The sequence below is a fragment of the Agarivorans sp. QJM3NY_33 genome, from assembly GCF_050870865.2.
GTDB lineage: Bacteria > Pseudomonadota > Gammaproteobacteria > Enterobacterales > Celerinatantimonadaceae > Agarivorans.
Window position 1 is genome coordinate 1,068,150 of sequence record NZ_CP194039.2, and the last position, 115,343, is coordinate 1,183,492.

Sequence of the window (115,343 nt, forward strand, 5' to 3'; positions counted from 1 at the left end):
AGTTATGTGAATCAAAGCTGTAGGGATCCGCCTGACCGCGGTCACGACCATTTATATCAGCACCAGATGAATGGCTTTGGTACTCACTGCCATCGCGATAGGTGTAAATAGCTAAACCTTCCCATTTATCGTATCGTTTGGCGATTTCTATGGTGGTTTTGTAGGCTTCGTCGGCGCTGCTATAAGCACCTTTCAGTGCTACATGATTGGTATTGCCAGGCTCAAGGACATCCTCAGGGTTTTTGGTCCTTAGTAGCACAACACCACCCAGTGCATCACTCCCATAAAGGCTTGAGGCTGGCCCTTTGTTAATTTCTAGAGAGGTGAGGGTGTCAATTTCGTAGCTATTAGGACCCTTGTTCATAACTTCCCCACCAGGATTATAGGGAGTTGGTTGTTCAATGCCGTCTACCATGAGTTTTACACGGCTTCCTTCCATCCCTCGAATGTTAAATCCGGTCGTACCATAGCGTCCTTGGCCTGTGGTGCTCACCCCAGGCTCGTAACGCACGCTATCTTTTAGGTTGTTCGCCATTTGTTGCTCTAGTTGCTCAGAGCCAACCGCGCTCACACTAGAAGAAATATCTTTAATGCTCTGTTCGGTTCGAGTGGCCGATACCACGACTTCATCGAAAACAGTACTGGCGGTTTCAGCATAAGCAGCGGGGCTTAAGCTGAGTAATACGGCGTTGGCAATAAGAGTGCGATTGAGTATTTTCATAGTGTCAGGCTCTATCCATATCCTGTGGAACAAATTAAGAAGGCTTACTATACACAATACGAATGCGAATTAAAATCATTTGCGTTTAATAATTATTCTTTGTAATCAAGCTGAAGCTTTGGCTTTGCTGGAGACAACATGAGAATAAGAGCGCAGACAAACGATCTGGGAGCGAGATAGAATCACTATTTTTATGTCTGCGCTGAGGCAAGGGGGGATTGGGGGCTCACATTTTGCTTGAATTATTGTGAGTCGTAATCCAAGGCCACCAATTTAAATCGCTGTAAAAAGTCAAGCTTGTAGAAGGATCTGCTGGAGGAATTTGTTGAGCTTGAGGCTTATTTGGGGCTAAGTCGTCGTACCCCTTTAATGTAGCCGCCAAATATGTTTAGCAGCAAGCCGAAGATAATGATGAGCGCGCCTAAGAGTTGCCCGGTGCTGAGTGTTTCTCCTAATAATAATGCTGCACTTAGAATGCCTACAACTGGAACCAATAAGCTTAAAGGGGCGATCCGCCAGGTTTCATATTGACTCAGTAGTCTTCCCCAAATGGCGTAGCCGACGATCGTGGCAATGAAAGCAAGATAGATCAAAGCAAAGATGGTTTTGCTACTAATTTTCGTTAGTTGAATAGCGTTGATCTGTGGCGCTTCAAATATAAAAGAACAAAGGAAAAAAGGCACAATAGGGACTAAGGCACTCCAAATCACCAACGATAACATCGACACATTTGCATCGCGCATGATCAGCTTATTGCTAATATTTCCCAAAGCCCAAGACAGTGCGGCTCCGAGCGTAAGTACGATAGCAATTAGAGGGATCCCGCTTGAGTTTGCAGTGCCTAAACTTGCATCAGCAAGTAAGGCCATCCCAAGGCTTGCGGTGATGATGCCAACAATATGATTCCATCTTAATTTTTCCGATAATAGCCACACACCGAGCATAATAGTAAAGAAGGCCTGCATTTGTAGAACCAACGAAGCAAGGCCTGCAGGCATTCCCAAGTTAATGGCTAAAAATAATAGTAAAAACTGTCCAAAACAAATCGCCATTCCATACATCAATAAATATTTGAACGGCGTTTTAGGTGGTTTCACTAGAAAGACTGCGGGAAATGCGACCAAGCTAAAGCGCAGGCCTGCCAATAGCATCGGTGGCAGTTCATACAATGCGACTTTGATTACCACAAAGTTTAAGCCCCAGACTAAAACAACGGTCAGTGCTAACAACAAATCTTTGAATGGCATTACCTTGTTTCCTTGTTCTGCTATGAGGTCATTTTTAAGTTTAAGAAGCGCTGTCTTTCGCGGCTCATTTTGACCTGCAATACACCCTTTTGGTTGCAGTGATTGGGGCCGACCAAGCATCAAATTCTGCGTACTCGCGGCGAAGCTCTTTCTTCGGTGGCAATGAATCGCTTCACTTCATTTCAGTGATGATTTGATACTGGACCGATATATTCATAAAAATAAGCTAAACAGAACATCACGACTAGATTCATGAGTCAAGTGCAGCGTGGCGCTTGTGGGTATAAATGAGCGGGGTATAGCGGGTTTAGCATGGCGAACGTTAGCGCATCAGACTGCTATTGAGCAACGTTTATTCATAGCAAACTCAATCATTATCTGTTGATTGTTGCCAGCTTAAATCACGGCTAACTGCGCTATGTATCTTTTAATTGGAGCCACAAGTTACTGCGCTTCATGCCTGACTATCGGCAGATTTATTCTGCGCAATTAGTTACTCATATCATTCATCAGATTGGGGGAGGGGGAACACGCTCTATGGTTGTTAATTCCATGCCCCCACCCAATATCGCTCTATAGCCAGAGAAATGCATTGGCGAGGCATTGCAGCCAGCTTGCCATGCACATGATGCCAAATACCGCTTATACAAGCGCCTTGAGCGATAGGGTTAATGAAAACTGTGCCACAACCTCATCCCCACTAATAGAAGGGCAGGTGGCGATGATAGTGACCGCTTGATTGACTCTCTCTCCACTGTTCATGGTGTGTTGAAGCATCTGGTCGATCAGTGCACCATCTCGACAGGTGAAAATAACGTCTGCCTCTGGCCGTTTAAGAAATTGCGCCTCAACGGCCTTAAATGCCAAGGAAACCCGTTTGCCATACTGTTCTGCTTTGGCAATAGCCAAGAAGCCTCCCGCAACATCGGCACCGACCGCTAAACTACCAAAATACATGCTATTGAGATGATTTTTAGTGCGCCGTTTTAAGGGGATTTTAACAACGACTTGCTGTTCATCTATCGCTAGAATTTTAGGGCGGCAGTACCAGATGAGTGGCACTTTAAAGATCCCAAATAAGCGAAGGGTTGTGTTGGCTTTGCGGACACTGGGAAGCATAATGACTCCTAGTTAAAGAGGTCTTACCAGTAGAGCTTTTTGTTAACAAAAAGTCAACATATTCTTTCGGCTGTGGAATGAGCAGCAGCTTATCGGGGGGAGTCAATGAAGCACTTTTAAAGTAAACCGTTGGGCTAATTCCAGCCAATGCTGAGCATTGCAGCTTTTAAAGTTAATGTGAGGGAGACTGGCAGCAATCAGCTTGTTTAGAAACGAAAAAGGCCTGCATCAATGCAGGCCTTTTAAAGGTGGTGCCCGGAGGCGGAATCGAACCACCGACACGAGGATTTTCAATCCTCTGCTCTACCGACTGAGCTATCCGGGCGACGGGCGCTATTAAACGAATTTTACCGGTTTAAGTCAACCGAATTTGGTAAAAAAAATGAAATAAATGGCGATCGACTAAATGCCATACAACAACTGCTAAAAGAATAAACAAAAAGGTGGCCAAGGCCACCTTTAGTCAGTTTCGATACTTTTGCAAAGGGTATTTGCTTTGGCTCTTAGTGGGCACTTGATTGATGCCTTAAGAGGGGCGTCGTTGCACTGGATAAATGCTATGACGACAATCAGTGGGTAAACTAATTGCTGTTACCTTGTATTTTTCACTGTAAATAGTGTATTTAAAATTTACGGGAGAGTGCTTGCTAATATTGTTTTAATTGAGTGTTTTTTTGCAATGACTGTTGATGGTTTAGTGTAATTAGGGTGAAATGTGCTAAGGATGAATTAACATACAATAATGGGTGGCGTATGCGCTTAGATCGGACAGATAAAAAGATTTTGGACTTAATGCAAAAAAATGGGCGTATCAGCAATTTGGAACTTGCTGAGCTCATTGGTTTATCGCCTTCTCCATGCTCTCGCAGAGTTAAAGCTTTGGAAGATGCAGGTTTAATCGCCAAGCACGTGACCCTACTGAATAAGAAAAAACTCAATTTGAATTTAACGGCATATATTCATATTTCTATGGACCGACACACCCCTGAGCGCTTTGAGAATTTTCAGAACATTATTAGTGCTTATGAAGAAGTGATGGAGTGTGTGCTGGTGACAGGCACAGACGCTGATTATCAGTTAAAAGTAGTGGTGCCTGATATGGAACACTATCAGGCACTTTTACTGGGGAAGTTAACCCGTATCGAAGGAGTTACAGGGGTACGTTCAAGCTTCGTATTGCAGCAAGTGTTTAGCCATACAGCCTTGCCCCTGTCCCACATTAAGTAATTGAGTTGTTACTTGATTGCTGTCGCTCAAGAAAGGCCTGACGACAGCCTTCATAGTTGGCGATTAAAAGATCACTTTCAGATTGCTGGTAAGGTAATAAGCTCCCCAAAACCATCCGCTTCTGACCAGTCCCTATTGCTTGGCCATTTTCTGAAATGGTAAATTTCAATAGCGCTACACCACGCTTGCCATTCGGAATATATTCGCCACCGGCAAATTCTAAATGCGGAGAAGCACTAGGGAGGCGGTCTAAGTGCAAACTCATGTTTTCGTATATGACTAAGGGACGTTTGCGGTTGAGCATCAGTCCTTGTTCTTTTAACAGAGGTACTAAAATATGTGGGAAGTTACGACCCGAGAAACGAACGTAGTCTTGAATGATGTCGCCGATGATCTGATCATCTTTAATTTTTTCACCACTGCGCTCTACTGTTAAATATTCCTTACCGCTTTGATCCACTAACTGACAGTGTTGCTCGGTTTGCAGGATGCTTAAAGGAACACCGTCGGTGACCATGCCAGCGAAAGTAAATTGCATATTTTGGCTTAGCCCAAGTTGGCTGAGCATGACCGAGAAAAGTAAGTCACCGGGAACACAAAATCGAGAAGAATCAGCGTCGTGGATTGCGTTAAAGTCATTTGCAACACCTTTTGCAAAGTTGCAAGCTTGTTGGCGACTAAACACAAATTGTTGATTATTCTGACTAAAATATTGGCTTACATTCATTTCTATAAGTTCACTTAGCTAGGCTGTTGGCGACCGGCGATTCTAACAAAAATTAAGGCCGAGGTGGTAATATCAGTATAAAATTTCTTTATAAATTTATTTTACGGGGATTATTCTAGGCCTAAATTGGGCCAATTAACTAAGTAATTCATTTCATTTGAGTATTCCCTTTTATTCAAATCGCTAACCTTTCCGCTAATATCTTTATTATCATTAACAAGCTTTGCAAGTGCGACTTTCTCCCCTACCTTTAAATGATGTAACAAGTTACTTGCCATTCGTCATGTGCAGGGAAACAAATAATTGTTAACCAGCTTGAATACAATAGAACCCAAGGTGAACCATGATATGCCAAATCTGAGCAATAATAGAAACTGGATCATGCTGGCGATGATGATGCTGATCGCAGGTATCGTTAGCGCAGGGGTCATTTTATTTAACAAGGCGGTACCACAGTTCCAGTTAAGCTTTATTGCCCAAAGTTCGTTTGGAGAAACTCGTTTAACGCTTGATTGTGAGCATTATCGTTATTCAGTACATGAAAATTTTGTTGACCATCGTAGTAGTCGTGAATCGGTACAGCATTTGTCCTCAAGCATTTGTGTTGAGGTTTATCGTTTATTACAGCAGGTGCCAAAACAATTAGCCTCGGTGTATAACGAGCAGCATCGCCCACAGAAAATGATGTTATGGACCGAAGGGAACAAGCGTTTTCAGTGGCGTTGGCAAAACAAATATGAGCCTTCACTTAAACCCATATTTGCCCACTTAGATGATTTGGTTCAGCAGATACCTGCTTCAGCCCTAGCCGGAGGCTCCCACCTTGATCTGCGGATCTACTAGTACCTCAAGGGCGTCTTGCTGCAGATGTAAATCGCTTAAGTAAGGACTAAGAGCATTCGCGAGTTTTTCAGAGTCATGGCGGACAATAGTACTATCGTCATCAATTAAATCTGTGTAAATCACTTGGTAGCGTTGCTGAAGTGCTTCAAGGTTATCAACCGCTACGACTTGAGCGCGCTCTAGATTGTAGCTGGCGATCATGTTTGGATTTGGGATGTGCTGGTTTACCACCACCACGTCGAGAGATCGCCCTAGGTAGTGCTCTAGTTCGTCGATAAATTGTTCCAGATTGTAGCCGTCTGTCTCGCCAAATTTAGTCATAATATTACTGACGTAAATCAGTTTTGCTTGACTACTCATCATCGCTTGCTTCACTCCTGGGACTAATAAATTAGGAATGATACTGGTATAAAGATCACCAGGGCCGAGGATAATCGCCTTCACGCTATTGATCCGCTCAATTACGGGTGGGTAAACACGTACTTGCTCGGCGTGGTGCGGAACCAAGAAAACATTGGCGATTTTTTCTCGCTGGTCTCCGCGTGGTAAATCGATGGCGCTTTCACCGAAGACGCGCTCACCACTGGTCAATTCGGCCACTAAAGTTGATTTGTCTACCGTCACCGGCAGTATCTCTCCTTCAACATCGAGCATTTGTGCCAAGCCTTGGATCCCTTCAGAAAACGAGCCGCTATATTGTGACAGCATGGTGAGCAACATATTTCCTGCGCTATGGCCTGTCAGTCGTTTCCCCTTGGTAAAGCGTTTTAGCAATAGTTTTCGAGCCAGCTCTCGATAGGGTGAGAGCGCTAACACGCATTTGAGAATATCGCCAGGAGGGAGTATACCGAGTTCATCACGTAATCGGCCCGTGCTACCACCACTATCGGTCATTGATACGATGGCGCTAATTGCGAGTTGTTGGTTATCTCTTAAGGCTGACAACAAAACAAAGTGGCCACTGCCACCGCCAATAGTAGCGATAGAAAGTAGCTTTTTAGGTGGAGGGGATGTCACGAGTTATGGTACTCCGAGAAGATTTATCACGCGCATTGCTAAACAATAGACTAATTGAGTTTAGTTCACCAAGCAATGCAACCAGAGCCGTGCTTTGTTAGCGTTGTCATACTCTGGTAATAAAATTGTCACTTTTTGATCAAGACGGTCTCTTAAATTAGCCTTAACAGGGAAAGTTTGGGCTAATGTATGGCGAATACACAACTTTATCAAAGCTTATGGCTATCAGATATTCATTTAGGGTGTAAAGATTGCAAGGCAGAGATGCTGTTGCAATTGCTACAGCAAACCAAGGCCAAGCGGGTATTTTTGGTTGGCGATATCGTTGATATTTGGGCTTTAAAACGCCGGGTATATTGGCCTGAATCGCATAATCAAGTGTTATTACATCTCATGAACTTGAATAAGAATGGCTGTGAGGTGGTCTATATTCCTGGTAATCACGACCAACTATTCAAGGCCTATCAAGGCATGCATATAGGGAGTATCGTGGTTGCTAAGCAGTATCTATATACCAGCCTTAGCGGTCATCGAATACTGATGTTGCATGGTGATCAGTTTGATGAAGAAGTTTGTTTTGGTCGTTTTTATGCCAAATTGGGTGATCACCTCTATGATTTGTTGTTGTTTTTAAATCGTAGTGTTGGAAAAGTTCGGCATCTATTGGGTTATCCCTATTGGTCTTTGGCGGGATACATCAAGTTGAAAATAGCGAAAGCGACTCAGGCGATTGCTAGCTATCGTAGAGCAGTCGTGAATGAAGGGCTTCGTCAGCAGGTTGATGTTGTTGTTTGTGGCCATATCCATCACCCAGAGTTGAGTCAGCAGCAAGGATTGATTTATGCCAACGATGGCGATTGGATTGAAAACTGCACCCTATTGTGTGAAACCATGGATGGACAATTAGAATTACATCGCTGGGACGATCGCTTGGAGACCACCGTGCTGGTTGATTCGGTGGCATTATTGGAGCCCGAGTTGTTAAAGCACGAGGATAAAGTAGCTTGATTGGCGAATAAATTAGCACTTGAATCATTGATGCTCTTTTTTTTGCTTTTCAGCGTTGACAAACTCACCGAAAATCCGTTTAATAGCGCCCCGTTGATAGCAGATATCAACGTGTACCAACAGTGTGCCGATTTAGCTCAGTTGGTAGAGCAACTGACTTGTAATCAGTAGGTCGCCAGTTCGACTCCGGCAATCGGCACCATTCTTTTTAAAGCCCCGTCATACGACGGGGCTTTTTCATTTTTAATGTTGATTCGGCTGGTAGATTTGGTTTTTAAAATCAGCTGGTTTATCCTGCTCAATCCTCCCTTGCTTGTTTTTAGGATATGCGATGCTCAAGGCGCTTAAAGAACTATTTCAGGCCACAACTGGCTCAACAGAACAGCAACATCTTAGTGTCGAACTAGCGGCCGCTACTTTGCTAGTGCAACTGAGTCAGAGTGATAACCAACAAACAAATAGTGAAAACGCGATAATTTTGACCAAGATGAAGCGTTTATTCGAGTTGACCGAGGTTGAGGCGGAGAATTTGTTGTTGCAAGCGCAAACTCAGGCCCAACAAGCGATTTCGGTTTTCGATTTTACTCGCCATGTGAAGCAGCTCGATTACCAATTACGTTATCAATTTACCGAAGCCTTATGGAAGGTTGCTTATGTGGATGGAACCTTAGATCCATTTGAAGAAGCACTGATCCGTCAAATCTCCGACTTGATCTATCTAAGTCATAGTGATTTTTTAAAGGCAAAGATTAGCGCGCAAAACGTTTAGCCTCGTTTGTTGATGCTAATTAATGCTGCTTAAGCAAAGTGCTTCGCAGACCTTATCTTATATTGGCGCAATCAGCTGAATTGATGTGGCTAGAATGTTGATTTTTTAGCTGTATTGCTGGTTCTTTGTTCGCTTAAACAAAGCCGAGAGATAAACGCTTTACCTTTAAACTGGCTTATGTATAATTCGTTTCCGTTGCAGGGGCGTAGTTCCAATGGCAGAACGTCGGATTCCAAATCCGAATGTTGGGAGTTCGAATCTCTCCGCCCCTGCCAATTTCCTTTCTTGTAACATCCATTAATGCTTTTACTTTCTGTTCCCTTCCGCTATATAATATCCAGTAAAACTCCACTCCAAGAGTCGTCCTAGTAAGTCTAGCTCTCCAGCTCGACACTCTCAAAGTATTCATAGAAGACCACGCTATCAAGAAGGATGGTGGGCGACTCATCGTTGAAGATATTCGGCTATACATTAGCTACGAGTTTGGCATTCATTACCAATATAGAATTGAAGCACCATTTTTTAAGTGCGTCGTTGGATGTGGATCATGGCGTAAAGAGCAAATCTCCTCTGGATTAACTCGAGCAAATTATAGTGAACATCAGCCCTAATAATCAAAAGATGAGATCCATTGAAAAACAAATTTATCCGTTGGTTCTTGTAAGAACGATTGTAAAGAAAACAAATGGTGTTCCATCCAAGGATACTGAAGCGGAGTGGTTAAATGGAGTGTATTTTTAGTGCATGACTTCTCTCGTAAGGTACTAACGGATCCCCTCATAAATCCCCCAAACCAGAGTGGTGAGTGAGGCATTGGTATTCCAACATCACCCGCTTAAGCGAATAGAAGCTCGGGGTCAATTAGGCTAATTCAAGTGTTTATGCGGTTACTTAAAAGAGCTATTCGAATTTTTGATAACTACTGAAAAGCTTGAGCATCATGTTGTTTCAGGAGTTACCGCTGCTTTCCCTCGCCCTACAAATAGAAATTCTCCAAACTTAAAGCTGAATGACTTACTTGCAGTTTGTTGCTTAGCTGGATAAAGTCTAAACAACTGGTAAGAGTAGTTACAGAGTCAAAGGGGTAATAGTGAAACAAGAATTAGTTGAGCATAAAGGTAAGCCCAAAGAGGCTACCTTGTTAATTATGGTTGGGCTCAGCCCACAAATTGTCACTGAAACCATTTATGCGCACTATCAACAAAAAAAAATTCAGTTTACTAAAGTTATTATTATAACAACTCCGGCAGGCAAACAAGCGGTAGTTGACCACCTGCTAGATCATCAAGGTGGAAGAGGCAAGCTGAGTCAGTTAGTCACAGACTATTCATTAAAACCTATAGAGCTGTTAGATAAAGATATACTACTGATTGAAGATCAATATGAGCAAGTGATTGACGATGCACAAACAAGTCAGCAGCTTACCAGTGTTGCTGATTATTTGCTGGAGTTGGTGAGAGGTTTAACTGAAGATGAACAGCCAACACTCTGTGTCTCTTTGGCTGGAGGCAGAAAAACCATGACTTTCTATTTAGGTTATGCGGTTTCATTGTTTGCCCGCCAACAAGATAGCCTATGTCATGTATTTGTTGATAGTGAATACGAAAGTAGTGAGTTTTTCTACCCGACACCTTACTCAAATCCCATATTTACTGCAAACGGAAGTATAGATGCAGCAAAAGCATCAGTACGTCTTACCAACGTTCCTTTTATTCGCCAACGAGATGGAATGCCTAAGCTTTTGCTTCAAGGCGAGTCATCTTTTTCTGATTGTATTGAGCTTGCTAACACGATAAACCAACCTGTGATGCTGGAAGTTGATATAGCCAAGCTAACGTTGGTTTGCTCAGGAGTTGATATTTCTTTATCTAAAGCTAATTTTGTATTTTATCTTATGATGCTAGAAGACATGTTAGATATCAATGAAGGCTTTGAATGTCCAGCAAGAGAGAAACCCTGCCAAATACTTGCTATTAGTTATTTACAAGTAATGTTAAAGGTTAATGGTTTGCAAGACAATCAAGGGGATTTGCATAGTTTAATCGCATCGGCGTCGAGAATCGAGGGTTTAAGTTCTGCTCAATTAAATGGCTTAGAAAATGGAATGAAAGCAACTTTTTTCCATGATAGGAAGAACCAAATAAGTTCCTACTTATTTAATTTTTTACCTAAAACGGTAGCAGAGCACTACGATTTTGATATCTTGTCTTGCAGAGAAAAGGATGGTTCAAACAAAAAAGTTTCGAAGTATGGAATCAAACTGCCTCGAGAAAGTGTTAGATTTATTATCTGAATGTTATTAAAAGAGATTTGATATAGGGTGGCTTCTTTTTTATTGCTTGTATTTTGTAGTGCAAATAACTAAAGCCAAGTGTTTGCTTGGCTTTTCATTCGTGCCTTTTTAGCTTATTTAAATATGCTAAAAAGAATGTTGTCGTCATCGTCAATAACAAAGAACTTATTGCTAGTGGTACGATAACTATATTTAGGATTAGCTAAAAATTTAACGATAATGCCTACTTCGCTGGGGTATTGAATGTCTATTGGATTTACACTTAGTTTATTGATATTGAAATCCATAGATGCCTTACCGTTATGTAACACATAAGCACCATGTGCTGCTTTAGTTATTACTAGGTTGCTAACACCGAAATACTTTTCGTGACTTTGGCTAATGGTGGTGAGTTTATTGGTTTTACCATCGATAAACGCGTATACAACAAATGCAGTATCATAGCGTTCATACTGGTCACTGGTACCTTGATAGTGAGACACGATAACCAACCCATCGAGCTCTTCATGGTAAAAGCACTTTGCATCGTTAGCTAATTCTCTTACCGGCATACCATCTACATCTTGTAGAACTATGCTTAGCTGCGTTTCCACAAGCTCGTCATTTATATTTTCACTCACGGTAAAGGTGTTTGATTTATTTGTTGAATCATAGATCGTTTCTCCAACACGGCTATAGGTTTTATTATTATGCACAATGTTTAGACATTGGTAATCACCCACTATATCGATACTATCTACAGCTGCCATTAGGTAAGCATCAGCCAATTCGTCAGTGTCTGAATCGTAGTTAAATTCACGTACATTGAGCTGTGGAACACCTGTATCAGAAAATCCAACAGTGAGAATTTTTGCTTCATAACTATCATCTACAGACTTAACATAGTAGCTGAAATAGTAGTCATCATTTAGCTTAAATGGTGCGGGCAGAGGACGTTCAGTTATACTTGTGGGATTGTTGATATCACCGAAGTACATAGTGATAGAGCTGCCAAGGCTCCCATCAAACTCAATACTATAGCTGGTACGAGTGCCGTCGCTGTCAAAACGTACAAAGTCTAAAAAACCGTCGTTACTGTCTGCAAAGTAGATGGAATCAGCATGAGTAAATACCCAGCTATGCTCCGGAGTTGTTCCTATTACCTTAAAACCAGTAAAAGAAGGTACCTCCGGTTCAGCTTGTACTTCGTCGGTAACAACTAAATTAAAGCTTAATGCCTCAGAGCGGCTATAAGAGTCACTGGCATAAATGCTTATAGTATAGCTGCCTGCGGTTTGGGGGGTACCTAGTAAGTAGTCGTTTTCGATACTTAAACCGGCGATAGCGGGGCTATAGCTGTAGCTTAGTGTATCCCCATCGGCATCGTCAAAATAAGCACTTAAGTTGACGCTACTTATCTCATCACCTAAGTATTCAAGTTGCTGATCAGCAATGCTACCTTGTGTTGTAGGGGCGTGGTTATATGAAAAGCTAAACTGGCCGTCGTTTAATTCAATAATAGGAGATAAATTAGCTAATTCGCTGGCGTCAAAAGCACTAATAAATGTTGATAATTGCTCTGTAAATAGGCGTAAAGTAGCCACGTTGTCGTTGTTAGTTGCGTAGCGGTCGGTAAGCATTTCACCAATTAACAATACCTGCTGGGCTAACAAGTCGGACTGTAGTAGGTAATTGCTGGTAATCATTGAGTGTATATCTTGTCCAGAGGCCTCGCTACTTAAACTGGTTAACAATGAAGCAATCTCTAGTTTAGCGGTTACGCTATCTTCTCCCTCAATAATGAGTTGCTGAATTAAATGGGTGTAAGGGTTTACTATCTTATAACCAGCAGGGGTCGAGAGTTGATAACTTTGAGTCACTAATCCACGGTCTAGGTCGGTGGTTTCATTGGCTATGGCCGTCACTAATAATGGGCTAGTGTCGTCGTAGTTATCATTGGGGATCTTAGCTAAGCCTTGGTCATTAGTGCGTAAACTATATTCGTTGCTGTCACACTGCATATTACTATTGCTATCTATACAAAGTAGTGCATTAGATAGTAAGCCATCAAATACCGTAATGTTGGTAGTCGCTGGTACTTGGTTGCTACCTTCACTACCTCCTCCGCAGGCTGTTAGTGTTAGGCTAATTACTAATAGGCTAAGGGATCCTAACTTACTGTTAATGTTTTTATAGTCTTTACCTTTTGTATTCCATTTCATTGAAGAGTCCTTCATGTGATTTGTAGGTTTCTATTAGGTGCTAAATAATAACCTGGCTATTTAGTGATGGAATGGCTTACAAGTTTGTCTTCAAGTTTTAAATATTTATTGTTGTGTTATTTCTTAAAAAATCTATTGTATTGTTTGTGATCAATATTTACGTATTGATTTGTGGGATAGGAAGCTGCATATTAATAGGGTTTAATCTTACGCAAGTTTTCGCTGTGGGTTGCATGAAACAGGATATTGAGTCGTGTTTTTATTTTAAATAAGGATTGTTATCATGTATGTTGTTAAGCTTGAATTTAAGCGAATACAAACATTTTTGTTTTCGTCATTTCGTTTTAAACATATGGTGGGAGCAAATGCATTACTTGGTAATGTATTGAGGGCAGAGCTTGTTACTCTGGTTAATAACCAAAATGATAGTTTTTATCAACCCATATCCCCTCCTTCACTGAATAAACTCGACGAGGACCCTCTCGATAAGGCCACAGCCGAATTCTATGCTGATAAACCTGATGAATTATGGAAAATAGGCGTGTTAAGCCGAGATGGCGGGCACTTTTATGCCGTTTTCTCTGGTCAAAAATTGGCAGAACAGTTTCTGTTTGACGCTGAGCAGTTAATTCAACAGAAATTACCTGGTGTACAGGTTAGTTTTACCTTAAGTACTATCGAACAGCTTGATAGCGGCAAGGATGAACACCTAAAGCAAGGTGATTTTTCAGCAGATGAGTTTCCCAATTTACCTATTTTTCAACCTTGTCAGTTTAGTGAGCAAGGCATTGCCGAAGCTCAGTTAAAGCATCTAGACAAAGGTAAACAATTTCAATCTAATGCTAGCTCACTTAAAAGCAGCTTTATATGGGAGCAATTTAAAGATTCCAAGGGGAAGCTTGTATCTAAAGAACCCACTGAACAATCCGCAGATGTTGCCAGCATACTCATGCGGCAATGGACTGGCAATGAACCGCAGCGCCAAGCTAAAGATTTAGACGAACTTGTCGGCAAAGACTATCTCGCGTTAATTGTCGCCGACGGTAACAGCATGGGCAATCGCTTTTCTACTTGGTTAAAAGATCAAAATGCTAATACATGGCTAGATAAACAAGCTAAGGCAGAAGAGTTCTTTTACTCTGCACGCAAAGCTATGCGCACTGCTACCCATGAGGCCGTCAAAAATCAATTTGATTGGGATTTAAACAGTAATGCTAAGGCAACCTTACCATTTCAACTGTTAATGCTGGGGGGAGACGATCTTCTATTTGCCTGTCGTGCCAAAGATGCGCTGCCATTCATAACAAAGCTTGATTACGAACTAAGTCAGATAAAACTGGATGATGGGAAGCCTATGCAGCTTGGCGTGGGTGTGGTAATTGCCTCACATAACCTGCCGTTTTACCGACTGCACCATGTAGCAGAAGAATTAGCGAGTAGCGCTAAGGTGCTAGCAAGAGCCTATGAAGATAGCACGCCATGTTCAGTGCTCGATTGGCAGGTGGTGACTCAAAGCTGGGCGGGCGACCCAATAGAAGAGCGGCAAAAAAATGCCATTGTAAAATACCAAGCCGAAAAGCCAGAAACACTCTACCTCACTCAAAAGCCCTATACCTTAAGTCGTTTTAACACTCTATTAGGTCACAGCGAAGGCTTAGTAAAAGAAATAAAAAGATCAGCAAACAATAAAGCCGATGCCGAACAAAAAGGTCAAGTGGCGCGCAGCCAACTGCGTTACTTGCAGCAAGAGCTTGGCAAAGGCCGCTTGCATGCCGAACGAATTTGGCAAGGTTTACCTACAACATTAAGAAATCATCTAAAAAATGAATGCGAAATAACTCAACTATGGCAGCAACTCGAAGAAGAACACTACATAAGCGGCATCAGTGATTTAGTCGAGTTATTCGAAATTAGTAATTTGTCGCGAGCCGATGAAGCGGTAAAGGAGAGCGCTAAATGATCACCACACTGCACTTAAACTTAACTCTGCTCGACGATATGCATACTGGTAATGGCTTAGGGCATCAGCTTATCGATAGCCTGCAAGCCAAAGATGCGAAGGGAAACCCCGTTATATCTCGGCAACACATTAAAGGTCTATTTAAAGAAGCTGCCGATAAATACAATCTATGTATTAATGAGAACAGCTCAGACAAAGCCATATTTGACAAGCTACTTAACAGTAAGTTGGGGGAACAAGAAGGCACAAATCTTGTATTTGGCAGTTTTTATTACAATGACCTAAGCAATACTGAAACCGATGAGCCCTATATTGTTTGGAGCAGTTCAGCCCGTGGGAAAAATGGCGATGACCTAAACCGAGCGCCAAAAGATGACACCTTAAGAGCAGTAGAGTACGTAAAAGCCGGAAGTACATTTACTGCTAAAGTAACTCTTTTTAGCCCCGATCATCTTCATCAAGAATATCTAGACAAAATAAAACTAATTTTTAAGCGCATTGACCGAATCGGAGCCAGCCGAAATCGAGGGGCTGGAGGTTTACTTCTCAAAGCCACCGAGAGTGAGTCTAAAAATCAAGCTAATAAGAACGCCCCTCTAAATATTGCTGCGCAAGGTTCATGTTACTTGCGGTTTAACTTTACTAACCTCGAGCCGTTGCGTTTGCCGGCCAGCCAGGTTCCTGGCAATGTGATAAAAACCGACAACTATGTGAGCAGTGGTAAGCTAAGAGGGGCTTTAGCCAATTTAGCCCGCTTGTGTCAGCGAGAGGACATATTTAAAGCGCTAATTGAACATCAAGGCATCGACTACCAAGTTGGTTTAACTAATGCCTATCCCGGGCCAGACAAAACCCGTTCACTGCCTTGGCCACACAGTGTGCAACTAAGTAAAGCTTGTGCTCTAGCAAACAGCAAACTGCCTTGGTGGGCACAGGGCTCAAGCAAGCAGCTAAAAGACACCCTAAACGCCAAAGCAACTGAGCCAAATGAAGCAGTACCTAGCTTTAAGCGTAATAAATCCCCAAGCTACCTTTACTTTAAAGATGCTTCCGATGCCAATACCTGTTTTGTGCATAAGCAAAGTAAGGGCATTCACATGCGTAATGCGGTGCGTACCCAGTATGAGCAAAAGCTTGACGACGATTCCGCATTATTTAGTGAAGAAGTGTTAGTAGAAAATAGCCACTTTAATGCCAGCCTTAGTTTTAATTGCCCCGAACTGGCCAATAAGGTAGCCAACTGGTTTAGCCAGCTAAAGCAGCAAAATACCCCCTTTTTACTGGGGCGAGGCATGGCCCCCTGCGAGATCACTGAAACACAAGTTTGTGAAGGCAAAGAGCCAGTCTATCGCTTACTCGAACCCCAAGCCAACAGCATAACCCTTGTGCTAGCCAGTGAGTGGCTGATTTATAACCAACAAAATCTGCAAACAGAACAAGAGCTCTCAATAGAATTAGTACTTCAAGTGTTTGGCTTAGAAGACCAATTTAAATCTGAAAGTTTTGCTGGTAAATGGGAGAGTCGCTCAGAAACCTGTACGTTGTCGGGTTTTAATTTTGCCACCGGCCTACCTAAAAAGGCGCTTACGGTATTGGCTCCTGGCAGTGTTATTAGAGTTGAGCATCCTGAACTGGTGAGCGCACTCATAGCCTGTTCAAAAGAAGTGCATGCAGTAGGCGAGCGAACTCAACAAGGTTTGGGGCGATATTGGTTGTACCAAGGCGGACTTAAGCCACAATTAAAAACTAAGAATAGTCAAAGTAAATCAGAAAATATTCGAGAGCAGCATCATGCAATTGTAAACCGCTTACTTACAGAGAATATTAGCGGTTCTAAAAGCCAATGGCTAAACCTAGGCTCAGCCCTTAAGCGATTAGAGCGACAACAAACGCCTAAGGTTACAAAGCAAGATATCAACGAGTTGTTAGCCAAGTACGAAAGCCAATCTTCCGCGGGCTTAAAGGCGTTTATGGAAGGCAATCGAACATTACTAAAGCAATGGAAAAAAGAACTCAGCAACATATCAACATTAACCGATGCCTTTTCTCTTTCTAACCTTTTGGTTGATTTGGCTGCCGAACGGGTAAAAGCTAACAAGGAAGCAAAATGACTCAAGATAAAGCTTACCGAATAATTTACAGCGGGATCTTAAAGCAAGTTTCCGACATGAGTACCGGCGGCACCGACATTAGCAGCTCAGTAGATATGCCATGTGCTAGAGATGGCCAAGGACGGTTTATCATTCGCGGCACAACCCTTGCGGGTATTATGGTGGCCACCGCTAAGGCCTTAGGTTACAAAGTGCCTAAAAGTATCAGCAATGATGACTTTGGCGATAAAAGTAAACAGCCATCCAATTGGAAACCCTTTAATAGTTACATTGTGGGTAGTCAAAATGGGCAAGTTGAGCAGCCGCAAACCTTGCTTCGCCAATACGTAAAAATAGACGATGCAACAGGGGCAGCCGAAAACAGCGCACTGTTCGACATGGAAGTTATCCCAAGAGGGACAAGCTGGCAGTTTATGCTAGAGCTTGATACCCAGTTCGCCGATAGTAATAGTGAGGCCGAGAACTTAGCCAATGCAGTGTTATTGCATTGGCAACAACATGGCCTGTTTATTGGTCGCAGGGCCGTCGCCGGAACAGGTTGGTTCAAGCTCGAAAAACTACATGCGCTGCGTTTACGTACTAAAGATGTATGCCTCTGGCCTGATAATAGCGACATCCCTGCGAATGTTTTTAAGCAGTTATATAAAGACGCAAGCAAACATTATATTCCTAAAATAAGCCAAAGCGGCCGCCCCTCGCCAAGCCTGCATCGAGTGAGTTACCAAGTCACCTTAAGTGCTGGGCCAAATAAAGATTTAGAAACCGGAGAAGAGTGGGGACTAGATGGCTTTTTTATTGGTGGCCATGGTGCCGAGCAACCACTTTCACTTGAGGAGCCTCGATTGGGCGCTGCCGAGGCTAAATGGCAAGATTTCTTCCAAGTACCCCCTGGCTATACTCTCGACCCTCAAGATACCCCTGACAACTTTTTTGTATACAACGAACAAGGCCAGCCCTTTATTCCTGGCAGCAGCATTCGTGGTGTATTACGCCACCAGATCCAACGAAACCTTAATAGTGAGTATCGCGAACCAAGCGAGAACAGCGAGATACAAAAACAGCTCGAAGCGCTATTTGGCTCTACCGAACAAAGCAGCGGCCTGTATATAGGCGACGCCCAGTTAAGTAGCGATAAAGCCAGTGGCATTGTCATGCATAACCATGCCGAAGACGAATTTACCGCCGGTGTATTCGAGAGTGCAAAATTTGTTCGCTGTAGCGTGGTAGAGGGTGAGTTTACTTGCCACATTCACCTTGAGAATCAAAGCAAAGCTAAATTGATGGAACAGCAAGCATTGTTAGAGGGGGCGTTTGCTTACGCCAAACAAGGTTTTCTTCCTATAGGTGGAAAACAATGGGTAGATAGTGGGTGGTTACGTTTGCAGGTAGAGCAAACAGTGAGCCTTCAGGATGAACAAGGGGTTGGGCATGACTAATCAGTTAACGCAGTGTGAAACAACTGATGTACAGCTAGAAGGAGCAATAAGTAAACAGCTTCAACTGCTATGCAGCTCAGGTGTAAGTGGATTTACTGAAGCTTTAAATAAACTAGAAAAAAGCTGGTTGTTATGGGTAGAGCCTATTGCTAAGCCCAATTCAAGTAAATGTCCTGCTATGTTTGACAACAAGACTAAGGGGCAATTGCTCGAAAAGTTAAACCAAGATTGGCAGTTTAGTGAAGCTTACTGGTTTAGCGAGAACAAAACGCTGCATCTACTACAAACTGGCAAAGGATTGCTCATGAAACAAGTCGTCGCTGATGTCGTTTCTAGCAAAGTTAGTAAAACACCTTACTTATGGCAAAAAAGCCTTAGGTTTGATCATTTAATCAAACTAAAAGAACAATCACCAACCAGCCTATGGTTCAGTAATAGTGCTTTGCAGTTTGTTGAGTGCGTAAACCAACGCGCAGAAATCGAGTTTGTATTGAAGGAACACAAATAATGAGTAAAACCATAAAACCTCCTTATCATTTTGTTCCTGTTTTATCGCCTTTACTCAACGCGAATATTAGTCGTAGTCCACGCATTGATCACAGTAAGCCAGGTAATGATAGTTTATCTGGCCAGCTCTATTGTGAAATAGAGACCCTAACGCCAGCTATTTTTGGTGCTTTCCAAGCCGAAGTAAGTGAACCGTTATCTTCAATAATTAATAAAAAGTTTGGTCGAAGTGCCCCTCCAGGGAAAAAGGTAATAAGTCCTCAAACAGTAGAGTTACATCACAAGAAACTTACGCTTATTCAGGGCTCATCGATAAAAGGGATGGTGGCATCTAATTTAGCTGCGATTGGTTTGACGCCCATGGCTAGAGTTCAAGAGCGTACGTTTTCTTATCGACCAAATTTAAAGCCAGCTAAGTCAAATAGTGATACTCGTTGCCAAGTTTATGCGGCTGTCGTAGAAGAAAATACTTTAAATCAACCAGAAGGGAGGCTCAAAGTAAGAGTCCTTACGGATCTGTTAGATACTAGAAACAACATAAAATCCTCTAGACAACCTGGTATGGAAGAGTTTTCTCACTATAGCAATACCGATAAAAACGGTTACTTTGCTCGACTGTTTTCAAGTAAATCTTATTCTACAAATAACTCATCTAAAGCTTATGTGCTTAATCGATACTGTGAGAATTACAAAGAATTAGTTATTAAACCTGAAATTATTCAACAGTTTAATGCAACCACAGAGCACTTGTGCGATAAAGAGAACGGGCATTTAAGTAGTGCTAATCCAAACATTAGCAAAGCTGTATTTGAAAAAGCAGGGCTAGATATAGAGAAAGACTTAGACAAAGTTGTTCAATCAATACAATCCGCTCGAGACTTAAGTCATTGGCAGCCTGGCTTTCTGTTTTATGTTGATATAAACATAGAAGAAGCTTGGACAATACTGTCGTTCGGAAATAACTATTACTACCATTGGCTTTACTTAAGCAGTACTACGAACTTGCATCAGTTTTCTGAAAAAGGCTGCAATTTCGTAAGGAGAAAGCAGTTAAAGCCCCTCGAGTTTGAGTTAGACGCTAAGCCAACTGAGCTTAACCTTTCGAGGGCAATATTCGGTTTTAGTGGTGATAATGATGAAGATGATAAGCAAGCAGGAAAAGTAAGTTTTAATCATGCAATAGAGCAATTAGATAATAGTGCTACCGTAGCCGAGCAAGATCATTGGTTTGCTCTTGATATAAGTGGCCAACCCAAACCCAGCGCTTACGAATTCTATATCACTCAATCTTATAAGCGGCCTATTTATAGTTATGGTACATTGCAGTTTTCAGAAGAGGTAAGAGATAAAGCATATACCTTGGCAGGTCGAAAATTCTATTGGCATCAAGACGGCTTTAATAAGCTTTGGCAAAGTAAAAAAGAAAAATCGAATCAATCATTCGGTGAGCAAAATGCTTTATTAAGTCGTGGAGTAACGCCTAAAGGTAAGCGTTATCGTTTTAATGTAAAGTTTCGTGCTATGACAGAGTTTGAACTAGGTGGTCTGTTATTAGCTCTTTCTCCTCAGCTCATTCATGATGCTGTTCCATATATAGAAAATCCACGCATTAAGAAGTTAATAATCAATACACATCATCATTTGGCCTTGAAGTTGGGAAATGCACGTCCTCAAGGCTTTGGTAGTATTAAGCTCACAATTTGCAAAGCCAATACTATCGCCAAAGTGGCAAAACCAGATACTAAGCGAGAGCAAGGTTTAGTTTTTAATGAGGTGAATTTCTCGCAACTTGTCGGAAAATATATTAATGAAATTGTACAGAGGGTAGAGGAGAAGGACAACGAAAGAGGGGATCTGATAAAGCAGCTCGAACGAGTATATCGTCATTGGCTTAAATTACACGAATACCTACCTGACCAACTGGCAGAATATCCGCAATTAGATGGAAAAACTTTTAAATTTCACCAAAAAGTGAGGCAAAGTCATTGTGAGGCGCGCAGAGCGCCGGCGCCAGAGTCAAAGTTACAGCCAGCGCCTGAAAATATAGCGCTCGATAGCGCTAAATTACCACCTTTATAGTGAGGGTTTATGGCGAAGCTAAGTAACCAAAAAACACTGCTCATAGTTACCGTTGGCACTTCAGATCTGAAAGTGGTTTATGGTGGTGAAGGAAATGAACAGTTGCTAAAAATTGGCCCCTCTTTTCAGCGACAGTTTTACGATTTTCTGCTGGATGACCGTGCTATTGGTAAAGCATTCCAGCTGTTAAGCTGTGACGATGTGCAGCAGTTCCCCTCATTGTTAAAAGCTATAGATAATGCCAACCTTAACGAGCGAAATGTTCAGTCTTTAAGCTTTAATGGTAATGCATTAAGCAACCGTGACAAGATTATCTGGAGCAAAGCAGAGGAGGACGCACTACCTTTAGTTGCAGCCAAATTAGTTCCTTTTGTTCATATGCTACAGCAGCAAGCAATTCGTATAGACGGAGCGCTGATACTAAATACTGACAGGGGGGAAGCCAGCTCTTTTAGTAAGTCAGAGCCTTACGGCGCAGGAGCAGTTGTTGCACAATGGTTCGCCCAAGAGCTAGGGTTAGAATATGGTGGGCAGTGGCAGCATTTAAGTTCACAGCCCATATGTGGCTACAGTCGTTTTTACAACTATATTAATGATGAAATTAACGACTACAAAGGTCATGGTCTAGATAACCCCGTTTCCCGTTTGGCGATGCAGCGGGTAGACGATGCTCTAGGGCAACTTGCCAAAGAGTTTGGAACTGATGCCCAACTAATGTATTTATCCAGTGGCGGATTTCCAGAATTTAAACCGCAAATACAAGCAGCTGCAAGCCTCTACTTTAAGCAAGTAAGCACCTTAGTTGAGCCTGGGCAGGGATCTGCTCAAGCCAATCTTTCAGCCAGCCAGGCTAGTTGGTTTGATCATAGTGAAGTTGCTCCCGCCGAATCTTACCGCGCTCGGCGTCAAGTAATCGACTTAATTGAACACGGTAACTTTGAAGGCGCAGCCACTACTGCGCGCTTGCTTTACCCAAATGAAACCAGCAAGGCTAATCCTAAATGTTGGCCTATTTCTAGCCAAAGCTTTGCCATCGATCAGCAATGGGTAACAGCGGTGTGCACCTTAGCTGGCTGGTTACAAGGTAAACTGCCACTCCAAGATGTAATGGCCATTTTTAAGGGGGTGTTGCCTTATCAAAACCAGCCTAACAGTATGCCACGTAGTGTATGGATGGCCTTTAAAGTAGAGGCCGCACTGCAACAAGAAAACGTGCAAGATGCGGTGCGTTACACCTGTGATCTATTAGATATTGCCAAATATGATTTACTGGCAAAAGTGACTATTGGTAATGATTTTAATTATTACCATCAACAAGGAGAGTGGCCATCATCGAATAACTTCGAAAGGGTCAATAAAGTCTTTGAAAAGCTGCTTAAACAGCATGTTACAAAACAGCCTTCGGTTAAAAGCCCTACCGTGTATGAAAACTGGGGGCGCCTAGTTGAGGAGCCAACGCTAAAGGCCTTCAGTATTGAAGATTTTATGAGTGCATCAACAAAATCTCGCCGGTTTATCCTTAACGATAGACTTACCTATACCCCTAACAATAATTGGCTTAAACAGTATTTTTTAACTGAGTTAAAGCAATTCCAAGAAGAAGCAAAAACACTAAAACTTAGTGATGGCTTGGATAAATGTCTAAATGGTTACAAAGAGAATCGAAATGTATTCTTAGATGTATTATGTTTCACAGATAAAGATGACTACAAAGCAGCCTTAATTCATCCTGTAAACCGCTATGAAGCAGCTTTAAAACACAAGCTTGAAGCAAGCAATAGTAAAGCGCGAGATTATCGTAACGCCATCACTCACGGTTATTTACCCGACAGCATGGCGCATCAAGTATATGCGCATTTTAGAGCTCCTATTATTGGCCTATGGGAAAATAAAGGTGAAGCGCAAGGGCAGCTACAGTTTCTAAATCAATCATTAGTAAAAGACCTATTTAGTGTGTTTGCTAAGGAGCCAACACAGCAACCCGCATATTTATATAACGCCTTAATTGGCGAGCTTAAATCGCTGCTAACTAGTAGCCCTATTTCCTTAACTCAAGCAAACATAAAAGCCGATGTTAAGGCCTTGGGCAGCAACGCGGAGGAAGGCCTTGCAACAAACTGATGCTATAAACCCGTATACCCCTGGTAGCGAAGCAGAGCCTAGTTTTAGTGCTTTACTGCCTATTCGTATCTATCAAGTAAATTGGCGATTTACTTGTGATACAAGCCTGCCGTTTTTTCACCAAGCGGTGGTAACCAGTTTTATTCGCACCATGCTAAAAAGCAGCCATCAAGCCTTTTTCTCATTAGCTATTCATACTCCAGAGTCGGGTAGGCAGCATTATCAAACGGGTGATGCTTACAGTTTTTACCTTTGCCAGTTTGGTGAAGATTTAAACCTAATAGAACAACTATTTGAACGCTTAGATAATTTGCCATATTCCGCCCAGCAAGCGGGTTGTAGTGGGCATATTGGTACTAATGTAGAGCTTCGCTCGATAAAAGATGGTTTGAGCGGCGGCTTGTTGGCCGAACCCAGTGCAGCTGCGGTTATCGATCAAGATTCGATAGATCAGCAAATAGGCTTATGGCAAGAGTATGCTCCTAGCCAATTAAGCTTGCAGTTTGTTAGCCCGCTGCGGCTAAAGCCGCGTAATAGCCAACCACAACTAAAGAAAAAAAACCGCGGCGCCCCATTGTGCCAATGCGAAGCAGATCTTAGTGCCGAGTTAGTGTTTGAGCGTATTTTTGATGCGCTGGCTTCGCTGCAACAACAGCTTAAGCCCCAACTAGAACGCGCCCGAAGGCCAGCGCCGCCTGCGGCTGAGTGGTTAGATAGTGATTTGTTTTGGGTAGACGCCTACTATGGCCGAGTTGAAGGGAGTAGCCAAGATAAGCCTGCTCGTTTAAAGCCCATTAATGGTTTGCTCGGCAGTATTGATCTTAATTTACCAGCCTTAACACAAGCTCAGTGGCAATGGTTAGTGATGGGGCAATATATTGGCATTGGTGAAAATCGACGCTTTGGTTGCGGCCGTTATCGCCTGCTCACCCAAGATGGTCAAAGCATTGGTCCGCAGCTAGAACGCGCTACCAGCTTATTAAATGAAGCATTAAATATACAAGATATTGAAAGTGCATTTCACTACGAACTAGAGAAACTGAGCGGTCAGCCCAAAGCCTATGCTGCCAGAGCCGACATTCACCTCCTGTATCAGCAATTACAGCAAGGCCATTATTGGCCAGAGCCTTTATACCCAAGTTTATTGCAAGAGCCGGGCAAAAAAGAGCGCTTGCTGCTTATTCCTAGTTTTACCGATAAGGTAGTCTTAAAAACCTTAAGTCGCTGGTTTAGCCAAAGCCTAGACTGTTTATACAGCGAGCGCAGCTATGGCTATAGGCGTGGTTTTTCTCGCCTAGCAGCTAAAGACAAAATATTAGCCCTAGTTCGCCAAGGTTATGCCTACGCACTAGATGCCGACATTTGTAGTTTTTTCCCCTCGGTAGAGCTAGAACGAATTCAAAATCGCTTAGCTTGCCTGTATGGAAACGACCCGCTTTGGCCACTAATAGACCGCTACTTGCACGCCAATATTCAACGTGAAGCATTGCCCGAACACTATCAAGACCATCAAAGCAGTGGTTTGCATCTGGGCAGTTCACTAAGCCCAGTGCTCGCCAATTTAATGTTAGATCACCTCGACTCGGTATTAATTAAGCTAGATTACCAATTAGTGCGCTACGCTGACGACTTTATCATACTGTGCAAAAAGAAGAATCAAGCAGAGCAGGCCAAAGAGCTAGTGCAAAGCTTGCTGGCCGAACATGATCTAGAGCTTAATGAGCAAAAAACGCGAGTGCGCCGCTTTGCCAGTGGCGTACACTTTTTAGGTTACTTGTTTATTAATGATATGGTGATAGAGAGCAAGCAAAACACCTACTCAGATGCCTTGCCTAACAAGCCGATTTTAGCACCAGAGAATAGCAATAAAAGCCAACTATTTTTTAGTGCTACCGCCAAGCAAACCCTTTGCATAAGCGGTGACCCTTGCCTGCTTAATTTACAGCACTCGCGCATAAGGGTAGAGCGCGAGGGCGAAGCCATTGCAGAGCTGCCCCTGCACCATTTAGAGTGTATTGTACTGCTGGGGCATCATCAAATTACTACTCAAGCCTTAACTAAGGCAATGCAGCTGCAAGTGCCAGTTCACTTTGCTAGCCATTTTGGTAAATACCAAGGCTGTGCCGCCTTACTTAGCCACAACCCAGCCTTGCACTTAAAGCAAGCAGCCCATTTTAGCGAAGAGAAAAACCAAATGGCCTTTTCTCAAAGTTTAGTCGAAGCCAAAATTCGCAGCTTAAAAGAGCTACTAAGGCAGCGTAAAACCCAGTGCGAGAGTTTAAATGGTGGTTTAAAAATGTTGCCCAAAATACACAGCTTAGAGCAGTGTTTAGGGGTAGAGGGGCAAGCGGCAAAAGGCTATTGGCATAGTTTTTCAAGCCTTATCGATAAACAATGGCAATTTACCCATAGACAAAAACGCTACCCCAAAGATCCCATAAACAGTTTGTTATCTTTTGGCTATAGTTTGCTATACAGCCACACCGATAGCTTACTGCGTAGCGCAGGTTTGTGCCCCACGATTGGTGGTTATCATCATTCTCGAGGTACTCATTCGGCACTAGCTTCAGATTTAATGGAGCCTTTTAGATATCTAGTGGATCGCAGTGTATTAAGTGTGATTAACCGCGGGCAAATTAAGCTTGAACACTTTACCGATTACCAAGGCCAATCGTGGCTCAATAAAGAGACCAAACAGTTTTGGTGTAAATATCTTATAGAGCAGTTACAAACGCCTCAGTTTGCCAATGATAAAGGCGATCAGGTATCGGCCTTAGATTTACTCGCGCAACAAAACTACAACTTAATTGCGTGGATAAACCAAGAACAAAGCCATTTTAGCCCGTGGTTAGCCAGGTAAGGTATAACCATGAAGCTTACCTATCTAGTGTGTTTTGACATAGAAGATAATCGAACCCGCCGTAGGTTAGGTAACGAATTATTAGTATATGGGCAGCGGGTACAGCGTTCGGTATTTGAAGTGGCCTTTAGTGGCGAAGTGCAACTAAAACAATTAAAAACGCAACTGCAAAAAATTTTAGCAGACAGTGAAGGTGAAGAAGACGACCTGCGCTTTTACTATATTAATGCTACCACCTTGGCACGCTCGGCCACTATTACCGGCCAAGCGGTAGGGGTATTTCCTTCGGCCACGGTGTTGTAGTTAAACCTAAGTAAAAAAATGGCCTAATTAGGCAAGTTATGTAAAATCAAGCACTTACTCGTAAATGCTGAGAATGTTTCACCAGCTCTTTAAAAACAAGAACTTAAGTGCATAAAGCCTTATGCTTTTAGCTATATCGTGCTAGTATAGAGCTTGTTGATGCAGTGCGTGAAAAGGTTCACCATTGTGCTGCTTGCAGAGCGCGCCCGTTAAGGGCTAAAACAAACGCTGTTGCATTAGCACATGCCGTAGAGGCAGTCGAAACTGATTTTATCATCTTTTATGAGGTGTCCCAATCCGTTGCATTAGCACATGCCGTAGAGGCAGTCGAAACTTTCCTCCTTTGTCAGCGACCATCAGCAGATGGTTGCATTAGCACATGCCGTAGAGGCAGTCGAAACTTAACAGGATTGTCGTTTACACGCATGGTTACGCGTTGCATTAGCACATGCCGTAGAGGCAGTCGAAACAACCTTTGTCCGTAAACTAATTAAAGTATAAAGAGTTGCATTAGCACATGCCGTAGAGGCAGTCGAAACGTATTTTTTGATACCTTTAGAGCGTACTCTATAGTTGCATTAGCACATGCCGTAGAGGCAGTCGAAACTTAAGCAGATGATCATTCCAATTTATTTCTTCTGTTGCATTAGCACATGCCGTAGAGGCAGTCGAAACTTCGTCATGATAACTACCCCATTGAAGTGGAGAGTTGCATTAGCACATGCCGTAGAGGCAGTCGAAACTACATTGGCTTCACTTATGGTTACTGCCTGGACTGTTGCATCAGCACATGCCGTAGAGGCAGTCGAAACTGAAGTAACGAGACATTTTTCTGAGGATTGAATGGTTGCATCAGCACATGCCGTAGAGGCAGTCGAAACTTATAGCTCATTTCCTTGAGTACATCTTCAAAGTGTTGCATCAGCACATGCCGTAGAGGCAGTCGAAACTTAGAGTAACTATCATTGGGATAAGATATAAAAGTTGCATCAGCACATGCCGTAGAGGCAGTCGAAACTAGATAGTGACCCTGATAAATCACTTGCCAAGCGTTGCATCAGCACATGCCGTAGAGGCAGTCGAAACAGTTCTATATGTCCAATAGTGCCGCTGATTTCAGGTTGCATCAGCACATGCCGTAGAGGCAGTCGAAACCGAGAAAAAGATAAGGCAAAGCCTTCAGCTGTATGTTGCATCAGCACATGCCGTAGAGGCAGTCGAAACATTAAGCAGCATAGCCAAAGGCTTCTGCCATCTGTTGCATCAGCACATGCCGTAGAGGCAGTCGAAACGCTCATTTTTGAAATTTCATCTTCTGGTATTTCGTTGCATCAGCACATGCCGTAGAGGCAGTCGAAACCAATTTCAGAGTCAGTTAGTAATCCATCACTATCGTTGCATCAGCACATGCCGTAGAGGCAGTCGAAACTTAGTCTCTTTTTCGAAGCTGCTTATAGCAGCGTTGCATCAGCACATGCCGTAGAGGCAGTCGAAACTTAATTAGATTAGAGCTTTTATACACCATTGCGTTGCATCAGCACATGCCGTAAAGGCAGTCGAAACAAACAACTTAAAGCAATAGATCTGTTTAATTCATGTTGCATCAGCACATGCCGTAGAGGCAGTCGAAACTACTTCTCCATCACATGAAGGTTTCGTCGGCCATGTTGCATCAGCACATGCCGTAAAGGCAGTCGAAACTTTCTTCTACCGTAGTGCCAATATCTTCATAAGAGTTGCATCAGCACATGCCGTAAGGTAGCTGAAGCATGATGATTAAGGCTTTTTCCCTAAACGAAGATAGATAAGCCACTAAACTAATATTGCAGTGGGGAGTTGTTGTTTTACATCATTGACTTAGGCCTAATGCTTTAGTCATTATTGGTTTACTTATTCGCGAGAGGATGACAGGGATGTCGGTAAATACCGCTAGGCTCAATAATGGTCACTACCCAGAGCCAGTTAATTTTACAGAGCAAAGCACAGTAATGATTGTGGCCTTTGAGCACCAGCTTAATGCTAAGGGTTTACGCTATGGTAAACACTTACAGGCCTACGTGGCTGAGCTGTTTTCACGCCACTGGCGAGTTCATCCTTATATGGCCATGTTAAGCGATGAGCATAGCGACCCTAAAGAGTTAAGCGATTTTAATGGGAAGCCTAGGTGTTTTTTCCCTAAGGCTATTATGACTCCACAAAGTCACCAAATTATGTTTGGTGAAACGCCCTTCGAAGGCGATTTTTACAGCGAAGCTGATACGGCTAAGTTTATCTCGGAACGGGTAGCAACCGATGTTGGGTCTGCGCAAATGGCAGAGTCTTTGCTGTTTTCTTTAGATTCTTCGCAATGGATACAGCAAACCTTAACACTAAAGGTTAAGCAGCATAATAAAGCGCCTCTTCTACTGCCGTTTAAAATAGACTGGATAGATATACTGCTATTTGGCGACGGTGTTGGCCAGCTAGTGTTTAAGGTGAGCAGCCTGGTTAAGCCCGCGTCAATAAGCTCGGTGAGCCTATTAAATCGTACCTTACGAGATTTTAATGATGGCGATATTCAAGTTGAGGCTGAGGGCGCTAAAGCCATTAGCTTTTGGGACACCTTTATTCTAGAGCAATGCTTGGGGTTTGTTAAAGCGCCTAAGGCTAAGCTGGGTTACTACTCACCATTATTGGCTGTCGTCACGCCCAGCCTAGATGCTGAGAAGGTATTTGATTGTTTTCAGCGTTATTGCAAATTGTTTGTAGTGGCGTATACCCAACACTTGGATAAAAATCACGAGTTAGCTTGGAGTGCACCAATCAGTGATCCTAAGGTAAATTATCACGAAAATAGCCAAGTGTTATTAAATACTGGGCAATGGGATCAAGGCTTAGCGGCATCACAACGGGCCATTATTGCTGGCTATGCCACTTGGCGTGATTTAATTCCTTTTGAGCTAGCTTGTGTGTCTAACGAAGCGGCAAGTGTGGGCGGTGATGGACCTGGTTGGCAGTATTCGGCGGAATACATACGCGCCCAAGTTGAAGATAACTTTATAGAAGTATGGGAGCATTGGGCGGGCTTGGTTCTAAGAGATAGTGCCGTGTTTGTGGCTTACCACGATAGCATGCCAATTAGGTATAGTGCTGAGCAACTGTACCTGCCTTTGTACCTATTGTCTTATCGTAATCGCTTTAGGTTGGACTGTTTGTCGCGCACGATTATTGACCACGATATGGCGAATGTATTTTACAGTAAGCAAAATATGGAACAGTTTCAGCGCTTTAGAAATCACTACTGGTTTAGGGAGGTGACCACCGATTTTTTAGGTGCCGAGGTTTTTAACAAATTCAACCAAGCCTTTAAACTGCAGCAGCAGTATGAAGTAGTGTCTAGCGAGGTAGCTGAACTCGGTGACTACTTAGAAGCCAAGTGGCAACGCAGAACCAAATTTATGTTTGCTGCAATTTTGTTTTTCTTTAGCCCTATTATGAGCTTAAACGAGAAGTGGTTAATGCCGCCAGAAGAGGGGATTGATTTACCTTGGGTGGCTATGGTGCTTACCATACTGTTGCTATTGTATGTTGTGAGCCGCTATTTTTATCAGTGGATTGGTAAATATTCATTGTGGTTTACCAAGTTGCAGCATCAATGTGCTGGAGTTACGAGGAAGTGGCTCTTGCCCCGTTTAAAAGGCTTATTATTGGCTGGTGGTGTGTTGATCGCTGGTTTATACACAGGATTAAAGTTATGGCCATTTTAACTTTAATTAGAGGTTTACCCGGTAGCGGTAAAAGTACCTTAGCAAAAAAACTAGTTGCAAAGCATTACGAGGCCGATCAGTTCTTTATTAATTCTCTAGGTGAATACCACTTTGACCCAAGTAAACTTAAGGCTGCACATCGCTGGTGTGAGCTACAGGCAGAGCGTTGCTTGTTTCATGGTGAGGATGTGGTTGTGGCTAATACTTTTGTAAAGCGTTGGGAAATAGAGCCTTATGTCTTACTTGCAAAAACTTATGATGCAGAGTTAGTGGTAAAAGAATGCCAGGGTAAGTTTCCTAATATTCACGGGGTGCCGCAAAGTAGTATTGAGCGCATGGCCAAAGAGTGGGAAAACTGGCCATGTTAGTGTGCCATAAGGTACACCACTATTGGGTTTACGAACTAGAATTGGCAGTTTAAATAATAAGGATGTTAACAATTGATGTTAGAGCAAGCCGATACTCATATCGCTTTATTAGACAACGACCCTATCTCTGTGGTTACGCCATTTTTAAACCCCAAAGTGAAAGCCCAGCGATTGATATTGTTGGCTATTCAGCCTCTCAATTTTAAACTAAAACACTTGGTTGATTTATTAAGGCCAAAGGGCATAGCAGTCCACTGCATCGAGCTGCTTAAACTACAGCAACCCTTGTTGGAGTGTTTGTCCGAGTACGTAACACAAAACATGGTGTTAAATGTTACTCAAGGCAATATTGACCTCCAAACGCGTTTAATTGAATGGGGCAAACAGCAGCACGCTGCGATTGTTTGGCTAGATAAAAAGAATGACTACTTGCGGTATATTTATCCCGCGGAGCAAGCCGATTTAGAGGTGCCTGATAAAATCAAGATCCCTGATTTTATGGCTTTATTGGGTATTACTGTTAAATCTAGTAAAACAAGCTTGCAAACGGTACAGGCTTATATTCCTATTGCTCGAGATTGGGCGGCAAAAAATGAGTGTTTAATTAAGGGGATAGGTCAGCTTAATTATCATGCTATGAAGTCAAACGCAGCGTTTATCGCTCACCGAGAACTAAGTTACCAAGAGAAAAACAACCCTCAGCTGCAACAAATGTTGGCACAAATGAGCGAACGGGGCTTGTTGCAGCTCAAAGAAAATCGTATTCATTTTCGCTCTGCGCAGGCTAAAGAATTTTGTAATGGTTTTTGGTTGGAGTATTTTTGTTTTGACCAAATGCATCAGCTTCGCCGCAAGGGGTTGGAGCTACAAGATATCGCCATGAGCGTAGAGGTTGAATATGGCGATCCTCAATCCCCTCTTCGCAATGAACTCGATGTTGTTGCGCTAATTAATAATCGTTTGTATATCGTAGAGTGTAAAACCAGTAATTCTGATTCAAAAGAAGGTCAACGGATTATTTTTCGCTTGGATATGTTGCGCGATAGCTTTGGTGAAACAACGCAAGCTTTTTGGGTCAATAGTCTGCCAGTGGCCAGCGTACTTAAAAAGCGGGCAAAACATAGCGGTGTGTATATTGTTGAGGCCGAAGACGTGAGTGACTTTGCAGATTTGATCGCCAGAACCGCAAAGCGATTTGCTTAATGTTAAAGGAAAGCTGTATGTCAAAAATTAGTCTACTTATTGCTGTGTTGTTTTTGTCTGCTCCTCCGGCTATTGCGTATAACAGCGGTAGTTATAGCAAGTTTGCTTATGCGTCATGGGGGAAGTATCAAGTACGGCAGATTTCACAGTTTGTAAAAGCGATTGAAGACGGTCAGTTACAGAGTATTGCTTACAATAGGCAGTTTTCGAGCGTTATGAAACGAGTAATCCCTGAGGTGAAAGACTTAGGACCTTATTATGAAAATAGCCTGTTTGGTAAAGATTTTAACCTCGCATTATCTCGTTTAGTGTTGGAATTTGGCTGCTTAGAGTATCGCTATCGTCATTCTATGCCACATGCTAGAGAGTGTGGCGCTTATGTAGAGGATGAGCGACTCAAAGAGCACTTCCCATTTTCTGGCGGATATTTTCATAAAAATATCTTAGCCGTTTACCAGAATAGTAAATCGAGTAACAATAATGTGGCTTACTCGCTTTATTTAAAAGAAGGGCAACGATTCCCAGCCGGTAGCATATGGTATCCAGTGCATCAACTCGGTCCTTTTTTTGGACGTGCGACATCGTCTAAGCAATTAGTGCTTACGGTTTCAGTTGTCTTTGAAAAGTTAGATGTCTCAGGTGCACCAGAAAAGTATTTGTTTGAAAAAGCCAGGGTATTTTGGTTAATACTTCCAGAAGCGAAAGATATTGCTGCTCAGGCTAACGAGTTAGCTGCTGGGCGTTATGCAGCAAAACATGCGCAAGTACTCATCGCCGAGTTTTGAGTATAGCGATGGAGTAACTTTTTGTTTAAGGCCATTTGGAAGTAAGCCTTGTACTGCTTAATATTTATTTTGTTATTATTTATTGGTTGTTGATGGTTTTAGTGTGGAAGCCTACGCCCCTGCCAATATTTTAAAGGCCAGCTGATAAGCTGGCTTTTTTCATTTCTGAATTTTTCTTCTAGTTTTCTTCATATTACGATCGATCTATCTGTCAGTTGCGTATTTCATTGCACTATTGAGGCGGTTAGAATGATGAGCCTAGTGAATATTTTCAGCAGTGGATGACAGTGTAGTGACAAATACTCCCCCAGTGAGGACAGATTCAGACTTTTCTCCGCAGATTGCCATCGTGGGTGGCGGTATTGCCGGTTCCGCAGTTGCTTTAAAACTTGCCGAGCTGGGCGCGAAGGTTAGTTTATTTGAACAAGGTCCAAGTTTGGTGAACGGCCCGCCAGCCTGCCATTTGCATGCGGGAGGGAACCTATATCGAGAAATATCCGATGCACAGTGCCTTAAGCTGTTAGAGCAGTCGATTAATACCTTGCGGGTCTTTCCGCATGCGGTCAATCTTCGTCCTACGGTGATTAGCGTCCCCATGAATGATCCCGGTGAACCTGAAGCGCTGCTGCCTCGGTTGCGAAAGTTGCAGGCGCACTATGCAGATTTAATTCAACAAGATCCGCAAAATCAAAAACTTGGTGCCGCAGAAGATTACTATCGTTTATATAGTCGAGAACAACTGGAAGCGCTGGCTAAACGTGAGCCGCTACAGCAACCTCGTAGCATGGATGATTGGATGATCCCGGTGGCTAAATACTTGGATTTATCGGCTTTCAAATACCCTTTTGTGCAGGTGCAAGAATATGGCTTAAGTTTGTTGCGGGTTGCCGCTACGGTGGCCTTGGCGACGCAGCGTTTAGCCGATTGTTCAGTGCTTACCTCAACCAAGGTGCAGCATATCGAACTGTTGCAAGGCGGTTCACCGCGTTGGCGCGTTGATTATCAAGATCAGCAGGGTCGCCAAACTATCGAAGTAGACTATCTGATTAACGCCTGTGGTTATCGTAGCGGCGAGTTGGATGATATGGCTAAGTTAAGCCGCAGTCGTATGGTCGAGTTTAAAGCCGCTTACTTAGCCAATTGGCCGAGTCAAAATGGCCGTTGGCCTGAGTTGATCGTGCATGGTGAGCGCGGCACCCCTAATGGTATGGCGCAATTAACCCCTTATCCCGATGGCTTATTTCAACTGCACGGGATGACCGATACCATTACCTTGTTTAAAGGCGGTTTGGTTAAATCTAGCGAGCATAGCGCTCAGCCCGAGTTGAGTCCTTTACTGACTCGTAAGCTCACTCAAGGCTGGCAAAGCGAAGAGGTTGAGCTGCGCACCGCAGAGGCAGTAAAACATATGTCCCGTTACCTACCTAGTTTTAAAGATGCTGCTGTGGCGGGTCGGCCACTGTTTGGGGCGCAGCAAATTCCGGGGAGTGATCCAAGCCTACGTGCAGCCAGTGTATCTTTTGACAAGACACATTACGCACGAACCGAAATTGTTAAGTTTTCTTCTGCCTTAAGTGCCGCGGAGCAAATCATTAAGAATATTTGTGAGTTAGGTTTACTCAATGCCGAAGCCTCCAATGCGGCGATGAATGAATTACAAAGCACTCAAGGTATCGCCTATCAGCAGGTGCTGGAATTGGCTGAGCAATTGGCTGGGCAACGTCATTACCCGCTATCGTTAGCGCGTTAACATCATCTATTGTTTGCTTACTCGCACTGCGAGTCTATTTATTAAGGCCCTAACATGTCTATTCAACACTTTGAAAGTAAAGCCTGAATGAGCCGAGCTGTGGTTCACCATAATACCGTATACTTATGTGGCCAAGTGGCTAAAGACACAGCCCATGGTATTGCCGAGCAAACGCGTACCACGATTGAAAAAGTGGAACAACTGCTGGCAAGCGTTGGTTCCGATAAGTCGAAGCTATTAAGCGTGACTATTTATTTGCGCAGCATGGATGATTTTGTAGAAATGAACAAAGTGTGGGATGCATGGGTTAGTGATGTGACGCCGCCCGCTCGGGCTTGCGTGCAAGCACATATGGCTCGACAAGAAATTTTAGTTGAGATGTCGGTCACGGCAGCTGTCTAAGGCAGTAAATGCTTGATGAACGAATAAGGCGGCTGGTTGTTGCACCTTTCCAAGGCTGATATTGCTTACTGAATACTGTCTAATACTTGCGCAAATTTAACGGGTATATAGCTACGTTCTTTTAAGTTATATACACTATTTAATGAACAATTGGCCTTCATTGCGAATACCGATGGCGGTATTCCCTTTTTGCGTAAAGCCTTCCAAAACTGTTTCCCATTCACGGTGCTAAGCATGATTTAATCCTCAAGTGAGTTGTAAAACAAACTGACGGCGAGCATTTAACAAAAATTATGTGACAGGCAAATGACATTTTGTAAGTTATTAAATGTCAGTGTATTAGGTTTCCTGTTGTGTCCTTGTTACAAAAGGTCAAATTTTTGTTTACTTAAAAGCATGCCTCAAAGATAATGATAACAATTATCATATAGATTATCGAAAGGGATGACGATGCACGTATTTAAAATTGCCTTAGGGTCAGCGGCCTTGCTGACCACTAGTGTGTATGCTCAAGTAACACAAACAGAGGTTGTCGCAGATTATGCGGCATTGGCGCATGCTGTATATAGTGATGCACATAGCAGTGCTTTAAGGCTGCAAGAGACGACTCAGGCACTTATCCAAGCGCCTTCAGCTCAGCATTTACTGGCCGCAAAGCAAGCTTGGAAAGTCGCCCGTCGTTTTTATCAGCAAAGTGAAGTGTTTCGTTTTGGTAATCCAATCGTTGATGATTGGGAAGGTCAATTAAATGCTTGGCCCTTGGATGAAGGCCTGATCGATTATGTGGCGAGTGATTACCAATATGAACTTGGTAACCCTGGTGCGACTGCAAATATTATTGCCAGTACCACTCTTCAGGTAGGCGAGCAAGCAATTGATTTAACGAATATTACCCCAGAATTATTGGCTTCACTGAATGAGCTTGCTGGCTCCGAAGCGAATGTCGCAACTGGTTATCATGCGATTGAATTCTTATTATGGGGGCAAGATTTGCATGGTACAGAGCCCGGCGCAGGAGAGCGATCTTATACTGATTATGCCAAGGGTGAAGCTTGTACTCATGGTCACTGTGAACGCAGGGGCGATTACCTAGCGGCGGTGAGTGAGTTACTGGTGAGTGATTTAGCTTGGATGAGTCAGCAGTGGGCTAAAGGCGGTGATTACCAAACGCAACTCATGGCCGAACCGAGTGAACAGGCCTTGCGCCGAATGATGTTTGGCATGGGTAGCTTATCTTTGGGCGAACTTGCTGGCGAACGGATGAAAGTCGCTTTAGAAGCCAATTCCACCGAAGATGAGCACGATTGCTTTAGTGACAATACCCATAACTCTCATTACTACAATAACCGTGGCATCAGCAATGTCTATTTCGCTGAGTTTCAGCGTTTAGATGGGTCGCGCTTTAGCGGTGCCAGCTTGGCGCAATTGGTGGCGCAACAAGCCCCGAAAGTTGCCGAGCATAACCGTTACTCATTTGCTCAATCAATGGCGCAAACGGCTAAGTTAGTAGAAAGTGCCGAAACTAATGGGGTTCACTTTGACCAACTCATTGCGGCTGACAACCTGCAAGGTCATGCTCTGATTAATGGTGCCATTATGGCTTTAGTAGAGCAAACCCGAGCCATTGAAGCCAGTGCCAAAGTGCTCGGTATCGAAAACTTGAATCCTGATACCGCTGATCACGAATTCTAAAAATAACAGGTAAACCATATGAGGGAGCTATAGCTCCCTTTTGTGCTTTCAAAAATAATTATTCATCTTGGGAGAGAGTCAGCGTGAAAGTCACGATGATAAAGTTGATGGCTGTAGCGTTGCTGTTAAGCAACGCGAGTTGGGCCAATGATAAAAAACCGGGTGGGGGGACCACCGTGGGGCGAGTGGACGAGAATGCTTTTTCCTTGCCAGCAGCCAATTTAGATTTTGAAGGTCGCTTAAATTTCAGTACCGGGAATAGTTTCTTTCGTAATCCGTGGGTAGTTGCACCAGCAACCACGATTGCCAGAGATGGCCTCGGCCCCTTGTTTAATACCAATGCTTGCCAAAACTGTCACCTAAAAGATGGTCGTGGACATCCCGCTGAAGTTGGCGACGACAATGCGGTATCGATGCTGGTGCGGATCAGTATTCCGGCGGTGAGCGAGCAACAAAAGGCCCAACAACAGCATGACGGCGTGGTACCGGAACCGACTTATGGGGGGCAAATTCAAGATCAAGCGATTGCGGGTGTCGCGCCCGAAGCCCGGGTGCGTTTTCGTTATACCGATAAACCGTTTCAGTTTGCCGATGGGAGCCAGTTGACGCTGCGAGAGCCGCACTTGCAGGTGGATCAACTCGGTTATGGACCGATGCACCCCGATACCATGTTTTCGCCACGGGTGGCTTCGCCGATGATCGGCCTTGGTTTGCTGGAAAGTATTAGCGAGCAAGATATTTTGGCTAATGCTGATCCAGATGACCGCGATCATGATGGGATCCGTGGACTGGCGAATCGAGTATGGGATCAACAAACACAGCAATTCACTTTGGGGCGTTTTGGTTGGAAGGCCGGGCAACCTAGCTTAATGCAGCAGAATGCGGCGGCCTTTAATGGTGATATTGGCATTACCAGTTTGTTATTTAGCAAAGATCACTGTACCGGGCCTCAAACGGCTTGTTTAGCGGCGACTTCTGGGGTCGATCCCGATGGTTCGGAGGTGAGTGATAAGCTGCTTGGTTTTGTTGAATTTTATTCGCGTCACCTTGGTGTTCCTCGACGCCGTGATTATAACGATCCGCAGGTGAAACAGGGTGATCAATTGTTTACTCAATTGGCTTGTGATAGTTGTCATCGACGCAGCTATACTACGGCTAAACGCCCGCATTTACCGGCTTTAAGTGAGCAGCGAATTTATCCTTATACTGATATGTTGCTGCATGATATGGGCAGTGAGTTAGCTGATGGTCGGCCGGAATATTTAGCCAATGGCCAGCAATGGCGTACGCCGCCATTGTGGGGGATCGGTTTAACCAAGGTGGTGAATGGTCATAGTCAATTTCTGCATGATGGTCGGGCGCGCAATGTTACCGAAGCGATTATTTGGCATGGCGGAGAAGCCAAACCTGCTCGACAGGCCTTTGCTGGTTTAAGTCAAAGCGAACGAGAGGCTCTGGTCGCTTTTGTTAATTCCTTATAGGAAGTTGTCATGAATATTTATTTTTTACGAGTACTGACGTTTAGCCTATTGGGATTGCTGGGGTTGACGTCGGTGCAGGCGGATAATAACCCACGAAGCCTTTGGTTGAAGCAGGAGCAACAGTATATCAGCGGTTTAGGGGGGCAGTTACTTGAGGCTGCGCAGGCTTATCAACAGCAAGTTGCAAGCTATTGTGCTGCGCCTAGTGCCGCTGCTTTAGCCGCCAGTCAGCAAGCTTGGCAAGCTAATTATCAGGCTTATTTACCCCTGCAGGCCAGTGCCTTAGGGCCGCTGCTGGACTTAAAATTAAATTGGGCGATTAGTTACTGGCCAGATAAAAAAGACACCACGGGACGCAAGGTAAAGGCAGCATTAAGTGTGGCCGAACCCAAGCTCAGTACCACGCATAGTAATTTGCGCAGCCAAGCGTATTTATTATTTAGTGAATTGACGGCCAAACAGCGTTGCGATGTCTTATCGTCCCAGTTCAGTCGGTATTTACCCGTGGTGACGCTCGTGAGTAAAGGCCTGCAAAGCCTTGCAATACATCAAGACCAAGCGCCGCTCTTTCCACAGTTAAGCAGCGATCTACTGAACAGCTATCGTTTACAAAGTAGTATTATGCTGCGCAAGTACCGTGCGCTTTATTCCGAGAAACATCAACGCTTGCGACCTTATCAAGGAGAAGCGTGGCGCGCTAATATCAGCCTGCACTTACTCAACCAACAACTCGCTTTATTACAGCAACGTTATACGAAATATTTGGCAGTTTATCTGCAACAGCTTGAGCCCACGCTTGCCAAGCAGGTTTCGCAACAGTTTGCGGCGGTGTTGGCCAGCATGCCTCAACAAGAGCCGTTAGCAGAGCAAAGCGATTTAAGTGCTTGGCAGCAGGCTGAACCACAACTGGCACGCTTGGATAGTTTGTTTATGGAACAGATCCCGCAAGCCTTGTCGATTGATTTAGGGTTTAATAATAATGATGGCGACTAAATTAAATCGCCGTCAGTTATTGGTGCGGCTCGGTTGTTTAAGCCTGGGTTGTGGTTGGTTTCGTCCCGGGCTTGCGGCTAAATTATTACTTGAAGCAGACGATGCTCAAGCGAGCAACATGTTGCTCTTGGGCTGCTCCAAGCAAGAGCTGGAGTATCAATTGAGCGCGGTAACGCTTGATGGGGCAGTGCAATATCAAATCCCTTTGGCCGCGCGAGGCCATGAGGTGGCCGTGGCAAAACCGGAGTTTGATTTGGCGGCTTGTGTCGCGCGCCGCCCGGGGAAATTCATCGTGCTATTTAATCCTCGTCACGGTGAAATTCTCGATACTCTGCAGCCACCTATGGGCATGCATTTTTATGGGCATGCGAGTTTCTCTGAAGATGCTTTGCGCATGTTTGTTACCGCGGGCGAGCAGGATAGCAGTGAAGGTTATGTGCTGGTTTATTCACGCTCCGACTCGGCAACGGCTTGGCAGCTAAGTGCCCGTTGGCCGCTTGGCGGCTTGGGTCCCCATCAGTTATTGGTATTACCTGGGCAACGTTTAGTGGTGGCTGTGGGGGGGATCCATACTCGAGGCCGTGAAAAGCTTAACCTTGCGACGATGCGTCCGTCCTTGATTTATCTCAACAGCCTTAATGGTGAGCATTTAATGCGTCGAAGCCTCGCTGATCATCAGCTTAGTATTCGTCATTTGGCTTACTCAGCGCATAGCGATACCCTATGGTTGGCTTGTCAGGGGCAAGATCCAGAGGCTGAAATTAGTTCTCTTGTGTACTCTCATCATGGTGAGGGGCCGCTGGTGGCTCTGGATCCCGATGCTGATTATTGGGGCTTATTCGATCGCTATGTTGGCAGTATTGCCTGTAGTCAGGGAGAAGTTTTAGCCAGTTCTCCTCGGGGGGCCAAATTGGGAGTGTGGTCGGAGGCGCAAGGCGAGTTGAGTCACTTAGTGCAAATGGATGATGTTTGTGGTTTGGCTGGTGGCGAAACGACTTGGGTAGCAAGCACTGGGCAAGGCCAATTACTCGGGCAACGAGGCTCTGGGGAAGATTGGCGGGCACAAAGCCCGCTGCAATGGGATAACCACCTTAATCTAATCGCCTTACCCTAAGTCACAGTGCTTTGTCGTGGCTCAGCGCTGTATTGCTAGTTGGCGAGCGGTGGTTGAGCACGACGGCGAAACGGATTGCCCTTGGTAAATACAATCAGATTCCCAATTAATACGGTGGCGACTCCCAGCAAGGCTAGTGGTGTCCATTGGTAGCTTTCGAACAGGGTCGATAGGCCTAAGGCAACCACAGGAAACAGCACCGTAGTGTAGGCGGCTTTTTGTGGGCCTAAGCGCCCCACCAAGATCAGGTAGAAGCTAAAACCTAACACCGACCCCACTAAGGCAAGGTAGAATAAGCTACTCAAATACTTCACAGAGCTAGTGAGATGAAAACCTTGGCCGCTGAGCAGGCACCACAATAGCAGGAAGCTTGCGCCATAGGCCATGCCATAGGCATTGACTGACAACACCGGCAAGCCTTGCTTTTGCTGTTTTGCTGAAAGCACATTGCCTAAAGAGAAGCAGTAAGTGCCCGCCAATGCCATCAAAAGCCCAAGCACTTGCTCACCCAAGCCTTCACTTTGTTGTAGATTAGGGTAAAACAATAACACGATACCACTAATCCCAATGGCTCCGCCCACTAATAGTCTTAGACTCGGACGTTGTTTATAGAACAGCCAACTGTTGCCCATATTCATGATGGTGGCGATGGAAAATATAATCGAGATCAGTCCACTGGGGATGTATTGTGCGGCATGATAAAACAGCATGAAATTACAGCTAAATAGACACAGGCCTAATAGTAAGCAACTGAAGTGCTGTTTTGGATTGAGCTTTTGTAAGCGTCCGCTGAGGCGTAAAAAAATCATTAATATTAACGCGGCGATAGCAAATCGATACATGATGGAATTAGCGATGGGCACATTGCCAATTTGATAGGCTATCGCTAACCAAGTTGTCCCCCAGATCCCTACGGTTGCTACATAAATAAGAGCAATCATTTAAGCTTTCCTTGCGCGGCCATCGATACCCAATTAAAGAGTTCTATGATGCTGGAGTCGTCAGGCCGATGATTACAGATCTTTGCGCAATTTTAGGTGTTTTTATCGAATCTTGCGCATTTTACAAAAAGAGCAGCCGCCTCGCGGTTTGTATTGTGGCGGTGAAGTGCCGCTCAGGGCACTCTTCGCTTGGACTGTTTTGTTCGTTACTCGGTAGGGACTGAGTGGTTTACTCAGAAGACAGCAGATCTTTACTGAGTTTGAGTCGATGTTTACCGCGGGTGGCTTTGGTTACTAGGTAATAATGGTTGTCGACTTTACGATAGACCCCTGTGCTTTCCATTTCGCTGACGATAATGCCATTTTCTTCGAGGGCAGTTTGTTTACGTGGGTTGTTGCTGAGTAGCTTCAGCTGTTTCACTCCCATCGCTTTAAGCATTTGAGCTGCTTCGCCAAAGTCTCGCAAGTCGTCATCAAAGCCCAATTGATTATTAGCGCTATAGGTGTCGATACCCTTAATTTGCAGCTGATAGGCATCCAGCTTGTTGTATAAACCGATCCCACGGCCTTCTTGGCGCATATACAGGATAATGCCACCTTGCTCGGCCATTTTTTCGATGGCTTCATTGAGCTGTTCACCGCAATCACACCGTGAAGAACCAAATACATCGCCGGTTAAGCATTCAGAATGGATCCTCACTAGAGGGTTTTGTTGTTGGCTGTCGGCATTTTTGAAGACCAGTGCGACATGTTCTTTATCACTACTCAGATCTCTAAATGACAGCATTTCGGCAGGAATATCGCTGCGGCGTCCAACTTGAAAGGGGACTCGGGTGCGAATACGGCTGGTGTTTTCTGCTGGCTTCATCAATGCGCTCCATTACAACGGCGATGGCGAAGTGTATAAATTCATTCTAGCAAATGCAAAGCCTTCCTCAGCGTAAAATTTACTGGTTGTGGTTCAGCTATCCTAAAAACCTGATGGAGATGACAATCAAAAGCATTTTCACCATCCCTCTTACAGAAACGTAAATTGATTTTTGGGGGGGCTAAACTTGAACGACTCAGCTTTTTAAGGTGAATGATTTAAGTGAAGATTCCAGCTAAATTAAAAACGGTAGCCTAGGTTTAACATAAGGCTGGTACGTTGGCCCATTCCTAGTTCTAGTAGTGCCGCCAGTCGGTCGGTGAGAGAGACTTGAGCGCCTAATAGTGCATTCCATTGTGTTTTTAATCGCTGATTTACATCAAACCTCGTATTACTCGGAAATTGCGGAGGGAGAGCGATCCCGAGTTCGGATATATCACCATGAAAACTTTGCTCTAAGTTTTGGTACATCATTCCCCCCCACAGTTGAATGCTGTGGCCGCTGACTTCCCAGCGATAGCCAAGGCGAGGGCTAATGACGAGCGTATTGACTTCTCCATTCAGAATATCGAGATCGGTGCGGCTATAGTTAATGTCGAATACACTAAACCAGTTGCCAATTCCCGCGACAAGGGTACTACCGACGCCATAGGTAAGGCCTTTAAACTCGAGGTCTATTTGAAAAGGACTTAATAAAGGCTGACCAGCGAAGTTGATTTGTGCGTCGCTAATGCTGCTACCTTTGGTATAGCCGAGTAGCCCGTAAACATTTAAAAAGGGGCTGAGCCAGAGATCGGCTTTAAAACTCAATGTTTCGGAATCTTGCACTGCATCACTGGTTTCAATATCAATTAAGGGCTCTAGTGCTCCTAAGCCTGAGAAAGAAATGTTATCGCTCGTTAAAGATTGCGACATTCCTAGGTAATTTAGGCTGAAGCCATAGGGTCTCGGCAAGCTTTGGTTGCGCTGTTTTGCCTGCTCTGCCCCCATAGGAAAATAGGATTTATCTTCAGAATCGAAGTTATCTTCGACGACCGCCTCGGCGAAGAAGGGGGAATAAAAAGCGATAAATAGGCTTGCTTTCAGCCACTGAAGCTTAGTCATGAAATCCTTCTTTCGGTGATTACAGTGAATATTTTTAGGGGCGTTAAAGCCACCTTACTATTGAGCGAAGAGTTACATCCGGATGTTACTAGGAGGGATGCTACAGCCGAACAAGCTTTGTCGTAAGTCTATCGACCGTGTTTATCATTTTGCCGTGGATTCTATTGAAAGTATTCAATTAAAACAAGCCATCTTTGGCCTTGAGCTGCTTGCTTAATCTCAATCTGTGCTTATGATGGGAAAATTCCCTAAGGTTAACGGCTTATCGCAGGAGGCTTGATGGGCTATTCATGCTTTTATCAACAAAATCAACAGGTTCATGTTATCAAACGGCTGAGCAAAACTCGGACAGTGCTGTATAACCGTGTTAACTTGAACCAGCTGTTAGGTTTTGTGCTGTGGTCGGGTCGTGAATCGTCATCACGCCTTAGCTGGCAATGACACCATGGTCTGGTCGTATTCTGGACATGATGTGCATATCGATATAGCGACCCGATTTAAAGGTACTTAGCCTTTTTGTTCCTTCTATTTCAAAGCCGACCCGTTTATAAAGTGATATCGCCGCTGAGTTGTCAATATGTACTTCCAACTCTAAACGAACGAGGTTAAGCCAATTATCCGCTTGGTTTATCGCTTCTTGTAATAGTGCTTTGCCAATACCTTTGCCGTGAGCGTCGGGGTGTACTGCAATTGCAATCCCTGCACAGTGTCTATCTCGAATTTTGTTGGTTAAGAAAAGCGTTATGTGGCCTACAACTTTGCCGTTACTCTCAGCTACTAAGGTGTATTGCTCTAGATTATCAAATAAATTAGCCACAATATCAGAGCTAAGAAAAGGTAACTGAGAGGTATTTTCAGAAACTGATGAAAAGCTATAGATATCAAATAAATCGGTATTATCTGATCGTTCCAAGCGCCTGATTTTCATTGTTCAATTCACTCCTGATTAAAATCTATGGTGAGTACATTATGCGACTGAGCTAGAAGTGTATCGTAAATCTGGGGAAGTCCAAATAGCTTACTATGTCCGTTGGATTGCTTATGCATCGCTTATCTAAAGCCCCACAGGGCGCAGTAATTGAATTGATTATTTGCTAAAAGCAGGTCAAAGTATCGCTGTGAAAACCGCTATCCTTCGTGAAGCAATAATCAGGATGGTCAATTCCAAGCTGGTTGTTTCCTTATTAACTTACTCATTCAAATCAAATTTTTCTAAATTAGTCACTTCTCTAGAGATTGTTGCGTTAGCGGACCAATTTGCAGATTTAGTGCTCTAGATTTTAAATATCACTGGTAATCACGTCCTAAAAATTCTGATGTTTGTTGCGCATCCACTGTGTCAATTAACCGTCCCAAGTAAAGCGTCAATCACTTTGGACTGACGCTTTACCTAAGCTTAGGTAACTGAGCAAATCGATTGTGAACCCGGAAGGTTTAATGTTTATCGAGCCAACGGTTTTGGTTTTTTAGACTTAAATAACGACCGGGAATCTGTACTGGGGGTGACGCATAATTTGTGGCTGATAATTAAATACCGTGCCACTTTGTTGCTCGGTGAGCACTTGCTCAGGAGAGCCACGAGTCACTGCGCTTGATGTCTGGTTATCGGCAAATTTATTCTGCGTCATAAGTTGCTCATATAATAAATCAGATTGGTATAAGTTGTGAGCAGCGTTCGCTTACTCAAGACGATAGAACCATTTTGCATCAATCGCATTGAATTTCTCACTGTTCAATGGGTTTTTAATATGGATGGCGGTTCGCGTTGCAAGCTGAGCTTTGCCGAGACCCTCCTTCATAAATGGATGGTTGCTCATTAGTCGCTGATAACTCCCTTGCGAGTAGGCGTTTTCTAAGCCCTTGATGATGTCGGCATAGAGTTCGGTGTTTTCTTTATTGACATAAAAGAAATGCCCCGATGGATAGACCAGCACCAGGCTATTCTCAATCACCAGATTTGGCAGTTTTGCTTTGTAGAACCGGAGGAATCCGTAGATTTCTCCCGCCCCTAATGGAAAGAAATCAAACCGTTCTCTATCAAGCATTTTAAGTAAGTTCTCGATCTTGGACGAGGTCATTACCTGCAAACCTGCGCTTTTTAAAATGGCCACATCTGGCCAAGCTCTTCCCTGACCCGCAGTTTTGCTCTGAAGTTGTTGTAAAGTTTTAATCTTGGCAAAATCTTCAACTTGATTTTGGTGGATAATAAACAGTCGCCACCCCAGCAGTCCGCCATCGAGGGGAATGGGAACCATGTTGAACTGTTCTTCCAGCGAACTATCGGCAGCGTTGTCTGCGGCAGAGAGTTTACCCTCGCTCAACAGGCTAAAAGCCCGCTCTGTGTTGACAGCTAAGGGATAGAGTTGCAGCTGATATGGTTTTCCACTGTTCTTGAGCGCTAAGGCCATCATTTGATAGCCAAAACTGGCTTCCTCAAGTCCATCAATATTTGGATACATAACGATAGTCTTGGCTGAGCCATCGCTGAATATACTGCTAAATCCGAATATGAGGCAAACAGATAAAAGCAGAATGGATAATCGTTTCATAAGTTCTCCTTTGAGCAACGTTACAACGTTCTACAAAAGAGGGGCCTTTCTCCCGGCGGCGCTCACTTTCAGGGGGAGTCCAGCTTGCTGTAAAGCCTGAACATCATGCTCCTCAAGTCCTGTGTTTGTTATAGGCCAGTCAGACAAAAGTCTCCTGTTAGCTGTAAAGCACCATGCTCTAAGTTCAACACGTTTATACATATAAATTTAGCACATTTATCCTAGACTGAGGCTGATTCAGCATCATTTTGGTGTTATTTATGGCTTGGATAATTGGCGTCAAAACAATAAATGCTTAACCTGAATTAGGTGGTCAATTAATCGCCCATGATACTGTTATTTTTATTACGCTTCAGATTGCTAAAATTAGATAAATATCTTTTATTTCTGTGTGTTACCCGTGATTGATGTTTTGAGTATCAGTCGCAGGGCACTGAACGCTTCGTTTAGTTAAGGGGGGAACAGGCTTATTGCAAGCCTGCTGAGGAAGTACACAGAGGGGGGATGACCGATAGTCTGAGCGACTACAGTTTAAATGATCACCGGAAAGCCATATTTGGGGTGGCGCATAATTTGTGGCTGATAATTAAATACCGTGCCAATTTGTTGCTCGGTGAGCACTTGCTCAGGAGAGCCATCGCCACATATTTCACCTTGCTTTAATAATACGATTCGCTCGCAGTAACGTGAGGCAAGATTGAGATCGTGCACCACACTGATCACCGTGGCACCTTGCTGGCTTAGTTTTGAGGCATGTTGCATCAAGGCTTGCTGGTGGTTTAAATCTAAGGCGCTGGTGGGTTCGTCTAAGAGTAAGATTTGTTGTTCTATTGGAGTGTCGGCGAGTTGCGCAGTGACGCGAGCATAGTGAACCCGCTGTTTTTCACCGCCCGATAGTTGCGGGTAGGGCGTATCGCGATAGTGCCAAATGTCCATCAATTCCAGTTGTTGTTCAACGATTTGTAGCTGCTGCTGGTGGCTTAATTTACTGTTGATTAAGCCGAGACTAACTACCTCGCTAACGCTAAAGGCAAAGCTTAAGGCTGAACTTTGCGGGAGTACCGCGAGATGGCGGCTTAATTCTGTGCGTCGCCAGTGTTTACGTTGGCGTTGTAAAATACTGAGTATGCCGGTGGGGGCTTCAAGATCGCCAGAAATGAGCTTGAGTAGTGAGCTTTTACCTGCCCCATTAGAGCCCAACAAGGCGGTATGTTGGGCTGGATAAAACGCCAGTGATAGGTCTTTAAAGAGTTGCTTTTTACCCAGAGTGAGACCGATGTTGCTGAGCTGTACGGTAGTTGAAAGAGTCATAGTCGTCCTAGGCAATGCGTTGCCGCTGTTGTAACAGCAAGAATATGAAGAAGGGCGCGCCAACCAGTGCGGTCACGATGCCTACGGGGAGCTCAGCAGGACTAATGATCATCCGTGAAATAAGATCCGCCATTAACAATAGTGCTGCGCCGAGTAAGCCGCTAAAAGGAATGAGTTGTTGGTGGTTGGGCCCAAGTAACATTCTCACTAAATGGGGAACCACCAAGCCGACAAAACCAATTAAGCCGGATACCGACACTGCAATCCCCACTCCCAGCGCGGTAAAGAAGATCAGTTGACTCTTGAGTTTTTGTACATCGATGCCTAGGTGGCCAGCTTCTGCTTCGCCTAATAATAGTGCGTTTAAGGCCTTGGCTTTGCGGCAAAAGACCACCGTGAGTATGGTCAAGGTAATAAAAGCCAATAAGATATTATTCCAGCTGGCTCCCGCCAGTGATCCCATTTGCCACAGGCTCAAGTCGCGTAGCATTTGATCGTTAGCCAAATAGCTTAATAGGCCGATCCCAGCACCAGAAAGCGCACCAATGGCGATGCCCGCTAATAACATCATGACCACCGAAGTCCCATTGGCTGTTGTCCCCAAGCGATAAACCAAGATAGTGGTGATAAAGCCGCCGACAAAGGCAAACAGTGGTATTGCCAGACTACTCACCACGTTTGGGAGCTGCCAATCTAATAGACTCAGCAGCACAATGGCTATGGCAGCGCCAGCAGCACTGCCGCTTGAGACGCCAATAATACCGGGGTCGGCTAAAGGATTACGAAATAAGCCCTGCATGACCGCGCCGCACATGGCTAAAATAGCTCCCACGGCGATGCATAACAGGGTGCGCGGTAGGCGGATACCGGTGATCACTAGTTGGTAGTGAGCTGGAGCATCTGAATGCAGAGAAAAAGGCACTAAAGCTCTTAAAGCGTCTGCCACGGGAATGCTCATCGGCCCTTGAGTGACAGACAACAAGCCTGCGGCAATGAGTAACAGTAAGGAGGCCAACATAAACCAGCGAGACAAGCTGATTTTGGGGGAGACCGACTTTGGCGAAAATAGCGACATTAATACAACCTTGTAAAGGTTAAATAGCGAGTAATTAAGCTTATACATTCAGCTCTGTTTATATTATTGGGCTTATTGTAGGCGTTGGCTTAGCCGTGTTGCTTGTTCTAAGCTTGCTAAACCTAAGCCACCAATTAGTGCATGTCCATCAATCGCATAAATTGCGAGCTGTTGTCCAGCGGGCGTCGCCGCTAATACCGGAAAACTATCAATTACACCTTGTGGCCCACCGAGGGCGTCTAAACTTCGTTGGCTAAATAATAACAGTTCTGGTTGCAAGGCTAAAATGGCTTCGTTCGAGAGCGGTTTGTAGCTGTTAATATGCGGTTTTGCAAGGTTTACTGCACCAGCCAGTTCGATGATGCTATTGGCGGCTGTGTGATCTCCCGCCGCCATTAGTTTTTTGCCATCGTGGCTGATGAAAAATAAGCTATTGAGTTGGCGAGCAGTTTTAGCTTGTTGTTTTAAGTGGCTAATTTGTTGTTTTAGTTTGGCTTGTAGTTGTTGCCCTTGTTGCGGATGGCCTAATAATTCTGCGAGTTGGACTATCCGTTGCTCGAGGCCAGCGATAGTCGCTTCACTATTTAAACGATGTACTGCAATTCCAGCTTGCTGCAATTGAAGCAAGCTACTTTCGGGCCCCATTTCATCACTGCCAATTAAACCATCTAGACCTAAAGCGAGTAAGGCTTCGGCGCTGAGTTGGCGATGATAACCAACCACCGGTAGCTTAAGCCGAGGTGGCAGGTCACTGGTTGAATCTACTGCTACCAGTTGTTTCTCAGCGCCAAGAGCGATCACTATTTCGGTAATGTTAGCACCAGCACTCACCACGTGTTTTAGTGGCGACTCTGCAACGCTGATTGACGAGTAGAATAGGCTCGCGATAGTTAGGCAGAATAGCGGTGAAAGAAAGCGCAAAGGTTGATGCTTAATCATGTTTTTTTTCCATTAAAATTTGAGTGGTCTCTATCTTGAGTTGTTGTAATAATTCAAGCAATTTGAGCAATTGTTCGACTGGAACTTGGCGCTCGCTGGCGAGGCTGGTATTAGCCAAAGGTTGTTGTTGGCTCTGCTGTTTTAAGGCAGCGGCAAAGGTTTGAAAGTTTTGATAACGTTGTTGTCCAAGCCCCCATTTAGGTGATTCCGCAAATAGACTCAACTGTAGCTCGGCGGGTTGCTTTGCAGCTTGGGGCTGTGCTTGTTCGGTTTGTGGCAGGTTCATCTTCATCTGATAAACCCGAGAGTTTGCCGTGAGCAGCAGAAACACCAATACAATGAAGATAATGTCTAATAGGGCTGTTAGGTCCGGCATCATGCTGAAGCCACTATTTTTTTGTTCTATACGGATCATGCGGGGCTCTGAAGTTCGGGTTGAAAGGCCGCAAGGGTTTTTGCATCGTCGGCAAGGGTATCGACACCTTCAATCATCAAGTTGGCTTGATTGATCATTGTTTCCAGTTGGTGCACGATTTGATCCTTCCACAAACTCAAAGCATGCGCAAAGGCAAGTGCGGGAACCGTCACCATTAAGCCTGCTGCGGTGGTATACATCGCTGTCCCAAGGCCCTGTGCCAGCATTGCTGGGTTAATGGTTTGCTCGGTACTGGCCAGAACATCGAACATCTCAATTAAGCCAAGCACGGTGCCGAGTAAGCCAAGTAAGGGACTAATTAGCGCTAGAATATGTAAGGCTTTGAGACCTCGAGAGAGTTTTTGTTGCTGTTGGCGTAACCAAACGGCTGCTATTTCCTCACGAAGTGTCTTGCTTTGATGACGATGAACCAGCAATAGGCAAATTGCTTTGCGGGCGAGGCTACGAGATTGGGAAAAACAGCGAGCTCCTGGCTGGCAGGACGTTTGATTATTGACCAGCAGGTGAGTGGCTAATTGTAACCAATTTCGTTGATAGTTACTGAGTTGCACCGTGGCTAAGCTGATCACTCGTTCGGCAATGATTGCGCAGGCGAGTATTGAACAGGCGATGATTGGCCAACGTAAGTCGCCGAGCTGGTCTGCGGTGATGATTTGGCTAAAAGCCGTTAGTTTATCCATAGAGAATATTTGCATAGGGTCAACTTAATTTAAATTTAATCGGAATAAATACGCGAGACATTTGCGCTTGACCGTCAATCACTAGTGGCTTAAAGGGCCATTGTTGAACGGCGTTTAATGCGGCTTGGTCGAGGCTACTAATGCCTGAGCTAGTGCTTATTTCCCGCTTGATTTGCCGTCCTTTAGGGTCTAACCAAACTTCCACTATCACTTTGCCCTGCTGTCCGCGTTTTTTTGCCAAGCGTGGATAGACCGGGGCTTTCGGTGGATGGGCAAATTGTGGCTGGCTATTGAGTCTTGGTAGTTGTGCTAGACCTTGTTGCGGACTCGGTTTCGAGCGGATCGGTAGTTGCGGTATTTCTGAAGTGGTTTGAGTTAATTGCTCAGCCTCTGGTATTAATTTGTTAGGGTTAGTGCGCTGCTGATTAACTGGCTTTGCTTTGGGGTGAGTTGTGGGCAGAGGCGTCTTTTTAGTTTGTTGCGGTTGCGCTGCTTGGGTTTGGCGGACGGCGTGAAGCAGTGCGTCTGTTGGGGGCTGTTTTTCATGCTCAACGATTCCTATCGATTTAGTTGGTGTCGTTTGGGGTTTAGGCTTGCGCTTTGGTTTTTGAGCGGGGGGCGGAGATAACTCGCTCTGCATCACCGACTGAGGAGGATGTTCGACCAGAGCTTGGGCGACATCTGGCTCGCTTATAAATGGAGCTTCAGCTTGCTCTGGCGCATTCAATATTTTGGTACTAATACTGATTTCCTCGACCTTCGATGCCACACTGTCGCCACTACTATTTAGTTGCAGAGGGCTTGGTGAAGGTTTAAGTAATATAAAATAGGCGTGGATAGCAGCGGATAGCGCGATCGCGATAGTTAACTTTCCCATCTATTTTTATTCCGCTATTGCCCTCAACTAAGCAACAGAATATCGATAAAACAAATCCAAGTAAATACAAATGATAATGATTTGCATTCGATTGATGGTTGGGTTAAGGTGGTTATATTGTTGTTAAGCAGACGGTCGCGTTTGCTTAGTCAGTGGTCGATAGGAGATTTAAATGACGCTATCTGTAGCAGACGTGCTTGAGCAGTATCCCGATTTAAGTGTGGCTCAATTAGCCCAGAAAGCTCAATCTAGTGAAGCAGAAGTTGTCGCCCACTTGCCAGAACACATGGCATGTTGGTTAGTCACTGAACAATTACAATGGTTACTCTATGATTTGCCGAGTTGGGGACCATTAACCACAATTATTCAGATTGCGGGTTCAGTTTTTGAAATTAAGGATAGTTTTCCAGCGGGGAAATTGGGTCATGGTTATTACAACTTAATGGACAAGCAAAGCCACTTACATGGTCATCTTAAGTTAGAAAACATCGCTCAAGTGGCCTTAGTGAGTAAACCTTTGCGCGGTACAGAAAGTTATTGCTTCCAATTTTTTGATGATAGGGGAGACACCATTTTTAAAGTGTACTTGGGGCGTGATCGTAAGCGAGTCTTATTCGCCAATCAAGTGGAACGTTTTGAGTTATTAAAGCAAAAAATGGCTGTGAAAGAAGTAGAGGATTGCTAGTGAGCAGTGACAAGAGTGAGAAACAGCAGCGTTTGGCCTCGCGTTTAGGGCCCGAAATTGCAGATTTTATCGAACAACAGCAGAGTTTAATACTGGCTTCTCAGGGGGAAGATGGTTTCCCTCACAATTCGTATTCGCCGTTTGTTTTTTATCAGGCTGCATTTTTTATTTTTATTAGCGACATCTCCAAACATGCTCACTATTTACGTGCGCATGAAAAAGCCGCGCTAATGTTGATTGAAGACGAGACTAGTTCTCAGCAAATTTATGCCCGTAAACGCTTGAGCTATGAAGTGATTGCGCAACAAGTCGATGCCGAGCCCAGAGAGCAAGTGCTGGACTTATTAGTCAAACGCCATGGCGATATTGTCGAAAATCTTCGTCAGTTAAGTGATTTTAAGTTATTTCGTTTAACGCCGATTAACGGACGTTATGTAAAAGGATTTGGTCAAGCTTTTGATATTAAAGGTTATGACGATGTCGATTTTGTGCACTTGAAGGAAGGGCACAAAAAGCGAGCTTAAGGGCTCGTGGTTTACACCCGGGGTATAGCTGCCCCTGTACGTAAGTACTCTCTCCACACTCAGCGCAAGCTGAAACATTAGGTCTAATTAGACTAGAGCGGCACAACATTTCGTGCCGCTTTTTTTATGTTTAAAATCAGTGTGACGACCCGCTCCATTTTGCGGCGAGAACCAAAGTGAAGGCTCTCCGCCATTGATGCAGCGCAAGCTGAAACATTAGGTCTAATTAGACAAGCGTGGCACAACATTTCGTGCCGCTTTTTTTTATGTTTAAAATCAGAGTGACGACTCGGCCCATTTTGCGGTTAGAGTAAAGTGAAGGCTCTCCGCCATTGATGCAGCGCAAGCTGAAACATTAGGTCTAATTAGACTAGAGCGGCACAACATTTCGTGCCGCTTTTTTTATGTTTAAAATCAGTGTGACGACTCGGCCCATTTTGCGGTTAGAGTAAAGTGAAGGCTCTCCGCCATTGATGCAGCGCAAGTTGAAACATTAGGTCTAATTAGACAAGCGTGGCACAACATTTCGTGCCGCTTTTTTTTATGTTTAAAATCAGAGTGACGACCCGCTCCATTTTGCGGCGAGAACCAAAGTGAAGGCTCTCCGCCATTGATGCAGCGCAAGCTGATACATTAAGTCTGATTAGACAAGCGTGGCACAACATTTCGTACTGCTTTTTTTATGTTTTAAATCAGTGTGACGACCCGCTCCATTTTGCGGCGAGAGTTAAAGTGAAGGCTCTCCGCCATTGATGCAACGCAAGCTGCAACATTAAGTCTGATTAGACAAGCGTGGCACAACATTTCGTGCCGCTTTTTTTATGTTTTAAATCAGTGTGACGACCCGATCTATTTTGTGGTTAGAGTAAAGTGAAGGCTCTCCGCCATTGATGCAGCGCAAGCTGAAACATTAGGTCTGATTAGACCGTGGCACAGAACGGAATACCGATTTTATTTCTTGAATGTATGTAAACGATAGGCTTGTTCTGGTGACTTTGTAAATGATTCTTGCCATTCACGCTATATCTGTCGATTCCCTATTCTTCTGATAGGCCGCTGTTCATTATAAAATAAAATACCGTTTCATTTTTTAGGTTGGATACGTTTTATATTGATTTGTGATCCACTTGCTATGCAGAATAAGCGCCTTTGGCTTGCTGAACGTGAGCCATCGTTGTGGTGAAGGGGAGTGATTGCTTGATGAACGTCTTATCTGCTTGAAGATAATCAAGTACTAGGCTTTGTTTTAGTGCTAAAAATTTGTAAAAAAAACGCGATTAAATTGGCTAGAGTGAAGGAGGCATTCCATAATGTACTTATTCGCTTGGCTAAGTGATGGATAATAAAACTATGGATAAATGGAATTGCATATGAAGCTTTCAAGACAACTAACTTACTTAATGATCGTTGTTATTTTGGGATTTATTTCACTGGGTATTTTTGGATTAACGGAGTTAAAGTCTAGTTTGATCGAGAGCCGTAAACATGAAATTCAGTCAATATTAACTTTTGCCCGTACTCAGTCTCAACTTTATATTGATCAAAACAAAAAGGGACTAATTACGCGCGAAGAGGCAGAAGCAAAAGTCGTTGAAGTTCTATCGGGGATCCGGTTTGGTGCTTCCTATGTATGGTCGAATGATAACAAGGGCATGTCTAGGGTACATATTCGTCCCGAGAAGATGGGCATTTTTCAGAAGTCTTATCAGGAGCATATGGAGAAGCTCCAGAATAAAGACTTTGCCTTCTCTGTGGGAAGTAACCTTAAACCCAATACCAACACTAAAGTGATTAAGGTAAATGGGATGACTAAACTTCCAGGGTGGAATTGGGTAGTGGGTTACGGCGTCTATATGGATGATGTTGAGCAAACTTACTGGGATTTTGCTTTTAAGTTTTTGTTAATCGCGGCTGCAATCATTATTGTGGTGGTTGGTTTAACGATATTTATGTTGAAACTCATTTTGTCTAAGTTAGGCGGAGAGCCAAATTACGCGGTTGAGGTGACCAGTCGCATCGCTAAAGGAGACTTGTCGGAAAAAATTGAAGGTAAGTTTTCCGATGATAGCTTGCTTGGTTCAATTGCTTTCATGCAAAACTCATTGAAGACAATGGTTGCTGATATTCTTAAAGGTTCAAATCATCTGACGGAAGCGACCGCAGCTTTACATGAGCAGGTAGCGATGATTACCAATACTTCAAAGGGCGCTTCAGACGCATCGATTTCTACCGCCGCATCGATCTTTGAGATGTCCAGTTGTATCAAAGAAATATCTTCTAGTTCAGAAAAAACTGAGAAAAATTCAGAGCACTCTTACGAGGTCTGTAAAAATGGTGAATTATTGGTGCAGCGCTCGAGTGATGTGATTAATCAAATTTCTGAGCAAATTAGCACTTCAATGTCCGACTTTAAAAACCTACAAGATCGCTCTAATCAAATCGGCAGTATTGTGAAAGTGATTCGAGACATTGCCGACCAAACCAACTTGTTAGCACTGAATGCGGCAATTGAGGCGGCTAGAGCGGGTGAGCAAGGTCGTGGTTTTGCAGTGGTCGCCGACGAGGTGCGAACCTTAGCTTCACGTACCGCAACCGCAACCGCTGAAATTACAGAGACTATCAACGTGATTCAGAATGATACTGACGTAGTGGCGAAGGCTTTAGAGTCTATCCTTCCGAAAGTTCAAGATAGCGTTTCTAGCTCAGTTGAGGTGACTCAAATGCTTGGTGACGTGCAAACCAGTTCAACCGATACCTTGAATATGATCCGTGAAGTATCAAGTGCGACCTCCGAGCAGGAGCAAGCCTCAAACGAACTCACTATGCACGTCGAAAATATTTCAGGAATGGTGCAAGGCACTGCGGATTCAATTGAACAATGTCGCGATACGGTAGCTGCATTGGATGAATTGGCCAATGAGTTGAATAAATCGGTGAGTTATTTCACCCTGAAGTAACTTGTATCCCTCTCGCTGAAACAGTCGCAGTTTATGAGATTGTTTCAGCTTGTTTCATTTCCTCAAGATCCCATCCTCTATTTCCATTGGTTATTGCACTAGTCCCGGTTCTTCACTCACTTGGTATTTCCTAGATTTTCATGGATACAGTCTGCCGGTTTTAGTGGGAGTCTAAGCTTAGGCATTACTCATTGTTGATTGTGCGAGCTCAAAGGAGTCGCAGCGCCTCGTTGGCTGTGATAGCTGCCCTCTAGTAGGACATACATTAGCAATAGCTGGTTGCTTGCTTAACGAAAGTGCTCAGGCTTCCTCAGAGATAAGCTTAAATCTTAATAAATGTTCTTTTTTGTCAGAAAGGTAAAATAATTACAAATATAAGTTGATCTATGTCACATATAGGTAGAGAATTGTGATGTGGATCAGGTAATCATTCGGAGAAAACAACATGAACTCATCAGTAACTACAGAATTTGACGTAAACAACACAAAAAAATCAAGCAGTAATGGCAAGTTGCACAAAACTCTAACTGACATCGCTACTTTGGTAACTATGTTTGCAGTGACAGCTACTATTCAATTATTGCTCACTTTAAGTTGGGTGAACTAACGAAAGGTAGTTAAACATTGTTTTATTGGTGGTTTGGCCTTGTAAGCTTATTTAGTTAATTTTATTTGGGGTCGAAAAATCGCCATTGCTAATCAGCAATTGATTGAGACAGGCTTTGTTTGACGTTTATCAGTCTTTCGTAATTTATTTTTAGCACGGAGCAGTGCACGCCTATTTGCTTGCTCAGTATTGCCAGGGACATGGCCTTATCTGCTTGTCGTTTATCGATTCTTGACGCAATTGAGCTTATTCCTCGTATCCTATCGCAATATTCATCTTCCTCTACTTCGACATTGTTCCATAAGTCTCCTATATCATCTTAAGTCAAAAATTGCCCATCTTAGCCAAAACAATTAGAGATCTATTTATTGCCATTTAAATGATAATCATTATTATTTAAATGAGTGATTAATAAGCATAACAGTGAAACCATATGGATGATTTGGTTACTCAAATAAAACAAGCACAATCGCTTATTGGTTGTTTAGATACGGTGTACCTTGATGGTCGATTAAGAGTCGATATCATCAATGTTCAAGCATCCCGAACCACCATATTAAATGATCCTGTCAACGCGGGTGGTTATCTTACTATTATGGGAAATAATGGTGCTTACAATCCTGACTTCCCTGACTATCCCGCATCTGCATTTGTACATCGTTTTATGGTGACAGTGTTACCCGAATCGAGGTGGCATGACACACTAGTTCTCCCAACCAATGCGCAAATTCAGGCGATCCGGATCCATTTTCCTCAAGAGCAACCACCTTGTCAGTTATTGATGAAGGATAGTGTGGATGATTTTTTTGTGCCGTTGCAGTTGTACCAGGCCGGATGGCAGTTTCAGTTATTAGGGGAGTTGCGTTATGTGGTCAATTCAGTATGGAATTGTCGGCTGTCAGGAGAAGCGCGAAGGATGTGGATGCTCGGCAAGATGTATGAAATCTTAGCTTTAGCTATATCCCAGTCGAGACCTCAATCGTTAGCTGAAAAAGCAACAACTTTGGTTCGACAACAAATTGATTTGAACTGGACCATTGCTAGTTTAGCAAAGGCCCTGGCAACGAATGAATGTTATTTGAAGCAAGCTTTTCATCAAGAGTATGGCATTGGGGTTGCATCCTGGATCCAGCAATACCGTATTCAGCAAGCTCAACATCAGCTTAAATCGGGATTAAAGCCTGTGACAGATGTTGCATTCTCACTTGGATTTCAAACTAGTAGTTATTTTGCCAAAGTTTTCAAACGTCATATCGGACTTACTCCCTCTGAGTTTCGAAAGATAAATTCCTAAATTTACCTTTTCATTTCCTGAAAGTGACAGCAGACTTTTACCACCCATATAACAATGATTCTTATTTGCATTGGTGGCAGATGTTAGTTAATCAGTCGATGTCCAGAAAGCAGGCTTTTCTTTCGATACTAAAGGAGACACATTTACGCGTCATTACATCAATCGTGTGTGCAGTTCTAGCTTCTATCATTGAGCTCATTCCATGGTTATGTGTTTATCTCGGTGCTCAATCCATGCTTGCTCAGCAGCCAATTGGTGATTATGTTTTGTTGTTGAGTGGAGCGCTAATTATTCGCTATCTGCTTCACTCTTGCGCATTGTGGCAAGCTCACCTTGTGGCCTACCATGTAATTTCGAAACTACGCCAACATATTATTTTATCCTTGGCTGAAATGCCCGTTGAGCGATTAAAAACTTGGCACAGGGCAGATCTTGAGAAACGAATCTCAGAAGATTGTCAGGCCTTGGAGCCTCTAATTGCTCACCACAGTACTGACATCATCAATGGGATCTTGATGCCTATTTTGTTGGCTGGTTTGCTTTTTTATATCGATTGGCGAATTGGCCTAATAGCTTTTATTCCCTTGCCCATTGCAGCAAGTATTCAATTTTTATTTATGCGTGGATTTTCAGGCAGGCTCCATAAGTACCATGATGTTTTAGCTCGAATGCATGCCGCTCAGCTGGAGTTTTTACGCAGTGTTGGCGTGATGAAACTATTTTCGGTGGATGCGAAAGCTTATCAGCAGTTATATCAGGCAATGCGACGCCACCATCGCCTTGTGATTAGTTATACCCAACAAATGATCCGTGGCTGGATTAGTTTTGTCACGATTGCCCAGTGCTCATTTATGCTGGTTGTTCCATTTGCGATTGCTTTTGTGATTGATGGTTCGATGACCAAACCCGACTTGGTGATGGTTGCAGTGATTACTGCTGGTTTGTTAAAACCGTGGTTAGACTTAACCCAGGTGGTGGGTCAAATGCAATCTTCACTTCTCTCATTAGACCGAATCATTCCGCTATTTGGCCAAAAAATACAGCAACAACAGCGCTGGAGCGAGCCCGTTAAAGCAGTGACATGCCGTGATGTCTGCTTATATCAGGGGCAGCAAACGATACTCAAGCAAGCTGAGGGCACCATATTACCGGGTGAACGTGTACTTATTTATGGTGCATCTGGCTCGGGTAAAAGCTCTCTTATCGGAATTCTAAGTGGCTCATTAAAGGCTGACCGAGGTGATTGGTACATCAACGATACACCGGTGAGTCAGTTAAATGATCAACAACGTGCAGGTTTAATCGCCTTGGTTGGTCAACAAGCGATATTTTTTAAAGCTTCGCTCAGAGCTAACTTACTGATTAGCGACTCAAATATTAAGGATGAAGTGATTTGGACCGTTCTGAATTTAATGCGCTTGAGCGATATGGTTGAGCAGTTACCACATCAACTAGATACCCAAATGGATGAAACTCGACGTAGTTTTAGTGGTGGCGAAATGCAGCGCCTTGCCATAGCTAGAGCGATGCTAGCGGATACGCCTATCTTAGTGTTAGATGAGTCTACAGCCCACCTTGATGCTCAAACTGAGTTAGAGGTTCTTGAGGCGCTACGTGGTTATTCGCCGCATCAAATTCAAATTATTATTACTCACAAGCCGAATCAAGTCAGTACTGCGAATCGTCGTTGGCGATTGTGTGATAGCGCGATAGTAGAGGAATACCATGACTAAGTTTCGCTTCTTACTTCAATATAGTGGCGCCAGTTGTCGCCAATTTTGGCTCGGGATTATCGGAAAAATGTTGGCCGAACTAGTGCCAGTTGTGCTTTGGAGTCTGCTATTTATCTTTTTACTCCAAGGTATGACGCTGCCACTGTATGCCTTATTCTTGTTTGCGATTGGCTTAATTGCGTTGCAATTTGTGATAGGGCAAACGGCAAAAAAAAGTTTTATTGGCGCCTATCATATTACGCATCAATTGCGAGAGCGGCTGTTAAATGATCTTCGAAAGCAGCCGCTGGCTTGCCTCGTTGGCAAAGGACTTGGCGAGCGAATGAAACAAATTACCACCGATCTTAAGTTGTTTGAGGATATTCTTAGTCACTTGGTGGCTGATTTTTTAGCCGCAGGCGTGGCGCCCTTTGCGATGTTGATTATGCTGAGTTGGATTTCTCCGATACTCGCAGTATTGCTGGTCGTGATGATTGTTTTGGCATCGACCGTGTTGCTGTTACTAGAGAAACGTTTTAACCAAACCGCGCAACATTATCACCTACATAGTAACCAGACCGCCGATAAACTACTCGAGTATATTGCTTGTCTTCCAATGCTTAAGAGTTTTGGCAATGCAAGAAAGTTGGCGATCCCCCTAAATGATGAAATTGAACAAGTCCGAAAATCAGGACTAGCGCTAGAGGCTACCGGAGGAAAGGGGTTGAGGGCGGCCTGTATCTTACTTGAGCTAGCCTTACCCTTGGTTATGTGGCAGGGGGCTCGTATGGTCGATATTGGGACGCTCACCGCAACCCAATGGTTGGTCGCTGTTGCCGCCACGATCGCCTGTATCAAGCCCTTAACTCGCATGGCTTTTTTCTCAGCGATGTTACGTTACTTTGTGAATGCTGTATTTCGTTTGTATGCTTTGGCGAATACCCCCCTTCAGCAGCAACATGGTCAAGCGCTCACCAGTTATGAGCTTGAATTAGACGCCGTCAGTTTGCATTTAAATCAACAAACAATATTAGATGCTATTTCTATGAAAGTTGCGGCTGGTGAGCATGTCGCTATTGTTGGTCCAAGCGGAGCGGGAAAGTCTAGTCTATTAGATCTGATTGCGGCTTTTCATATGCCCAGCCAGGGGACCATCCGAATCGGCGGTTTAAGTCTCGAACAATCAGGTACCGAACACCTCTATCGCAATATTGCATATGTAACTCAAGACGTTCAATTATTTGCAGGAAGCCTGAAAGATAACCTATTGATTGCCGCTCCTGATGCTTCTGAACAAAGCATGCAGCAAGCCATTGTTGCGGCAGGTTTGGCACCGATGTTACAGCGCTTACCAAAGGGGCTGGAGAGTGAGGTTGGTGAAAATGGTAATCAGTTTTCACAAGGAGAGCGGCAACGGATTAGTATTGCTCGAGCGATTTTGCACGATGCACCGATCCTGCTTTTAGATGAGATTAGCTCAGCTTTAGACATTAATACACAAGCGCAAGTTATGGCGGCTTTAAAGCAATTGAGTATCCAAAAAACGGTGATTACGGTTGCTCACCGTCTAGATACGGTGCTTGATTCAGATCGGATTTACTTATTAGAAAAGGGCCAGATTAGTCATGTTGGCCAGCATGAAGCGTTGTTGTGTTCTAGTTCAAGCTATCAACAGCTATGGAAAGCGAATTGTTCGGGTTATGAAACCGCGGTAGGCATTTAACCACCGCTCAGCTGCCCTTGTAGAATAAGTACGAATCATTACTAAATATTGAGTCATTAATTGAGGTTATCGGATGCAAACGGCAACACCATTATCTTCGAAATTGGGTTTGGGATCTCTGCTGAGCATTATGGCGGGGGTGTATACCATCCAAAGCATTATTGGCATGTTCACCTTACAGGGACTTCCCGCCATCTTGCGCTCCGAAGGTGTATCGACTTCCCATATTGGCCTGTTTTACATCGCGATGTTGCCATGGGCGTTAAAATTTATTTGGTCGCCCACAGTGGAAGAAATACGTAAGCGAGGTGCGAATTTTAGCCATCATGGGTATCTAATTTTAGGTGCTCAATTATTGATCATTTTGTTGCTGCTGTTCTTTGCGACAAAAATAGCACTTACACAGCTCTGGTTGTTGTTTTCCGGTATATTTTTATTAGCCTTGTTGTCGACTTTTGCTGATATTACGACCGATGGTTTAGCGGTGGATCAGCTTGCGCCCCATCAGCGCCACATTGGGAATGTGATGCAAGTGGGCGGAGGGTATCTGGGGGCTATTTTTGGGGGGGGCGTGTTCATTTATTTGAATGGCATTTTTGATTGGAAAACCGCACTGCTGTTGTTGATAGTATTGGTTGGATTGATGTCCTTACCTTCGCTGAAATTATTCACCAGCAAAGTCGTTGTGTCTGCTGTTAAAAGTAAGACTCGACCTTCGCTTAGAAATGCCTTGGTCAAGCACCAAGTGCGACAAGGTTTAGTCGTGGTTTTTCTTTGTCAGTTTGGAACCCGAAGTGTGTTAGCGATGATGATGCCTTTTTTATATGACCAAGGGATCCAGCTTGAAAGTTTAGGTTTGCTGGTGGCTGGAGGTAGTGCCTTGACCGGATTTATTGGTGTTGGCTTGAGTGCTTGGCTGATCAAGCACAGCAGCGCTGGTAAGTTATTGTTGGGATGTTTATGCCTTGAATTATTGTTGTACATTGGATTTTTCTTCTATGCCGCAACGTTTTTGACTCAAAGCCAGGGCTTGGTGGTGCTATTTACCCTGAACGCAATTGTTGGTTCAGCTAAATTTGTTGCTTTATATACCTTAATGATGGACTGGTCATACGGTGAGCAGGCGGGAGTCGACTTTTCTCTATTCCAATCTATGGATATGGTTGTGGGGATCCTCATGGCGGTCATTTGCGGCTGGTTAATCTCTCAATTTGGTTATGCGGTTCATTATGGCTTAGCTATTTTAGCCAGTGGCTTTGCAATTTTTAAATTACGTGGTTTGTTATTAGCCAGACCTTTTAATGCGGTGAGCGAAACCCATCTCGCTTAAATTGAGGGTTTACTGCTCATCTTGAGTCAGTGATTCATCGAGGGATGTATGTTAGTTAAGGATGCGTTTTTATGGTTTCACCGTTAAATCTTCAAGCGGAAATTTCGCTCACCCAATTATTGTTAGATACACCAATGCAAGATACTTCAATACAAAATCAATGCCGATTATTACGTTGCAAGTTACAACCAGGCATTGATTTATTTATCTGGCAAAGTCAGCTGGTAGAGCCATTTAAACTCAGGGCTTACGATGATTTGGGGATGATAAATTTCACTTGTGCATTAAATGGTCAGTCAGAATTTTCTCTTAAGCATGAAAAGGCGCGTCGAAGATATCAGGTTTCTGAGGGGGCTAATTGTATTAGCTTCACCCCTGGTTGCCACGGCACTGCCTTATATCAAGGGCAATTTGAGAGTTTGGTTGTCGCAGTGCAGCCACGTATTTTGGAGCAATGGGGGATTGATCCAGGGGCGGTTATTCAAGCTCAGTTGAAGGCTCAATGTTGTTTCCTACAAAGTCCTTATCATCGCGAAATTCAAACCACCGCAGCTTTATTAAAACATAAATTACTAAAAATGGCTGCATACCCTCCAAGCCAGCGAAGTGCATCTTCGTTGTGGTTGTTGGGACATAGCATCATCTTTGTTAGCTTGATGTTGGAACAGTATCAGCAACAAACGGTTACGGGCTTCAAGCTGACTCAACAAGAGCAACAAAAGCTACAAGTTGCAAAAGAGTTGCTGCTCGCCGATTTAACTAAGGCACCTAGTATTTCTAGTTTGGCCTCCGAAACGGGTTTAAGTGTGCTGAAGATAAAACGTGGATTTCGCTTACTATTCGAGAATAGTGTTTATGGATTATTTCAAGTGGAACGAATGAAAGAAGCAAAAAAGCGCTTGTCAGCAGGGAATGTACAAGTTTTAACCGTTGCTTCCGATCTTGGCTATGTGAATGCGAGCCATTTCTCTAGCGCCTTCTATAAACAATTTGGGGTGAACCCTTCAACTTATAAACGTAGTTTCTAAAAGATGTTATGGATACCGAAACGGGCATAAGAAAAACCTTTTCGGGTAGTCTTTAGTGTTGCAAATGATTATCATTTGCAACACTAAAGGATGACAAGGAAACAACATGAACCTTAATGGCTTTTATCTATTGGTCTTTATCAGTACGTTAAGTGCTCCGGTAGTTGGTGCGGAACCAAGTCCCGATGAGGCTGGGGCCTTAGGCACCATGGTCGTGACGGCGAGTAAACAATCCGCTCACGCGGCATCATCAATTAATGTGTCTTCGAGTGTTGTGGATAAATATCAGCTTGAAGATGCCAGAGTCACTCAGGTTGAAGATTTAAGCCGAGTATTACCAGGTTTGAAAATTGAAAAGAGTGGTAGTTTATTGTTTCCTATCGTTTCTTTGCGGGGGGTGTCGTCGGCGCAAGATTTTTATCACCCTTCGGTGAGTATCTATGTGGATGGTGTTCCACTGCTCGCCACCGACATGTTACAAGTTTTAAATAATGTTCAAAGCGTTGAAATGTTACGTGGTCCTCAGGGAACGCTATATGGGCAAAGTGCGCAGGGTGGGATCATCAATATTGTGACAGCGAAACCAGGCAATCGAACCCAAGCTTTTGTCGCTGGAGGTTGGGCAAGCCGTCACAGTAATCATGGCAAGATACACGTAAGCGCGCCGATACAAAAAGGCCTGTTGTATGCGAGTGTGACTTTATCGAGACAAGATGATAATGGTGACTTCACTAACCCTGCCACCGGCAGTGATGACTTGGGTGGGGCAGCAAGTGAGTTGGGCAGCATGGCATTTCGTTTGGCGCCCGATGACCATCCTTGGGAAGCCAATTTAAAGATCAGTCATAGTTGTACCGAAGCGAGTCAAGATACCTATATCGATTACGATGATATTGACAATAAAACCTTAAGTCTTCTTGACGGATCGCCAGATCCCTATTTGAAACGTTGCTCCAATAGCCAATCGCTTGCTGGAACTTATACGGCGGCCGATTGGGAATTAATGATGCTTACGGCTTTTCAACAACAAGATTATCAACGGCTTTTCCCAAATGGTTCGGTAATTGCCAATATGCCTGAAGATTGGCAGCAAAATGTACAAGAAATTCGGCTCGCTACCCGCGGAGCTAAACGTACAATAGACGCTGTTTTCGGGCTCTATCGTCAATATACAAAACAGCAACTTAATCTTTCTTATGATTTGTTATCAGGTCCCAATTATCAAACTAGTGATGCTCAAACCACAATGCAAACGATCGCTGCCTACAGTGATTTAACATGGCATGTTAGTGAGCGATTTAATCTTGGAGGTGGTCTGCGTTTCTCGCATGAGCGGGCTAAAACTAGTTATGCTATTTCGCAAATGGGGACCCCTTATAATGCTCAAAATAGTTTGCAAGATAATCACTTACTTGGGCAGTTATCCTCTGGCTATCAGCTCAATCAAGCATGGTACTTATATTCAAGAATAGCCCAAGGCTACAAAGCGGCGGGATTCAATATTATTCCTACCGCGAGCTCATCAGCGGAGCCATATGAGCAAGAAACGTCTATCAACTATGAGCTGGGTTCACGTTATCAGGCGGGGCCGCTGCAAATTCAGAGTGCAATTTTTCATACCCATACCAAAGATATGCAGTTGTATTTTGGTCCTTTGGGTGGGCAAACACTATCGAATGCGGGAACAGCAGATGCGACGGGGATCGAATTGAGCTCTAGTTGGCAATTTAACCCTATTTGGACTTGGGATATTGATGGGACTGCAGTACATGCTGAATTTACCGATGACAGTCTTTTATATGCTGGAAACAAGGTGCCTTTTGTTCCTGAGTTTAGCGGGTCGACGAGTTTGAATGGAGCCATTGATGGGGCCTATGGCATGTTGACGCCTCGCGTGGCTTTGAATGTTGTAGGGCCGCATTATTTTGATGGTGATAACCAGCTTCGACAAGCCAGCTATGCACTCACTGATCTTCGGCTTGGATGGCAGGCAAATGACAAGTTTAATCTTTCGGTGTATGCCAATAATGTATTTAACCGTCGTTACCGAACTTATGCCTATAGCAGTGGTAGCTCAAATTATGCTCAGGCTAATGTTGGTCGAACCATTGGTATCGATTTACGTTACGATATTTATTAGTTGAAGGACTGTTATCAAACGGTAGCTTAGTTCGAAATGTTTAAGCTACCGATTTTAAACAGGCAAGTAATCTGTCGATTACTTGCTTAGCTGTATATGACTTAGGCGCAGTAGGCGATGGCAATCGCCGCGCCAAGGCGTGCATTGTTCAGCACCAGCTGAATATTACTCTCTAAGCTATCCCCACCTGTCAGCTCACACACGCGGGCCAGTAGGAAGGGGGTTGATTGCTTACCACTAATCCCTTGCTGTTCGGCTTCTTGTAAGGCTTGCTCAATGGCAGCATCAATGCTGGCCTTAGGCATTGCATATTGCTCTGGAATGGGGTTGGCAATGACCGCCCCACCTTGCAATGCTAACTGTTGTTTAGCTTTTAAAACGTCAGCTATTTGCTGGGCTGAATCTAAGCGATAATCTACTTTAAAGTCGCTTTCACGAGTGTAGAAGGCGGGGAGGCTGTCGGTTTGGTAGCCGATGACCGGAACACCATTGGTTTCTAAATACTCTAAGGTTAAGCCTAGGTCGAGAATCGATTTGGCACCGGCGCAAACCACCGCGACATTGGTTTGCGATAACTCTTCTAAATCCGCAGAAATATCGAAACTTTGTTGAGCACCGCGATGCACCCCACCAATTCCGCCAGTGGCAAAGATTTTCACACCAGCCATGGCGGCTAAGATCATGGTTGCCGCTACTGTGGTTGCGCCATGTTGACCCGCTGCAACCACAAAGGGAATGTCACGACGGCTGACTTTAGTGACCGACAGTCCGGCTTTACCTAGTAGTTCAATTTCGTCCTTTTCTAAACCAACTTTGAGTCGTCCATTAATAATCGCGATGGTCGCTGGAATTGCGCCTTCTTCGCGCACGGTCGCCGAAACCTGCAGGGCCGTTTCAACATTTTTCGGGTAAGGCATACCATGAGAAATAATGGTTGATTCCAGCGCGACAACTGCTTGGTTGGCTGCGAGGGCTGCGGCGACTTCGGGATGAATGTCGAGAAAAGAATTAAGCATGGTGACTCTCCATATGGCGGCGTACCGCTCGTTCAGAAATAAGTGGATTGATCGTGTGTTCGGATTGGGTGGCAATTTGCGCGCAGGCGAAGGCAAATTCGACACTGTCTTGCCAGGACCAGTTTTGTAAGCTTGCGTGGCTCATGCCTGCCATCATCGCATCTCCGGCACCGGTGACATTGATGACTTGCGGGTTTACATTGCTTAAGCGGATCACTTGCTGCTGATCACTGGCGTAGATCCCGCGCGCCCCTAGACTCAGTAGCAGTTTGTTCACACCAGCCTGATGTAAGGCTTCGCAAACCCGTGGCAAATCATCGTCACTATTAATGGTGACGCCGCTGAGCAGCTCGGCTTCGATTAAATTTGGTTTTAGCAGCTCTATTTGTCCCAGATAAGGCCTTAGTTTATGGGCCTTATTAGTGGACACTGGATCAACGAAGATTGATGGTGTTTCAATACAATCAAATAAGTAGGCCAGCGCATCTTCGGATAGGTTGGCATCGAGGATCAGAAGGTCTGCATAACTTAGCAATGACTTGTGTTTCACTAACTGACTTGAATCTAGTTCTTCTAAGATCCGCATGTCGTTGAGTGCCAGTTGCATCTCACCCGAGGCATCATGGATTGAAAGGTAAGTGGCGGTATGACTGGTTTGACTACGTAATAAGTGGCTCACGCCAATACCGGCTTCTTGGCAGGCTGCAATCAGTTGCTCTCCCCATTGGTCTTTACCGATATTGGAAACTAAGTCTACTTTACTGCCCAGTCGCGCAAGGTTATCGGCGATATTACGGGCTACGCCGCCGGGGCTATTGTGCAGGGTGCCTAGGTTGGAATCGCCAGCAATTAAAGTGCCGCTGGCTTTGCCGCATAAATCCATATTGGCGCCGCCAATCACCACCGCACTACGTTGGGAGGCAATAATATATCCCTTGCCTTTAATCAGACCTTTATTGGTTAAATTCATGATATGACCGGCCACCGCACTGCGGCTAATGCCCAGTTGGCTGGCCAGTTCTTGCTGGGCGATCATTGGGTTATCGCGCAGTATCGTGAGAATTTGTTGCTCTCTATTTGTCACAAACAAATGTCCGTTTTGCAAACTTAAGTTTGTATCGTAGTCTACTGCTCAGAAAAATAAAGTACAAATTTTGCTGCTTGGGTGCTGGCCAATATTCATTCGCAGTTCAACTTTTGCTGTAGCGATTGGGGGCGCATCTCAAGCGCAAAAAAAAGCCCCTCCTACCAATGGGTGGGAGAGGCTCGAGACTCGTGGTGAGTTTACAGTTTTTCGGCCAGAGCGCTTAAGTCTCGGTTGGACTTGATTTCTTTCAGCACTAACTTGGCGACCACTTCGGCTCCGGTTTGTTGGAAGTGAGTCGTATCGGGCTTATCCAAGCGCCCAGTCCGGTTTTTATAGAAAGGATACTCGGCGGGGTCAACGGCTAACCAATAGGTTTTCCATACGTCTTCACCTTTTTGGTTAGCGGCTGCAATCACCTTACTTTGCATATCGAGTAAAGGGACGTGATTTGCTTTAGCTGTGTCTTTCACGGTTTGGGTGTAGCTGCCATAGAATTGGTAGCCACCGTCAGAACGTTTCTTGGTGACATGCTGAACAGGATTAAGCGGCACACCAAGTTTCTTTTTGGCGGTCTTGGCGCGAGGCACCGAGGTGAGTAGCACCGGGTGTAATTGTTTCTCTTTGGCAAAAGCCAGGTAGCGCTCTAAAGAATGTTGGAAAGAGTATTCTGACTTACCTTGTGGGAACTGCGGTTGACCTTCTGGTGTATTGGGGTAAGTACATAGGTTGGCGACATCAATTGGGCCGCGTTTTTTCTTCGCGCCATTACATTTTTCATCGTTATGACTAAATTGGATGAATAGGTAATCGCCGGCTTGCACTAAGGAGCCCATTTCGCTAAACCAACGTCCATTAATATAATCACGCGAACTGCGTCCGGAACGTGCTGCATTCACCACCATCAGTTTAGGATTGTCAGCGAGCAATTGGTCTAAAGCCTGGCCCCAGCCCATGCGCGGATAAACATCGGCTTCGTAGTTAGAAGCAGTTGAATCACCAACAATAAATAAACGCGTTGCGGCTGATTTTAACGCTTGTTGGCTTTCGGCTAACTGGATCCCATCGATGGTATATTCTGGGATGCTGGCTAAATTGATGATCGGTTTAAAGCTTAAGTCGGTGAGCGTAGTTTGAGCCGCCAAACCGGTCGAGGTTTTATAGGCGCGATTATGCACCACTTGCTGGCTGATGCTTGTCATGAGAGGGTGTAACTTGGCATCGTAGCTCACTGGGTCGAAAGACTGACTGATACCCTGTTGCGCGGCAAGTTCAGCAAAGGTTTGTTGGAAATTTTTAGTGGCGGTCTGCCAGGCTTTGTGGGAGAAAGCGGGGAGCTTGTCGGCGCTGACTAAAAGTTGCGGGCCGTTGATCCCTTCTGTCTTGGCAAGGCTGGAAACGATTAAGTCCGAAAATGGATTTACATTGCCTAAGGTTTCCCCTTGATTATTCACCTCAACCACTAGCGCACTGGCGCAGAGCGAGCGTTGGGTTTCGCTGCGCAAGCAAGACTCACCACTATTGTCATTGGCTGATACCAGCAGTGGTGGGGTCATACCGGTAATCGACAGTTGGTAGCGACCCTGAGCATCGGTGTTGCTGGTGAGTGTCTTACCTAAGCTGTCTTTGACCAAAATACTGGCTGGAAATTGCATGCTACGATGTAAGACTTCGCCCTTGAGCAGGCTGTTATCGCCTAAACTTATGCTGGGTTGCCAACCCGCTAAGATGTTACTCGTGGTGTATTTTGAAGCCTGCTGCTGGCTCAGCTGTGGGCGTTTTTCTAGATTGGTTTTGGCACCTGCACCGCGTGAGGCGTACTCCCAAAAACGTGAGTCTTCAGGATGGAACCAGATCTTATTCTTGTTGATATCTTTACCACTCATTTTATCCCAGCCGTAGATATGGTCGTCCATTTCGCAGTTGAGATAAGCGCTGTGGCCAATCGCATCGGGATCAGCATAGCGCCCGTCAGTAAATCTAGTAGTGGGATGCCAAGGGCGACCTAAGCCATAACTGTTGGCGGGCACCCCAGCTTCTTTGCTCAAATGACAATTTTTAAAGACTAAGCCATATTCGTGGTCAATATTGGTGGCAGGCGCTGTCATATAACCATAGGCATTACCAGTTTTCACATCGTTGCGATTGCGCGCAACAATATTGCTGTTTTCAAATAATCCGGTGCCGTGACCGAAGATAAAATCAACAGTACCGCTAATTTGGGATTGGTCGAAATAACTGTGTCCGCCACGTAGATAAAGGGTGTCTTGATAGCTGCGCAGATTCACATCTTTAAACTGTACTCGCTCGCCCTTTTTACCCACATATAGAGCCACAGCTTGGGTTCCGCGTTGGCGAGTTGGGTCATCGGCGCTTTTGGCTTGGTTTGCAGGAAAATCAAAGCCGTTTTCGATGGTGAGAGAGCGGGCGCTAAAGTCTTTTGCATCAACGTTGACGGTACGGCTACCAGTGGTGCCAAACTTCTTCCCATTGGGTTTTAACATGCTATTGGCAGTGGTGGCGGTAATGATGGTCTTGTCGCGATCTTCGCCTATGAGATAGATATTATCGCGTTTTATTTCTAGTTTTTCTTGATACTTTCCGTTGCGGATATAGATAACATACGGTGAACCATCGGACGGAGCGCTATCGATAGCCTGTTGCACCGACTGGAAATCGGCTGAGCCGTCTAAGGCGACGACGACATCGTATAGTGGTAAGGAAAATGCTGATGAGGCATACAGCATCACGCCAATGCTTAGCCCTCGTGTAAGATGTTTTTTCATATGCTATCCCTATAATAAAACAGTAATTCTTTAATTAAGAAACATCGGTTTATTATATTTCAATTCAATCTATTAACTGTGATCGCAATAATAATTGCTAACAATAGTTGGCTGATGAAGCCGTTATCGATGACATCTTTAGGACTCAGTTTTGTTTGGATTTTCCTGTCATTAGCGTGATTTGGAGGCCGAATCTTTGAGTTGGCAAGCGATTTGTTATTGTATAACATCGACGATGAATGTTGGTTTTAGCGCTTGAAAGTGTTGCTTGTGATTCCAGCGATACGCATCATGATCGCTTAATCCTTGTAAGCTGCTATGACTTGCAGGCTGATTGTTTATTCTCAAGGAAAATGCAGAGATGATTAGTATTGAGTTTTTGCTTACCTCGCTGGTGGTGGTATTAATCCCTGGAACAGGGGTGTTATATACTATTTCTGCGGGTTTGTTTATTAGCGCGAGGGCGAGCGCCGTTGCTGCAGTGGGTTGTACTTTGGGAATTGTACCTTCCTTGTTGGCGAGCATCTTGGGTTTGTCAGTGATTATGCATAGCAGTGCACTTGCATTTCAGGTACTGAAATATGTTGGACTAGTTTATTTATTTTATTTGGCATGGTTGATGTGGCGCTCTAGTGGGGCGTTGTCGTTGCATCAACCGAGTGCTCAGCGGGGAATGATGGCGGTGGCGCTGAAGGGTTTTTTAATCAATATTTTAAACCCCAAACTCACAATTTTCTTTGTTGCATTCCTGCCTCAATTTTTGCCAAACAATGCTGTGGATAGCTCGCAAATGCTGTGGTTAGGCGCGATATTTATGCTGATCACCTTGTTTGTGTTTATCTTGTATGGCTTGTTGGCCAGCCGTATTCGCCAGTATATTTCTCATTCTCAAAAGTTGAGTAAATGTATACAGCGCTGTTTTGCCGGTAGTTTTGCTTTATTGGGGATTAAACTGGCATTCACTGAGCGTTAGGCTTCAGCCGGGTTTAAGCTTTCGGCTTGGCATGTTACGTGGTCTTTGAGTGGGAAAGTTATTTACAAATAAATGAAGGAAGAAAATGATATGACATCGGCTCATACGCATCATTTTGTTGCGCCGAAACAAGTGGTTCGGTCATTTTGGGAGGCAATGAGAACGAATGATTTTTACGCTGCTGCGGCATGGCTGGCTGAGGATTTTGAAGGTTTCTGGCCGCAATCCGCTGAGCGGATCGTCGGGCGAAATAATTTTGCAGAAATTAATCAGCAATATCCGGCTGAGGGACGCTGGACCTTCCAAGTGAACTCATTGCTTGCCGAGGGCAATCAAGTGGTTAGTGATGTATCGATCAGTGATGGGGTGTTACACGCCAGAGCGATTACCTTTCACACCGTTAAGGATGGGCTAGTCGCGAAACAAGTGGAGTACTGGCCAGAAGATTTCCCAGCCCCTGAATGGCGAGCCCAATGGGTTGAATTGAACCAAGCGTAGACTCCTCCGCCGATTCTATGAGACCACTATCGGCTAGCAGAAGTCACCAGGGGGAATAGGTTTTTGCCTCGCTTGATGTGGGGCTGTCACTCACGGGAATGGCATGATAAATCAACCTTCGGTTGTTTTGGCACCAAGCTCGCTACAGTCGTATTTGCTTAAATTAATCATGCTAGCAATGTCCTTATCGGACGATAAGGTCACTATTTTTCAATGCGATGAGTCTTTTGTTCGCTGCAAGCATTGCGCAATTGTTAGACCTCTCGAGAGGTTAATTGGTTTACGGTTGTTGATTGCCACGGTTGGGTGCATTGCTTTGGCTCTGGATCACTAAGCAAACGCTAATCAATAACATGCCTGTCCAAGCACTCAGCGAGAGCTGCTCTCCAACAACCAATACCGCTAAAACGGCTGCAACCACGGGTTCGAATAGAGTTAACAGAGTCGCTCGGCTGGCATGCAGAGTTCGCAGCCCGAAACCAAAGGCGAGATAGCCAAGAAACATTGGGACCAATGCCATATAACAGGCCAGAGCGGTATTTTGTATGCTGGAGAATAACTGTTCTCCAGTGACCAGTAGTGAGGGCAGCAACAACAGAGATGCGAGTCCAAATAAGCTACCGATTGCAGATTCTGACTGGACACCCTTATCGATCAGAGATTTGGCAAGCCAAGCGTAGATAGCGTAGCTTAAGCCCGCGAGTAAGCCGAGTAAGATCCCGAGTAATTTAGCGGTGTTGGCTTGTTTAAACTCTGTGCTGGATGATGCGGCATAGGTCAATAGTGCAATTCCTAAAGCACCTAAAGAGAAGCTGAATAACCACTGTTTGGTGATATTATTTTTTTTGCTTAATAGACATTCCAATAATACCGTTGCAAAGGGGGCGGTCGCGATCGAAATCACCGTTCCAATTGCGACACCTGCGAGTCGCATTGAGCTATAGAAAGCCAAAGGATAGAGTGCCACAGCGAAGGCTCCGAGAACGAGCTCTTTCTTCAATGTTCGTAGTTGTTGAAGGTCAGATTTGAGTCGATGCCTTGCTATTATCGCTTGCATTAGCCCACCAAAACCCATGGCAAATGCGCCGATGGCTAGAGGGTCTACTTCTGGGGCAAAGCTTGCAGCAGTGCCAGTGGTACCCCATAACAATGAGGCAAATAGTATTGCAAGACTGGCTTGTTGTTGAGTTGAGTGATTGTTGGTGGTGAATTTCATCTGCTTGACGATCCTTGCTTGTGGCCGTTAATCGCTTGACTAGCTGCACGGCATGTTGGCTTTAGGATAAACAGAATGAAATAGAATTAGTTTGCTAAACGGACGCAATCTTTGTTTCGATAGGCGTTTTTTAATCGCTAGCGAGTACACTCTCGAGGAGAGAGCCCAAAGTGGATGGAAAATCGACGGCTAAAGGCCGATAGGTCCTTGTAACCGACACGTTCGGCAACTAATTGTACTGGCAAGTCGGTATGAGTAAGCAGCGCTTTGGCTTTCTCCATACGTTGTTGAGTAATAAATTGATGGACGCTTAGCCCTAGCGCAGTTTTGAATAATTTCTTAAATTGAGTCGGGCTGAGGCATGCTCGCTCGGCGAGCTGATTGATGCTTAGATCAATATTCAGATGTTCGTGGATAAAGGCCTGAATTCGCCGGATCCGAGGATCCATCGCTTGGTATTCTCCTTGCTGCTTTAACAGAGTGTAGAACAGCTGGAAGATAGACTTCTCTATCTCCGGTTGGAGTTGGTATTCTAACTGAGTTTCGATGAAGGAAAGGTAGCTGAGTAGCGGTGGCGCCACCGAGAAAATCATGGCCTTTGTTGGTGCCAAATTAGCAGGTAAGTCCTGCATATCTGCGACCACAAAACGGGCTGCTTCATCGGCATGGAAATGATGTCGCTGTCGTGAGGGGACCACCACACACTCACCTACAGCCACTCTGCCTTGATAATCAGCCAATGCGATATGGATCGCGCCTTGGATCGGTAACACCAACTGATGATGGTGATGCCAGTGACTGCAACGTTGCTTGCTATAGGCTCGAATCGTTAAGCTATTTTCTGTCATTGGAACAATTATGATTAATAAAGCAGCAGTATAGTATAAACCGCTGAGCGCCTATAGTGTCATTTTTTGCAGTAAAAGGGCCTATGGCGAGGCGGGAGTTGGAAACTAATGTTTTAGTGGCTTAGCCACCCGTTATAGCTTGACTAGCGATGCTTACGTTGTTGCTTGAGCTCGTCCGGTGTGGCATTGAAGGAGCTTGGTAATACATCCACACCTAATATCTTCCCTAACTTGACGATCAGGGGAATGGTAATGGGCGCGAAAGGTAAAACGGCAAACATACTTAATCCTAAGCTCTTGAGTACATCGGCAAATTGTTTATTCGCCTTGCGTAACTCTTCGGCACTGGCCTGCTTCTGGGTGTAACGTCGATAAGTACTTAGCATTTCTTTGGTTTCTTGTTTTTCTTGAGCTAAGGCTTCTTTTACCATCAGTAAGTCACGCCTTAAACGTTGCCATATACTCAGTTTTTTTACTCGACTCAAAAATCACTCCATTGGTTTACAAAACGCTAAGGTGGTTATTGTTCTAATATTTGCGGCAGTTAAGCAAGAACTATTCACTATATTTCAGTATAGCGGTGGTTTGGATTGTTTATTCCAGGCGCAGCTGAGCTATGCTCTCCAGTGCCATAAGCGTTGTCATTGTGACAGGAAGCGTGGAGCTTGGTGTTTTATAATTTTAGCCGAAGGCAATCTTGCATATGACGGGTCTGGCTTGAATCAAGCATCAATAGCCGCAAAGCATCACCAAAGAGCAGCTGTTCTTAATAAATAATTTATTTTACAAGAGATTATAAAACTCAAGTAATGTATCTACATTGACTTTTAAGGCTTTGGCATTGGTTTCGAGCCGTTGCCATTGACCAAGTTCAATGGCATCGATCAGTTGCAGCATTTGCCCCCAACGACCGACTCTTGAGGTGAGAGCCTGACTAATATCTTCCGGCAGTTTTAACTGTTGACATATAGCTGTCATCTCTACCGCAAGGATGGCATCAAACAGGGATAATAGACCGACACTATATGCAATATCTGGATCACAGCTTAGCGGATACTGCTTTGTCATGAAAGCTAAGGTTTGAGCTCGTTTTAAGGCATTTGTATAGAGGATCTGTGGTCGATTCACTGCCAGTTCAGAGGTGATCACAATATGGATTAATTTTTTGAGTTCAGCCATCCCCACATAGCTCACAGCATGCTTAATACTGAGAATTGGTTTGCTTACCATACGACAGTTGTCGTTGGCTTTGCTGAGTAGTATCGCCATTAACGCCGCATCGTTGGCGATATTATCGCTAATGTCTTCCACCGACACATTGCTTTGGCCAATTTTATTCAGTAGTTCCAAGAGGTAGAGTTTTCTGGGGGTGAGCACTCGTAGTTTCGACATGCTCGGCTTATAAAAGTGAAACCCTTGAAAAAGCTGGTAGCCATATTCTAAATAGCGATGAAATTGTGATTCGGTTTCGACTTTTTCGGCTAATAGGGTCACGTTAAGTGGCTTAAATCGAGTGGCAATGGCTTTTACATCCTCCTCTGGGGCGACGAGGACATCCACCTTAATTATATCTGCATAATGGACGTATTCGAGCCAAGGGCTACTTAATTCAAAGTCATCCAGGGCAATGGTATAACCTAATTCACGCAGGTTTTTGATGGCTTTTAACAAGGCTTCGGTGGGCTGACAGTGTTCTAAAATCTCTATGACGACACTTTTTTTTGGCAGTAAGGTTGCCTTTTCTTCGAGTAAATCTTGTTCGGTAAAATTAATAAAACTACGATGTTCACTGCCCAACTGATTCAGCACCCCTAAGATAAAATTACCACTGATAATATGGTCGGTTGCTCTGTCTACTTGGTCGGATTGGTTACGAATACTGTCTGCGCCGCGAAACAATAGCTCGTAAGCAACGATTTGATTGGTAGCATCTACAATAGGTTGTTTAGCAAACTGAAACGTCATTAATATTCTTACCATTCAGGATCAAGCTTGAGTTTAATCATGGCAGAATATGAGGTGTTTTATCAAGAGTGGCGTCAATGATATGAGGGGGGGGGCTTATCCTGTGAGCTTATTCTGAAAAATATAAGGCATTATCTGCTTATTTGTGGACGATGAGGCGGTGTTGTTAGGAGTAACGACAAGTTGTGGATTCACTTTTGTTCGATGCAAAAAGGACTAAATTGTGTTGAGTTGTATGTTATTTCGAGAGGTAAGTCGTCAAGCGTCACTTTCCCTTTGAAGTAAAATCAGACTCCTTTCTAGAGGGTATTTTGAGCTGGTGCTACGCACTCAAGGATTCTGCTTTCCCATCGCTGATATTAGCTCGGCTGGTGCTGTTTATTTGATTCAATAGTAAGAGCTAAGCATTCCTTTAAGCTTATCTGCCCCTCGGATGGGCAGAGATATTCACCTTTAAAGCTTATTAAGCTGATATTCGAAAGTCGAGTTCTAAGCTATTGACGCCGATCGGCGACAGCCTTGCGGTAGGCCTGCACAGGCGTCGTCACTCATAGCATTTTATTGCGTCGTTAATCAACAACACCTTCGCTTACTTTACACCTCTAATTTATAGTTAAGTCATTGTTATTTAATTGCTTTTAACTTATGGCCTAAGCCTTGCTATTAGCTTGTTGCCTCGCTGCTTTGTTAGAGCAGCATATTTTAAGAGTGTTCATTATCACAGGAGTTATATCATGAAATTAAAATATACTTTTCCAGTACTAGCCGTGTTTGTTGCGAGTTTGGCGTCTGCCAATGATGATATTTTTAAAGGCTTAGATACCAACCAAGACATGGTTGTGAGTCAAGAAGAAGCGGCTGATTTGCCTATTTTAGCTGAAGTTTGGGCGAGTTTAGATACCGATAAAGATGGGGTATTAAGCCAAACTGAGTTTAATAACCTAGATTTATCTACTGATCCAGCAAAGGCTGAAAATAGTGAGGTGTCTGAATAACTTCTGCTCTAGTTATCGCGAAGTAATCCTTTTGGGTTGCTATCTGGACTTACGGCGGTAGATACATTTGGTCTAGTGATGATGCCGCTTCATCTAAGGTAGTTTCCAGCGCTTAAGCCTGTGCTCGCTTAAGCGCCTTTTTTAAGGTCAAGACGCTACGCCTATGTTGATGGGCATATTATTTACGGAGTTTTATCATGAAATTAAAATATGGCTTTCTCGTCTTAGCCGTGCTGGTAGCCAGTTTTGCTATATATAAGGGCTTAGATCCGAATCAAGAGTTGGTGGGGACTCAAGAACAAGCTGCTGAGTCTACCCAGAATGAATTGAACAACTTGCAATTGTCGGCCGAAGCAGATCAAGCTGCAAATGGCGAAGTGTCTGAAAATAGCGACGTCGTTGTGAATCAGGCGATGCCTAAAGATATCGAGTCGTCTGAAAATGATGCCCCTGCTGACAATCTCCAAGTATCTGAAGATAAGGCGGTCGTTGAAAATTATGAAACGGCTGAAAATAACGAAATTTCTGAAAATAGTGAGGTCGCTGAATAGTTTTCCATTTTAGTTTATCGCGAAGTAATCCTTTTTAGGTTTCTATCTTGCTGAGGCTGGCGAAAACAATGGTCTAGTTATGCTGCGGCTCCAGTTGAGATAGTTTTCCAGCGCTTAAGCCCGTGCTAGCTTAAGCGCCTTTTTATATGCTTTGCGGATGGTTTTCTCAAGACATAAAGCTTGAACCATAAATTTCAAGCCATTGCAGAGTATGTCGCTCGCGGTTTGCTCCAAGGCATACAATTGCCTGAATAATAAAGCGATTATTTGCATCAGTTTGATCGTTGGTAAATGGTCCGCAATACGCAAAGCACTCTTTTCATATATTTTACTCACGGGTGTAAAACCGTCCATAGCATCGGGTTGCCGCTTGTTTCGCAATGCTGAGTTCTCGAGTACATGCGCTAACAATTGTAAATCCTCAATAGTTTGCCAATTATCGCTGATGATTTACATATTTTGTGCTGTTACGCCCGCCGTTGGATATTTAAAGCTTGTTGTATGATGCCGACTCATCATTGTTGTTAAAATCATGTGGTCGAGTTGAAACATTGCTTAATACCTCACTAATTTTACTGCCATGACCCAGAAACTCTAGTGTCGCTGGAACTATAAAGTGACATAAGGACCTGCGTTACATCTAATGCAAATCCAAAATTTGAACCACAGTTTGACATAAAATGGAACCATAGTATGGCATAGTGCATTTCGTATGTTTGCCGCCGGCCAAACACACTTTTGGACAAAAGTGAGTTACGCTGATTGTTTGTTCAAAGGTATGCTGGATTAGATTCAGTATGGCTGAGACGGAGATAACGCCGAAAGCAGCGGCGCGCGTTAGCGCATCCAGCCCGTAGGGCGATGCTGCCTATGTTTGTGTACGCCCATGGGCATGAACTTACTAGCAAATGGCAAGGGCGTTACCGTGAGGGAATGTCTGAAGGAAGCCGGACGCCTTTTTATCTAAAGAGAGGGCGAGCTGATGAACAAAAACATCATATGAGGCGTAGGCTGGAGGCGAGTTGGCACAAGACAACGAAGCCATGTGATCTAACGGCCACCGTAAATGATGCAGCAGTGCAGAGAAAAGAGAAAGTGCATGTTCTACTTCTTATAAACAAAGAGTGGGGAGATCTGCTTAACAAGCTGATCGTTTAACTCACGCCATGGCGATTTAAGCAGACGGCTTTTTTTTTCAGATAAAAAGTCCCAATGCCGTTCTATTGTGTAATGGTTGGGACATGGTGAAGGCCTGAACCTGAAAATCAATGAGGAGCCTGTGCAGCTCATTGTCTCCGTATCCGACCGGACTGAGGAGTCATGGCGCAAAAAAACAGAAGCCATCATTGGAATGCAAAGGAGCTAATCGGCCGTTGTATTTTAACCGTTTTCAGGAAACGCCCTGTGCGGAGCCGCATGCAGGGTGTTGTGGGGGCTGGAGGTTAGATACCTCCGGCTACCCGATTAAATTGCTTACCAAGGTAGCTCACCTGTATCCAAACTTATATAGTCTCGTGTTTTTAGTTTGTTGCATTTCACCATCGCCAGTAATTTTTTTGCTGATAATTCTGGTGTCATGTCAGCATCAGTTGAAGCCATTTTGGTTAATAGTCGTCCCGGGTGTATCGCAACAACTCGAATATTCAAATCTTCTAGATCATCAGCAAGGCAAAGTGTAAGCATATTCTGTGCGGCTTTACTTATGCGATAAGAATATGAGCATCCTGAACCTTTAGCTGCTAATTCAGACTGCATAGTTAATGAGCCTCTACGAGAACTGATATTGATTACAAGGGAATTATGCTTTCTTTTTAAAGCAACTAAAGCCCCCTTAACTGTCGCTAAGACACCTATACAATTAGTTTCAAATTCTTTACGCAAAAACTCAGATTTCGTAGATTCTAGCGTTGGGGCTTTTGTACCCGAACCAGCATTGTTGATAATAACATCTAAGGATATATCGCTTAACCACTCATTTAATAACACTTCATATTTATTAGTGGTCACGTCGCAAATTAAAACATTTGCGTTAGGTAACTCTTTAAGTAAATCAATTTTTGAAGATTCAGTACGTACTACTAAATACAATTCATAACCACAGGCAGAAAATTGTTGTGCTAATGCTAAACCTAACCCTCTATTTGCACCTGTTATTAATACAGAATTCATAATACTCCATTGCAATTTAACAGTATATTAATATGCAAATTCCCATCTTTCACGCATGCGAAGTTACCACCTATCACGCACCACAGAAATTCACATATCCTTTAATATTTAAATTTATCAACAGCATACCAGTCAATCATCATTTTGACCATGCGTGAAAGATGGTCATGTATTTGCAGAAAGATGGGAACCAAATTAACTGTATAAATATGGCTCTTCACCGTTCTTGGTGGAAAGTCATATCAAGCCCTCCAAAGTGAAATAAAATAGCTCGTTTAAAGCGTTCTTTATTTCTAAAACCCATCGAACGTATTTTTAGGCGCTGAATGTTTCCATTTATCGCTTCCGCTAAGCCATTTGATACCTTATAACGCATCGCATTGATGATGTCCTTTAAGTTCGTTTTCACGGTTTCTGCTGCTGTCATCATCGGCCTGATTTGACTGACCTTTATGAGTGCCAACCAATCATTCCAAGCTGCTTTGGCCTTACCTGCATGGCCATACCAAATGGCCCTTGCTTGCTCTTTGAATATCCAGCTCAAGCCAGTATTTTGCATCATTTTGGCCAGCGTATTCACTCTTTCTCTCAATGTCCCATGTAGGTGGCTGTTTCGTTTTAACCATCCATACCGTGTTTGGTGGCACTCTCTTTTTAAATGCTGGGGCAACGCCATGAGTTCGCTTTTTCTCACTTCATTAACCGCTTTAGTGAGGACCTTTACGATATGGAACGTGTAACCATTATTGACTCAGAACCAGGGACTGAAAACAAGGCAGCCACTTGAACATTTCAATAGCTGATGGTCATGGCTGTCTATGTGATTTTGTCCCACGAGTTAGAGTGGGTGTCTCAATAATTATTTGCGTAATCTGCATCCCCACTTACATGTATTGGTGGCCGGTGGGCGCTATCACCGTGCGAAGCAGCAGTGGCATCACTGCAACAAGAAGTACTTGTTTAACGCCTTTGCGCTGGCCAAGGTATGGCGAGGGAGGATGCTAGATGCGCTCAATCAACACCCAAACATCAAGTTGCCCCCGCATATCCCCACCAAATGGGTGGTCGATTGTCGCAACGTAGGTTTTGGGCTGCCCGCGCTACAGTACTTATCTCGCTACTTGTATCGCGGGATCTTATCCGATAACGACATCATCAGTACCGATAATGACCAAGTGAGTTTTAGGTATCTAGATAGCCAAAGCCACACCACCAAAATCCGCACCTTGCCTACCTTAAGGTTCTTAAGGCTTATCTTGGCGCATGTATTGCCCAAGGGATTACAGCGGGTGAGAGATTATGGTTTTTTACGGGGCAACGCCAAACACATATTGCGGCGCATTCAGTTACTCCTGCGAGTGCCGCAACGCGTGAACCTCGCCGCGCTCCAAACCGACAAGCACAGCGCGACCCGGCCATGCCCTTGCTGCCAGCACCCCATGCACTGCACAGGCGTGAGTCGAACGAGCTAGCCGAAAGGCGAACAGGATAAGGAGAATGGCAGGGCTTAACATGAGGATGAATACATACAAAAAATAACAGCTTAGCACCATGTATGACAGGCAAAGGCTTAACGCCATTCACCCAGTCTTAGCCAAACTCGCCTTGTAAAAAGTAACAAGGCCTTGGCCCCGCCAACATCAATACCGTTATTTACTATAGAAGGGAGCATCGGGCTTGTTCAACACCCGAATAAGGTGGCGGCTACGCGACACCTATTCTTATTTGTATGGATAATTATTAAGAAATATGAGTAAAGTGAGACTCAGGCTTAAGCAGCAACTTAAGCTTCTATTTAATAGCTCGATATTCTTAAGGCTCCTTTCAAAGGCCGATAACAAACGTGAGCATTAAGTGGAACTCCAAGCACCACACTCGAATAGTCTACAGGGTCTAGAACCCGTATTACGCAATATAGAGTCAGCTTATTATGAATACAGTAACAAATAAATGTATTAACGTCGGTGTCGATACCGGTAAAGAACAACTTGATGTTTATATTAGACCCCTCGACATTTTCTTCACTGTCTCCAACGATGATAAAGGTATCAAGCAAGCAATAAAAATCATTCAAAAACACACGCCATTACGAGTCGTGATTGAAGCTACAGGTCGATTAGAAATGCCTTTTATTATAGCTTGTCACAATGCCAAACTACCTTATGTAATAGCCAACCCTGTTCATGTAAGACGTTTTGCAGGCGCTATCGGGCAGAGGGCTAAAACAGACAAACTTGACGCAAAACTTATCGCGCACTACGCCGAAGCTATAAAGCCCAATTTAACGACACTAAAGCCAGATTCTATGCGACTCATGGCAGATTTAGTCATCCGAAGAAACCAGCTTCTTTCGATGCAAACAATGGAAAAAAATCGCATGAAAATTATGCCCTCGCAACTCATTCTGACGATTAAACCTATTTTAACTGCGTTTAAAAATCAGATAGAGAAAATTGAAAGCAAGATTATCAAGCTAATTGAAAGTAACCCTGAGTATCAAGCCAAGAATGAGATATTACAAAGCATGCCAGGAATAGGGAAAATTGCAGCGGCGTCTATCATTAGTAACCTTCCAGAGTTAGGGTTAATAACCAATAAACAAGCCTCATCTCTCGTCGGAGTGGCCCCAATGAATCGAGAAAGTGGCCGCTATAAAGGGCTCAGAAAAATTCAAGGGGGACGAGCTCAAGTAAGAACCGTTTTATACATGGCCATGATGTCAGCCATCCAATGTAACCCCATTTTTAAGAGCACATATCAGAGGCTTTTAGCTGAAGGGAAACCTAAAAAAGTAGCCATCATTGCATGCGTAAGAAAGATGGTAACCATCCTAAACTCAATGCTACGAGATGGCGCCTTATGGGATGCAAAAATAATTTAATCTAACTTATTGACACCATAGTCGTTTGTTATACCTATTTAAAATCAGCCTCATTAAGAGAAAGTACTATTTTATTAACATTTTGTATATCAAAAATCAGGCTGATATCGTCTAAATTGCCAAGACTTAATTTTATAGGTTCTTTACCTTTAACCTTTTGAATACAAAGCCTGTACTCAGATTGATGTTTAAATCGAATATCTTTAATAAATGGATTTAATTCTTCACCTCCATTATTCAAATCTTTGTAAGCCACTAAATCACGTCTGTATATGAAACCTTTATTCGACATAAAATTATCTATTCGAGAATAGAACTCTCCAACATTTGCAATCATTACAATCGAATCGTAACCAAAGCGTTTAAGTAATTTAACATCTAATAATGAAGAGAGGTTTGTTAAGTCATTTAATTCGGTTTCGACACGATACATACAATAAACACGTGAATTCTCAAAATGTTCATTAAATTCTCTTACCGTTACGTCCTGTAATTCACCTAAAAATGAGAGTTTTCCAGTATTTTTTTCAACATTGTTAAAAGATACATTTGTGGAGTTAATAATGCGATGAGCACCTTCATTTTTATCTCCAATTTCGAAATTGTCATTATTTCGATATGATTTAAAAGTTCCCATATAAAGTTGTCCCTCTTCTATCAGAGCTTTCATATGTTCTTTCATACCAAATTTAAATAACAGTTTCATTCGTAGAAATAACCTCTATGCATTTAGGTATAACGCCCGCTTAATTTGCTGCCAATTGCTCCGCACTCAAACGGGCCACTTTAATCGCATAAGCCAAACCAGACCAAAAATGCCTTGGGTTGGTAGTCAAGTTGAAGCGTTTGTGTACGCCCAGCATGGGCATGAACTAATGAGGTGAAAGTCCTCTGTAGGAAGGTCACCGTTTAATAACATTCTGATTATTAAACGCTAACTACTAGCGAATGGCAAGGGCATTGCCGCGAGGGAATGTCTGAAGGAAGCCGGACGCAAATCTGCGAGCTGATGAACAAGAACATCATATGAGGCGTAGGCTGGAGGCGAGTTGGCACAAGACAACGAAGCCATGTGATCTAACGGCCACCGTAAATGATGCAGCAGTGCAGAGACAGTGCATGTTCTTATCTGGGGAGATCTGCTTAACAGGCGATCGTTAAACTCGCTAGCTTGGCCGCTAGCTCAAACAGGCCTGGCACTTAAGTCTCATCAACTTAAGTGAGCAAATACGATGAACAACGATAGCGCTATTTGGGGTAACTCAAACGGTGATTAAGCAGAAGTCAGCAGACGGCATAGTAGCCCAACGCCCATCGTAATGGTTGGGACATGGTGAAGGCCTGAACCTGAAAATCAATGAGGAGCCTGTGCAGCTCATTGTCTCCGTATCCGACCGGACTGAGGAGTCATGGCGCAAAAAACAGAAGCCATCATTGGAATGCAAAGGAGCTAATCGGCCGTTGTATTTTAACCGTTTTCAGGAAACGCCCTGTGCGGAGCCGCATGCAGGGTGTTGTGGGGGCTGGAGGTTAGATACCTCCGGCTACCCGATTATAACTACGTTGCCACGAATTTTCCATAGCATTCTTGGCACAACCAATTATTGTTAAACTTATAGGCTTTACCTGAATCAGCTTCAGATGATTTGAAAATAGTCCAATAACAAATTAAACAATGTTCATGGTCATTTTCTACAGTAAAATCAGTAAATGTCCATTTCTGTTGCTTAGACCAATCTACATTCTGTTGGATATCTTCAACATTCCATATTTGATCATGAATTTCGACAGTTTGACTCATATTATCCAGTAGTTATAACGCCGCAATAAGCGGAAAATTATAGTTGGCTAAAATGTTTGAGGAACGAAAAACAGCCAACTGTAAATTTTCCGTTTAATTGCCTTGTTGAACGAAGCCGCTCTGCGGCAGAGTGCATAGCACCTGATATCTCATACTCAATGTGACACGGCCAATCGGTCGTGATGAACCGGAGTATGCAGCATGAACCCTACCCAACAACATCGTTATCATGTTTTATATAAACAACACCTTACCAATTTAACCTTACAAGGGAAACGACCAGCCACCATTGATGCGTACTCGCGTGCGGTACGTCGGATTTCTGCCCACTTTGACCGCTCCCCCGATACCTTAAGCACCGCTGATTTAAAGGCCTATTTTGCTCAACTCATTAGCAGCCATTCTTGGAGCACCGTGAAGCTAGACCGCAATGGCTTGCAATTTTTTTATCGCTACACCCTCGAGAAACAATGGCAGTGGCTAAACATTGTGAAGCCTCCTCAAGTGAAGCGCTTACCCGATATCTTAAGCCCTGCGCAAGTCGGCTTAGTGATAAGCATGACGTCGCAACCGCGCTATCAAGTCTTCTTCTTGGTGTTGTATTCCATGGGGCTGCGATTGAGCGAGGGCTTACACTTAAGTATTCATGATATTGATAGTCAGGCCATGCAAATCCATGTGCGGGATGCTAAAGGCGGCAAAGACCGCTTCGTGCCCATGCCGCGTCGCACCCTTCAGGTTTTACGTCACCATTGGCAAAGCCATCGCCATGCTCGTCTGCTGTTTCCACGCCAAGGTAAACAGGTGGATGTGCCTATGGATAAAGGCGGCGTACAAAAAGCCTTGAAGCGGGTATTGCGCGATTGCGGTATTCATAAACCTATTAGCCCGCATTCGCTGCGCCATTGTTATGCCACCCATCTGCTTGAACAAGGCTTGGATTTACGCTCCTTGCAACACTTGCTGGGACACGCCAGTTTAAATACCACTGCACGTTATACCCAGTTGACCCAAGTGAAGCAATTAGATGCCGTAAAGGCAGTGAATAAACTCACTGACTCTCTCACACTCATGTGGCCGTAACCATGAGCACCTTTATTGATTTACTTCACCAACATGAGGCCGAGCTTGCACCGCTTTTAAGGGCGGATGCTAAACGGGCAATGTATGCCATGCTGCGTTGTAAAACTGAGCAACAAGGTCACAGCCTTTGGCAGTGTGAACATTGCCCGCATCAAGACCAATTGACGCTGTCTTGCGGCCATAGGCATTGCCCCCAGTGCCAACACCATTGCACCACTGGCTGGTTAACTCGCCAACAACACAAGCTGCTACCCACGACTTACTTTATGGTGACCTTCACCCTGCCTCATGAGCTAAGGGCTTTAGCCCGCGTGCAGCCTAAAGCCTTATACCAAATCATGTTCAAGGTGGTATCAAGCCTGTTAAAGGACTTTGCCAAACGCCAGAACCAGGGGGAATTAGGGTTTACCGCCGTACTGCATACCCATAGCCGCCAGCGTAACCTGCATCCCCACTTACATGTATTGGTGGCCGGTGGGCGCTATCACCGTGCGAAGCAGCAGTGGCATCACTGCAACAAGAAGTACTTGTTTAACGCCTTTGCGCTGGCCAAGGTATGGCGAGGGAGAATGCTAGATGCGCTCAATCAACACCCAAACATCAAGTTGCCCCCGCATATCCCCACCAAATGGGTGGTCGATTGTCGCAACGTAGGTTTTGGGCTGCCCGCGCTACAGTACTTATCTCGCTACTTGTATCGCGGGATCTTATCCGATAACGACATCATCAGTACCAATAACGACCAAGTGAGTTTTAGGTATCTAGATAGCCAAAGCCACACCACCAAAATCCGCACCTTGCCTACCTTAAGGTTCTTAAGGCTTATCTTGGCGCATGTATTGCCCAAGGGATTACAGCGGGTGAGAGATTATGGTTTTTTACGGGGCAACGCCAAACACATATTGCGGCGCATTCAGTTACTCCTGCGAGTGCCGCAACGCGTGAACCTCGCCGCGCTCCAAACCGACAAGCACAGCGCGACCCGGCCATGCCCTTGCTGCCAGCACCCCATGCACTGCACAGGCGTGAGTCGAACGAGCTAGCCGAAAGGCGAACAGGATAAGGAGAATGGCAGGGCTTAACATGAGGATGAATACATAAAAAAAATAACAGCTTAGCATCATGTATGACAGGTAAAAGCTTAACGCCATTCACCCAGTCTTAGCCAAACTCGCCTTGTAAAAAGTAACAAGGCCTTGGCCCCGCCAACATCAATACCGTTATTTACTATAGAAGGGAGCATCGGGCTTGTTCAACACCCGAATAAGGTGGCGGCTACGCGACACCTATTCTTATTTGTTATAACTACGTTTTACACGAACCTATAAACTTACTATTTAACTCTGGGATACTTTTAGAACGTCCATTTAACCAATAAGGCATTAGGTGAACTTTACTAAAAGATGGCAACTCAACTTCAATTGATTTGCCATTATGGATCAGGTTACCTCGAAAAACCCAATACCTTCCATCAGCTCCCCATCCATGATGGACCACTCTAGTTATAGTGACCTTAGTTCCTGCATCAAGAGAAAACAGCATAGTTCTTTGTTTTTCGAATGCCAATTTATCAAAATGCGTTTTGTCGAATGAATCTCGCTGTTGCAGATAGTTTTCCCAGTTTTTTGGGAATACACCTTCTCCCATCGTTTGAATGCTGTTACAAAGCTCACTGTTATCATTAAATCCCGATAAATCAGCACAGCGCCCCTCGTACACAAACGCAGGTTGTACGAGCTCAAAGCATTGATTGGTTATTTTGGAGGCTTCATTACTCTCAGTTAGGTCTACAGACGAAATACAACCTAAAAGAAACAATAATGGTGTAACTAAAATATAGCGTCTAATGACAACCTTCCTTAGTAGTTATAACGCTAAGTAGGCCGCACGTGCGGTCTATCCCATTCAATGAGCGCGCGTCCTATCACAAAAAACATGATCTTCATCACGTTCGCTCATCAATTTATGATTTGATATTAACCCATTGTCTACCTTAGTTTTTTACTCGGAATCAATCAATCATCGATCCATTTCTATCATTGATTACTTTGACAAATGACGCAAACGAAACTAAAAATACTGTATATATATACAGACAAAAAGTGCGCAACATGTCAAACACACCATTGCGGCTCCAGCAGCGATTTAGAAATACGATTTATCAGCACCATTACAGTATTCGCACCGAGCAAACCTATTGGCATTGGATAAAACGTTTTTTGTATTTTAATCACAAGCAGCACCCAGCAAAGCTCGGAGCTGCTGATATTGAACGATTTCTAACTCATCTAGCGGTCGATAGGCAAGTCGCTCCGGCGACTCAAAACATCGCATTTAATGCCTTAATGTTTCTCTATAACAAAGTACTACGTATCGAAATGATTGGAATTCAGGCGAAACGCGCGAAAAAACAAGTCAACATTCCCGTAGTTTTTACTCGAGCTGAAGTGAGCCAAGTGATTGCGAATTTACCCGCGGATTATCAGATCATGGCTTCACTGCTTTACGGTTCGGGACTAAGACTCAGTGAATGCTTGAGATTACGGATTAAAGACTTAGATTTTGATCAAAATACAATCACCGTACGGCAAGGCAAAGGAAATAAAGATCGCGTGACTTTGTTACCCCCTAACTTGATCCCAAAGCTTCGCGATAACATTCTCCTGAGCAAAAGTGTTTTTGCTCACGATATGAGTCTACATAATGCTGGAACGACGATGTCTTACGCGTTAGCCCGTAAGTATCCACATTCTCAACGGTCGTTTTCTTGGCAGTTTTTGTTTCCTTCAACTCGCCTGTGTATCGACGCTAGAACAGGTGAGCTCAAACGCCATCATATTCATCATAGTGTGCTCCAAAAAGCAGTCACCAAAGCCGTGCGTAATGCCGGTATAAATAAGCCTGCAAGTTGCCATACCTTTAGGCACAGTTTTGCCACCCACTTATTAGAACAAGGGACTGATTTAAGAACTATACAAGAATTACTTGGCCATCAGGATGTAACAACGACTGAGATTTACACGCATGTTATCGGTCGTCATACCACGGGCGTCAAAAGCCCTTTAGAGTGCTTGGTTCAAGTTGCAAAATAGATGATTTTTGACAAGACCATCGAACAGGTTTTTGCATTCTAGCTGGTGATTAAACTTGGATCGTAAAATCTGATTCAAAACCATTGTTTTGGTATGGAAAGAAACATGGGTGATTGCGTTGTTCGTTAGAAGGCGTAACACGGAATGGGGCAAAAGTTGCTCAGACTGATTTGTGCAACAGGCTGTTGCACAATTGTGCTTAAACTAAACTGAGCAATAAACAACAGAATAAACAAGACACCCATTCTAAAAACAAAAACCTTTCACACTCTCGATAGCCAAGATTACGCTTTTAAATCCCATCATCTTCGCCAAGTAGCGCAAATGAACAAGGGAGCAAAGTTGAAGTCTGTTTGAGCGTAGCAAGTTACTTCAACGCCCTTGTGAGTGAGCAACGGAGGATCTAAGAAGGTGCTGGGTGGCCTTTCTTTTGTATACTTTTCTTTGGCCAGCAAAGAAAAGTATATCGCCGTCAGGGCGAAACCCTCACTAACAGATCGATCCAAAACTAAATGATAAAAACGAGACTAACAGCTCCCCAAAAAAATAAGTTAACTCGTTTTGGGGCAAAAGCACGTGAGTGTTGCGATAACTCGACAAACACTATTGGTTAGTAATCATTCTTCAACTCATACTAATCTAACTCATTATTTGTTCATTTTTGCAGGCCTAAATCATCGTTAACTGCGTAATGTATCTTGTAATTAGAGTCACTCGTTACTGCTCTTCATGCCTTGTTATCGGTAGATTTATGTTGCGTAATAAGTTGCTCACATAATCAATCAGATTGGTTGCGCATTGGTCTGGTGAACGTTGCATTAGTTTCGCAAAGCGTGATCAACTGGGATGTGAGGGTTTAAGCTGACGCTTCGAGTGCGTCAGCGTATCGGATAAGACTGTTTTTAAAGAATAAAATTTGCAATTGTTTTGGCGACCGCGCTTGGGTTTTCCCACAACATGGAGTGACCAGACTCGGGAATGACGTCCACTTGAACGCCCACTTTAGGAAGCTTGGTATAGTCATCATCGGGCAATGAGTATTCCCCAAAGAGTACCATTTTGGGGCGTGGAAACGCGATCAATTGTTGTCGCCATGACGGAATCGAACCCGTCATCAGAGAACTCGATAGTTGATGCACCGCGCGAGGGTTGGCAACCTGCATTGTTCCCGCCCAAACATGGTTGTCATTTGAGATACAATCTTGAATTTGTTGCTGATGACCATGCTCGCAATAATCGGCTAAGGGCTGATTAGCGATGCCTTGACTAAAAAAACCACCGCCAGTATCTAAATTTGGCTCTGAGAGTATAATTTTTTCAACGCGTTCTTGGCTCAGAGACGCCAGCGCTATTGCGATTGCTCCACCGGCACTATGTCCAAAAACTGCAAATTTAGTTAATTTAATGGCTTCAATTAGTCCCAGTAGCGCTTTGGCATGCGCCTCGACAGAGTAAGCAAATGTTGGCGGGTGATCGCTAAATCCAGCGCCAAATAAATCAACCATAATACAGCGATGTCCAAGCAGATATTGATTTGCAACTACGCTAGGGTAGTCACTTGATGAGGCACATCCTAAACCATGGATAAATAGAATGGGGAGCTTTTCACCAGGAATATCGTGATATCGCAAAACGGCTTGATATTTTTCATCATAATGAGCGTTCATATAAATCCTAAGTGTGAATGTTGTGTCAATGCAACGTCGATTGGCAGGCAAGCGTAGCGAAGCGTGTGGATCAGAGTGTATAACAATAGGTGAGCGGTTTAGGCTATATTTTATGATTTGTCACTCTATATTTCGTTGATTTAAAACAGTAATTTTAAGCACTTGGCGCATTGGGAAGTAATTTGAAATGGCGGGTTTACTTGGTGAATGATTGGATCTCATCGTTTGTTAAATCACGCCATTGCCCAGTCTTAATATCTAGGCTAACTTCGCCAATTTTTTCTCGATGTAAAGACAACACTCGGTTACCCACGGCCGCGAACATCCGTTTTACCTGATGGAATTTACCTTCGGTGAGGCTTAACAGCACCTCGGTTGGCGTAATTAATTCTAAGTGAGCAGGCAGGGTGAGTTGTGGTTCCCCTTGTAATTGAATGCCTCTTTTAAACAGAGAGCGGGCGTCTTCCGTTATTTTTTTTGATAAACCCACCCGATACACTTTACTGCAGTGTTGGCTTGGCCGCGTGATATTAAATGACCAACGTCCATCATCGCTGATTAAAACCATCCCTGTGGTATCGACATCTAAACGTCCCGCAATATGCAGTTCGGCGACGTTTTCAAGATCTAAATAGTTGAACAATGATGGATAAACTTCATCGATGTTGGAACAAATGGCTCCCGCGGGTTTATGCATCATGATGTAACGAAAAGGTCGTGTTTTGAGCGGGTTGCCATTCAACAGGATGATGTTGTTTTCATGAACTTGAGTCGCTTCATTGTTTGCGATATCGCCATTTACCTGCACTTGGCCTGAATGAATCCGTTGGCTTGCTTCGATTTTTGTTAAGTTGGTACTTTTACAAATAAATTTATCAAGGCGCATATTGACAACAGATTAGGTGAAAGAGTTGATTATTATCCGGAACTCTCGCGAATGATCAAATACTCTGGCTGATTTCTCCATTGGTTTTTGTTGATATGTTTACTCTGGGCTTATCCTAAGGTGAAGAATCCCGAGGTGAGGAGAGAGTTTTGAGCAGATTTAGGCAATGTGCGAATTGCTTGTCTGTATCGCTACCGTCAGCTTGTTGTTAAACACCACAAAATAGCAGCTAGATATCGATTAAAACTCAATTAAATGTGATGAGCATGGCAAATAAATTGTCAACCGATTGGTCAGGTTTTGGTGGCTGCTATGCTCAAATTTTGAGCGGTCAATATACAGAGTGGATCAATCGCTGTTCAGAAACGCGCTTGCAAAGGTTCGCCGTTAAACTTATTGCGCAGAATAAATCTGTCGATAATCAGGCGTAAAGTACAGTAACTAGTGGTTCTAATTACAAAATATGTAACGCTGTTGGCGCTGATTTAGGCCAGCAAGATGAACCGATAATGAGTGAGATGGGTATAACCAAGGGATTGGATGAACAGATGAAAAAATTACGCTTATGGGGAGCTTTGCTGTTCGCTCTACTTTTTTCTTCGCAAGCAGTATTCGCCGCAGATACATGTAGTGCTCATCGTCTGAATCTGTCGTTATTGACTGATAATTACGCTTCAGAAACAAGCTGGAAAGTATTGAGTGGTAATATTTTAGTCGCCAGTGGTAGTGATTATAGTAGCAATAAACAGTACACCGAGACCCTATGTCTTGAGGATGGTGATTACAGCTTTATTATCGACGATAGTTACAATGATGGGATCTGTTGCGGTTATGGGAGTGGCAGTTATAGTCTCACAGCAAACGGTTCAAGCTTAGCTAGCGGTGGAGAATTCACCAGCTCTGAAAGTACCAACTTTAGCTTTAGTTCTGACAGCTCTGCTGGCAGTGGTTATTCTTCGAGTCACACTGATAGCTATTATGCGGCGACTGCGGGCCTAAGCGGTGATGCACTTAAAACTGCTCTTTATAAGCTCATTAAAGAGCACCGCTCGCAAAGCTATAGTGCTTTGTGGTCGTTTTACAGCACTTATGAGCAAGATCAGTATTATGAAAACGACGCTAGCATTGTTGATATTTACTCCGAGCGTCCGAGTGCTAGTGATCCCTATCTCTTTACGCCAAGCAGTGATCAATGTGGTTCCTACACTGGCGAAGGAGATTGTTATAACCGTGAGCATTCTTTTCCTCGAAGCTGGTTTGGTGGCGCTGTTTCTCCGATGAATACCGACATCCATCATGTTTTCCCTACCGATGGTAAAGTGAACGCTTACCGCAGCAGCTATCCCTATGGGGAAGTTGGAACCGCGACTTATACTAGTAAAAATGGCTCCAAGCTCGGCTCTGCGGCATCTGGCCTTGGTTATTCGGGAATGGTATTTGAACCGATTGATGAGTTTAAAGGTGATATCGCTCGCGCTTACTTTTATATGGCGACTCGCTATCAAAATTTAATTGCCAACTGGGAAAACAATAGTCGTTATGGCAACGCTGTATTAGATGGCTCTAGTGAGCAGGTCTTTGAAGCTTGGACACTGCAAATGTTGAAAAATTGGAATAACGCCGATCCGGTGAGTCAGAAAGAGCGAGACCGAAACGACGCCGCATTTATTTTTCAGGGGAACCGTAATCCATTTGTCGATCATCCTGAGTATATTGGTGAAATTTGGGGAAATTAAAAGCTTGTTTGATGAAACCAGCCTGGACTCAATCAGTGAGAGGCGCGGTGCGCCTCTCACTGTGATGTCTTAAAAGGTGTGGCTACAAAGAACTGCGTGGCGGAATTGCCACATTTGCAAATAAGATCCCCCCAACAATCGACATGAAAATTAAGAAGGTTTGTGAGCCGATGTTGGGAATACTGACCAATGATTCGCCAAATACCATAGAGTTTAAACTAAGGTAGGCTTTGCTGCCTGGGACTAACAACACAATCCCTTGTAGCAGTACCACTGATGCGGGGGATTTGGTGAGTTTGGCAAATAAGTTGGCATATAACGTCACCACGAAAGCGCCCACGAAGGGGCCTAAGGCGTCGCCTAAATAGACACTGCCAAGTAATGCGGATGCATAGGCGATAGCTCCCGACAATAAGCCCCAAATCATATCTTTATTGCGCATCTTAAACACAATGCTTAGGCCAAGAGAGAGCAGTAAAACTCCCAACCATTTAATCCACCAGGTACTGGTGGCGTATTGATGTAAATCTACTTGTCCCCAGACCAGAGAACCAATCGCCATCCCTAACACGGCACCAAAATACAGTTTAAATAACACCATGCTGCCATCCATTACTCGCGCAGTTCCCGACATTAATTCACGAGCGGCCAGCTCGGTGAGCCCAAGTGTAAGCGATAAGCCGGGGATCAGGATGATGATGGAAGATAAGATAACAATGCCGATATCAAGCTCGGGCAAAAATTGGCCTAGCGACACCGCGACAAAGGAACAGACCAAGGCGGCAACGGGTTCTAAGGCTTCTGAAAAATCGTCTGAGCGTTCTGCCTGTCGGGCTAAGTAATAACAGACAATGCTTAATAGGCTGGCACATAAAATGGTGAGCCAATCGGCAGCCATTAACATCGCAAAGCCGCCGCCAGTAATCGCGTAGGCCCCAAGCATGATCATTGGCGGATAGGGTTCGGGAAATTGCGCCCATTTGTTGAGGCTGTCCATCGCTTCGCCGAGCGTGATTTGTTGGTTGCTGACCTTTTCCACCAGTTGGTTGGTTCTGGCGAGCATACCCAAATCGATTTCACCGGGCTTGACACGCATCACGTAATTGTATTCTTGGGTATCATCGGGCGCCCAAAGTACAAAGGTGAGTGAGGTTGGAGTGACTAAAAAGTAGCCGTCCAAGCCAAGAGTTTCCGCAACATTTCGTAGATGAGACTCTAAACGAAAGGCTGGGGTGCCGTATTTATGCAGAGCTTTGCCAAGTTTAATAATGAAGTTTCTTTTTACTTCAAACAGTGATTGTTTCAATGTGGGGGTTGCTAAAAAGTGGAGATGGCTAATTGTATATCAGTCGGCACACATTGGTGTATAGCACTGGCTAATTAAATCGAGTTTGATTTCGTTTGAAGGTGATTTTAGCCGCTAAGTGCTGCCTTGTTTCAATATTTATCCCCTGATCTTGCGAATCATCTCAAAAAGGACTGCGCGGACGGCAAATTATTTGTTAGTTGATTAAATTTAGACGATTTTTGAATGAAATAGCGTACAGATGTAGTGGGATCATTTACTATTTAACTTTGTTCTATCTTTTCTTACGCGCTGTCTCGGAGGACAACATGCCTACAGGTAAATATTTACGCTGGAAAGACGAAAATGGTAACGAATTTCGCCCAGTTTCAATTTCTGGAACCGCACTACTGAACGATCGCACTTTGAATAAAAGTACTGCCTTTAGCTACGAAGAGCGAGAAGCCTTTAACTTAAATGGTCTGTTACCTCCCAAGCCACAAACTTTCGATGATCAGTTGCAGCGAGTCTATCAAGGCTTTTTGAGTGCTTGTAGTGATATTGAAAAATATCAATATCTACGGGCTCTGCAAGATCGCAACGAAACCCTGTTTTATGCCTTGATTTCACGCCATGTTGAAGAAATGACGCCGATCATTTATACCCCAACCGTGGGTAAAGCCTGTCAAGAATTTAGCCATCGCTATCAAAAAGCCCGTGGTTTATATGTGACCGCAGATAACATCGATCACATGGGAGAAATGGCACGCCATTTTGCCGGCAAAGAAATTAAAATTATTGTCGTGACCGACAGTCAAGGGATCCTTGGTTTGGGTGATTTAGGCATCGGTGGTATGGGGATCCCGATTGGCAAGTTGTCTTTGTATACCTTAGGGGCAGGCATTCATCCTGCACATTGTTTACCGGTGGCTCTTGATGTGGGAACGGATAATCAAGATCTATTGGCAGACCCTATGTACTTGGGGATGCCGAAGAAGCGGATGCGAGGTGAGGAATACCAGAATTTCATCGAAAAGTTTGTAGCGCAAACTAAGTTACATTTTCCTAAAGCCGTTTTGCAATGGGAAGATTTTAGTAAATCGAATGCCTTCGATAATCTTTCAAAATATGAAGATGTATTACCTTCATTTAATGACGATATTCAAGGCACCGGATCGGTGGTATTGGCTGGGGTGATTGGTGCAACCAAAATTAAGGGTGAAACCTTGGCTGACCAGGTGTATGCGGTTTATGGCGCAGGCGCTGGTGGGGTCGGCGTTGCCGATCAAATTTTTGCGGGTTTACTCAAAGAGGGCTTAAGCCATCAAGATGCGCGTGACCGAATTTATATTTTAGACTCTCGCGGCGTGGTGTTTGATAACCGCGAAGGTTTAGATGATTATAAAAAGCGTTACGCCAAACCAATTGGATTTGCCGAGGATTGGCCTTTGGCCGAAGCCGGAAAGGCCAGTTTAAGTGAACTGATCGATAACGTTGCGGTGACCGTGTTACTTGGTTGTAGTGGTGTCGGCGGGGCATTTAAAGAAAGTCATGTGAAGAAAATGCTCGATTATACTTCGCGGCCAATGGTGTTTCCTTTGTCTAACCCGACCAGCAACTGTGAAGTCTTGCCCGAAGAAGTCTACCGTTGGACCGATGGCCAAGCCATTGTCGCAACCGGAAGCCCCTTTGATGATGTAGAACACAATGGTCAGCGCTACCGCATTGGTCAGGGAAACAACGTATTCATTTTCCCTGCTGTGGGCTTAGCAACCATCGTTTCTGGGGTGAAAAAAATCACCATGGAAATGTTTACCACCGCATCGTTTGCGTTAGCTGAGTATGTTTCGCAAGAAGATCTAGACAGTGGTTGTGTATTCCCAAGAATGCGAGAGTTAAAAGAAGTCTCTAGTTTTGTGGCTAAAGCAATTTTGAAACAAATTAAAGAGACCGATCCAGATGGCTGCCTTAGTGGCAAAGATATAGAGCGTGAAATTGCCGATCATATGTGGGAGCCGATTTATCTGCCTTACCGCCGGGTATAGCAGAAAAATTTCTTCATCATGAGCAGTAAGGGCCTTAGGGCCCTTACTTGTTTTTGGGCCAATTTAGGTGCACCATTAGGTCTGGCACAGTATCGTTGTGCCAGAACATTCTCAGGGCGGGGTGAAATTCCCCACCGGCGGTAGTTAAGTTTTCTTAAAAGCCCGCGAGCGCCCAGTTGATTCTGGGGTCAGCAGATCTGGTGCCGATTGAGTCCATGACTCAAGCGAAATCCAGAGCCGACGGTAATTTGCAGCTGTGCTGTAATCAGTCCGGATGGAAGAGAATCAACAAGTAGTATTTGCAGTACGGCAACTAAGCGTAAGCTTATTGCTGTGTTGTTGGATTGGTGCTGCTTTAGATAAAAAAGCATAAAGTGTCACTTTATGTTTCAATTCCTGCGTGCCCTGATTCTGGAAAACCTAATGTTGTTATTAAAGGATTTTAACCATGAATCAGTCTTTACTTGCCCAATATGGCAATTCTAATCAACGTGTTGATGCTGCGCTTGATGCGCTTCGCAAAGGCCAAGGCGTACTGGTGGTCGATGATGAAGACCGTGAAAATGAAGGCGACCTAATATTTTCCGCTGAGTCGTTAACTCAGCCACAAATGGCGATGTTAATTCGTGAATGTAGTGGCATCGTCTGCTTGTGTTTAAACGATGATAAAATCAAGGCTCTCGATTTACCGCCCATGGTGAGCGATAACTCTAGCCAGTTTGGTACCGCCTTTACTGTGAGCATCGAAGCAAAACAAGGGGTGACGACCGGAGTGTCTGCGGCCGATCGACTGACCACCATACAAACTGCGATTGCTGATGATGCCAAGCCGAGTGATTTAGCTCGCCCTGGTCATGTATATCCACTGAGAGCCCAACCTGGCGGAGTATTTACTCGCCGAGGACATACCGAAGGTACGGTCGATTTGATGATTTTAGCAGGGCTTAAACCGGCGGGTGTCTTGTGTGAAGTCACCCTAGCGGATGGCACAATGGCGCGATTACCTGAAATCGTTCAGTTTGCCCAGCAACATGGTATGCCTGTATTGACGATTGAGGATATCGTTGAATATCGCAGAGCTTTATTAAGCCAGGTCGGTTAAGCTTCAAAAGCTTTCCACAGCGCAAATAAAAGGGGCCGAGGCCCCTAATCGATTTAAGCGTTTAGTACTTATTGTTGTTGTAATTATGTAAAATGACTTTAATTTTATTCTAACTAAATAAAAAATATATGCAGTCCAGAATTAAAGTATTTTATGGCTTATTTGTCAATAATGTGACTTGAGCTGGATTTAATATTGAGAGCATAATTCTCTTTCAAAGTGCAGTCCCCGCCAGTATATATTCAATGCTTGATAATTCTTCAGTGCTAAAGTCTAGCTTATCAAGGGCTTTCACCGAATCGTAGAGTTGTTCGGTGCGACTCGCCCCGATTAGGCAGGTAGTGACTGCATCATTACTCAGGGTCCAGGCGATGGCCATTTGCGCAAGGCTTTGTTGACGAGCTTCCGCAAGTTGATTTAACGCCGCCACTTTGGCTATTTTTTCTGCAGAAATATCGCTTTGTTTTAGATGAATGATCTCGTTGCGCGATGCTCGTGAGTTTTCAGGGATCCCATTTAAGTACTTATCCGTTAAAACCCCCTGTGCCAGTGGCGAGAAAACAATGCTGCCAATACCCTGTTGTTTTAAGACATGGCACAAGCCATCTTCTATCCAGCGGTCAAACAGATTGTAACGTGGCTGGTGAATCAGCAGCGGTGTGCCGAGCTGCTTTAAAATAGCCGCTGCTTGTTCGGTCTGTTCGGCAGAATAGTTGGAAATCCCGATATATAGGGCGCGACCCGAGCGCACTAAATAATCGAGAGCCTGCATGGTCTCTTCTAGCGGAGTCTCGGGATCTGGTCGGTGGTGATAAAACACGTCAAAATAATCTAATCCTGTGCGTTTTAGGCTTTGATCACAGCTCGATACTAAGTATTTACGCGAGCCGCCACTGCCATAGGGGCCTGGCCACATATCGTAGCCAGCCTTACTGGAAATAAATAGTTCATCGCGGTAGCCAGCCAAGTCTTGTTGCAGGATTTTGCCGAAGGTTTGTTCTGCTGCCCCGTAACTAGGACCATAGTTATTAGCTAAATCAAAGTGATTAATGCCTAAGTCGAAGGCGGTTCGCAATAGGTTTCGAGCATTTGCCAGTGGATCGCTTGAGCCAAAGTTTTGCCATAAGCCAAGCGCAAGTCGGGGAAGTTGTACACCACTCTGTCCACAACGCTGATATTGCATCTTTTGGTAGCGTTCGGGGTTAGCCACGTAGATAGGATTAGGGGTTGTTGTAATCAATGAGTCATTTCCAAACAGCAAGTACTATCGTATTATAAATAAAATTATTGATAAGCGCGAGCCCTAAGTCGCGCGAAGGTCGTATTATTTGTTTGATTTATAGACGTTGCACTTGAACCCGCAGATGGCCCGTATTGTTGCCGTAGTAGCTATTTAAGTCGTTGGCAAATAAACATAACTCTCCGGTCTTGGTGGCCGTGAACTGGATCCGATTACCCACATAGAAGGCGTCCTCATCACTGTCATGAATAGTGGCGCATAAACTAAACCAATCGGCATCTGGCACCCGCCGATATGCCTCACTAATTTGTATGGGAAGCTCGCCTAGACCCAGTTTCACATCACTGCGATCCCAGCCCTCACCATCAACCTCTTGCAAATTGCCGTCTTTCCAACGAGCTTGATGGGTATTCTCAATTAAATACTGTTTGCCTTTCACTAAGATGATCCCTGTATGATTGTATTTTCGATGCGCTAATACTTTGCTTGTGATGGGCTGATCGGCCAGTTGATAGTTGTTTAATAAGCCGAGTTCATGAATGGCGGTCCCTTGAGATGGTTCTGGTGCGGTGCGCCAAGGGTCATACATGATTTGGTGTGAGACATTTTTTAGCGATTTGGGGCGATAATTACGATCCCCAGCGATGCGTAAAGCGACGGAAATGTGAACTTTCGGCTTGATGTTGGGTGATACTTGGTCATTTTCTAAGGCGCAGCACAAGCGGTCATCAACGGTGAAAAATGTTGCTAAAAGGCCGCGTTGCTGTTGATGATTCACCCCGTAGCAATAGGGTTCAATTAACATGTCATCGATACTAATGTTTAAGCGGGAGTTATCGGGGAAAATACTTAAGTAATCGATGGTGGAGGGGCTGTTAAATTGAATGTTTAAGTCGTCGAGGTTCTCCAGCCAATCCATGGCAAAGCGTAAACTGGTATCGGATAAGCCATCATAATTATACCCACCACCGACGTCGGAATGGGCGCCTGCAAACCATATTTCGGTTACTCGTTTATCGATATTCATTAAGGTCGGCTGAAAGGCGGCCCGTTTATCATCAAGTGATAGCATATGCAGTGCATGGCAAACTTTGTTTGGGAGAGTATGACCATATTCAAAAACAACGTCAGTGCTGGGGCGTTCGGATTTTTTCAAGTTGGGCAGTCCAATGGAGGCTACGGTATCAAATACCACTTCGATGATCTTGAAACTGGCGTTGGGATAATCACGTGAAATAATGGAGGCAAAACGTCGCGCTAGTGCAGCCCCGCGACTGAAACCAGTAATTAGAACCTGTTCGGGGGGATGCAGCTGATAGTGTTTGGCAAAGTCTTGCTTGGCAGAGGCTAAAATGGTTTTCACATCTGAATTTTCCAAGGCTAAGCCGGCATTAAATTTACGTTCAAAGTAATTTCCATAGGTTCCCACGCCTTTGTAATAAAAGCTGACACAGTGCTTACCTAAGTCGCTTTTCCCATTGTGATCTCTTAAATTGCCGCCAAGCAGTAAATGTAGTTTGAGGATATTGGTTATGCTGTCATCTTCAATAACACCACTGTCTCGCTTGTCTTGCATTGCATCTGCAGGTTCGTTATCTGTACCATCAAAGTTGAATATTAGTAGGTTTTCCATTGTTGCTATCTCCTGGGTTATTTTACTAACCCTAGTTGGCTAATTAATAATCAGCAAAGTAATCGAGGTGAAGATAAGCTTGGTGTCCGACGGAGGGAAAATACCGTTGGATACAGGCCCACTCATCCGCTCGATATCTAGCTTTGGGGGGCCAAGAATAGGGGGATCAGTTTCGCCAAATGAATTGCGCCATAGTGATTTATTGCTCTCTATGTCAATAAATCGAAGAGAGTTTGCTTCAGAGTGATGTGTTACTCGTGCGGATGATAATTAAAAAGTCATTTAATTCAATACGTTGTAATTTTTTAGCGATGATTGCGTTGGCATGGTTAAGTGCCTGTACTCGCACTGTGGGCATGTTTGAGTAGATCCAAGAGTGTGCTCCTACAAGAGCGTGCACCTTTTGTGCTAATTATGCGGGGATTTGGCAAGTGATTTCTTCCATTGATGCTGCCGACGGTCATGGTAGTGGTCGTCGTATCAAGCCGCTCTTTTCCGTCAGCCAGCAACAATGCAACTGAACGCTAGCCGATGGTATTTGAGGCAGCATTCAAGTGCAGTCAATCAACTGGGTGTTGCCGCCAGTAGAGCTTACAGGAGGTATTCTCAGTCTAGCAACGGCAGATTAGCGGCGTCTACCAGTGGCAGTGGAGTCATGGCTGTGTTACTTGCTCTGGCAGCTCTTAGGTGGCGGGGCGTATCTTGGCGGGTTTAGTTGTCACACCGCTAAAGGCGGGCATACTTGGCGTTATTGGAATGGGATATCTAGTGAAGTATTAAAGGGTATTTCTCGATTTATAAGCTCCAAACTGAGTTTTACAATTCCCCTAGATAGCGGGGTCGATCAGAAACCTGCGCCTATCGATAGCGGTTCAAGCATCGTGATTTGTGCTCTGAAGCGCACGCTCTAGCTGGGATAGGCTAAGCGAGCACGCATTGAATGTGCTTCCCATCATGTAAAAAAGACTTGCCTGAGGCAAACCACTTCGATTGAATGAGCGCATCACTCATTTCAGAGAATGATATGAAGCTTCAGGCTATTACTTATTTCAATGAGCTGGTTCGTTCACGTTCGATTCGACAGGCATCGGAAACTTTAGGGGTTTCTCCGACCGCGATTAGTCGCCAGCTGGAAAATTTGGAACACTATTTTGGTGCGCCCTTAGTGACCCGAGGTGCGCGAGGTATTATGTTAACCGCAGCAGGGGAGCTGCTAGCGACTCGCTCTAAAAGTATGATGCGTGATCTCGATAATGCCCGCCAAGTGATCGATGATCTGCGAGGTCTTAAGCGTGGTCATGTGTCGATCCATATTAACGGCGCAGCAATTAATGCCATCTTGGCTCCTGCGTTGTCGGAATTTTATAAGCTGTATCCAGGGATATCGATTGTGGTGACGGTTTCATCGGCACAAGAAGCCAAGAATGCGGTGATTAATGGTGACACCGATATGGCTGTCACGATGTTCTCTTCTCCCGACTCAAAAATGGATGTGCGCTTTAAACTGCCGATTCACCATGAAGCGATAATGGCAGCTAATCACCCGCTGGCTAAGTTTAAGCAGATTTCCTTAGAGCAGATCCGCCAACATCCGATTGCGATGCCAGATCACTCATTTGGGATCCGGCGTAATTTTGACCAGCGCCAACGTTCTGCTGGTTTTGTGCCTGTGGAGGCAGTGTTTACAACCTCGTCTCTTGAATTACAAAAGGAACTCGCCCTGCGCGGCGCGGCGGTGCTGATTTTACCTGCGATGTCGGTTATTCGTGAAATTAAGGCCGCAGAGCTTGTGGTTCGCCCTTTTGTTGAGGCATCCGAAATCGTAACCGCGCTGCAGCTTGGACGAGCGATGACGACAGCGCCAAGCTTTGCCGCTGCTAAATTAGCCGATTTTCTAGAAGAATTTTTGCCAGAGCAAGCGCAATCGATGCAGCGAGCCAATCGTTAAATGAGTGGGGGCGAGAGGTATAGTATATGAGTTATGCATTCACTGAAAAATTGTTGGCTTAGGGCTGACGCGGCTCGCCATAAAGCCAGCGAACTTGCTGATTTGTTTAGAAGGATCTTTCATCGACTAAACGGGTCAAGCCGCGATAAAATTGCTTAAGCTTTAGAAACAGTGCAACGGTTTTGGTTGCACTGTGCGCTAATAAATCTTATTGCATTTACACTACGTTCTCGGGCAAGGTAAAGGCATAACGAACAGAAAGGGTTTCTAAAACCACTATCAGAGGTTTCCGTTTTATGATACGTAATTTTCGTTCTCTCTTGATTGCGACAGCAGCCATTGGATTGTTTGCGACGGGCAGTGTGATTGCTCAGCCACGCAGTGACCTTATTTTAGGCATGAGCTTAGAGCCTTCTGGTCTTGACCCGACAGTTGCTGCACCAGTGGCCATTGGACAAGTGGTTTGGCAAAACCTTTTTGAAGGTTTGGTTGCAATTGACCAAGACGGCAACATTGAGCCACAGCTTGCCGAAAGCTGGCAGATTTCTGATGATGGTTTGACTTACACTTTTGATATGCGTGATGGAGTCGCTTTCCAAAATGGTAAATTGTTCAATGCGGAGACCGCGAAATATACCCTTGATCGACTACTTGCCAATGATTCGGTTAATCCACAAAAAGTGCTCTATAAGCCGATAAAAAGTGTTGAGGCGCCCGATGCGGATACCTTGGTTCTCAAACTGTCGAAACCATCTGCAGATTTGCTTTATTGGTTAGGTTTTCCTGCTGCGGTCATGGTTGAGCCCTCAAGTGAAGCAACAAATGCTACCCATCCAATTGGGACGGGCCCGTTTCAATTTCTTCATTGGAAGAAAGGTAATCAGGTGACGTTGGTCAAAAACAACAATTATTGGGGCCAAGCAGCACCACTGGATAAAGTCACTTTTCGTTTCATTAGCGATCCACAGGCACAAGCCGCGGCACTTAACTCCGGTGGGATTGATGCGATCCCAGAATTTAACGCACCAGAGTTGGTGAGTCAGTTCAAACGCAATCAAGCCTTTAATACCGTTATCGGAACCACCAGTATGGAAGTGGTTGCTGGTATGAACAGTGCTAAAAAGCCATTTAATGATGTTCGGGTGCGTCAGGCTCTGATGATGGCGACGGATCGCCAAGCCATTATTGATGCCACTAACGAAGGTTTTGGTACGCCAATTGGTAGTCATTTTTCCCCGTCCGATGCGGGTTATGAAAATCTGACGGGGGTATGGCCCTATGATCCAGTGAAGGCCAAGCAACTACTCGCCGAAGCGGGCTATCCGAATGGCTTCAGTTTTACCATGAAAATGCCGACCCGAACCTATGCTGAACGCGCAGCTGAGATCATGCAGGCCTACTTTTCTATGATAGGCGTGACCATGAATATCGAAACCTCCGAGTTTCCTGCGAAGTGGGTTCAGGATGTTTTTAAAGACACCAACTACGATATGACGGTGATTGGTCATGCAGAGCCTCTTGATATTGGGATTTATGCACGCCATCCGTACTACTTCAATTATCAAAATCCTGAGTTTGATGGAGTGATGGCGGCCATCTCTGATGCAACAAGCGAAGCTGAACGGATTGCGGGATACAAGCGCGCCCAGCAAATTCTCGCCCAAGACGTGCCGGCGTTGTTCCTTTACGCCGCACCTAAGATCGGTATATGGAAAAAAGATCTTCAAGGGATGTGGCGCAATGAGCCAGTTCCATCGAACGATGTTAGCGCTGCTTACTGGCGCGAATAAGCGTGCCGAGTTCCAAAAGTAAACGCAGTCAACAGCGAGCAACATACACTCAAAGGTGAGAGCCAATGCGCCATATTATGCAATCGCTGGTAGGGTTAATCGTCACCCTGCTGGTGGTCTCTTTTGTCATTTTTTTAGTGATGGAAGCTGTGCCAGGGGATCCTGCTGAAATCATACTCGGTATGTCTGCAGCGCCCGATACATTAGAAGCACTCCGAAGCCAGTTGGGATTAGATCAATCATTTCTGGTTCGCTATGTAAACTGGCTGGTCGGTTTATTACATGGAGATTTGGGAAACTCTTATACTTATTCTACATCGGTGGCGCAGCTGATTGGTGAACGACTCACTGTGACACTGCCGCTGACTGGGCTGGCGGTGTTTCTTTCGGTGCTGATTTCACTGCCTTTGGGGGTGATTGCTGCCGCAAAACCCAACGGTATAGTTGATATCTTCGCTTCCTTATTCTCGCAAATTGGCATAGCAGTTCCCAATTTCTGGATCGGCCTATTACTGATCCTTGGCATCTCACTCAGTTTTGGTTGGTTTCCCGCGGGTGGTTTTCCTGGCTGGGAGGCGGGTTTTTGGGCTGCGCTTCAGGCGCTAATTCTCCCTTCCATTGCATTGGCAATTCCGCAGGCGGCGGTACTCACTCGAGTCACTCGGGCTGCCGTGATAGAGGTGACCAATGAGGATTTTGTGCGCACCGCTCGAGCCAAAGGCGCAACGCCAAACCAAGCGCTTTGGCGGCATATCATGCCCAATGCCCTGATCCCTATTGTGACCATGTTGGGGATGCAAATCTCGGTTTTAATCGCTGGAGCTGTACTCGTAGAAAATGTGTTTAGTCTACCGGGGATGGGCACACTGGCTTACCAAGCGCTGGCACAACGTGACCTGATTGTAATTCAAAATGTGGTGTTATTCTTTGCCGCCATTGTGATGATTATTAACTTTATTGTTGATGCCTTGTATACCGTACTTGACCCAAGACTGAGGACTCGCCGATGAAACGTCTTCCTTGGTCGCTGATCATTGGTGGCTCGATTACCACGGTGCTTGTGATTGCAGCCATCCTTAGTCAAATTTGGACACCATTCGATCCTACGGCGATCAACATCATGAATCGTTTGAAAGGACCGGGAGTGGGTGGTTTGCTCGGCGCTGACCATTTTGGGCGTGACGAATTGTCGATGATTATGGCTGGAGCCTGGGTGTCTCTTGGGATCGCTTTTTCGGCGATTACTATCGGCGGGTTGATTGGCACAGTGCTTGGTGTGGCAGCGGCCTGTAAACGAGGCCGATTTGAATCGCTGGTGATGCGCGTGAATGATGTGTTATTTGCTTTTCCTCCAGTACTCTCAGCGATTTTGCTGGCAGCAATTCTTGGTGGAGGACCGACCACCACGATTGTCGCCATCGCACTGTTTATGATCCCGGTGTTTACGCGTGTGACCCGTGGCGCAGCATTACAAATATGGGCTCGAGACTACATTCTTGCGGCGCGTATGGCTGGTAAAACCAATACCGGGATCACCATTGAACACGTGATTCCGAATATTGCGGCGCAAATTATTGTTCAAGTGGCAATTCAAACGGGCCTCGGCATTTTGACCGAGGCTGGCTTGTCATTTCTTGGCCTCGGCATCGCGCCTCCCACGCCGAGTTGGGGACGCATGTTGGCAGATGCGCAGACTTATCTTTCTATCGCCCCTCATCTGGTGTTGGTGCCTGGTTTGGCGATTTGTACCGCGGTACTGGGTCTTAATTTGTTGGGTGACGGGCTACGCGATCTTACGGACCCGAGAAGGGGGCAATCAACATGATGCTCGATATTAAAGACCTTCGGGTGAGTTTTCAAAATGGCGATGGCCAAGAAAATGAAGTAGTGCATGGCATCAATCTGTCGCTCAACAAAGGTGAAACGCTGGGAATTGTTGGTGAGAGCGGCTCCGGAAAATCAGTATTATCGCTGGCCACAATTGGTTTGCTTCCTAAGACTGCAAGGGCTTCTGGCGAGATCCTTTTCAAGGGCGAAGATATTTTAAGGATGACCGAGCGGCAGCTGTGTGCATTGCGTGGTTCTCGAATTGGAATGATTTTTCAGGAACCAATGACCGCGCTCAATCCTGCGATGAAAGTAGGAAGCCAGATTGCCGAAGGCCTAAGGTTGCACCGTCATCTCAGTCGTAGAGAAGCAAGTGCGGAAGCGCTTCGCCTGCTGGAGATGGTGCGGATCCCCGATGCTAAGCGGAAAATGCATTGTTATCCTCACGAAATGTCTGGCGGGCAGCGCCAGCGTGTTGGGATTGCGATTGCGCTCGCACTTAAACCGGATCTGTTGATTGCAGACGAACCAACAACCGCCCTCGATGTCACCGTGCAGGCAGAGATCTTGGACATTCTTGACGATCTAGTGAGTGAATTGGGGATTGCCTTGATCTTGATTTCTCATGATCTTGGGGTGATTGCTCGTATCGCCGACCGAACGTTGGTGATGTATCGCGGCAATGAGATGGAGCAAGGGGAAACCGAACGGGTGTTACGAGAGCCGAGTCATGAGTATACCGTTAAGCTTCTCTCTGCCTTGCCACAACGGGTGCGAGTGGGGCTTGAAATCACCACGCCAAATTCAGAAGGTAAGGCATGAGCAAAAAAATTCTTGAAATTATTGGCCTTACACGTGAGTTCAAGCTTGGTGATAGCAGTGTGAAAGCACTTAACAATGTATCGCTGTCCCTTGAAAAGGGACAAATACTTGGAGTGGTTGGCGAAAGTGGCTCAGGCAAGTCAACCCTTGCTCGTATCGTGATGGCGTTGGATAAGCCTAGCGATGGCAATGTGCTGTTTGAAGACCAAGATATTTTTGCGCTTACCTCAGCCAAGTTACGCCGCCTGCGCGCCTGTTTTCAAATGATATTTCAGGATCCTTATGGGTCCTTGGACCCGCGGCATAAAATATCTCGGATCATCGCTGAACCTCTTCATCTAGAAGAAAACGCCCCAAAAGGTAACGCGCTTAGGGCGCGTATCGCAGCGCTGCTTGAAGAGGTGGGTCTAAACGCTGACGACATGGACAAATATCCACATGAGTTTTCTGGTGGTCAACGGCAACGTATCGCCATTGCGCGGGCACTGATCACCAAGCCTAAATTAATCGTCGCAGACGAAGCTACTTCTGCCCTCGATCTGACGGTGCAAGCTCAGATCCTAAAGTTGCTTGTGAGCATGCGCGATAAGCACGGTATATCGGTGCTGTTTATTACTCACAATATCGGCGTTGTTGATGAAATTTGCGATAGCGTTGTTGTAATGCAATCCGGCCAGTTGGTCGAGATCGGCCCGGTTCGGCAGGTCCTCGATAATCCTCGTGAAGCGTATACCAAACGACTGCTGTCTGCCGAACCCACGCTTAAACAGATTGGTCGAAAAAAGTGTCGGCAAGATCCAATGGCTCTCTGAGCGCTTAGCAGCCAAGACCTTTCGACTTAAGCTATTAATATTAGATGGATTTCGTAAGATGATCGATTTTTCAAAGTTAAACACCCGCGCCCTCTTACAGGCTTATGCCAATGGCGATACCACGCCTTCCGAATATATGCGCTGGCTGATTGAGCGGGTTGAAAAAATAGAGCCACAGGTTTGCGCACTTTATGCTTATAAGCCTGAACAAGCCATGCAACAGGCGGAAGCGTCGACTCTGCGTTGGCTTAAGGGGGAAACGCTTGGTCCGCTCGACGGTGTACCTGTTACCGTGAAAGAGTTGATTGCCACCCAAGGTGATCCAATCCCGATGGGGACGGCAGCATCAGATAAAGCCCCAGCAAGCGAAGACGCCCCAATCGCAGCACGTCTAAAAGAAGACGGTGCGATCATCTTTGCCAAGACCACTTGCCCGGACTACGGCATGTTATCGTCTGGCTTGTCAACCTTTCACCATCTGAGCCGTAATCCGTGGGACTTAACTCAAAACCCAGGAGGCTCTTCGGCCGGGGCCGCATCGGCGGGAGCAGCAGGTTTCGGGCCATTGCATATTGGGACCGATATCGGTGGTTCAGTTCGCCTTCCTGCTGGCTGGACCGGACTGTTTGGCTTTAAGCCAAGCCTTGGGCGAATTCCAATTTATCCCTATTATACGGGGCGTTCAGCAGGCCCAATGACCAAAACAGTTGATGATGCGGTGATGGTCATGCCAACTTTAGCAAAACCAGATTGGCGAGATGCCACTTCGCTTAAGTTCGAAGCGTTGGATTGGAATGTTCCGCCTGCAGACGTTCGCGGGATGAAAATCGGTTTGCTCTTAGATGCGGGGTGCGGCATTGAAGCGGAGCCAGAAGTGAAAGCCGCAGTGCTTGAAGCGGCTCAACGATTTGCCAGCGAGGGTGCCGAAATCGTTGAAATAGATCCGGTTCTAAAAAGGGAATGGCTAGATGGCTTAGACGTATTTTGGCGCAGCCGTTTCTGGGGAAGCATGCTAGAACTGAGCCATGAGAAGCGCCAATCGATACTTCCTTATATTTATGAATGGGCAAAAACGGGGGCAGACGCCAGTCCGCTGGATGTAGTGAAAGGCTTCGATGCTACTTTGGCAATGCGAGACCGCTGTGCGGAGGTCTTCACCGAAGTTGACGCAGTGCTTTCTCCGGTGAATCCCAATGTTTCTTATCCGGCAGAATGGGCGTCACCAACCAACGATCCTCAGCAACCGTTTGAGCATATCGCGTTTACCGTGCCATGGAATATGGGAGAGCAACCCGCCGCCTCGATCAATTGTGGTTTCTCTAACAGTGGGATGCCGATTGGCTTACAGATTGTGGCCCCACGGTTTGAAGACCTAAAAGTAATTGCATTGGCGAAGGCCTACGAAAATTGGCGTGGGCCAATAAGCAATTGGCCTGAGCTCTAATCAAACACTTTCGATCGTATCCACAGTACGGTTCCCAGAATAAGGGGCGGGAATGGTGTTGTGGCTTGAAATGGTGATATTCCTAAGTGGACCACTTTTAGTCAGCGCATAGCATTGGCTCTGGTTTTGACGTGCTTCGCACAGAGAAACAAGGATAAGCGTCGCTAAAGCCAGTTTCTGCAAGCGTGGTTGGATACTTCTTGTATAATTTTTACGCAGTATCCTCTGTTTCGCGAAAAAAGCTATGTTATCCTCGTAAAGGCCTTAGCTGCTCAATAGAAAACAGGAGGTGAACAGAATGGCGATTAAGTTCAGTGATATCTTGGATTTGTTTGAGTTGGTCAACTTTGGCTCGCCATTCGAACATCAAGGATATATTTGCAAAGTATCTGGTAAAAGCTATTTTTACTCTGAATTTGGCGATAACGAAGAGGCGTTGCCCGATGATATTGATGATGAGAAATATCTAGCGATTCCTGATAAGAATGACCTAGCTTTAGGTACCGAGCTGGTTTTTGACTTTGTGCAGCAATACTTGCCGTCAGAGTATGACCGTGTCCGTTCGATTTTTCGACATAAAGGCGCCTATTCAAGGTTCAAAGCATTGCTGGAACACGCCGAAAAAATTGAAGCATGGTATCAATTTGAAGCAGAGCATACTGAACTAGCATTACGGGAATGGTGCACTGCACAAGATATTGAAATTATCGGCTAGCAGTTTTTATCATGGATGCCCATACTTCGTTCGTTAGTGGTAGCTATGATAAAAATATTATTCTTTTCTTAGTTATTTTTTATTTGGTTATTATGGTACTAGGCCAAGCTTAATTAATGGTCTAAATGAAGTTGGCCATATAGGTATAAATTATGAAAGCGGTCTTTATTATGAAGCCCATCCTCCTTGCAAAAGTGCCTTTGTTGGTCGATTTTGAGATCAAATTAGTCGTTTAGTTGTCTCAACAAAGAGTGGGTACAAATTTTTATTGGAAAATGAGGAACTAGTAAGTCGCTTGTCTAAAAATCCTAATTATGTAGTTTGGGTTGTTAGGGATAGTGGAATTAATGACGGTAGTTTTGAGTCTTTCTTTGATTTATGTTTGGCTGACTGATTTTGCACTCGATATTTCTAAAGTTCCATACCCTAGCGTGGCGGTTGGCCTACCTGATTTTATTGGTTACTGCAAAAAATAGATGTGAGGATATAAAATTATTACAGAATTTGATGAGTCTGAACATTAGGTAGGGAATAATTATATAATTTCTATTATAGAAAATAAATATTCTCGTGAAGTTCCTGAACGTTTAGAGTCTGTCACAACTGAATATGGTGCTTGTGCATTAAGGGATGGTGGTACACCTGCATGTAGAATTGAGTTACGGAGGTATCTTGGTGTTGTTTAAAAGGGGCGACCTTAACAGTTACTACTAGTAAATTTCGACGAATTCTTTACTGCAGGTTAAGCTTATTTTCTGTGTTGGGTTTGTTACAAGATCTTACTTTAATATTTCTGCATTGAAGTAGTTATTTATTAAGCCTTTAACTTCAGACGCTTTGCCTTCTTTCCAAGTGAGCGAGCGTTCTTCTACATATATGAGTGAGTCAAGATCCACTCCTGCTGCTTCATAATAAGAAATGAAATCTTCAAGTACTGATTTTTCAGCAAATATGAAACTAGGAGTATTAGCTTTTTCTCTTTCGTTGAATACTTTTAAGACTAGTTCGGTTGCTATATCTTGATCTTCATAGCTGTATGTTATGGTACCAGATTGATCGACTTCAAACGAAATTCCCTCTTCTTCAAAAAGAAGTTGTAGCTGCATTGCTTCATCTCCGCTGAGCTTTATGCTCGGTCTAGATTCTTCATTGCAAGATACTAACAAAAGTAACGACAGTAAAAAGAATGATTTCAATGGTAAAGTGAAGTCCTTAAAATACCGCATAATAACTGCGACTTTATGTTGAATTGTGCCAGTGTAACACTTCAAGTAGCTGCCGACCATATTATGAAGGTTAAGTTGGGACTTGCCCTAACTAGTATTATATCGTTGTTTATTTTGTGCTGGAACACGCCGAAAAAATTGAAGCATGGTATCAATTTGAAGCAGAGCATACTGAATTAGCCTTGCGGGAATGGTGCGCCGCGCAAGATATTGAAATTATCGGCTAGCAGTTTTTCTAATGCAGTATCATGGCCCCAAAATTAGCTAATACGTGGGATTAGGGGATGATTTTAGATACTGGGTGTTATTTTTTACTGGCGATTCACCCGCTGACTCGTTAAATCAATGGGAAAACCCATTGTACGGTTCTGAATAAAATTACAATTTCGAATCGACAACGATGAATCATTTCCATACTGTAAATGTAACTACAGAATTAATTTATATTTATACGACAGTCTCTGAACCAGCATCGGTGTTGCTCTTTTTGTTTTGGGTTGATGGGGATAGTTTTAAAAAATACACTGGCTCAGATTCCAATTCGCAGCGATACTTCATACAAGCGTCTAGAGTGGATGGATTGGCGAGGCAAACTATTTCGCTGATAAGGGCTGGCAATACCTCAATTTTTAACCACAGGTCGGAGAATAACAATTGCGTAAATTTGTGGCGTTTCTTTCAGATAAAAATAAAGACCTTTTTAGTGAGCAATTGTTACTTGCACATATCAAGCATTTACAGCAACTTGATGCATCAGGCAAGCTTCATTTATGCGGACCTTTTACCGACAATGATTCAGCCATTCAAATTTTAATGGTGCAGAACATTGAAGAGGCAACGGCGCTTGTAAATCAAGATCCATTTGTACATTACGGGTATTATAAAACGGTCGAAATTAAGGAATTGATTGAAGCAAATGCGGATAACAATTGGCTTACGAGTCATCCACAGACAGAAGAAAAACGAAATTAATGCGCTTGTATGATTGTTTGGCTTAAGCTCTCAAGTCAAAATTTAATCATTAAATTCTGGTTTTCAAATGCGTATCTCGACTGCATTTGAATACTTTTTTCAGTGAGGTGCAAGATTCCGGTGCCATGCGCCCACGGCTAAACGCGATAATGACTCGCGTCAGAGGACTGGGGGAACGCTTAATTTAGTGATCAGCGTAACCCCAAAATATGCAGAAAAGCAGCGCCTTAGGCGGCTTTTATCGATTTGGTTTTTGCCTTCGATTTGGCCTTCGACTTACGCTTGTTACTTTGGCCTTGTTGTTCGGCAAGCACCAGTTCAATCTTACGTTGCTCCATGTCGACTCGAGCTATTTTCACTTGGATTTGTTGGCCGATGGCATAGCTTTTACGGCTATTCTCTCCGGTTAAACGCTGTTTAGCGGCATCAAAATGATAGAAATCACCTTGTAGCGCAGAAACATGCAGCGCACCTTCGACACCGCTGTCTTGCAGCTCGATATATAAACCAAAGTTGTTCAGGCCACTGATCATACCGGTAAAGCATTCGCCCACACGGTCTTGCATATATTCGCATTTTAACCAGGCATCTACGTCCCAGCTGGCGGCATCGGCACGACGAGCGACTTGCGAGCAATGCTCGGCTAAGATCAACATTTGCTCCGTTTGATAGGGATAGTTGACCTTTGGTGCCGAACTAGGTGCGCCAGCAATACGGCGAACGGGATCTAAGCCTTTACCACTCATGCTTTTTAAGGCGCGGCGTAGTAAACCGCCGCTCTCTTTGGCTCGGATCACCGAGCGGATCGCACGGTGGACCAATAGGTCGGGATAGCGACGAATGGGCGACGTAAAGTGCGCATAGGCGTCAAAGTTTAGGCCAAAGTGACCTTGGTTTTCGGGGCTATATATTGCCTGACTCATTGAACGTAGCAGAATGGTTTGGATCACTTGCGCATCGGCGCGCTCACTGGTGCTGTTTAGTAAGCGATTATAATCTGCAGGGGTGGGGGCTTCGCCACCGCCCAATTGTAATCCCTGTTCGCCAAGAAAAGCCCGCAAGCTGGTGAGTTTCTTCTCTTTAGGGCCTTGGTGAACCCGGTATAAGGCTGGCAGTTTGAGTTGCTCTAGGAAGCGAGCAGTGGCGACGTTGGCGCACAGCATACATTCTTCAATTATTTTGTGAGCGTCGTTGCGAACCACCGGTACGATCTGTTCTATTTTTCGTTGCTCATCAAATTTGAAGCTGGTTTCCTGGGTTTCAAAGTCAATGGCACCGCGCTCATTTCGAGCCTCACGTAGTACTGCGTACAAGCTGTGTAAGTCGTGTAGCTGTGGCAGTATCGCTCGATAGTGCTCGCTTAAACGGATACCTTTGCGGCTGTCACTGCGTTCTAAGATACAAGCCACTTGGCTATAAGTGAGCCGAGCGTGAGAGTGGATCACCGCTTCAAAAAATTGATAGTTAGCTAGTTGGCCAGTGGCGTCAATATTCATCTCACAAACCATGACGAGGCGATCCACATGCGGATTTAATGAGCACAGACCGTTGGAGATGGCTTCTGGCAACATCGGAACCACATGCCCCGGAAAATACACTGAGGTGCCGCGTTTTTGTGCTTCTTCGTCTAAGGGGCTGTTTGGGTGGATGTAATGCGATACATCGGCAATGGCCACTAATAAACGCCAGCTACCTTCGGCTGCGGGTTCGCAAAATACGGCGTCATCAAAGTCTTTGGCGTCTTCCCCATCAATGGTTACAAAGGGGGTGGTACGCAGATCGACACGATGGCGCTTGTCTTGTTCGCTCACTTCACTGGCCATTTGTTTTGCTTGCTCTAGCGCCACTTTTGGCCAGATATGCGGGATCTCATGGCTACGGATCGCCACGTTAATTTCCATACCGGGTGCCATAGGGTCACCGATTACTTCGGTAATTTTTGCCATGGCGTTATTACGCTTGTAGGGATAGCTAATAAGCTCGGCCATCACATATTGACCCAGCTTCGCACCGGCGAGTTGAGCGACAGGCACTTCAATACGGTGGGTGATCCGCTGGTTTTCTGGTTCAACATAGTGTTGGCCATCTTGCGATTTTAAACAGCCGATAATGCGGTGCGTATTTTGCTCGAGGATTTTGATGATGCGAGCTTCTTCGCGACCTCGGTTATTAAAGCCATTGGGTAAAGCTTGCACTACATCGCCATCAAATACCTTGGCCATTTGGCTACTATGCAGCACAAAATCAGTGTCGCGCCCAGAGCATTTTAGAAAGCCAAAGCCTTCTCTATGACCAATCACCGTACCGGTGACGAGTTCGCTGTCGTCCACCGGCCAATAGGCTCGGCGACGATCACTGTGAAGCTGCCCATCACGACTCATAGCGATTAAGCGACGGCGCAGTGCTTCTAAGTCATCGTCGGTACTGAGCCCTAATGCACTGGCGATTTTTTCGCGAGTGAGGGCTTCACCGTGTTGGTCGAGTAGGGCGATGATCGCTTCGCGATCAGGGATTGGATTCGCATATTGCTGCGCTGATTTGCTAGTTGCTGAGTTTGAGTCTTGACTCATCGTTATTGCTCTCTTTAATTCGGGGCCAATAACCTTGCACTAGATGAAATGTTCTGTTGATGCAGTTCAGATATAACTCTCAAGGTTGTTAGGCTAAATGCGCTCGCGTTGCGAGTCGCTCAAATGGTCTCTTGCGGCTGTTACGCCGAGTAAAATTAGGCTGGCGAGCAAGAGTGGTTGCGCATTGACTTATAAGTGGTTTGTATGACGTTTTGGTGACAAACCATGTTGCAGAGTCGATGCTCTCAATTGGAAAAACAAGCTGGAATTTAAAACGACGGAACGAAGGTTAAATGAAGGCAACCAAAGCAGAGTTCAAAAAATAGACTGATTTTCTAATGTTTGCCACTGTATACACTTGTAGAAAATTGTCAACCTATTGTTTCGCTTTGCGGCTTTCAAACCTCAAGCCAGCCTGTGTTCACAAATCGAACACTTGCTTGTGGCACTTAAAAATTAGTGACGTTATTGTCACCAGCGCTAACAGTTCAATAAAAAATATAAATAATACATCCGGGAATTTTATGAAAAAAATATTAATCAGCTTGTCGCTGCTGCACTTTGGTGCTCAGGCGATGCCATTTACCGATCATGTGCTAAATGACCACTATAATGGTCAGGCCAATGGGATCCCCACCGCGAACGATCATAACGATGGTGTGCCAGATCTATTTGATGCCGCAAATGTGTTGTTGGGTACCTCTTATACCAGTAATGCCGACCTCGACGCACGCTTTGTTGCCGATGATCAAGTGTTTATTGGTCAGGGGCAGCATAACATTGCCTTAATCGGCTTAACGGCAGGGAACTACAATACTCTGGGGGTTTATACCGACAAGGGAAAAGGCCAAGATAAGCTCGCCTTATTGCCTTCCGATCCTCAGTTTGGTTTTACTGGTGATGGCTCTTCACTCAATCCTTTTAGCGGTGCAGCGTTTGATCTGGTTGGCGAGTTTGCGTGGTATTTAGAGCAAGGTGGGCCCTATAACCAAACCACTTACTATTCAGAAAATCAGCTTAATGGCGGTTGGGATCATATGATGACCTTTGCCATGCCGGAGCTTAACGGCATCACTAAATTCTTGGAAATTGGTGGCCAAGTGCTGGAATACAGTTTTAGCAATGCTTTTTTGATTGGTTGGGAAGACCTTCCCTATGAGTTTCAATCAGCTGGCGTATTAGGCGATGATGACTATGACGATATGATGTACTTAGTCGACTTCAAACCTGCCAGCACGGTACCCGAGCCTACCAGTGCTTGGCTAATGGCGGCGGGCCTCATCGGCCTTGGCTTTACTCGGCGTCCAGCGAAAAGCTAGCTAAACGCCTAAGTGGTTGCCTACCGTCATTCACTCTGTTAGCTGGCGGGTAGGCAGCTTCACTTTATTCGTTGCTAAATAATTCACGATGAGCAAAGCTTACTAAAGCGAGGATCAGCGCGTGAGTATAATTACCTTGGCGGGTCGCTAATCCGTTGGTGAGCAGGCCAATTGCCCCTCCTTTTTGCTTAATGTTGGTGGTATTAAAAAGCTTGTCCATCAACGGGCCGAGTTCGTCACCTTGAGCAAGAGCTTGATAAACCGACGCCGGCAAGGGCATATTGGCCCCACGTCCCACCGACATCTGTTGTCGATCGGCAATCACCGCATAAGCAAAGGTAGCTGGACCATCTTCAAACAAATCGACACCGCCCTCGATGGCCGCATAAAAATCAGCATCTTGTTGTTGCTGACAATAGCGAAGTCGGTTCACTGCTCCATCGCGAGTCTCCTGGCTGGTCATGGGCTGTTCTGCAACCAGAG

90 protein-coding genes, 3 tRNA genes, 2 pseudogenes, 1 CRISPR repeat array and 1 riboswitch (2 of these 97 cut by a window edge) are annotated in these 115,343 nt (G+C 44.5%); of the genes and pseudogenes, 56 read left to right on the forward strand and 39 right to left on the reverse strand.

Annotation, left to right across the window (positions count from 1 at the left end):
• From ACRRSY_RS04810 to ACRRSY_RS04825, 4 genes are all read right to left on the reverse strand, one after another.
• Positions 1 to 721: the 5' portion of a TonB-dependent hemoglobin/transferrin/lactoferrin family receptor gene (locus ACRRSY_RS04810; RefSeq protein ID WP_432464440.1), read on the reverse strand. The gene continues 1,433 nt to the left of window position 1, outside the view; 721 of the gene's 2,154 nt are visible here — the first part of the coding sequence; its start codon is at positions 719 to 721; the stop codon falls past the left edge of the window.
• A 338-nt stretch (positions 722 to 1,059) separates the two neighbouring features.
• Complete coding sequence (locus tag ACRRSY_RS04815) at positions 1,060 to 1,968, reverse strand: EamA family transporter (protein ID WP_432464441.1); 909 nt, start codon at positions 1,966 to 1,968, stop codon at positions 1,060 to 1,062.
• 642 nt (positions 1,969 to 2,610) lie between these two features.
• Positions 2,611 to 3,087: a PaaI family thioesterase gene (locus tag ACRRSY_RS04820; protein ID WP_432454273.1), complete on the reverse strand. Its 477-nt coding sequence runs from the start codon at positions 3,085 to 3,087 to the stop codon at positions 2,611 to 2,613.
• A 249-nt stretch (positions 3,088 to 3,336) separates the two neighbouring features.
• Positions 3,337 to 3,412: transfer RNA gene (locus ACRRSY_RS04825), tRNA-Phe, on the reverse strand.
• A 428-nt stretch (positions 3,413 to 3,840) separates the two neighbouring features.
• Here ACRRSY_RS04825 and ACRRSY_RS04830 point away from each other — a divergent pair.
• On the forward strand, positions 3,841 to 4,314 hold the full coding sequence (locus ACRRSY_RS04830; protein WP_432454272.1) for an Lrp/AsnC family transcriptional regulator: 474 nt from the start codon (positions 3,841 to 3,843) through the stop codon (positions 4,312 to 4,314).
• Here ACRRSY_RS04830 and ACRRSY_RS04835 read toward each other — a convergent pair.
• Positions 4,307 to 5,041 (reverse strand): DUF3581 family protein, encoded by a 735-nt coding sequence (locus tag ACRRSY_RS04835; RefSeq protein WP_432454271.1) that lies wholly within the window; start codon positions 5,039 to 5,041, stop codon positions 4,307 to 4,309. The two genes, ACRRSY_RS04830 and ACRRSY_RS04835, sit on opposite strands and share 8 nt — an antisense overlap.
• 348 nt (positions 5,042 to 5,389) lie before the next feature.
• On the opposite strand from ACRRSY_RS04835, the gene ACRRSY_RS04840 reads away from it, so the two are divergent.
• Positions 5,390 to 5,884, forward strand: a complete 495-nt coding sequence (locus ACRRSY_RS04840) for a hypothetical protein (protein ID WP_432461056.1) — start codon at positions 5,390 to 5,392, stop codon at positions 5,882 to 5,884.
• Here ACRRSY_RS04840 and ACRRSY_RS04845 read toward each other — a convergent pair.
• Complete coding sequence (locus tag ACRRSY_RS04845) at positions 5,846 to 6,901, reverse strand: gluconeogenesis factor YvcK family protein (RefSeq protein ID WP_432461057.1); 1,056 nt, start codon at positions 6,899 to 6,901, stop codon at positions 5,846 to 5,848. The genes ACRRSY_RS04840 and ACRRSY_RS04845 overlap by 39 nt on opposite strands.
• A gap of 189 nt (positions 6,902 to 7,090) precedes the next feature.
• Here ACRRSY_RS04845 and ACRRSY_RS04850 point away from each other — a divergent pair, with 189 nt between their 5' ends.
• The 5 genes from ACRRSY_RS04850 (at position 7,091) to csm6 (ending at position 10,971) form a co-directional block, all read left to right on the forward strand.
• Positions 7,091 to 7,909 carry a UDP-2,3-diacylglucosamine diphosphatase gene (locus ACRRSY_RS04850; RefSeq protein ID WP_432461058.1) on the forward strand — a complete coding sequence of 273 codons (819 nt, stop codon included), beginning with the start codon at positions 7,091 to 7,093 and terminating at the stop codon, positions 7,907 to 7,909.
• 126 nt (positions 7,910 to 8,035) lie between these two features.
• Positions 8,036 to 8,111: transfer RNA gene (locus ACRRSY_RS04855), tRNA-Thr, on the forward strand.
• A 129-nt stretch (positions 8,112 to 8,240) separates the two neighbouring features.
• Positions 8,241 to 8,678, forward strand: coding sequence for a TerB family tellurite resistance protein (locus ACRRSY_RS04860; protein ID WP_432454267.1), 438 nt, complete (start codon positions 8,241 to 8,243; stop codon positions 8,676 to 8,678).
• Positions 8,679 to 8,877: 199 nt separating this feature from the next.
• A tRNA-Trp gene (locus tag ACRRSY_RS04865) sits at positions 8,878 to 8,953 on the forward strand.
• A gap of 815 nt (positions 8,954 to 9,768) precedes the next feature.
• Positions 9,769 to 10,971, forward strand: a complete 1,203-nt coding sequence (gene csm6, locus ACRRSY_RS04870; RefSeq protein ID WP_432464442.1) for a CRISPR-associated ring nuclease Csm6 — start codon at positions 9,769 to 9,771, stop codon at positions 10,969 to 10,971.
• A 113-nt stretch (positions 10,972 to 11,084) separates the two neighbouring features.
• On the opposite strand, the gene ACRRSY_RS04875 is transcribed toward csm6, so the two are convergent.
• Positions 11,085 to 13,172: a putative Ig domain-containing protein gene (locus ACRRSY_RS04875; RefSeq protein WP_432464443.1), complete on the reverse strand. Its 2,088-nt coding sequence runs from the start codon at positions 13,170 to 13,172 to the stop codon at positions 11,085 to 11,087.
• 283 nt (positions 13,173 to 13,455) lie between these two features.
• Between ACRRSY_RS04875 and ACRRSY_RS04880 the strand changes: the two genes are divergently transcribed.
• The 14 genes from ACRRSY_RS04880 (at position 13,456) to ACRRSY_RS04945 (ending at position 34,803) form a co-directional block, all read left to right on the forward strand.
• On the forward strand, positions 13,456 to 15,132 hold the full coding sequence (locus ACRRSY_RS04880) for a Cas10/Cmr2 second palm domain-containing protein (RefSeq protein ID WP_432464444.1): 1,677 nt from the start codon (positions 13,456 to 13,458) through the stop codon (positions 15,130 to 15,132).
• Positions 15,129 to 17,243, forward strand: a complete 2,115-nt coding sequence (locus ACRRSY_RS04885; RefSeq protein WP_432464445.1) for an RAMP superfamily CRISPR-associated protein — start codon at positions 15,129 to 15,131, stop codon at positions 17,241 to 17,243. The genes ACRRSY_RS04880 and ACRRSY_RS04885 overlap by 4 nt, the downstream gene beginning before the upstream one ends.
• Positions 17,240 to 18,679: an RAMP superfamily CRISPR-associated protein gene (locus ACRRSY_RS04890; RefSeq protein ID WP_432464446.1), complete on the forward strand. Its 1,440-nt coding sequence runs from the start codon at positions 17,240 to 17,242 to the stop codon at positions 18,677 to 18,679. The genes ACRRSY_RS04885 and ACRRSY_RS04890 overlap by 4 nt, the downstream gene beginning before the upstream one ends.
• Entirely contained in the window at positions 18,672 to 19,187 is a 516-nt protein-coding gene (locus ACRRSY_RS04895) for a hypothetical protein (RefSeq protein WP_432464447.1), read from the forward strand. The genes ACRRSY_RS04890 and ACRRSY_RS04895 overlap by 8 nt, the downstream gene beginning before the upstream one ends.
• Positions 19,187 to 21,265, forward strand: coding sequence for a TIGR03986 family type III CRISPR-associated RAMP protein (locus ACRRSY_RS04900; RefSeq protein ID WP_432464448.1), 2,079 nt, complete (start codon positions 19,187 to 19,189; stop codon positions 21,263 to 21,265). The genes ACRRSY_RS04895 and ACRRSY_RS04900 overlap by 1 nt, the downstream gene beginning before the upstream one ends.
• 9 nt (positions 21,266 to 21,274) lie before the next feature.
• Positions 21,275 to 23,386, forward strand: coding sequence for a hypothetical protein (locus ACRRSY_RS04905; RefSeq protein WP_432464449.1), 2,112 nt, complete (start codon positions 21,275 to 21,277; stop codon positions 23,384 to 23,386).
• The gene (gene cas1, locus ACRRSY_RS04910; protein WP_432464450.1) at positions 23,373 to 26,246 is read left to right on the forward strand and encodes a CRISPR-associated endonuclease Cas1; all 2,874 of its coding nucleotides are present in this window, start codon (positions 23,373 to 23,375) and stop codon (positions 26,244 to 26,246) included. Before ACRRSY_RS04905 ends, cas1 begins: the two co-directional genes overlap by 14 nt.
• A 9-nt stretch (positions 26,247 to 26,255) precedes the next feature.
• On the forward strand, positions 26,256 to 26,549 hold the full coding sequence (gene cas2, locus ACRRSY_RS04915) for a CRISPR-associated endonuclease Cas2 (protein ID WP_432464451.1): 294 nt from the start codon (positions 26,256 to 26,258) through the stop codon (positions 26,547 to 26,549).
• A 230-nt stretch (positions 26,550 to 26,779) separates the two neighbouring features.
• Positions 26,780 to 28,250: a CRISPR direct-repeat array (repeat unit 35 nt; unit sequence GTTGCATCAGCACATGCCGTAGAGGCAGTCGAAAC).
• Between the two features lie 212 nt (positions 28,251 to 28,462).
• Positions 28,463 to 30,295 (forward strand): hypothetical protein, encoded by a 1,833-nt coding sequence (locus tag ACRRSY_RS04920; RefSeq protein ID WP_432464452.1) that lies wholly within the window; start codon positions 28,463 to 28,465, stop codon positions 30,293 to 30,295.
• Positions 30,283 to 30,663, forward strand: a complete 381-nt coding sequence (locus tag ACRRSY_RS04925; RefSeq protein ID WP_432464453.1) for an AAA family ATPase — start codon at positions 30,283 to 30,285, stop codon at positions 30,661 to 30,663. The genes ACRRSY_RS04920 and ACRRSY_RS04925 overlap by 13 nt, the downstream gene beginning before the upstream one ends.
• Positions 30,664 to 30,738: 75 nt before the next feature.
• A complete protein-coding gene (locus tag ACRRSY_RS04930) occupies positions 30,739 to 31,866 on the forward strand; it encodes a Card1-like endonuclease domain-containing protein (protein ID WP_432464454.1) in 1,128 nt (375 codons plus the stop codon).
• A 17-nt stretch (positions 31,867 to 31,883) separates the two neighbouring features.
• Positions 31,884 to 32,651, forward strand: coding sequence for a hypothetical protein (locus ACRRSY_RS04935; RefSeq protein WP_432464455.1), 768 nt, complete (start codon positions 31,884 to 31,886; stop codon positions 32,649 to 32,651).
• A gap of 292 nt (positions 32,652 to 32,943) precedes the next feature.
• Positions 32,944 to 34,401, forward strand: coding sequence for an FAD-dependent oxidoreductase (locus tag ACRRSY_RS04940; RefSeq protein WP_432464456.1), 1,458 nt, complete (start codon positions 32,944 to 32,946; stop codon positions 34,399 to 34,401).
• A gap of 87 nt (positions 34,402 to 34,488) precedes the next feature.
• A complete protein-coding gene (locus tag ACRRSY_RS04945; RefSeq protein ID WP_432464457.1) occupies positions 34,489 to 34,803 on the forward strand; it encodes a RidA family protein in 315 nt (104 codons plus the stop codon).
• Positions 34,804 to 34,868: 65 nt separating this feature from the next.
• On the opposite strand, the gene ACRRSY_RS04950 is transcribed toward ACRRSY_RS04945, so the two are convergent.
• Complete coding sequence (locus tag ACRRSY_RS04950; RefSeq protein ID WP_432454264.1) at positions 34,869 to 35,039, reverse strand: hypothetical protein; 171 nt, start codon at positions 35,037 to 35,039, stop codon at positions 34,869 to 34,871.
• A gap of 214 nt (positions 35,040 to 35,253) precedes the next feature.
• Between ACRRSY_RS04950 and ACRRSY_RS04955 the strand changes: the two genes are divergently transcribed.
• From ACRRSY_RS04955 to ACRRSY_RS04970, 4 genes are all read left to right on the forward strand, one after another.
• Positions 35,254 to 36,495, forward strand: a complete 1,242-nt coding sequence (locus ACRRSY_RS04955) for an imelysin family protein (protein ID WP_432464458.1) — start codon at positions 35,254 to 35,256, stop codon at positions 36,493 to 36,495.
• Between the two features lie 83 nt (positions 36,496 to 36,578).
• Complete coding sequence (locus ACRRSY_RS04960; protein ID WP_432454262.1) at positions 36,579 to 37,976, forward strand: di-heme oxidoredictase family protein; 1,398 nt, start codon at positions 36,579 to 36,581, stop codon at positions 37,974 to 37,976.
• A gap of 9 nt (positions 37,977 to 37,985) precedes the next feature.
• A complete protein-coding gene (locus ACRRSY_RS04965; protein WP_432461059.1) occupies positions 37,986 to 38,969 on the forward strand; it encodes an imelysin family protein in 984 nt (327 codons plus the stop codon).
• A complete protein-coding gene (locus tag ACRRSY_RS04970; RefSeq protein WP_432464459.1) occupies positions 38,956 to 40,083 on the forward strand; it encodes a DUF1513 domain-containing protein in 1,128 nt (375 codons plus the stop codon). Before ACRRSY_RS04965 ends, ACRRSY_RS04970 begins: the two co-directional genes overlap by 14 nt.
• A 35-nt stretch (positions 40,084 to 40,118) precedes the next feature.
• Here the strand turns inward: ACRRSY_RS04970 and ACRRSY_RS04975 are convergent, their stop codons facing one another.
• The 12 genes from ACRRSY_RS04975 to ACRRSY_RS05030 form a co-directional block, all read right to left on the reverse strand.
• Positions 40,119 to 41,024: a DMT family transporter gene (locus tag ACRRSY_RS04975; RefSeq protein WP_432464460.1), complete on the reverse strand. Its 906-nt coding sequence runs from the start codon at positions 41,022 to 41,024 to the stop codon at positions 40,119 to 40,121.
• A gap of 229 nt (positions 41,025 to 41,253) precedes the next feature.
• A complete protein-coding gene (locus tag ACRRSY_RS04980) occupies positions 41,254 to 41,892 on the reverse strand; it encodes a GTP cyclohydrolase II (protein WP_432464461.1) in 639 nt (212 codons plus the stop codon).
• A gap of 240 nt (positions 41,893 to 42,132) precedes the next feature.
• On the reverse strand, positions 42,133 to 42,996 hold the full coding sequence (locus ACRRSY_RS04985) for a virulence protein (RefSeq protein WP_432464462.1): 864 nt from the start codon (positions 42,994 to 42,996) through the stop codon (positions 42,133 to 42,135).
• A gap of 427 nt (positions 42,997 to 43,423) precedes the next feature.
• Positions 43,424 to 43,924, reverse strand: a complete 501-nt coding sequence (locus ACRRSY_RS04990; protein WP_432464463.1) for a GNAT family N-acetyltransferase — start codon at positions 43,922 to 43,924, stop codon at positions 43,424 to 43,426.
• A gap of 544 nt (positions 43,925 to 44,468) precedes the next feature.
• Entirely contained in the window at positions 44,469 to 44,624 is a 156-nt protein-coding gene (locus ACRRSY_RS04995) for a hypothetical protein (protein ID WP_432464464.1), read from the reverse strand.
• A 51-nt stretch (positions 44,625 to 44,675) separates the two neighbouring features.
• On the reverse strand, positions 44,676 to 45,545 hold the full coding sequence (locus ACRRSY_RS05000; protein ID WP_432464465.1) for a hypothetical protein: 870 nt from the start codon (positions 45,543 to 45,545) through the stop codon (positions 44,676 to 44,678).
• 531 nt (positions 45,546 to 46,076) lie between these two features.
• Positions 46,077 to 46,856 carry a heme ABC transporter ATP-binding protein gene (locus ACRRSY_RS05005; RefSeq protein WP_432454252.1) on the reverse strand — a complete coding sequence of 260 codons (780 nt, stop codon included), beginning with the start codon at positions 46,854 to 46,856 and terminating at the stop codon, positions 46,077 to 46,079.
• Positions 46,857 to 46,863: 7 nt separating this feature from the next.
• Positions 46,864 to 47,931, reverse strand: coding sequence for a FecCD family ABC transporter permease (locus ACRRSY_RS05010; protein ID WP_432454251.1), 1,068 nt, complete (start codon positions 47,929 to 47,931; stop codon positions 46,864 to 46,866).
• Between the two features lie 72 nt (positions 47,932 to 48,003).
• Positions 48,004 to 48,870 (reverse strand): heme/hemin ABC transporter substrate-binding protein, encoded by an 867-nt coding sequence (locus tag ACRRSY_RS05015; protein WP_432454250.1) that lies wholly within the window; start codon positions 48,868 to 48,870, stop codon positions 48,004 to 48,006.
• Positions 48,863 to 49,285, reverse strand: coding sequence for an ExbD/TolR family protein (locus ACRRSY_RS05020; protein ID WP_432464466.1), 423 nt, complete (start codon positions 49,283 to 49,285; stop codon positions 48,863 to 48,865). The genes ACRRSY_RS05015 and ACRRSY_RS05020 overlap by 8 nt, the downstream gene beginning before the upstream one ends.
• Positions 49,282 to 50,001 (reverse strand): MotA/TolQ/ExbB proton channel family protein, encoded by a 720-nt coding sequence (locus tag ACRRSY_RS05025; RefSeq protein WP_432464467.1) that lies wholly within the window; start codon positions 49,999 to 50,001, stop codon positions 49,282 to 49,284. The genes ACRRSY_RS05020 and ACRRSY_RS05025 overlap by 4 nt, the downstream gene beginning before the upstream one ends.
• A 4-nt stretch (positions 50,002 to 50,005) precedes the next feature.
• Complete coding sequence (locus ACRRSY_RS05030; protein ID WP_432464468.1) at positions 50,006 to 50,863, reverse strand: TonB family protein; 858 nt, start codon at positions 50,861 to 50,863, stop codon at positions 50,006 to 50,008.
• A gap of 172 nt (positions 50,864 to 51,035) precedes the next feature.
• Between ACRRSY_RS05030 and hutX the strand changes: the two genes are divergently transcribed.
• The 9 genes from hutX to ACRRSY_RS05075 all read left to right on the forward strand — a co-directional run bounded on the left by hutX (position 51,036) and on the right by ACRRSY_RS05075 (position 64,863).
• Positions 51,036 to 51,548 carry a heme utilization cystosolic carrier protein HutX gene (hutX, locus tag ACRRSY_RS05035; protein WP_432454246.1) on the forward strand — a complete coding sequence of 171 codons (513 nt, stop codon included), beginning with the start codon at positions 51,036 to 51,038 and terminating at the stop codon, positions 51,546 to 51,548.
• The gene (locus ACRRSY_RS05040) at positions 51,548 to 52,072 is read left to right on the forward strand and encodes a pyridoxamine 5'-phosphate oxidase family protein (protein WP_432464469.1); all 525 of its coding nucleotides are present in this window, start codon (positions 51,548 to 51,550) and stop codon (positions 52,070 to 52,072) included. The genes hutX and ACRRSY_RS05040 overlap by 1 nt, the downstream gene beginning before the upstream one ends.
• A gap of 1,370 nt (positions 52,073 to 53,442) precedes the next feature.
• Positions 53,443 to 55,029 carry a methyl-accepting chemotaxis protein gene (locus ACRRSY_RS05045; protein ID WP_432461064.1) on the forward strand — a complete coding sequence of 529 codons (1,587 nt, stop codon included), beginning with the start codon at positions 53,443 to 53,445 and terminating at the stop codon, positions 55,027 to 55,029.
• Positions 55,030 to 56,069: 1,040 nt separating this feature from the next.
• Positions 56,070 to 56,930, forward strand: coding sequence for a helix-turn-helix transcriptional regulator (locus ACRRSY_RS05050; protein WP_432461065.1), 861 nt, complete (start codon positions 56,070 to 56,072; stop codon positions 56,928 to 56,930).
• A gap of 98 nt (positions 56,931 to 57,028) precedes the next feature.
• Positions 57,029 to 58,663, forward strand: a complete 1,635-nt coding sequence (locus ACRRSY_RS05055) for an ABC transporter ATP-binding protein (RefSeq protein WP_432464704.1) — start codon at positions 57,029 to 57,031, stop codon at positions 58,661 to 58,663.
• A complete protein-coding gene (locus tag ACRRSY_RS05060) occupies positions 58,656 to 60,365 on the forward strand; it encodes an ABC transporter ATP-binding protein (protein WP_432464470.1) in 1,710 nt (569 codons plus the stop codon). Before ACRRSY_RS05055 ends, ACRRSY_RS05060 begins: the two co-directional genes overlap by 8 nt.
• Positions 60,366 to 60,438: 73 nt before the next feature.
• Positions 60,439 to 61,695 (forward strand): MFS transporter, encoded by a 1,257-nt coding sequence (locus ACRRSY_RS05065; protein WP_432461067.1) that lies wholly within the window; start codon positions 60,439 to 60,441, stop codon positions 61,693 to 61,695.
• 71 nt (positions 61,696 to 61,766) lie between these two features.
• Positions 61,767 to 62,723 carry a helix-turn-helix domain-containing protein gene (locus ACRRSY_RS05070; RefSeq protein ID WP_432454239.1) on the forward strand — a complete coding sequence of 319 codons (957 nt, stop codon included), beginning with the start codon at positions 61,767 to 61,769 and terminating at the stop codon, positions 62,721 to 62,723.
• Between the two features lie 106 nt (positions 62,724 to 62,829).
• Positions 62,830 to 64,863 (forward strand): TonB-dependent siderophore receptor, encoded by a 2,034-nt coding sequence (locus tag ACRRSY_RS05075; protein ID WP_432454238.1) that lies wholly within the window; start codon positions 62,830 to 62,832, stop codon positions 64,861 to 64,863.
• Between the two features lie 101 nt (positions 64,864 to 64,964).
• On the opposite strand, the gene ACRRSY_RS05080 is transcribed toward ACRRSY_RS05075, so the two are convergent.
• The 3 genes from ACRRSY_RS05080 to ACRRSY_RS05090 form a co-directional block, all read right to left on the reverse strand.
• The gene (locus ACRRSY_RS05080) at positions 64,965 to 65,879 is read right to left on the reverse strand and encodes a pseudouridine-5'-phosphate glycosidase (protein WP_432454237.1); all 915 of its coding nucleotides are present in this window, start codon (positions 65,877 to 65,879) and stop codon (positions 64,965 to 64,967) included.
• Positions 65,872 to 66,963: a PfkB family carbohydrate kinase gene (locus ACRRSY_RS05085; protein WP_432454236.1), complete on the reverse strand. Its 1,092-nt coding sequence runs from the start codon at positions 66,961 to 66,963 to the stop codon at positions 65,872 to 65,874. The genes ACRRSY_RS05080 and ACRRSY_RS05085 overlap by 8 nt, the downstream gene beginning before the upstream one ends.
• Before the next feature lie 200 nt (positions 66,964 to 67,163).
• Positions 67,164 to 69,749, reverse strand: coding sequence for a pectinesterase family protein (locus ACRRSY_RS05090; RefSeq protein ID WP_432464471.1), 2,586 nt, complete (start codon positions 69,747 to 69,749; stop codon positions 67,164 to 67,166).
• A gap of 361 nt (positions 69,750 to 70,110) precedes the next feature.
• Between ACRRSY_RS05090 and ACRRSY_RS05095 the strand changes: the two genes are divergently transcribed.
• Together ACRRSY_RS05095 and ACRRSY_RS05100 are read left to right on the forward strand one after the other, a co-directional pair.
• Entirely contained in the window at positions 70,111 to 70,722 is a 612-nt protein-coding gene (locus tag ACRRSY_RS05095; RefSeq protein ID WP_432454234.1) for a LysE family translocator, read from the forward strand.
• Between the two features lie 156 nt (positions 70,723 to 70,878).
• Entirely contained in the window at positions 70,879 to 71,220 is a 342-nt protein-coding gene (locus ACRRSY_RS05100; RefSeq protein ID WP_439033346.1) for a nuclear transport factor 2 family protein, read from the forward strand.
• Positions 71,221 to 71,500: 280 nt separating this feature from the next.
• On the opposite strand, the gene ACRRSY_RS05105 is transcribed toward ACRRSY_RS05100, so the two are convergent.
• From ACRRSY_RS05105 to ACRRSY_RS05120, 4 genes are all read right to left on the reverse strand, one after another.
• Entirely contained in the window at positions 71,501 to 72,436 is a 936-nt protein-coding gene (locus tag ACRRSY_RS05105; protein ID WP_432464473.1) for a DMT family transporter, read from the reverse strand.
• Between the two features lie 137 nt (positions 72,437 to 72,573).
• Positions 72,574 to 73,284 (reverse strand): helix-turn-helix domain-containing protein, encoded by a 711-nt coding sequence (locus ACRRSY_RS05110; protein ID WP_432464474.1) that lies wholly within the window; start codon positions 73,282 to 73,284, stop codon positions 72,574 to 72,576.
• A gap of 143 nt (positions 73,285 to 73,427) precedes the next feature.
• The gene (locus tag ACRRSY_RS05115) at positions 73,428 to 73,715 is read right to left on the reverse strand and encodes a hypothetical protein (protein WP_432461096.1); all 288 of its coding nucleotides are present in this window, start codon (positions 73,713 to 73,715) and stop codon (positions 73,428 to 73,430) included.
• Between the two features lie 352 nt (positions 73,716 to 74,067).
• Positions 74,068 to 75,249, reverse strand: coding sequence for an EAL and HDOD domain-containing protein (locus ACRRSY_RS05120; protein ID WP_432464475.1), 1,182 nt, complete (start codon positions 75,247 to 75,249; stop codon positions 74,068 to 74,070).
• Between the two features lie 734 nt (positions 75,250 to 75,983).
• On the opposite strand from ACRRSY_RS05120, the gene ACRRSY_RS05125 reads away from it, so the two are divergent.
• Together ACRRSY_RS05125 and ACRRSY_RS05130 are read left to right on the forward strand one after the other, a co-directional pair.
• Positions 75,984 to 76,244 carry a hypothetical protein gene (locus ACRRSY_RS05125; protein ID WP_432454229.1) on the forward strand — a complete coding sequence of 87 codons (261 nt, stop codon included), beginning with the start codon at positions 75,984 to 75,986 and terminating at the stop codon, positions 76,242 to 76,244.
• A gap of 197 nt (positions 76,245 to 76,441) precedes the next feature.
• Positions 76,442 to 76,795 carry a hypothetical protein gene (locus tag ACRRSY_RS05130; protein ID WP_432454228.1) on the forward strand — a complete coding sequence of 118 codons (354 nt, stop codon included), beginning with the start codon at positions 76,442 to 76,444 and terminating at the stop codon, positions 76,793 to 76,795.
• Between the two features lie 1,473 nt (positions 76,796 to 78,268).
• Here ACRRSY_RS05130 and ACRRSY_RS05135 read toward each other — a convergent pair.
• Together ACRRSY_RS05135 and ACRRSY_RS05140 are read right to left on the reverse strand one after the other, a co-directional pair.
• Positions 78,269 to 78,964 (reverse strand): SDR family NAD(P)-dependent oxidoreductase, encoded by a 696-nt coding sequence (locus ACRRSY_RS05135; RefSeq protein ID WP_432463498.1) that lies wholly within the window; start codon positions 78,962 to 78,964, stop codon positions 78,269 to 78,271.
• Positions 78,965 to 79,181: 217 nt separating this feature from the next.
• Positions 79,182 to 79,640: a transposase gene (locus tag ACRRSY_RS05140; RefSeq protein ID WP_439033327.1), complete on the reverse strand. Its 459-nt coding sequence runs from the start codon at positions 79,638 to 79,640 to the stop codon at positions 79,182 to 79,184.
• A 190-nt stretch (positions 79,641 to 79,830) separates the two neighbouring features.
• Between ACRRSY_RS05140 and ACRRSY_RS05145 the strand changes: the two are divergent.
• A pseudogene (locus ACRRSY_RS05145) lies at positions 79,831 to 80,436 on the forward strand (IS91 family transposase); the annotation flags it as partial.
• A gap of 458 nt (positions 80,437 to 80,894) precedes the next feature.
• Entirely contained in the window at positions 80,895 to 81,845 is a 951-nt protein-coding gene (locus tag ACRRSY_RS05150; RefSeq protein ID WP_432452353.1) for an IS110 family transposase, read from the forward strand.
• Positions 81,846 to 81,879: 34 nt separating this feature from the next.
• Here ACRRSY_RS05150 and ACRRSY_RS05155 read toward each other — a convergent pair whose 3' ends face one another.
• Positions 81,880 to 82,551 (reverse strand): hypothetical protein, encoded by a 672-nt coding sequence (locus ACRRSY_RS05155; protein ID WP_432464476.1) that lies wholly within the window; start codon positions 82,549 to 82,551, stop codon positions 81,880 to 81,882.
• A gap of 1,296 nt (positions 82,552 to 83,847) precedes the next feature.
• On the opposite strand from ACRRSY_RS05155, the gene ACRRSY_RS05160 reads away from it, so the two are divergent.
• Together ACRRSY_RS05160 and ACRRSY_RS05165 are read left to right on the forward strand one after the other, a co-directional pair.
• Positions 83,848 to 84,729, forward strand: a complete 882-nt coding sequence (locus tag ACRRSY_RS05160; protein WP_432464477.1) for a site-specific integrase — start codon at positions 83,848 to 83,850, stop codon at positions 84,727 to 84,729.
• Between the two features lie 2 nt (positions 84,730 to 84,731).
• Positions 84,732 to 85,772 carry an IS91 family transposase gene (locus ACRRSY_RS05165; RefSeq protein ID WP_432451860.1) on the forward strand — a complete coding sequence of 347 codons (1,041 nt, stop codon included), beginning with the start codon at positions 84,732 to 84,734 and terminating at the stop codon, positions 85,770 to 85,772.
• 262 nt (positions 85,773 to 86,034) lie between these two features.
• On the opposite strand, the gene ACRRSY_RS05170 is transcribed toward ACRRSY_RS05165, so the two are convergent.
• Positions 86,035 to 86,376, reverse strand: a complete 342-nt coding sequence (locus ACRRSY_RS05170) for a hypothetical protein (RefSeq protein ID WP_432464478.1) — start codon at positions 86,374 to 86,376, stop codon at positions 86,035 to 86,037.
• 464 nt (positions 86,377 to 86,840) lie between these two features.
• On the opposite strand from ACRRSY_RS05170, the gene ACRRSY_RS05175 reads away from it, so the two are divergent.
• Positions 86,841 to 87,821 carry an integron integrase gene (locus ACRRSY_RS05175; RefSeq protein WP_432464479.1) on the forward strand — a complete coding sequence of 327 codons (981 nt, stop codon included), beginning with the start codon at positions 86,841 to 86,843 and terminating at the stop codon, positions 87,819 to 87,821.
• A gap of 902 nt (positions 87,822 to 88,723) precedes the next feature.
• Here the strand turns inward: ACRRSY_RS05175 and ACRRSY_RS05180 are convergent.
• Together ACRRSY_RS05180 and ACRRSY_RS05185 are read right to left on the reverse strand one after the other, a co-directional pair.
• Positions 88,724 to 89,488, reverse strand: coding sequence for an alpha/beta fold hydrolase (locus tag ACRRSY_RS05180; protein ID WP_432464480.1), 765 nt, complete (start codon positions 89,486 to 89,488; stop codon positions 88,724 to 88,726).
• Between the two features lie 196 nt (positions 89,489 to 89,684).
• Positions 89,685 to 90,374 carry a pseudouridine synthase gene (locus ACRRSY_RS05185; protein WP_432464481.1) on the reverse strand — a complete coding sequence of 230 codons (690 nt, stop codon included), beginning with the start codon at positions 90,372 to 90,374 and terminating at the stop codon, positions 89,685 to 89,687.
• 623 nt (positions 90,375 to 90,997) lie between these two features.
• Between ACRRSY_RS05185 and ACRRSY_RS05190 the strand changes: the two are divergent.
• Positions 90,998 to 92,110, forward strand: a pseudogene (locus ACRRSY_RS05190) (HNH endonuclease signature motif containing protein); the annotation flags it as partial.
• 82 nt (positions 92,111 to 92,192) lie between these two features.
• On the opposite strand, the gene ACRRSY_RS05195 reads toward ACRRSY_RS05190, so the two are convergent.
• The gene (locus ACRRSY_RS05195; protein ID WP_432454223.1) at positions 92,193 to 93,416 is read right to left on the reverse strand and encodes a threonine/serine ThrE exporter family protein; all 1,224 of its coding nucleotides are present in this window, start codon (positions 93,414 to 93,416) and stop codon (positions 92,193 to 92,195) included.
• A 308-nt stretch (positions 93,417 to 93,724) separates the two neighbouring features.
• Between ACRRSY_RS05195 and ACRRSY_RS05200 the strand changes: the two genes are divergently transcribed.
• Both ACRRSY_RS05200 and ribB read left to right on the forward strand, forming a co-directional pair.
• Positions 93,725 to 95,440, forward strand: a complete 1,716-nt coding sequence (locus tag ACRRSY_RS05200) for an NAD-dependent malic enzyme (protein ID WP_432454222.1) — start codon at positions 93,725 to 93,727, stop codon at positions 95,438 to 95,440.
• Between the two features lie 103 nt (positions 95,441 to 95,543).
• A riboswitch (FMN riboswitch) is annotated at positions 95,544 to 95,730 on the forward strand.
• 158 nt (positions 95,731 to 95,888) lie between these two features.
• Positions 95,889 to 96,542, forward strand: coding sequence for a 3,4-dihydroxy-2-butanone-4-phosphate synthase (gene ribB / locus ACRRSY_RS05205; protein WP_432454221.1), 654 nt, complete (start codon positions 95,889 to 95,891; stop codon positions 96,540 to 96,542).
• Between the two features lie 214 nt (positions 96,543 to 96,756).
• On the opposite strand, the gene mgrA is transcribed toward ribB, so the two are convergent.
• A complete protein-coding gene (gene mgrA / locus ACRRSY_RS05210; protein ID WP_432464482.1) occupies positions 96,757 to 97,782 on the reverse strand; it encodes an L-glyceraldehyde 3-phosphate reductase in 1,026 nt (341 codons plus the stop codon).
• A 97-nt stretch (positions 97,783 to 97,879) separates the two neighbouring features.
• Positions 97,880 to 99,415, reverse strand: coding sequence for a phospholipase effector Tle1 domain-containing protein (locus ACRRSY_RS05215; protein WP_432454219.1), 1,536 nt, complete (start codon positions 99,413 to 99,415; stop codon positions 97,880 to 97,882).
• A gap of 1,024 nt (positions 99,416 to 100,439) precedes the next feature.
• On the opposite strand from ACRRSY_RS05215, the gene ACRRSY_RS05220 reads away from it, so the two are divergent.
• From ACRRSY_RS05220 to ACRRSY_RS05255, 8 genes are all read left to right on the forward strand, one after another.
• Positions 100,440 to 101,363 (forward strand): LysR family transcriptional regulator, encoded by a 924-nt coding sequence (locus ACRRSY_RS05220; protein WP_432454218.1) that lies wholly within the window; start codon positions 100,440 to 100,442, stop codon positions 101,361 to 101,363.
• A gap of 296 nt (positions 101,364 to 101,659) precedes the next feature.
• The gene (locus ACRRSY_RS05225; protein WP_432454217.1) at positions 101,660 to 103,153 is read left to right on the forward strand and encodes an ABC transporter substrate-binding protein; all 1,494 of its coding nucleotides are present in this window, start codon (positions 101,660 to 101,662) and stop codon (positions 103,151 to 103,153) included.
• Between the two features lie 65 nt (positions 103,154 to 103,218).
• Positions 103,219 to 104,163, forward strand: a complete 945-nt coding sequence (locus ACRRSY_RS05230; protein ID WP_432454216.1) for an ABC transporter permease — start codon at positions 103,219 to 103,221, stop codon at positions 104,161 to 104,163.
• Complete coding sequence (locus ACRRSY_RS05235) at positions 104,160 to 104,978, forward strand: ABC transporter permease (RefSeq protein ID WP_432464483.1); 819 nt, start codon at positions 104,160 to 104,162, stop codon at positions 104,976 to 104,978. Before ACRRSY_RS05230 ends, ACRRSY_RS05235 begins: the two co-directional genes overlap by 4 nt.
• Positions 104,975 to 105,802, forward strand: coding sequence for an ATP-binding cassette domain-containing protein (locus tag ACRRSY_RS05240; protein ID WP_432464484.1), 828 nt, complete (start codon positions 104,975 to 104,977; stop codon positions 105,800 to 105,802). Before ACRRSY_RS05235 ends, ACRRSY_RS05240 begins: the two co-directional genes overlap by 4 nt.
• The gene (locus tag ACRRSY_RS05245) at positions 105,799 to 106,614 is read left to right on the forward strand and encodes an ABC transporter ATP-binding protein (RefSeq protein ID WP_432454213.1); all 816 of its coding nucleotides are present in this window, start codon (positions 105,799 to 105,801) and stop codon (positions 106,612 to 106,614) included. The genes ACRRSY_RS05240 and ACRRSY_RS05245 overlap by 4 nt, the downstream gene beginning before the upstream one ends.
• A 58-nt stretch (positions 106,615 to 106,672) precedes the next feature.
• Complete coding sequence (locus tag ACRRSY_RS05250; RefSeq protein WP_432454212.1) at positions 106,673 to 108,058, forward strand: amidase; 1,386 nt, start codon at positions 106,673 to 106,675, stop codon at positions 108,056 to 108,058.
• A gap of 298 nt (positions 108,059 to 108,356) precedes the next feature.
• Positions 108,357 to 108,773 carry a UPF0158 family protein gene (locus tag ACRRSY_RS05255; RefSeq protein WP_432454211.1) on the forward strand — a complete coding sequence of 139 codons (417 nt, stop codon included), beginning with the start codon at positions 108,357 to 108,359 and terminating at the stop codon, positions 108,771 to 108,773.
• A gap of 779 nt (positions 108,774 to 109,552) precedes the next feature.
• Here ACRRSY_RS05255 and ACRRSY_RS05260 read toward each other — a convergent pair.
• Entirely contained in the window at positions 109,553 to 109,879 is a 327-nt protein-coding gene (locus ACRRSY_RS05260; RefSeq protein ID WP_432454209.1) for a hypothetical protein, read from the reverse strand.
• Between the two features lie 774 nt (positions 109,880 to 110,653).
• Here ACRRSY_RS05260 and ACRRSY_RS05265 point away from each other — a divergent pair.
• The gene (locus ACRRSY_RS05265) at positions 110,654 to 110,971 is read left to right on the forward strand and encodes a YciI family protein (RefSeq protein WP_432454208.1); all 318 of its coding nucleotides are present in this window, start codon (positions 110,654 to 110,656) and stop codon (positions 110,969 to 110,971) included.
• 227 nt (positions 110,972 to 111,198) lie between these two features.
• Here the strand turns inward: ACRRSY_RS05265 and rnr are convergent, their stop codons facing one another.
• Positions 111,199 to 113,541 (reverse strand): ribonuclease R, encoded by a 2,343-nt coding sequence (rnr, locus tag ACRRSY_RS05270; protein ID WP_432464485.1) that lies wholly within the window; start codon positions 113,539 to 113,541, stop codon positions 111,199 to 111,201.
• 524 nt (positions 113,542 to 114,065) lie between these two features.
• Here rnr and ACRRSY_RS05275 point away from each other — a divergent pair.
• Positions 114,066 to 114,860: a PEP-CTERM sorting domain-containing protein gene (locus ACRRSY_RS05275; RefSeq protein WP_432454206.1), complete on the forward strand. Its 795-nt coding sequence runs from the start codon at positions 114,066 to 114,068 to the stop codon at positions 114,858 to 114,860.
• A gap of 64 nt (positions 114,861 to 114,924) precedes the next feature.
• On the opposite strand, the gene yjjX is transcribed toward ACRRSY_RS05275, so the two are convergent.
• Positions 114,925 to 115,343, reverse strand: the 3' portion of a protein-coding gene (gene yjjX / locus ACRRSY_RS05280) for an inosine/xanthosine triphosphatase (RefSeq protein ID WP_432454205.1). 127 nt of this gene lie beyond the right edge of the window; only the last 419 of its 546 coding nucleotides appear in the window; its start codon lies beyond the right edge, outside the window; its stop codon occupies positions 114,925 to 114,927.

Excerpts from the sequence above, each read along its gene's own strand:
- ACRRSY_RS04815 (WP_432464441.1), bottom strand. The coding sequence starts at position 1,968 with ATGCCATTCAAAGATTTGTTGTTAGCACTGACCGTTGTTTTAGTCTGG.
- ACRRSY_RS04820 (WP_432454273.1), bottom strand. The coding sequence starts at position 3,087 with ATGCTTCCCAGTGTCCGCAAAGCCAACACAACCCTTCGCTTATTTGGG.
- ACRRSY_RS04830 (WP_432454272.1), top strand. The coding sequence starts at position 3,841 with ATGCGCTTAGATCGGACAGATAAAAAGATTTTGGACTTAATGCAAAAA.
- ACRRSY_RS04835 (WP_432454271.1), bottom strand. The coding sequence starts at position 5,041 with ATGAATGTAAGCCAATATTTTAGTCAGAATAATCAACAATTTGTGTTT.
- ACRRSY_RS04840 (WP_432461056.1), top strand. The coding sequence starts at position 5,390 with ATGCCAAATCTGAGCAATAATAGAAACTGGATCATGCTGGCGATGATG.
- ACRRSY_RS04850 (WP_432461058.1), top strand. The coding sequence starts at position 7,091 with ATGGCGAATACACAACTTTATCAAAGCTTATGGCTATCAGATATTCAT.
- ACRRSY_RS04860 (WP_432454267.1), top strand. The coding sequence starts at position 8,241 with ATGCTCAAGGCGCTTAAAGAACTATTTCAGGCCACAACTGGCTCAACA.
- ACRRSY_RS04875 (WP_432464443.1), bottom strand. The coding sequence starts at position 13,172 with ATGAAATGGAATACAAAAGGTAAAGACTATAAAAACATTAACAGTAAG.
- ACRRSY_RS04880 (WP_432464444.1), top strand. The coding sequence starts at position 13,456 with ATGTATGTTGTTAAGCTTGAATTTAAGCGAATACAAACATTTTTGTTT.
- ACRRSY_RS04885 (WP_432464445.1), top strand. The coding sequence starts at position 15,129 with ATGATCACCACACTGCACTTAAACTTAACTCTGCTCGACGATATGCAT.
- ACRRSY_RS04890 (WP_432464446.1), top strand. The coding sequence starts at position 17,240 with ATGACTCAAGATAAAGCTTACCGAATAATTTACAGCGGGATCTTAAAG.
- ACRRSY_RS04895 (WP_432464447.1), top strand. The coding sequence starts at position 18,672 with ATGACTAATCAGTTAACGCAGTGTGAAACAACTGATGTACAGCTAGAA.
- ACRRSY_RS04900 (WP_432464448.1), top strand. The coding sequence starts at position 19,187 with ATGAGTAAAACCATAAAACCTCCTTATCATTTTGTTCCTGTTTTATCG.
- ACRRSY_RS04905 (WP_432464449.1), top strand. The coding sequence starts at position 21,275 with ATGGCGAAGCTAAGTAACCAAAAAACACTGCTCATAGTTACCGTTGGC.
- cas2 (WP_432464451.1), top strand. The coding sequence starts at position 26,256 with ATGAAGCTTACCTATCTAGTGTGTTTTGACATAGAAGATAATCGAACC.
- ACRRSY_RS04920 (WP_432464452.1), top strand. The coding sequence starts at position 28,463 with ATGTCGGTAAATACCGCTAGGCTCAATAATGGTCACTACCCAGAGCCA.
- ACRRSY_RS04925 (WP_432464453.1), top strand. The coding sequence starts at position 30,283 with ATGGCCATTTTAACTTTAATTAGAGGTTTACCCGGTAGCGGTAAAAGT.
- ACRRSY_RS04930 (WP_432464454.1), top strand. The coding sequence starts at position 30,739 with ATGTTAGAGCAAGCCGATACTCATATCGCTTTATTAGACAACGACCCT.
- ACRRSY_RS04935 (WP_432464455.1), top strand. The coding sequence starts at position 31,884 with ATGTCAAAAATTAGTCTACTTATTGCTGTGTTGTTTTTGTCTGCTCCT.
- ACRRSY_RS04945 (WP_432464457.1), top strand. The coding sequence starts at position 34,489 with ATGAGCCGAGCTGTGGTTCACCATAATACCGTATACTTATGTGGCCAA.
- ACRRSY_RS04950 (WP_432454264.1), bottom strand. The coding sequence starts at position 35,039 with ATGCTTAGCACCGTGAATGGGAAACAGTTTTGGAAGGCTTTACGCAAA.
- ACRRSY_RS04955 (WP_432464458.1), top strand. The coding sequence starts at position 35,254 with ATGCACGTATTTAAAATTGCCTTAGGGTCAGCGGCCTTGCTGACCACT.
- ACRRSY_RS04965 (WP_432461059.1), top strand. The coding sequence starts at position 37,986 with ATGAATATTTATTTTTTACGAGTACTGACGTTTAGCCTATTGGGATTG.
- ACRRSY_RS04970 (WP_432464459.1), top strand. The coding sequence starts at position 38,956 with ATGATGGCGACTAAATTAAATCGCCGTCAGTTATTGGTGCGGCTCGGT.
- ACRRSY_RS04975 (WP_432464460.1), bottom strand. The coding sequence starts at position 41,024 with ATGATTGCTCTTATTTATGTAGCAACCGTAGGGATCTGGGGGACAACT.
- ACRRSY_RS04980 (WP_432464461.1), bottom strand. The coding sequence starts at position 41,892 with ATGAAGCCAGCAGAAAACACCAGCCGTATTCGCACCCGAGTCCCCTTT.
- ACRRSY_RS04985 (WP_432464462.1), bottom strand. The coding sequence starts at position 42,996 with ATGACTAAGCTTCAGTGGCTGAAAGCAAGCCTATTTATCGCTTTTTAT.
- ACRRSY_RS04990 (WP_432464463.1), bottom strand. The coding sequence starts at position 43,924 with ATGAAAATCAGGCGCTTGGAACGATCAGATAATACCGATTTATTTGAT.
- ACRRSY_RS04995 (WP_432464464.1), bottom strand. The coding sequence starts at position 44,624 with ATGACGCAGAATAAATTTGCCGATAACCAGACATCAAGCGCAGTGACT.
- ACRRSY_RS05000 (WP_432464465.1), bottom strand. The coding sequence starts at position 45,545 with ATGAAACGATTATCCATTCTGCTTTTATCTGTTTGCCTCATATTCGGA.
- ACRRSY_RS05005 (WP_432454252.1), bottom strand. The coding sequence starts at position 46,856 with ATGACTCTTTCAACTACCGTACAGCTCAGCAACATCGGTCTCACTCTG.
- ACRRSY_RS05010 (WP_432454251.1), bottom strand. The coding sequence starts at position 47,931 with ATGTCGCTATTTTCGCCAAAGTCGGTCTCCCCCAAAATCAGCTTGTCT.
- ACRRSY_RS05015 (WP_432454250.1), bottom strand. The coding sequence starts at position 48,870 with ATGATTAAGCATCAACCTTTGCGCTTTCTTTCACCGCTATTCTGCCTA.
- ACRRSY_RS05020 (WP_432464466.1), bottom strand. The coding sequence starts at position 49,285 with ATGATCCGTATAGAACAAAAAAATAGTGGCTTCAGCATGATGCCGGAC.
- ACRRSY_RS05025 (WP_432464467.1), bottom strand. The coding sequence starts at position 50,001 with ATGCAAATATTCTCTATGGATAAACTAACGGCTTTTAGCCAAATCATC.
- ACRRSY_RS05030 (WP_432464468.1), bottom strand. The coding sequence starts at position 50,863 with ATGGGAAAGTTAACTATCGCGATCGCGCTATCCGCTGCTATCCACGCC.
- hutX (WP_432454246.1), top strand. The coding sequence starts at position 51,036 with ATGACGCTATCTGTAGCAGACGTGCTTGAGCAGTATCCCGATTTAAGT.
- ACRRSY_RS05045 (WP_432461064.1), top strand. The coding sequence starts at position 53,443 with ATGAAGCTTTCAAGACAACTAACTTACTTAATGATCGTTGTTATTTTG.
- ACRRSY_RS05050 (WP_432461065.1), top strand. The coding sequence starts at position 56,070 with ATGGATGATTTGGTTACTCAAATAAAACAAGCACAATCGCTTATTGGT.
- ACRRSY_RS05055 (WP_432464704.1), top strand. The coding sequence starts at position 57,029 with ATGTCCAGAAAGCAGGCTTTTCTTTCGATACTAAAGGAGACACATTTA.
- ACRRSY_RS05060 (WP_432464470.1), top strand. The coding sequence starts at position 58,656 with ATGACTAAGTTTCGCTTCTTACTTCAATATAGTGGCGCCAGTTGTCGC.
- ACRRSY_RS05065 (WP_432461067.1), top strand. The coding sequence starts at position 60,439 with ATGCAAACGGCAACACCATTATCTTCGAAATTGGGTTTGGGATCTCTG.
- ACRRSY_RS05070 (WP_432454239.1), top strand. The coding sequence starts at position 61,767 with ATGGTTTCACCGTTAAATCTTCAAGCGGAAATTTCGCTCACCCAATTA.
- ACRRSY_RS05075 (WP_432454238.1), top strand. The coding sequence starts at position 62,830 with ATGAACCTTAATGGCTTTTATCTATTGGTCTTTATCAGTACGTTAAGT.
- ACRRSY_RS05080 (WP_432454237.1), bottom strand. The coding sequence starts at position 65,879 with ATGCTTAATTCTTTTCTCGACATTCATCCCGAAGTCGCCGCAGCCCTC.
- ACRRSY_RS05090 (WP_432464471.1), bottom strand. The coding sequence starts at position 69,749 with ATGAAAAAACATCTTACACGAGGGCTAAGCATTGGCGTGATGCTGTAT.
- ACRRSY_RS05095 (WP_432454234.1), top strand. The coding sequence starts at position 70,111 with ATGATTAGTATTGAGTTTTTGCTTACCTCGCTGGTGGTGGTATTAATC.
- ACRRSY_RS05100 (WP_439033346.1), top strand. The coding sequence starts at position 70,879 with ATGAGAACGAATGATTTTTACGCTGCTGCGGCATGGCTGGCTGAGGAT.
- ACRRSY_RS05105 (WP_432464473.1), bottom strand. The coding sequence starts at position 72,436 with ATGAAATTCACCACCAACAATCACTCAACTCAACAACAAGCCAGTCTT.
- ACRRSY_RS05110 (WP_432464474.1), bottom strand. The coding sequence starts at position 73,284 with ATGACAGAAAATAGCTTAACGATTCGAGCCTATAGCAAGCAACGTTGC.
- ACRRSY_RS05115 (WP_432461096.1), bottom strand. The coding sequence starts at position 73,715 with ATGGTAAAAGAAGCCTTAGCTCAAGAAAAACAAGAAACCAAAGAAATG.
- ACRRSY_RS05120 (WP_432464475.1), bottom strand. The coding sequence starts at position 75,249 with ATGACGTTTCAGTTTGCTAAACAACCTATTGTAGATGCTACCAATCAA.
- ACRRSY_RS05125 (WP_432454229.1), top strand. The coding sequence starts at position 75,984 with ATGAAATTAAAATATACTTTTCCAGTACTAGCCGTGTTTGTTGCGAGT.
- ACRRSY_RS05130 (WP_432454228.1), top strand. The coding sequence starts at position 76,442 with ATGAAATTAAAATATGGCTTTCTCGTCTTAGCCGTGCTGGTAGCCAGT.
- ACRRSY_RS05135 (WP_432463498.1), bottom strand. The coding sequence starts at position 78,964 with ATGAATTCTGTATTAATAACAGGTGCAAATAGAGGGTTAGGTTTAGCA.
- ACRRSY_RS05140 (WP_439033327.1), bottom strand. The coding sequence starts at position 79,640 with ATGGCGTTGCCCCAGCATTTAAAAAGAGAGTGCCACCAAACACGGTAT.
- ACRRSY_RS05150 (WP_432452353.1), top strand. The coding sequence starts at position 80,895 with ATGAATACAGTAACAAATAAATGTATTAACGTCGGTGTCGATACCGGT.
- ACRRSY_RS05155 (WP_432464476.1), bottom strand. The coding sequence starts at position 82,551 with ATGAAACTGTTATTTAAATTTGGTATGAAAGAACATATGAAAGCTCTG.
- ACRRSY_RS05160 (WP_432464477.1), top strand. The coding sequence starts at position 83,848 with ATGAACCCTACCCAACAACATCGTTATCATGTTTTATATAAACAACAC.
- ACRRSY_RS05165 (WP_432451860.1), top strand. The coding sequence starts at position 84,732 with ATGAGCACCTTTATTGATTTACTTCACCAACATGAGGCCGAGCTTGCA.
- ACRRSY_RS05170 (WP_432464478.1), bottom strand. The coding sequence starts at position 86,376 with ATGGGAGAAGGTGTATTCCCAAAAAACTGGGAAAACTATCTGCAACAG.
- ACRRSY_RS05175 (WP_432464479.1), top strand. The coding sequence starts at position 86,841 with ATGTCAAACACACCATTGCGGCTCCAGCAGCGATTTAGAAATACGATT.
- ACRRSY_RS05180 (WP_432464480.1), bottom strand. The coding sequence starts at position 89,488 with ATGAACGCTCATTATGATGAAAAATATCAAGCCGTTTTGCGATATCAC.
- ACRRSY_RS05185 (WP_432464481.1), bottom strand. The coding sequence starts at position 90,374 with ATGCGCCTTGATAAATTTATTTGTAAAAGTACCAACTTAACAAAAATC.
- ACRRSY_RS05200 (WP_432454222.1), top strand. The coding sequence starts at position 93,725 with ATGCCTACAGGTAAATATTTACGCTGGAAAGACGAAAATGGTAACGAA.
- ribB (WP_432454221.1), top strand. The coding sequence starts at position 95,889 with ATGAATCAGTCTTTACTTGCCCAATATGGCAATTCTAATCAACGTGTT.
- ACRRSY_RS05215 (WP_432454219.1), bottom strand. The coding sequence starts at position 99,415 with ATGGAAAACCTACTAATATTCAACTTTGATGGTACAGATAACGAACCT.
- ACRRSY_RS05220 (WP_432454218.1), top strand. The coding sequence starts at position 100,440 with ATGAAGCTTCAGGCTATTACTTATTTCAATGAGCTGGTTCGTTCACGT.
- ACRRSY_RS05225 (WP_432454217.1), top strand. The coding sequence starts at position 101,660 with ATGATACGTAATTTTCGTTCTCTCTTGATTGCGACAGCAGCCATTGGA.
- ACRRSY_RS05230 (WP_432454216.1), top strand. The coding sequence starts at position 103,219 with ATGCGCCATATTATGCAATCGCTGGTAGGGTTAATCGTCACCCTGCTG.
- ACRRSY_RS05235 (WP_432464483.1), top strand. The coding sequence starts at position 104,160 with ATGAAACGTCTTCCTTGGTCGCTGATCATTGGTGGCTCGATTACCACG.
- ACRRSY_RS05240 (WP_432464484.1), top strand. The coding sequence starts at position 104,975 with ATGATGCTCGATATTAAAGACCTTCGGGTGAGTTTTCAAAATGGCGAT.
- ACRRSY_RS05245 (WP_432454213.1), top strand. The coding sequence starts at position 105,799 with ATGAGCAAAAAAATTCTTGAAATTATTGGCCTTACACGTGAGTTCAAG.
- ACRRSY_RS05250 (WP_432454212.1), top strand. The coding sequence starts at position 106,673 with ATGATCGATTTTTCAAAGTTAAACACCCGCGCCCTCTTACAGGCTTAT.
- ACRRSY_RS05255 (WP_432454211.1), top strand. The coding sequence starts at position 108,357 with ATGGCGATTAAGTTCAGTGATATCTTGGATTTGTTTGAGTTGGTCAAC.
- ACRRSY_RS05260 (WP_432454209.1), bottom strand. The coding sequence starts at position 109,879 with ATGCAGCTACAACTTCTTTTTGAAGAAGAGGGAATTTCGTTTGAAGTC.
- rnr (WP_432464485.1), bottom strand. The coding sequence starts at position 113,541 with ATGAGTCAAGACTCAAACTCAGCAACTAGCAAATCAGCGCAGCAATAT.
- ACRRSY_RS05275 (WP_432454206.1), top strand. The coding sequence starts at position 114,066 with ATGAAAAAAATATTAATCAGCTTGTCGCTGCTGCACTTTGGTGCTCAG.